Source organism: Trichocoleus sp. FACHB-90 (assembly GCF_014695505.1).
Lineage (GTDB): Bacteria > Cyanobacteriota > Cyanobacteriia > Cyanobacteriales > FACHB-T130 > Funiculus > Funiculus sociatus.
On sequence record NZ_JACJOK010000069.1, the window covers coordinates 229,600 to 315,495 of the forward strand.

Here is an 85,896-nt window from a genome sequence, read left to right on the forward strand (position 1 = left end):
CTGTAGGCTTATATTTGCTGGGAGGAAGCGATCGCTTCCTCCGGAACCACAAGGAAAAAGCTTTGGATTCGACCTTTGGAGGATTGGCGAGGACGTAGAGACTCTTTTAAGCTGGCTCTCAGCTCCTTTTTTGAATTTGAGATTTTAGATTGATGTCTGTGCGGGTTAAGCCACAATAGTTCATATCACCCTGAAGGTTCAAATACCAAAATAAGAAAATTCCCCTTCAGCCTTAAATCCAAAATCAAAAATTAAAAATCAAAAATTATTTACACTTTGTATACAAATGCCACAAAATACCATCCGTTACATATCTCGTCCCCTAATCAAAATTGACGGACAAGATGCTCCGGCGGGATTGGCAGAGGATATTCTTCAAATCTCCGTCGAAGAAAGCCTCCATCTCCCGGCAATGTTTACTTTAGTCGTCCGCAATGACTACTTTCCAGGTCGCGACTCCGAGCAGCTTTGGAAGTACGACAATCTATTTACAATTGGTAAATCTGTCCAGCTAGGTTTAGCCTCCAGCACCACAGAAGATTTGGACTTTGATGAGGCACAGCGAGGCGATATTCTCAAAGGGGAAATCACCGGGATCGAAACTCACTTTTCTAGTCAATCTCAGGCACCCGTTATCATTCGCGGTTACGACGTATCCCACCGCCTGCACCGGGGACGCTACAACCGTTCTTTCCAAAACATGAGTGATACTGACATTGTGCGGCAGATTATCGGTGAAGTGGGGATGACAGCTGGCACAATTGATGAGAGTGGCGGCCCTTATGGTTTTGGCGATCCGGTTGGCTATGTTTTCCAAGAAAATCAAACCAACATGGAATTTCTGCGGGAAAGGGCGGCGCGGCATGGCTTTGAATTATTTGTGCAAGATAGCAAACTGCATTTCCGCAAACCTGTAGCAGGCGATACTTTAACCCTTAAGTGGTTACAAGAAATACATAGTTTTCAGGTGCGAGTCACCAGTGCCGAACAGGTAAGTGCTGTAGAAGTGAGAGGTTGGGATTACCAAAACAAAACAGCAATTACATCAAGTAAAAATAGTCAATCAGATGTAGTAATTACTGATACAGAACACGGCAAAGGTAAAAGCACTAGCACTAAATTTGGGCTGGAGAATCAGGCACCGAAAATGATTGTGGTAGATCAAGCAGTCTACAGTCAGAAGGAAGCCGATAAAATAGCTCAAGCCCTGTATAACGAGCTTAGCGGAGAATTTGTCTATGCTGATGCAAAAGCTGAGGGAGATCCGCGAATTCGACCGGGACGGGTAGTAGAACTATCAGGGATGGGAAAGTATAGCGGCAAATATTACGTGACCGAAACTCGTCAAAACTATCAAGACCGCTATTACAGTACCGAGTTTAGTGTCAGAGGTTTGCGGGGAGGAGATTTGTTGACAACTCTATCCCCCCAAACTCGCCTGCGACCGGGACAAACTATGTTAGTGGGGATTGTTACCAATAACAAAGATCCGAAAAAATGGGGGCGCGTTAGGGTAAAGTTTCCTACCCTGACTCCAGAAGATAATGCCAGCGCCCACGAAAGCAACTGGGCGAGAGTAGTGGGGGTGGGAGCAGGAACCACTCGCGGCTTCGACTGTCTGCCAGAGATTAACGACGAGGTGCTGGTAGCCTTTGAACACGGCGACATCCATCGCCCCTATGTGATTGGTGGGGTTTGGAACGGTAAGGATGCGCCGCCGGAAACAGTGGATAACAGTATCTCAGGTGAAGGTAAGGTACGCTTACGGACGATTAAAACCCGTGTTGGGCATAAAATGCAGTTTGTGGAAGAGGATAAAGATAGCAGCAAAGCTGGTGTCTATGTCGAGACTATAGGCGGTCATAAATTACACATGAATGACAGCGACAAATTTGTGGAAATTAAAACCACTGACGGTCATTATGTGCGCCTAGACGATCAGAATAAGAAGATCGAAATTAAGACTAAGGGCGGTCACAAGATACTCATAGACGATCAAGGTAAGAAGTTAGATATCACAACTAGCGGCGGTCAGAAGGTGCTGATGAATGACATGACCAATAGTATCAAAATGGAGGCGGTGCAAAAAATTAGTATTTCTGCGCCAATGGAGATTTTGCTGCAATCAGGCCCTAGCATTATAAAACTGGCTCCTGCTGGCATAGAATTGCAAACCTCAGCCAAGTTAAGCGCTCAAGCAGGCGGAGTCTTAGACTTAAAGTCTGGGGGTGCTGCCACTATGAAATCTGGTGCGGCTTTGTCGCTGCAATCTGGCGGTGCTTTGTCGGCGCAGTCTGGTGCGGCTGTGAGTGTGCAGTCTGCGGCGGCGCTGAGTTTGCAAGCGGGTGCGGCGGTGGCGATTATGGCAGCTGCCACAGCTAGTATGACAGCGCCTTTAATTAGACTGAACTGTTGATATGGTGTGATATAGTGCGCGATCGCTACTAATCCCTACTAATGGCTAATGGCTAATCATAAAAAATTCCCCCACAATCGACCAAATAGCAATTAGCCCCATTAGCAGAAGGAAGATTGCCATGTTACCAGTAGCAGTAATCGGTGATGTCGCTGGCGGTAGTCCCATTATTGGCCCCGGCGCACCAACCGTGCTAGTTATGGGACGACCTATCGCTTGTATGGGAGATGCCGTCGCAGGCCCGACAATAGCCACTGGCGTTCTAGCTATGCCTTGTTCTGTCACCGTCCTGGCTTGCGGTCGTCCAGTAGCTCACATGGGTACTATGGCTGTGGGAGTGACTCCCCCCGCCCCCGTTCCAGTTCCCATTTCTTTACCTGTTATTGCCACGGGAGCCACCGTATTAGTTATCCCTTAATCGCTCATGGCGATTTATTTTCTTCCAAGTATTGACTTCCCCTTTTAAGGAACGAAACCCAGCACTGTGTTCGGTTTCGTTCCAATGACTCAACCTACAACTTAGTAATTCTGAAGCGTTGTTAAGAGTAACTCGACTTTTGGCGAATACTCTTGGAAAGAGCAGCTAGAGTAAAGTGACTGCGATGCTAGGCAAAAAGTCACTTGTATGCCAGAAGGAACTGATAGGCAGCACAGCCACCTGGGTACGGGCTGGTCTTTCCCACTACGGGTGAACGTACAGGGAGGGCTTCAACTCAGTTCGGCAGAGCGAAACATCGAAGAGTCGATTCGGATTATCCTGCAAACTCAGATAGGTGAAAGGGTATACCGACCTAATTTTGGATCGCGTCTGTCGGAAATGGTCTTTGCACCCATGAACACCCAAACCCTGCTGCTGTTGCGTCTTCACGTACAGGAAGCTCTGGAAATGTGGGAGCCTCGCATAGTTCTGGATGTGGTGCGTACTGAACCCGATCCGATTCGCGGCCGCGTGGATATTATTATTGAGTACCACGCTAAGGGCAGTTACGATCGTGGGAGCTTGGTTTATCCTTTCTACCTGAACGGGGCGAATGATAGTTAAGAGATGAGCAGTTTTGAATTAATAACTCTTAAGTGTTAATTCCTCGCCTCTTAACTTTTAGCAATTACCTATTACCTATTAATTATTAATAATGGATTTTGATTTTTTACCCAAGTTACCGAAATCCGATTTAGACGATCGGACATTCAAAGATTTAGTAGATGAGTGCATTCTGCGGATTCCTCGCTACTGTCCAGAGTGGACGAATTACAACCCCAGCGACCCTGGAATCACCCTAATTGAGCTATTTGCGTGGCTGACAGACCAAATGTTGCTGCGGTTTAATCAGGTTCCCCGTCGCAACTATGTTGCTTTTCTAGAGTTATTAGGGGTTCGCCTGCAAGCTCCGGTTCCGGCTCAGACAGACTTGACTTTTTACCTAAGTGCTGCATTGCCCGATCCGTACACTATTCCATCTGGGGTGGAGTTGGCAACATTGCGGACAGAAACCGATCCGGCGATTGTTTTCAGCACCGATCGTCCGTTGGTGATTGGTAAGCCTAACATCCGCCACTTTCTGACGGCGCAGAGTGTGGAAGATACACCCCAGATGTTGCGCGATCGCTTCACGAATCTCTGGACATTCCGACCTAATGGCGAATGGGCGGGTACAAATCTCTCGATCTTTGACGACCAACCCCAGCCGGGAAATTGCTTTTATCTGGTGTTCAACCCAGAGGACGAGTGCGAAGGTAATGTTCTAGCACTCAAATTCAAAGGCGAAGCAGCTACCTCCACTGGCATTAACCCGGAGGCTCCTCCCCGTCGCTGGGAAGCTTGGAATGGTGCCTATTGGCAGCAGGTTCTGTTGCAGGAATCAGATGATAGCACCAAAGGATTCAGTTTTAGCGAAATCGATCGCACTGGCAGCAATCCCATCCAAAGCGCAGATGTAGTCCTGCATATGCCCCAGCGCTGGCCCGTGTCCCACTTCCTCACCTATCAGGGGCGGTGGCTGCGTTGCGTATACAGTCATATAGACACTACGCAACCAGGTTACAGTAATTCCCCCCGAATTGTGGGTCTGTCTGCCAGAGCGATTGGCGGCAGCGTGGGTGCTTCTCAAAGTGAAATAATTAGAAATGAACTTCTGGGAGAGAGTGACGGTTCGCCCGGTCAGACTTTCCAATTGCAGGGGGTTCCCATCTTGACTCGCCGGGAAGATGAATACATTTTGGTGAGTCCGCCGGGAGCATTACCCCAAACTTGGACAGAGGTAAGTGATTTTGCCGAATCTGGTTCCCAGGATCTGCACTACACAATCGATTCGCGTACCGGGTTGGTTCAGTTTGGCCCCTTGATTCGAGAGCCAGCCCACCTCCAGCAGCAGACGCAGTTGCGTGCTAGGACGCAAACGGCTGGAGACTGGGGACGTGCTGCGATCAATTCCCAATCCCCAATGCTGAATGCCCAAACCCCAATCCCCGCAGACGTGCGATCGCTAGAACGTCAATATGGCGCAGTACCTCCCAAAGGTTCCGTGATTCGCATGGTTGCATATCGCACAGGCGGCGGTCGCAAAGGAAATGTCCAACGGGGGACAATTACCGTACCAAAGTCAGCGCTTCCCTACGTTGCCAGAGTAATAAATCATACACCCGCCCGCAACGGAGCCGATGCCGAATCTTTGGAAGATGCGGTAATCAGAGTGCCTGCAATGCTCCGAACTCGCGATCGCGCCGTCACCCCAGAAGACTTCGAGGTACTGACGCTACAAGCTGGTGGCGGTGCCGTTGCCCGCACCCTGTGCTTGCCACCAAGTACCAGCGAACAAGCCGGGACAGTACGAATGCTGCTGGTGCCGCAAGCAAATACAGATGCGATCGCGCAAGGCGTTGGCATTCACCCCGATTTACTTTCCCTCACTCCCCAACTCAAAGAACAAATTCACGCTTACCTGGACGAACGCCGACTACTGGGAGTCCACGTACAACTGCAAGCACCCGAATATGTCGGAGTCGCAGTTCAAACCGAAGTAGCACTAGAGCCAGAATACAAAAATCCCCGCGCCCAAGAAGACATTCTCTTAAAATTGCGCGTCGCTTTGTACCGCTTTTTAAATCCACTTACCGGAGGCATGGATGGCACAGGCTGGCCTTTCGGTCGTCCCGTCTATCCTTCAGATATTGTCACCTTATTTCAGCAAATCCCCGGTGTGCGTTATTTAGGTGTTGTCCAGCTGTTTGAGTTGCGTAAGCAGGAACAAACTTGGGTGCGAACATTACCCCAAAACCCCGTCATCGATCCGGGCCCCCTCGGTTTAGTCTGTTCTTGGCAGAATAATCGACTGCGCTCCGGTCACGTCGTTAATATTATCCAGTAAATACCTCAACTTGTAGTGCAAAGAGGATTAAGGTATCAGAAATGAGGAATGAGTATGAACAAGGAAAGTTAAAAGCAACACAGGAAAAAGTAAAAAAATCGAAATTTCTACTTATTCCTCACTCTTTTACTGTTTTACTCAGTCCTCACTCCTCCTTACTCAGTTCTGACCATGACTCAAAGCACTTCCCACAGTAAAATTCTCCGCCTGCAACTCACCCCCATGCAGATCAGTCAAGCGATCGCGCCCGTGGGAAATGCTTTTGATCGTCCGCAGTTGATGAGTGGCGGCGTAAATAGCAGGCAAGTTACCAGTTGCGATCTGGTTGTGCATCCTAAAGAACCAAGTGAAATGGTTGTGCAGCTAGAAAATTTGGGAAGGCGTAACTTACAAGTCAACCTGGAAATTGAGGGCTTCCCGCCACAGTGGTGTCGCATCGGTATGGAAGGACACGAAATTGCTCCCGGTCAGCAGATGGATGCAGTTTTATACTTCCAAGTTCCAGCAAACTTCTTTGAAAATAATGAATCTTTGGCGACGGATGAAACCCTGGTAGTTGATTATCAGAGCCGTCTTTATGTTTATTACGTAGAAGAAGGTAGTGGCAGGCAACAAATTGAATCCGCAGCCTTTAACCTCTATATACGTCCTCGCAGTCTCTACCTGAATTTTTTGCCAGCACTCTATCAAGAAGTAGACTTTATTGGTCGCTTCTTGAAAATTTTTGAGGAGACTTTTGAACCCGCAGTGCAGTCTATGGATGCTCTGTGGGCTTACCTAGACCCCTTGACTGCGCCTGCGGCGATGCTACCTTTTCTCGCCCACTGGGTAGCTTGGCCCATGAACCCCCCCTGGAGTCTAAGCAGGCAGCGCTATCTAATCCGACAAGCTGTGGAACTTTACCGCTGGCGCGGGACAAGGCGGGGTTTGCGCCACTATCTGCATCTCTATACAGATTTGCCCTTAGACGACCACATACCCCAAGAAGCTGAGAAACATATTTGTATTGAAGAAATCTTTGGTAGAGGTTTTGTATTAGGAGAAACACACCTTAGCGAAGATTCTATGCTAGGCGGCGGGCGACCGTATCACTTTATTGTACGTCTGCGTCCTGACCGACTCGAACAAATTGATGAAGGATTAGTGCGCCACATCATTGAACAGGAAAAGCCAGCTTTTTGTACTTACGAACTTACTATCGAAACAGGTTAAGGGCTAATAGTAACAAAAAAGCAATTAGCAATTAGCAATTAGCAATTAGCAATTTAGCAACTATGTTTCCCCCACCATCCACCAACCCCTTAGAGCGCTTACACGTCACAGACGGTCTACTAATGAACGCCGACCGCTGGCGGCGATCGCATGAGTACCATCGACAGCGCCAAAATATTCATTATCAGTCCTTGAATCAGCCAGGAATTGTCTCTGGTTTAGGCGTACATTTGATTTCAGCGCCAGCAGATGTCGCGCCGCAATTCCGGGATGGACGTTGGCTGCAAATTCAGCCGGGAATTGCCATAGATTTAATGGGAAATCCGATTGTAATTCCCGAACCAATTGAATTTCGGGTGTCGGGTGAGATGGCACAAAATCCCCAAATGGTTTATTTGGTGGTTAGTTATGTAGATCCAGAGAAATTGCGTCGGAAAGAGTCGCGTGAATTTGAAAGAGAAACTTTTAGAATTGACGAAAAAATGACTCCGCCTAGTGATTTGGAAGTTGAATTGTGTCGAATTCTCCTGCAACCAGAGGCGGAACAATTAGAGAATCCCAAGGATGTATTTTTCCCGACAGTTAATAGTTTAGATTTGCGCTACCGAACAGTTGCGCGATCGCGTCCAGCAGCAGTTGTCCGAGTTGCCCATATAATGCGATCGCAACCCGCCGACGAGCGCAGTTTTACTAATCTTTCCTATTTGCTAGATTCTGTTGCTGCTCTTTACCCAAGTTTACAGGGAGAAGACACAATTGGACGAGTAACTTTAGCAGACTCTAAAATTTCAGATTATGACCTACTTTACCTAACTGGTAAGCGATCTCTTTATCTGAACCAACAAGAATTTGAAGCTTTGAGAAATTATTTAGATACAGGCGGTATTCTCCTAGTAGATGCTCCCACAGATGCCATAAACCTGATAGAAAGTGTCATGGCTATCACCCAACAACTAGGAACACCTCTAGAAGATATCAAACGCCTGAGTCGAAACCACCCTTTACGCACCAAGCCTTTTTTATTTGCAGCGCTACCTACATTGAATAATCAGCAAATTCAAATAGGTTATGGGGGAGGAATCATTTTAGTAATTGGCGAACTGTCAGCAGCTTGGGGATTAGATGACAAGCTTCTCCTGTCGCGAGAAACCATCCGTACCGCCCAAGAACTAGGAATTAACCTTCTACATTTTGCCCAAGCTCGAAGACAAATGACGCAGTTAATACAAGCAGGAAGTGTAGTAGCGATCGCTCCGGAAACGCCTGTTTCTAAAAGGCAAGCTATTTTTGACAAACTCCAATTTTAAATTAATCATAAGCAACCCAGGCAAGTTGCCTGAGTTATTAGGCATTTCTTACTAACAAAAAACTATGGCAAAGAGTTTTATTAGTGCAAGTATCTCCACACAGGTACTCAGATTAAAGCCAGGAGGAAACACAGCTTCCTTTGAAGTAAGTGTTACCAATGAAAGCGAACAATTTGCGACTTTTCAAGTAGAGCTTCTAGCCGCTGGTACCGATGGTAACTTAGGTTCTCGTTGGTACAACCTTTCACCAGGAATAAGCGCTAAAAAACCGCCAGGAGATAGTACAAAATTTTATGTGACTATTACCGATACACCTGTTCCGGGGTTTGTCGGCAAAATGAATATCACAGTACGCATTTTCTCCCTGGAACTGCGGGAGGAAGAAAGACAACTTTTACGTCTAGCGGTTGAGCAGGGAATCGGATCTATACCGATGCAGCTGGAACTGCCAGTCCGAGAATTTAAAACTCATCCGACAGACCTGCTAGAAATACCAGTCCGCGTTTATAATCCCAGTCAATCACCCGCGAATGTTGTACTGCATTTGTTAGGTGTAGAACGCAGCTGGTTGATAGAGGGAACTGACCGAAAATTGCTAGTTCCTGCTGCCACCAAAACAGAGACAATTTTCTTATGCCAATTACCGAGCGCCGGACTCGCTCCCAGCGGAACATACCCTTTTACCATCGAATGCCAACAGGTAAACGGCCCCTCATCTAGTATCCAAGGGGCGATAATAGTTTCTCCTGGGGGGTTTATAGACTTCCTTTGTACCCCAGCTTTACATCAGATACCCATTGGCAACCGCTGGCAATTTAAAAACTGGAAATCGAACGCTGCAACTTATAAAATTCAATTCGACAACGCCAGCAATTTAACTCAGCAGGTGAGTGTTGAAGTCCACGCAGAAGAGCCGCGTGCCTTTAAGTTAGAGGTGATTCCTGAAAGTTCGCAACTAGCTCCGGGTGAGACAACCGAGTTGTTGCTGGTGGCTAACAAGAAGCGGCGGCGCTGGTTGGGGATATTGCCGCAAAGATTTTTGTTTGAAGTCAAGGCTGTGGTGTCGGACGATAGATTGGATGTACGCAACGACACTCAAATCCTGAAATTGCGTGTTTTACCTGTTGTACCAATTTGGATGCAGTTGGTAGGTGGGTTTTTATTATTATTCCTGCTCTGGTGGCTCTCGTGGCTGAACCCTAAAAACCCATTTTGGGGTCACAAGGAAGCTGTTACTTCTGTGCAATTCAATGGAGTGGGCGAACAAATTGTCAGCGGTTCTAATGACCAAACTACGATTAGATGGCTGAGTGCAGGCTTTTTCAATCCATTAATCAACCAACAGCTGGGAGTAATTGGAAGAAACGAAAAGGGGGTGCGAACTGTTCGTTATAAACCTGTAGACAACGATCTGATGGCGGCAGGATTGGAAAATGGGGAAATAAAACTGTGGGATGTGTTGGGTAATGGGAGAAACCCGATAAGTTCTTTCTCCTACCAAAAAGATGACCGGGTTTTGGCTTTAGAGTTCTCGAAAGACTCGCGCTATCTGTTCAGTGGTCACGGTAGCGGTTTGGTGCTGGTGTGGGATGTGGAACGCACCAACATTAGCACGCCTAACAATCAACCTCTTCGGGGCAAGAAATTTGACTTTGCGGTGAATTCTCTAGCGCTGGTGGGGAAAGCAGGTAAAAACCTGATGATTGGCGGACGCTATAACCAATTGGTAGCGTGGAACTTAGAAAAGGACAAATGGGGGCGGGTGTCCTATCCCCGCAAAGGCGGTCAGGAAGATTACATTGTCAGCTTGGATACTGCTGAATACAACCCTAATCTTTTGGTAACTGCTGATAACCAAGGCTACATTACCTTGTGGAATATGCAACAATGCCTTGCCGAAAAGGGGCTTTGTGAGGTTTTAGATGAATGGTCTGATGGTCACGGCGGCAAACCAGTTCGTTCGGTGGCTCTGAGTGCTAATGGTTGCTACTTGGCAAGTGGCGGGGATGATGGAAAAGTGATGCTTTGGTATCTGACGGCTGAAGGTAAGCGCGATCCGCAATTCTCGAAAGGGAAAAAAATCGATCAGTCTTTGAAGGAGTCTGAAAAGATCAATAGTGTTGATATTAAGCAGACAGGGAAATATATTTTAGTGGCTAGTGGAAGTGATGATCATGAGGTGAAATTAGACCGTGTGGAGCGACAACGTAACGCGCAGTGCGGGAACCAGGAATAGGGATTGGGGAAAAGGGGACTGGGGATTGGGGATTGGGAACTGGGAACTGGGGAAGAGGAATTGGGAATTGGGAATTGGGGATTGGGGATTGGGGAAGAGGAAAAAGTCTTACCCAGTCCCCAGTCCCCAGTCCCTAGTCCCCAATCGCTACTTTTTTGTAGAGGGGGAAACATGACGAGGCAGCACTTGAACCCTTCTGGGGCAGGGACGGGGAGACAAGAGCCGGAAGGCTCCGGCGGTCTGAATGTGGTGGATATACTGACGCTGCCTGACGAGCAGCGGCAGATTGTCCAATGGATGATGCGAAAAAAATCAGATGTCAGCTTGGCTGAGGTAGCAGAGCGCATTGACTTCACACAGTCGGATGCGATCGCTATTATGGACGAGTTGGTAGATCAAGGCTTCGTGCAAGAAATGCAAATTGCAGGCGAAGCACGCTACCGGATTCGTCTTGCTGCCAAACGAGGAACCCAGCAGCAGACTATCCAACAGGCTTTGGCTCCTGGTAATCCCCTCTCTGTCATCCTTAATCCCAGTGGAGATTACGCCCTCGTAGCCGGGAGTAACTTCGATCTGTGCGTCACCGTAAGTAACAAGGGCAATCAGAGCGCCTTAATTGATATTTTTATCGATGAAGTATCCTATCCCCGCAACTGGTGTATTAATCCCCATGAGCGGCTGGCTTTGGGTGCCAACTCTACCAGCGAGGTTATATTTCAGTTTCAGGTGCCACTGGAGGCTAAACCCAGCACCTACAACTACCTTTTAGTGGTTGATGCGCCACTACACTACCCAGAAGATACTCCGATTCGACATAACAGCCGACTTCAGGTTCTGCCGCCAGTTGAGGCTGCTATCCGAGTCAGCGACCCTACTTTTAGTCTTTCACCACCTACTAGCTCTGCTGCACCTGCCCTTCTGCAACCTGGAGCGCTGTTGCAAGTCGCGGTGAGCATACATAACCGCTCTGACCGAGTAGACCGTTTTCGGCTGACGTGTCCGGAACTGAATGAAAAATGGTATACCGTGCGCTATCCAGAGGGTTTAAATTCACCTGGATTAGTAACATCTGCCACTGCATTAGACCTTAACCCCGGAGAGAAGGGCGACATTCTGCTGTTTTTGAATCCGCCAATGGACGCTGTGGCGGGAACTTACTTTCCCACTGTGCGGCTATATTCTGCGAACAATCCAGACTTGGTGTTGCTGGATGTGGTGTACTTACAAATTCTCCCGACTTACCTGCTGACTGTAGAATTTCGCAGCTTGGTGGGCAAGGTGCGGCGTTTAGCCGGACTGTATGAGGTTAGGTTGAACAATTCCGGTAACATATCGCGGGAAGTAATTGTCCGAGCTAAAAGTTTAGATGAGGAGGACGTGTGTAGTTACACAGTATTGCCAACCATGCTGCGGATAGCACCTTTTTCCTTAGCTACGGCGGAAATTAAGGTAAAACCGCTCAAATGGTGGCGTCGCCCAATCTATGGGGGAGGACGGCTGATCAACTTCGGCGTTGAAATTGAAGATACCCAGCAGTTGCCTTTAATTAATGATGCGCCTCAGGGGACTTTGTATTGGGAGCCGCGTCCTTGGTGGCAGTTTTTGCTGGTGTTGCTCACTGTATTGGGAACTGTCGCTGCGATCGCATTCCTCGTTTGGTTGCTATTCTTTAAGCCAAAGCCATCACCAAAAGTTATTGAATTCGGCTCTCAAGACAATTTCTATCAAGCCGCTGAAGGTGATTTTATCCGCCTCTCTTGGCAAATTCGCAACCCGCAACAACTAAACTCGCTAACCATTACTGGTCAATCACCTGATGGTACAGCTGCCCTTGAACCAATATCTTATGATTTCAGTCGAGGAGTTCCAGATCAGCTCAAGTCCTTCTGCGCTATTCGGCAGATACTAATCTGCAAAAATGTGCGTACTGATGCCCGCAAACCTGGGGACTATGTTTTTGAGTTAAAAACATTTCCCAAAAATAATAAAGACATAGCATCTAATATTTTAAAAAGTAATGTAATTAAAATCGAGCCGATAGCTCCTCCAAAAATTGTCGAGTTTTCCTCTAGCCTACCTGTCTACCAAGAAAGATTAGCAGTTCCACCTAATAACACTCCGAACGATAAAATTCTCCTCAATTGGAGAATTATCAACAGAGATCAAATCAAAGAATTGCAGCTAATCGGGCGATCGCCTGAAGGTGAAGTCACAAGTGTTTTGAAGCGTTATAACTTCAGTGAAGGCATTGCCGTAGGTTTGAAGAAATATTGTACCATCGAAGTTGGACTCTTATGCAAAAATGTACCTACAGATGCCCGTAAACCCGGAGACTACATTTTTGAACTCGCAGTAATTCCCAATAACGGACAAGAAGAACCATCAGATACTAAAAAAACTGATGCTATTAAAATTCAAGCTCAGCCCTCCAAAATTGTAGAATTTAAAATCAATAATCAAGAGGCTCTGGCAAAATATCTTGTTCCAATCAATAAGAACAAACCTGGGGGAGTTTTTAGAATTTCTTGGAAAGTAGAAGGCGGCAAAGATATAAAAGTGCAGCTGCTTCCCTCACCTGGAAACGTCCTGACTTCTGGTAGTCTCCCCTACACCATCAGCCAAAAACCCGGTAGCGAAACTCTTACCTTGCAAGTGACAAATGCTGCTGGCGAACAAATTAGTCGCTCAGTTACTATTGAAACCTTTGAGCCGCCGCCTCCTCCAGCTCCTCCACCCTTAATTCCGGCTCCAGGCGCTCAAGGTTCAAACGCACCAACGTTAGTCCCAGCTCCACCCATTCCACCACCGCTACCGATTGCTCCACCGCCTGCTGCGGGTGCGCCAGCATCGCCAGATGGGGGTGCAGGATCTCCCCCTCCTGCCCCTGGTGCCGCCGCCTCACCTGCCCCTGGTGCCGCCGCCTCACCCGCCGCTCCTGGTGCAACCACATCACCCGCCCCTGGTTCCCCCTCACTAAGCGATCCTGATTCGCTTTCACCTTCTGAACTACCACCGCGTTCTGACTAATATTAAAATCCGGTGCAAAATACGAAGTCTTGCACCGAATTTGATATTAATTTAAACAAGAAACCAAATCGCAAACTAACGAAGGTTGATAGTTCCTTCTCCAACTTAGAGATAATAATCCGGTCGTTAAGGTTAATAGTGTGTCAAGAAAAAATCCACTGCCAAAATGTTTATCCTGAGAAGATCCAAGGAGAGCGTTTAGCAGTGGAAGGGCCAATCTGCGGGAGACTAGCCGAGTTAAATTCTTAATTTCAAGATTTAGTAACGGCGAGAGAAGCCACCACTAGGCCTGCGGTTGCCACCGCCTGAGGGCCCTCTATCTTCACGGGGCTTGGCTTTGTTGACTTTTAGATCGCGGCCCATCCACTCAGCTCCATCGAGAGCTTCAATGGCGGCAGTTTCTTCAGCGTCAGTTTCCATTTCTACGAAACCAAAGCCGCGTGGACGACCAGTTTCTCGGTCGGTAGGTAGTTGAACACGCTTAACAGTTCCATATTCAGCAAAAACTTGGCTGAGGTCTTCTTGCGTGACATCGTAGGATAGGTTGCCTACATAGATTGACATGGAGTATCTCACTTCATCAGATGGTGTAGAGACTTCGATTCGGAGAGATGCCTGTCAATGTAAGACAACAAACTCGCTCAGCCGAATTAAATTCCCAGTGACTAACTTAACATAGGATCGGGCTTCAGGTATTTATTGAAAAGTTAAAACAGCATGAAATTTGTCAAGGGCAGGATTGCGTAATTTAGGAAGTGACAATTATTGGTAAATTAATAAGAATTTATACATAAAGCAACAACTTCAGTTAGATCCGGTTCCACCTGTTATGGATGCAGTGCCACCCAATGAGCTGTGCCAGCTGTGAGGGTGTCACGCACCTTGTAGCATATAAACTTAGGCAAATGCTTGGCGAGTCTGTGCAATTTTTTAAATTAAGCAAAAAGTGTCTACTAGAGTGGCACAATTTACCTTCTAGAGCGCAAACTAGGGTTGTAGGTAAGAAGCTCCTGAACAATTGCTATGTTTCCATCTGACCCCCCTCCATCTGGGAGCGGATTTCACGCTCTGTTGAAGAACCGACCCTTTATGGTGCTGTGGGTTGGGCAGATATTGTCCCAAATAGCAGATAAGGTATTCTTCGTTTTGCTGATTGCTTTGCTTAGCGAATATCACTTCGCTCCTGAAATGGAAAATTCCATGCGATCAGCTCTGATGGTGGCTTTTACGCTACCCGCGATTCTGTTTGGCTCAGCTGCTGGGGTGTTTGTGGATCGCTTTCCTAAGAAGAAAGTTATGGTTGCTTCCGATCTGCTGCGCTTTGGCTTGACAATATTAATTCCCTTGTTGCCACAGAAGTTTAGCATCTTGTTGGTAATTACGTTTTTGAGTTCTTCGGTAACGCAATTTTTTGCCCCAGCAGAACAGGCGGCTATTCCGTTAATGGTGCGGCGCGAAAATTTGATGACGGCTAATGCGCTGTTCACAACGACGATGATGGGTTCTTTGATTGTGGGGTTCGCTGTCGGGGAACCTGTGTTGAGTTTGGCTAGAAGTTTGGGTGGAGAATCTAGTCAAGAATTTTTGGTTGGCGGATTCTACCTGTTAGCGGCGATTATTAGTATGTTCGTTAAGATTAAAGATACTACGCTTATCGATCGACAGGCAGCAATTAATCCGATAAGCGACTTGAAAGCGGGGTTACGTTATCTGTGGCAAAACCGCCTGGTTAGGAATGCAATGTTCCAGTTGGTGATTTTGTATTCGGTGTTTGCGGCGTTAACGGTGCTGGCGATCGATCTTTCCGAGAAGCTGGGGCTGAAATCGGAACAGTTTGGCTTTCTGTTAGCATCGGCTGGGGTGGGGATGGTGTTAGGTGCGGGGATATTGGGCCACTGGGGCGATCGCTTCCACCAAAAACCGTTACCATTGTTTGGTTTTCTCAGCATGGCCTTTGTTTTGGGTGTGTTTAGTTTTACACACCGACTTTGGCTCGGTTTAGGGCTGAGTGCTTTTTTGGGTTTGGGGGCATCTTTAATCGGTGTACCGATGCAAACTTTGATTCACCAGCAAACATCGGAATCGATGCGGGGCAAAGTTTTTGGGTTTCAGAATAATGTGGTTAATATTGCTCTAAGTTTGCCGTTAGCGATCGCAGGCCCTCTGACGGATAAATTTGGTCTGCGAGGCGTTCTCCTGGCAATGAGTATCGTTGTTAGTGTAGTGGGCGTTTGGGCGTGGCAAAATACCCGTAATGTTTTGAAAGATGCGATTTAGGGATTGGGGATTGGGAATTGGGGATTGGGAGGACTCTTACCCAGTCCCTTGTTCCTAGTACCCAGTTCCCAGCCCCTAGTCCCCAGTCCCCAGTCCCTAGTCCCCAGCCCCCAGTCCCCAATCCCTCATCTAAAATCAATGAACTTTTCTGCGGCTGCGGCATTGAGTGGCTTAGAGAAAAAATATCCTTGCCCATGTTCGCAGCCAAGAAGTCGCAATTGCTCTAACTCAAGAGGCGTTTCTATTCCCTCGGCGACTACATCCATTCCCAAATTATGGGCAAGCGTGACAATTGTTTGGACAATCTGTAGAGGCAGTCTTGCCTGTCTGCTATTGCCGGATGTCCTCAGTCTACTGACGAAAGAGCGGTCAATTTTCAAGGTATTGATGGGGAAACGGTGCAGATAGCTCAAGGAAGAGTATCCAGTACCGAAGTCATCCAAGGATAGTTCAATCTGACGCGATCGCAGTTGCTCTAAACTAACAGTTGCAGCTTCTGCATTTTCGATCAGAACGCTTTCAGTAATTTCCAGCTTCAAACAGCTTGCTTGCAAACCAGTTTCCTTGAGAATTTGGTCAATTTGCTCAACTAATGGTTGCAGAAACTGTTTACCGGAAAGATTAACGCTGATAGTTAGGGAGTTGCAACTATTGCCATTTGCCTGCTGCCATGTCCGCATCTGATGACAGGCTTCGCGCAGTATCCACCAGCCAAGCGGTACAATTAGACCAGTTTCTTCGGCAATGGGGATGAACTCGACTGGAGAAATCATGCCTTGTGTCGGGTGAATCCAGCGCACCAACGCCTCGAAACCAGCGAGCCTACCCGTAGAGAGCAATACAATTGGCTGGTAGTGAATCTGGAATTGGCAGTTGGTAGGATACGCATCTGGCCTGTCACTCAGTTGTTGATCGAGTGCTAATTGCTCAACTGCCCGTCGCAGATCCGTCTCCAGCTGCAAGCGAGCGATCGCTCTGTCGTGCATAGTTGAGTCAAACACAACGTGGCACGCTTTACCTTCTCCCTTAGCACGGTACATGGCGATATCAGCATCACGGAGAAAGTCTTCTGGCTGATTGTATTCAGTTCTAAGCAGAGGAGTGCTAAGTAATGTAGACGCTTCGCCTTCCCAGAGGCTGGGCTGAGGGTTGAGTGAAGAGGAACTAGAGGAATTTTTAAGTATCGCGCCGCTATTTTCTAACTGGGTCTGTGCTTCGTACCGCTGCGCTACCACTCCTGAAGTTCTCAAGCCTGCTTGCATCGTCAGTTTTTTTACCCCAGCTCTATTTATGGCAATGCCAATGCTGGCGGAGGTGAATACCTCATGTCCATCCAGGTAAAATGGTGATGCTAGCGCCGAGTGAATTTGCTCAGCAAGGTGGACGGCTTCGCTGACATCTTGGATGTTGTCTTGGAGAATTGCAAACTCATCCCCGCCAAAACGTGACACTGTATCAATCGGGCGCAGACACTCTTGCAGCCGTTGAGCAACCGCTTTTAGCAGTTGATCCCCCAGGAAGTGTCCCAAACAGTCGTTCACAAGTTTGAAGCGATCCAAATCCAGAAATAGTACAGCGAATCGATAGTCAGGACGCCCCTTTGCAGTCTCAATTAAATCTTTCAGACGAGATATCAACAAAGCTCGATTAGGCAGGTTTGTGAGGCTGTCATAAAAAACATTCCGTCGCAGTTGTGCTTCTGCCCACTTTTGCTCAGTGATATCAGTGAAGGCTCCAATAAAGCTTTGCAATTGACCAGTTGCTGAGAACAGGGGCGCACAAGAGAAGGCGGTTGTGCGCTGGCAACCATTTTTCCCAATGATGTCCACTTCGTAGCTGGAGGGTTGTCCTTGCAGGCTTTTGCTGTGTTTGTTCGCCATTTTCTCCAGACTTTCAGGGGTGAAGAAGCCGTGGAAGGTTTTGCCTGCCAGTTCTCCCGCTTCCTCTATCTCCAGCAGGGAACACATTGTGGGATTGATGTAAATTGTGTAGCCATCTTCGCTAAGATGCCAGACTCCCACGGTGTTGTTTTCGGCAAGTGTCCGGTAGCGTTGTTCGCTTTCGCGCAATGCCTCTTCTGCCTGTACGCGGTAGGTGATGTCTGTGGAAATGCCAATAATTCCAATCAATTCACCTTTATCGTTATAAATTGGCGAGTCTGTCACCATTGCCGGGAAGGTACTACCGTCTCGGCGCTGCATCAAAAATTCTCCAGCCCAACTTTCGCCAGTGCGGAGGCTGGATCTAATCTCAAGTGCTTGCGATCGCACACAGGGCGGTGCGATAATTTCCGCGATTTTACTACCTATTACCTCTGCTTCTGACCAGCCGTAAAGCGTTTGTGCAAAGCGGTTCCAATAAGTAATTGTCCCATCTAAATCGGTAGCAATTACTGCCTGCTGCACTGCATTCAACAGTCGCGCCTGAAAGCGGATTTTTGACTCTGCCTGCTGGCGCTCATTGATTTCCCTTTGTAGTTTGTGGTTTGCTACCTCTAGTTGTGCGGGACTAGGGAGAGCCAGCGCTTGCGGAATTAACGGTACTAGCTCCATAGCTGTATAAACGGAAACTCCTGCTGTTATCGCTTTCACAAATCCCGAAACCCAATAATCAGGGTGCCATAACGTCCACACTTCTATCAAATGTCCGGTGCCGCAGGCAACAATAAAGGCACCGAACAGCAAGAATATCCAGTTAAACGGTATATCCCGACGCTGTTTAACGAAATATACCAGCATTAGGGGTATTGAATAATACGCCAGCGCTATCAGTACGTCGGAAGCTATATGCAGCGATACCAACCCAGGCTTCCAGAGATAGCAATGACCGTGGGGGATAAATTGGTTTAAAAATAAAGGTTTTGTGATATATTCCAGCATTGAGCCTATTTTAGGGTGTCATTCATTGCTGTTTCTAGAGCGGATAGCAATTCTCTTTGTCAAGGATGGTTTATCTGCTCTGTACGTTTTGTAACACAACTAAGCATTTAGGGATTGTTTATTTGTATACTGGGCAACTTAATATTTGTTGCTTCTACAAAAATTCAGCCGATTCGTGCAGATTATTCTAAGCAGAGACCTCATGTCTTCAGCTGAAATACTGACTTGTTGGTTGTTTATGCAAGGTAGGGAGTGATGAAGTTAGGGAATTACCGATTACCTAATGTCTTCAGCTGAAATACTGACTTTTTGGTTGTTTATGCAAGGTGGGAATTGGGAATTGGGAATTGGGAATTGGGAATTGGGAATTGGGAATTGGGAATTGGGAATTGGGAATTGGGAATTGGGAATTGGGAATTGGGAATTGGGAATTGGGAATTGGGAATTGGGAATTGGGAATTGGGAATTGGGAAAAAGTCTTACCCAGTCCCCAGCCCCCAGTCCCCAGTCCCCAACCCCCAACTTTGAGCGATCGCTCGACAGGAACTGATAGAAGGAATTAGACTTAAGAATTAACCCCTAAGTTGTCATCTTTCATTAAATACAAAAGATACAAGAGTTAAGAGAAACCAGTTAGTTATAGTGAGAGGTCTACAAGTGCGATCGCAAAGCATCTCGGAAAAAGAAGCAACACGTCAAATGAGCAACAACCGTCAAACAGGTGCATATGCCTTGATTGACAGCTTGATGCGCCACGGTGTAAAGCATATTTTTGGCTATCCAGGTGGTGCAATTCTGCCGATTTACGACGAGTTATATCGGGCAGAAGCTAGAGGTGGTATTCAGCACATCTTAGTAAGACACGAGCAAGGTGCGTCACACGCCGCCGATGGCTATGCTCGTGCTACGGGGCAGGTGGGTGTGTGTTTTGCAACATCTGGCCCTGGGGCAACCAACTTGGTGACAGGCATTGCCACCGCTCACATGGACTCGATTCCAATGGTGGTGGTCACGGGTCAGGTGGCTCTAGCATCAATTGGCACCGATGCGTTTCAGGAAACAGATATCTACGGAATTACGCTGCCAATTGTAAAGCACTCCTATGTAGTGCGCGATCAAAAAGACATGGCGCGGATTGTGGCAGAGGCGTTCCACATCGCCACAACGGGACGACCGGGGCCAGTTTTGATTGATGTGCCGAAAGATGTTGCATTAGGGCAATTTGACTATTATCCAGTAGAACCAAATTCAGTGAAGTTGCCGGGATACCGTCCCACCGTGAAGGGAAATCCTCGCCAAATCAATGCGGCAGTAAATTTAATTCGGGAAGCCAAACAGCCCTTATTGTATGTGGGAGGAGGCGCGATCGCAGCTGGCGCTCATCCAGAAATTCAACAATTAGCACAAAGTTTCCAAATCCCCGTCACCACAACCCTGATGGGCAAAGGTTCATTTGACGAAAACCATCCCCTAGCACTGGGAATGCTGGGGATGCACGGCACCGCCTACGCTAACTTTGCGGTGAGCGAGTGCGACTTGTTGATAGCAGTGGGAGCCAGGTTTGATGACCGCGTGACGGGCAAATTGGATGAGTTTGCCTCCCGCGCTAAAGTTATCCATATTGATATTGACCCCGCTGAAGTCGGGAAAAACCGCGCTCCGGAAGTGCCAATTGTGGGCGATGTGCGGAATGTCTTGGTTGACTTGCTGCGCCGATGTCAGGAAACAGATACCGGAACGCCAATCCAGACGCAAGCATGGCTAGAACGGATTAATCGCTGGCGGGAAGACTATCCCCTAATTGTCCCCCAATATCCCGATAGTCTGGCACCGCAAGAAGTGATTGTGGAACTAACTCGTCAGGCTCCAGATGCCTACTACACCACAGACGTTGGACAACACCAAATGTGGTCGGCGCAATTCTTGAAGAATGGCCCGCGTAAGTGGATTTCTAGCGCTGGTTTAGGCACGATGGGTTTCGGGATGCCGGCGGCGATGGGTGTCAAGGTAGCTCTGCCGGATGATGAAGTCATCTGTATCAGCGGCGATGCCAGTTTCCAGATGAATTTACAGGAACTGGGAACGCTTGCACAACATCACATAAATGTCAAGACAGTAATTATCAATAATGGCTGGCAGGGGATGGTGCGCCAGTGGCAGGAAGCTTTCTATGGAGAGCGTTACTCGTCCTCGAATATGCAAGTGGGGATGCCAGATTTTGTGCTGCTGGCACAGGCTTTCGGGATTAAGGGGATGGTTGTTCGTAGTCGAGATGAGTTGAAAGATGCGATCGCCGAAATGCTCGCCCACAACGGCCCAGTTCTCTTGGATGTCCGAGTCAAAAAGGACGAAAACTGTTACCCAATGGTAGCTCCTGGCAAGAGCAATGCTCAGATGATTGGCTTGCCAGAACTCCGCAAATTGGAAAAAGCTACAGAATTAATTTACTGTAGCGGCTGTGGTGCCAAAAACATCGCCAGCAACAAATTCTGTCCCGATTGCGGCACCAAAATCTGATGGCTAATAGTTAATGGCTAATTGTTTAAGAGGAATTAGCCATTAACTTAATCTCGTGATTACTTAATCTTTACCTTCAGGGGTTAGAGTGGGGCTGGCTATAATACGCCAGTTTTTCATAGCTGGAGATTCTTGCAGCCATGCCCCCATTTTCTTCTTCAGTTCTAGAAATAGACAAATACGACCCGAACGAAACCCGTCGGCTGCATTTTTACTCGAAAAATGAAGAAATTCCCCTAGTGCCGCAGGGTGTCTGGCAAGTAGATCGGGGATTGGTGCAGATGAGTACAATTTGCGCTAACGGTGACGAAGTGCTGCTGGGTTGGGCAGCACCTTCCATGTTCTTTGGTCAGTGGGTATTTCAATCCCTGAAAGGAATTCATCCCTTAGCTCAACCAAACGCGGCAATAATATACCACGCCCTATCCGATGTTTACCTGAAGTGGTTTTCTATTCTAGAGATAGAAGCTTCTGGGCGTTTGGCTCAGATAATTTTGCCGCAAATGGTACGACGGATGCAACAGACAGAGGCGCTTTTAGCCATAGTCGGACATCGGCGTGTAGAGGATCGCTTGCATCGGCTACTACTGTTATTGAAACAGGAAGTCGGGCAACCTGTAGCTGGCGGAACTCGTCTATCTGTCCGCCTGACACATCAAAATATTGCCAGTGCTATCGGTACTACTAGAGTCACGATTACGCGACTCCTTAGCAAACTCCAGGGTCAAGGATGGATTAGCCTAGATTGCGATCGCCACATTATCCTAAAAGAAGAGAGCTTCGCTGGCATCTCGGATTGATCGGTCGCATTTTTTTTAGGAGTAAGATTCTGTCTCTATCAGTAATTTCCGTTCCCCCATCTCAGGGACAGCAACCAGCTGGGTTGATTGTCGTTTTGCATGGCTTCGGTGGTAATGCCCAAGAGTTGGCATCTTTAACCCCGTTGTTGAATTTACCTTCTTATCAGTTTTTGGTTCCCAATGCCCCCTCTACTCATCCCCAAATGTCATCGGGGAGAGCTTGGTACTACTTCCAAGAGCAGCAGAACGGCTTAGAGCAAAGCAAGACGCAGCTGACTGACTGGCTGAAATCTCTTGAGAGTACCACTGGCGTTCCCCTGTCGCGCACAATTTTGATGGGTTTTTCTCAGGGTGGCGCAATGACGCTGGATGTGGGACTGAGTTTGCCTTTGGCTGGTTTGGTGGTTCTAAGTGGATATTTACATCCCATTTCTCAACCATCTAAACAAGGTTATCCACCAGTATTAATTGTGCATGGTACAAAAGATACCGTGGTGCCTCTGAGTGCTGCCCAGAAGGCGCGGGATGCTTTAACAGCACTGGGCGTATCCGTGCAATATCATGAATTTAACATGGGACACGTAATTCTGCCGGAAGTCTTAGGCGTTGTCCGAAATTTTGTGACAACAAATACCCAATCGTCGTTGGTTTCTTAAACTTGAAGTTTTGTTGCCTCTGTCAATAATACGTAAGAGCGTTAAAATAAAATGGGATGTTTCATCTGTACAATGCGAATACAGGTGTAAGTTGAGGGAGGCGCGGTCAATGGCAACTGTTAGCATTTCCGAACGGGAAATTTCGGCTCTGACGATGACAGACGTAGAACAACTGGCTGTACGTTTGGAGCGAGATGATTACAACAATCCTTTTGAAGGGTTGGATGATTGGCATTTGCTGCGAGCGATCGCATTTCAGCGTCCAGAGTTAATTGAACCATACATCTACCTCTTGGATTTACAACCCTACGATGAAGCCTAACAATTTTAGATTTTAGATTGGGCTTGGATGGTCATCACAAAGATAATCGCCGTTAACGTCGTACCTTTGTCTAATCCGAAATGGAATCGCCCGACAATCCCAAATCTGATCCCCCCCTACCCCCCTTATCAAAGGGGGGTATCCAAAATCTAAAATTGTCAGGTAAACGGGTTCTCATTGGTATAAGCGGCGGTATCGCCGCCTATAAAATTTGTGAGGTTATCTCAACGCTTGCTAAGTCTGGGGTGGAAGTTCGAGCAATTCTCACTGATGCTGCTTGTCAATTTATCACGCCATTGACAGTGGCAACCCTGTCCCGTCATCCTGCTTACACAGATGAGGACTTTTGGCAACCACACAAACGCCCCTTGCATATTGAGTTGGGGGAATGGGCAGAGGTTTTTGTTATTGCTCCCCTGACAGCTAATACTTTGGGTAAGTTGGCTTATGGTTTAGCTGACAACTTGCTCACCAATACCGTGTTAGCTTCCACTTGTCCCGTGCTGTTGGCACCTGCAATGAATACGGATATGTGGGAACAGCTTTCGGTGCAACGCAATTGGCAACAGTTGTTGACAGATAAACGTTACCACAGTGTGGGGCCTGGTGCCGGACTTTTGGCTTGCGATCGCGTTGGTGCTGGCCGGATGGCAGAATCTGCGGAAATTTTGCCGAATATAACATCATTATTGCACGCAAAAGGGAAGCGAGATTTAGCCGGGAAGCGAGTCTTAATTAGTGCTGGGGGAACACGAGAACATTTAGATCCGGTGCGGTTTATCGGAAATCCCTCTACTGGCAAAATGGGATTAGCATTGGCACAAGCTGCACTGCATCGAGGCGCAGCTGTGACGCTGGTTCGCGCACCCGCCGCTTGGGATGTACCATTGGGGGTGCAAGCGATTTCTGTCACCAGTGCAAAAGAGATGGAACAGGAAATGCGATCGCATTTTTCCAATGCCGATGTAATAATAATGTCGGCAGCTGTGGCGGATGTGAAACCAGCCGAGTATAGTGCAGAGAAATTGCCGAAGCGTTTACTGCCAACAAATTTACCCCTCCTCCCTGTACCGGATATCGTCGCAGAATTAGCAACTCTTAAAAAGCCGCATCAAAAGTTAATTGGGTTTGCGGCTCAAACTGGAGATATTGTAACGCCAGCTTTGGAAAAGTTGCACAAGAAAAAATTAGATGCCATTGTTGCCAATCCTATCGATAAACCGGATAGTGGTTTTGGCAGCGACAACAATCAAGCTATATTTCTAGACAACCAAGGACACAAAGTAGAGATTGAGCCTTGTAGTAAATTACAGATGGCTCACTATTTGTTTGATTTTATTATTAGTTATTAGTCATCAAACGTTGTTATGTTTCAACTTTTTAAACTGACAACAAACAAACGACAACCTTCCTTTTTCAGGGAGCATTCCGTATTCGCAAATCGCCTACAGGCTGAAAGTCTCGATGCTCCATAAACAAAGCCTGCCGACCCAGCCTGAATTGAGTCCGCGCAGGCGGACTTGGTTTGTGTAGCCGCGATTTCCAATCGCCCGGTCTTTTTGCTAAGAACTTAGACGATAAAAAAGATTTAGCAAACCCACCCACCAACCAACCTCACAAAAAACATAGCCGCTGGGCAGGTGTCCCAGAGGAGCTAGAGCGCAATCAAACATAAATTGCTCATACTCAACCCAACAACAGTTTATCCGCCATTGCAAGCGATCGCCTAAATTACACATAATTTCATAATTGGCATTTTTTGTCCCTCCTATACTTTCCCAAATATGCTTTTGTACGCTAAAACCAAAGCGTCCCTTACTGTGCTTTATCCAAAGAGTGTCAATTAAACGAAGGTCTTTTGAGGGAAACATTTTAATATCTTCAACTCTCAGCCAGCCTTCCTTTTCTCTACAGGCTATTTTGAGCATTAGTGCCGCCGTTTCCTCATCCGCTTCTTTCCACTTTCCTAGCGCTAAATGAGCTTGTAAATTACGGTAATCTATCCTAGAAGAGGAACCTTGCCTGTGAGTGAGAATATTCTGATTGGTAGGCGTGTAACTTGCTTTAGATTGTCTTGAAATCGGGCTAATATTTAATAATTTTTGCCCAGAAGTAGGAGTATTTAAAGTTAGCAACTTTATCCACTCCTGCACCGATTGAGGACGATTTTCTGGCTGAAAGTCCAAACCTTGAAGAATCGCCCGATTAACTATATTACTAATATTGGGATTTATTTGCTGCGGTGCATCCAAGGGAATACCAGCAGCCCTAGCGGGAGCAGGTAGCGGCACTTCTTGGGTAAGCAGATAGTAAAGCGTTCCCGCCAGTGCATAAACATCCGAATATTCTCCGCGTCTCGCTTGCAGTGCATACTGTTCGATAGGTGCAAAACCGGGAGTAAAAGTTTGTGTCTGAGTCTGCGTCAAATTTGGAATAAACTCTCGTGCAATGCCAAAATCAATTAACACCGCTTCTAGTTTTCCAGTACGCACCATAATATTAGACGGCTTCACATCCCGATGTAAAAAGCCTCTATCGTGAATGAAAGTTAGCGCCTCACCAATTTGTCGAATATATTTTAATGCTTCGGTTTCCGACAGTACCCCTTGCTGACTAACGCGCTGCCATAAATCTTCCCCCTTAACATACTCCATCGCTATGCAAGGTAGTTGCCCCTCAGAAAAGGCATTTTCAATCCGTACAATGTGCGGGTGTCTGCACACGGCTAGGCGTAGCGCTTCTTTCTCAAAATCTCGATTGAACTTGTCTTGATACGCCGTAAATTCGCGTTTATTCAATACTCTATCGTTCAGCGTCTTGATGACGACAGCATTCCCTTTTTTATCCCTAGCCAAATAGGTGATGCCACAGCCACCTTCTCCCAGCACCCGTTTGATAATATATCGCCCGCCATGCAACAGCTGCCCATCTGCCCAAACCATTGCTTAAATCTGTGACACTTGGGTTAATTTTGGCATATTGCCTGCCCTAAAAAAACAATAAAGTATAGGAACACTCGCGTTAATCTTGGCATAAAGCTACCAGCATCGTTTACACTATCTTCTGGCAAAGAGTGAAGTTCAAATCAGATATGAAAAAAGTCTTGTTATCAGGTTTGTTGTTGCTGTCTCTAGGGGCTTGTTCGCCTTCCCCATCTGGAACAGTGGCGACTGGCTCAAATCAGGCAAAACAAGCTCTAGAAATTGGGGCAATTCCAGATCAAGATCCGCAAAAGTTGCAGCGTCAATATGACAAGTTAGCCACCTATTTAGAGAAAGAATTGGGTGTGCCAGTAGAATATAAGCCTGTCACAGACTATACCGCAGCTGTCACCGCATTTAAAGTGGGGGATTTAGATTTAGTTTGGTTTGGCGGATTGACTGGGGTGCAAGCACGGTTGCAAGTACCAGGTGCGGAAGCGATCGCGCAACGCGATGTTGACGAGAAATTCCACAGTCTCTTCATCGCTAACAAAAAAACCGGACTGAAGCCATTTAAAGATATCTCCGATTTAAAACAACTCAAAGGTCGTACTTTAACCTTCGGCAGCGAATCCTCCACATCGGGACGTTTGATGCCGCAATATTTCTTGCAACAAGCAGGATTGAAACTGGAAGATTTTAAAGGCGAAGTTGGCTTTTCTGGCGACCACGATAAGACAATCAAATTAGTGGAAGTAGGTAGTTTTGATGCTGGTGCTGTCAACGAAAGCGTCTGGAAAAAGCGAGTTGATGCGAAAGAAGTAGATTTGAACAAAGTAGAAGTCCTCTGGGAGACACCCGCCTACTACGACTATCACTGGGTAATTCACCCCGATGTCAAACAGCGCTATGGCGAGGGTTTTGTGAAAAAAGTGCAAAATGCCTTTTTAAAACTAGACCCCAACGTACCAGAGCAAAAAGAAATTCTCGACCTTTTACAAGCACCTAAATTTATTCCTACCCAAAACTCCAACTATGCTCAAATTGAGGATATTGGTCGAAAAATTGGCAAAATAAAGTGATGTAAATGACAGAAGCAAACTTTAAAATTGCAGAAAAATCCGATACTGAAACTCTGGTGGAGTTTATACGAGAGTTCTACGAGTTTGAACACCTAAAATTTGATGAATTAATTGTTCGCACGGCGTTGGCAAATATATTGGATGATGATTCTCTAGGACGAGTGTGGCTGATCCAGCATGGCGACGAAGCGATTGGCTACGTTGTCCTTACCTTTGGCTACAGTTTGGAATTTCGAGGGCGTGATGGATTTATTGATGAACTCTATATCCGAGAAAGTTACCGGGGGCAAGGGGTAGGTATGAGCGTAATACAGTTTATAGAAACTGTTTGCCCTTCTCTGGGAATTCAAGCACTTCATTTAGAAGTTGAGCAGAAAAATACAGCAGCACAAAACTTATATCGGAAGGTTGGTTTTAAAGATAGCGATCGCTATCTCATGACTAAATGGATAGCAAACTAAGCAGAGAAATGAACTCATCTGCGCCAGTATTTGAACTGAAAAACGTTTATAAGCAATTTGGACGCTTTGAATCTCTCGCTAATATTAACTTGCAGATATGGGCAGGCGATCGCGTGGCGCTTGTTGGTTCCAGCGGCGCGGGGAAAAGCACCCTAATTAGCTTGCTGAACGGCACCCAGTTACCCAGCGACGGGGAAGTGAGGGTACTTGGTCGCAACCTCGCCCATCTTCGCCCAAAGTTGCTGCGCCAAGTCCAGCGACAAATTGGTACGATTTACCAGCAATTTCATCTAGTGGATAACCTGCGGGTGATTCATAATGTCAATGCTGGACATCTGGGGCGCTGGTCGTTTCTAAAAGCTGCGGCTTCGCTGATTTATCCAATGGAAGTCGAGACAGCAGCAAAAGCTTTGGCGCAAGTCGGGATTCCGGAAAAGCTTTATGAACGCACAGATCAACTTTCTGGCGGTCAACAGCAACGGGTAGCGATCGCGCGCGTCCTAGTACAAAATCCTACCGCTATTCTTGCCGATGAACCAATTTCCAGCCTCGACCCCGAACGCAGCCGCGAGATTATGGACTTATTGCGCCAGTTGAGTGTAGAAACGGGGAAAACTTTAGTTACCAGTGTCCACGCGATAGAATTTGCTCGCAGTCATTATCAGCGAATTATCGGTTTGCGACAGGGACGCATTCTATTTGATACACAAGCAGCAGCACTGTCAGACGCAATGATTGAGGAATTGTACAAAACCAACAACTAATGCTAGATCCATTCGTAAAAATTCCTCTGCGTTCTCTGCGCCTCGGCGGTTCAAAATCTTAACCGTGTCCCAGACAAGCAAAACCAAACCAACTACCCTTCCCAAGCGCCCTTCCGTATTTAACTGGCGTACTTTGTGGGGATTGCTGTTTTTGGCATCCTTCGTTTGGTCGTTGCACTCAGCTGGCGTATTCGAGCAGGATTTAATTAACGAAGGCGGCTGGAACCTGGTTTGGCGCTTTCTAGTTGCTGCTGTCCATCCCGACTTCAGCCAGGAATTTCTCCAGCTTACTTTAGATGCCACTTTTAAAACACTAGCTTACGCGGTTTGCGGCACCTTCTTCAGCGTACTGATCGGGTTAGTGGCTGGTATTCTTTCTTCTGAAGTTTGGTGGGAATCTGTACTCAAAACTCAAAAAACGAAGCTAATAACTCAATCGCCTTGGCTGGTTGTAAGAGGAGTTTTGGCGATTCCAAGAGCAATTCACGAGTTAATCTGGGGATTGTTTTTCGTCAATATTTTTGGACTAGATCCCCTGGTAGCGGTGCTAGCGATCGCTATTCCCTTTGGTGCTATAACTGCCAAAGTATTCTCAGAAATTTTAGACGAAACGCCCCACCAGCCACTAATGGCACTCCTCAATAGCGGCGTTCCACCTCTGAATGCTTTCATTTATAGCTTGATTCCCCAAGCTTTTCTAAATCTGCTTTCCTACGCTTTCTACAGGTTCGAGTGTTCGATTCGTTCCGCCGCCGTACTGGGAATTATCGGTGCTGGTGGATTGGGGTATCAAATTTTTCTCAGCCTCCAGTCTCTGCGTTACGAACAGATGTGGACGTTTTTAATTGCCTTAATTTTATTAACTGGTGCTACCGATTTCTGGAGTGCGATGCTGCGTCGCCGCTTGGGTGCGCCTTCTCGCCTAGATTTGAACGTCTTAAATCTTTCTGGGCGCAAAAAGCCTCTCTACCAAAATGACCCAGTGGTGAAGGTGTCATTTCTGGGTACGGTAGTTTTACTAATATTCTCCTTCTGGTACGTCCAAGCTGATTATTCTAAACTTCATTCGCCGCGAACCTTTCAACTTTTGGCAGGAGTGTTTCAGGATGCTTTGCCACCCGATTTCAGCCAGCTGAGTCAGCTATTCGAGCTTTCTGCTAAAACGCTGGCTATGTCTATTCTGGCAATGGCTGGGGCTGGATTAGGAGGAATTTTTCTTTCTTTCCTAGCAGCAAATAATTTCCTGTTGTCGGGGGGAGTTGGGGAAAGCAGATCCCCCCAACCCCCCTTGATAAGAGGGGCGGGAGAAAAAAATCTGTTGTCGGGGGGAGTTGGCGAAAGCAGATCCCCCCAACCCCCCTTGATAAGGGGGGCGGGAGAGAATCTAAAACCCTCCTTGATAAGGGGGGCGGGAGAAAATCTAAAACCCCCCTTTTTAAGGGGGGCTAGGGGGGATCTCCGGGGAAATGTTGTGCTGTTTGTTACCCGGTTCCTGCTGTTAGTTGCTCGTGCTGTCCCCGAACCCATTTGGGCATTAATCTTTCTATTTGTATTATTTCCGGGGATTTTGCCGGGAGCGATCGCGCTTTCCCTGCACAACCTGGGTATACTAGGTCGTCTGATGGCGGAAGTGGTAGAAAATTTAGAACAGCGTCCAATAACCTCGCTTAAAGCATTGGGCGCTACTGATTCCCAAGTCTTCCTCTATGGCATCTTACCCCGCACCTTGCCCCGATTTGTCGCCTACATCCTTTACCGTTGGGAAGTCTGCATCCGTTCTACCGTCATTGTCGGGTTAGTAGGTGCTGGCGGATTAGGACGTTTGCTGGCGGAACAACTGAGTAGCTTTGACTACAAAGGACTTCTCACCACTTTAATTGTCTTTCTCGTCCTCACTTTTTCGGTAGATTTAATCAGCGCCTCAGTGCGACGGTCTTTAAGGTGATAATTTAACTAAAGTACCTGCTGACAAAGTTGCCGGAAATGGTCGCCTCTTTCCTCAAAGTTTTGATATTGGTCGAAACTAGCACAAGCAGGAGAAAGTAGAACAACTTTAGCACCATGCTGCTCGGCTAATTCTGCACCTCTGAGTACAGCTCTCTCCATAGTTTCTACAATTTCGTAGCTGGAATAGTCAACTCTAGCCAACGCTTTTGCAAAGGTATCTGCGGCGCTACCAATTAGTAATACAGCAGCGGCTTTAGCTTGAATTGTCTCTATCCAACTGGTATCATCTCCAGCTTTGGCTTCACCACCAGCAATCAGGATGGCGGGATAGTTGACAGAAGCTAACCCGACTTGTGCAGCATCGTAGTTGGTAGCTTTGCTGTCGTTGATAAAGTCAACTCCCGCCAGAGTGCGGATGTGTTCTAGACGATGAGGAACGCCGGGGAAATTAGCGATCGCGATCGCAATCGCCTCTTTCTCAATTCCCGCCAATCTGGCTGCTGCTACCGCCATCAACAGATTTTGCTGATTGTGTTCTCCCACCATTCTTAAAGCTGATGTCATCACAATTTGTTCGCCATCAGCAACCACCCAACCATCCTCGATGTAAACTCCCCCATCGCGATCGCCAATTAGTTTAGCTTTGCCTTTCACACTCGTCCAGCAAGCATTGGGAAAGCTATCGGGTGCATTCTTTCGCAAATAAGCATCGTCGCCGTTGATTACTTGCTGGCGCGCCTGACGCAACAGACGCGCTTTAATGTTGTAGTAATTCTCTAAAGTTTTATGGCGGCTGAGGTGATCTGGCGTAAAAGTCGTCCAAATGCCAATTCTAGGAGCAATAGAATTAGAAGACTCAATTTGATAACTGCTAACTTCAGCAATTACCCAGTCGGGAGGAGTTTGGGATAACGCCAGTTCGCAGGCAGCATAGCCGATGTTACCGCAAGCCGGAGCATGAAAACCAGCGGCTTGAAAAATCGCCGCAATCAAAGCCGTTGTCGTAGTTTTGCCGTTAGTACCAGTAATTCCCACCCAAGGACAAGACTGGAGATATCGCCACGCCAGTTCCATTTCTCCAATTGTCTCGATCCCCAACTCTCTAGCCTGGACTAATAAAGGTGCATCCCAAGGTACACCAGGACTGACGACGATCATCTGGGGTAAGGTATCAACCAGTTCCAGGGAATAGCCAAGCTTAACAGTAATTCCCTCATCCTCAAGCTGTTGTTGCTGTTCTTGCAGGCTTTCGGCGGTATTGCGATCGCTTACCGTCACCGAGTAACCTTCCCGTTTTAACAATCGTGCAGCAGCAATTCCCGACTTTCCCAAACCGATAATATGAGCGATGGGCATAGCTAACTTGGCCGTACAAATTCCCTAGTTTCGCAACCCCTCATCATACCGCAATAACGGTATTTAAAAACCTCTTTCACTCTAATAACTTCCTTCTTTTTCTTAACTTCGCGCTCTTAGCCTCTAAGCGCAAAACGCAGGCTACGCCAACGCGGTTCTTTTTTCCCCTACTAACTCTTCACAATTGCGCCAAAATCTGCCAAAACCCGCGCATGATTCCGCAGTAACCCCAACAAATTCAAACGATTCTTGCGGATTTCCAAATCCGCATCCATCACCAAAACACTTTCAGCACCATCAAAGAAAGTGCTAACAGTAGGAGCTATTCTACTTAAAGCATCTACTAGCTGCTGATAATTTCGCTGCTCTTGAGATGCTTTAGTTTCGGGAACTAGCTGCACAATTGCATCGTAGAAAGCTTGCTCCGATGATTTTTGAAATAATTCTGGACGCACCACAGCCGATGGTGACAACTCAACTTTATCTAAATCGCCTTGGGAAGCCAGACGAGTAGAACGGTTGACAGTTTCGTAGATTTCATCTAACTTGCCATTATTGCGGATACTTTGGAGAAATAAAGCGCGATCGCGGACATCCAATAAATCCTTTAACGCCCGTTCCGTATACTCCGGATCGTTTTCTCCCAGTACCGCATTCACCAAGTCATAGTCAATATTTCGCTTATCTTGTAGCAAGTTGCGGATACGCTGTAAGAAGAATTCCTGCAAATTAGGTAACAACTTCTCACTTTGACGTTTCGGATGTTTCACCACAAAATCTGCCACAGCTCCTTGCAGCAATTGATGCAAATTAATAGCTAAATCTCCCGCCCAAGTAATGTTAATAACAGCCTTTGCCGCCGGACGCAGAGCAAACGGATCTGAAGAACCTGTTGGTAACATTTCCAGTCCGAAGATACTCACCAAAGTATCCAACCTGTCTGCCAAGCCCACAACTTGACTTGTTAGATTTTCAGGGAATTTGTCCCCGTCTCCCCGTGGCAAATAATGCTCAAAAATTGCTGCTGCTACCGCTTCTGATTCGCCACTAGCTAAAGCATATTTTTGACCGATTACACCTTGCAATTCCGGAAATTCTCCCACCATCTGAGTCACAAGGTCAGCTTTACAAAGTAAGGCGGCGCGTTGGATATTCTGCCGCTCATCTTCTGATAATTGCAGTTGTTCGCTAATGCTGCTGGCAATTTTCCCCAGCCGTTCCACCTTTTCCCGTACCGAACCCAAATCTTCTTGAAAAGTGACTTTTTCCAGTTTCGGCAAATAACTTTCTAAAGGCTGAGATAAATCAGTTTTGTAGAAATACTGACCATCAGCTAAGCGGGCGCGAATCACTCGACCATTGCCTTCAGCAATAATGTCAGATTTTGCTGGATCGCCATTAGAAATCGTGATAAAATAGGGGATTAACTCAGTTTTATTCTCATCTTTAAATACTGGAAAATAACGCTGATGAGTCACCATGACAGTAGTAATTACTTCTGGCGGTAAACTCAAAAATTCCGGGTCAAAGTTACCAATAACTGCTGTAGGCAATTCGGCTAAATTAGTAACTTCTTGCAGCAAATCCGGGTAGATTTCACAGTAGCCATCGAGCTTTTTAGCAGCAGCCTGCACTTGTTCTTGAATTTTGGTTTTCCGCGCCTGGGGGTCAACTTCCACAAAGGCAGAACGTAGACCATTGACATAATCTGAAGCTTGGGAAATTGTCACGAGTTCCGGATGCAAGACGCGATGAGCGCGGGTTGTGCGATCGCTCTTAATCGTCTCGGAACCATTTACAATCTCAATTGGCAGCACCTGGTCATCCCACAAAGCCACCAACCAGCCAATCGGACGGGGAAACTTCAGATCCCCATCCCCCCAGCGCATAAACCGCTTCCCTTCTAATCCGAAAATCCATTGCCAAACCAGCTGTGTGAGAATTTCAACCGTTGGTCGTCCGGGGATGGTTTGGCGAACAAAGACAAAATCCCCTTTATCGGTGGGGCGAATTTCCAACTGATCGAGTTCCACTCCCAGCTTACGCGCAAACCCTTCTGCTGCCTTGGTAGGTTTGCCATCTTTAAACGCCGCCTGTGCTGGTGGCCCTTTAACTTCTTCTTCCCGATCCGGTTGCTGAGTCGGCAAACCTTCAATTAGGACGGCTAAACGACGGGGGGTGGCGTAAACTTCAATTTTCTCGCTAGTGAGGCTATTTTCAGTAAGACTTGTAGGAATACGCGATCGCCACTGCGCGATCGCTGCATCTACAAAATTTGCAGGTAATTCTTCTGTACCAACTTCCAATAAAAACGTACTCATAGCGGTATCTCTGTAACTATCAGGGGCTTTTGGGTTACAAGCCAGTTTAAACAGTTTACCGCGCTCCGAATCCAGATACTGTTATCCTCGTATTCTTCCAGCCTCCGACGGGGAACGGATGCAGGAAGGCTACGCCTCCCCTCTTGCAGCCAAAAAAAACTGACGCCTAATATGTTAAGCGAAGCTAACACATTAGACATTCCCCGCCGGAGACTGGAAGGAGAGAAGAAATTCTTTTTTTGCCTTTTTATTTTTGGAACTGCAACTCATTCATAGTCGCGAAAGACATAAATTTGGGCGTTTCTGTCAAAGCCGGATTCAGCCCAAACCAGCGCCCCTGTTCGTCGCGATATTCAAAGACAAACATACTTCTAAGCAAACTCTGATATTCTTTCTCACCCTTAAGAGTTTGCAGTTGCACCACTTGAAACAACAAATCCCACTCCTCTTCATCAATCGCCAGCACCAAGTCATCGCGATACTCTTTAATCACGTTCTCTAAACAGCTGCGCGAAAATGGCGGATCTTCCTGCTGAAGACAACTGTAGAGCAATCCCAGGAGGTTTCGCACATGACCACCACTGACGCGACACAATCGGGCAAGGGTTTCCGGCGAATCGAAAATTTCTGTTATTAGCAAATGATACTGCTCTGGCGCTACCTCTGGGAAAGCACGCGCCATCACCATCTTTCGCAGCAAAGTCATTCCCGGTTCGCAGTCACTACCATCTCGGTTTCGCACTGGTACCATTGGCAATACTTTGGGAGCAACCCCACCCCCCAGACGATTTTTCAGGGTTTCGTAATCGTTTGAGAAAATCAATGCCAGGGGTATTGTGTAAACTACATGGCAATTTAGGCGGCGTAACTGTCCGCCTCGGTCGATAAACAGGTACTCTGGCAAAAGTTTCTGCGAACCTGCTAAGGGGCGAGTATTATCCAGGCGATCCAGGTTATCGATAATCACCACCAACCCTTTTTTACCGCGTCGCTTCAGTTCCTCATTCGCCCGTTTTAGCAATTCTTCGTTGATAGCTTTCAAAAAGCCTTCGGTTCGAGGTTCCAGATACTGGCGCAATTGATCCCGGAGTTTGGGGCTGTCTTTGGTTTTGGCGGTAATTCTGCCAATACCGATGGATAACTCGGCTTCAGCTGAAACGTCGATGGGAGTTTGCAAGATATCTTTAATTTCGGTGAACAGATTGGCAAAGTAACTGGGTTTTAGCCGAATCTGAATTTCTTCGAGGCTTTCGCTGACTTGACGCGCGATCGCCAGTAAAATATCGCTGATATCTACATCCGCCATGTCTAGTTCTTGACCAGACTCGAAATAAACTACATGAAATTTCTGTGCCTCCAAGTCGGCTTTCAGGCGAAACAGTTCTGTAGATTTCCCACAGCCGATATGCCCTGTAAACATCTGGCTGGTGGGATCGTCAGGCGAAATTCGGGTAATAGTTCGCCCAATTGCCTCAATGATTTTTCCACCCCGTACAGAGGAAAAATCGATATAGTAAGAACGATCCTCCGGCTTCGAGAAGATTAGGGTCTTGGCTGGGTTACAGGCTTTATAAAATCTAATTAAGTCCAGTTTCATTTAGACCTCAGTTATGTTAAGGGCATCCCTCTGGGTACCTCCCTTCTACTTCTACCGGATAGCTTCCCTTAAATTTCCCCTCTATGGGTTGGAGGGTAGCACCCCCCTGCACATAAATGTATTCATTCTGGTATTCTTTTTGCGTATAAAATGTATGATATATGCCCTTTCTATGAGAGCGGATTACTTATTAGAGATAGGAATGGCGGGGCGAAGTTTAGACGCGATCGCTTTTATCCTCCAGCCGGAAAGACAAAGTTTGTCTTTTTTTGCTACTCACTTTGTGGGCATCGGCAAGAGGCTGACGTGAGAGGAGAATCGGGTGAATTTGCATACCTATCCCAGTTCCCAGTTCCCCTCTGGTGCCGCAAGCAAAAGAAGAAAAAAGGATTTTGTCTGGGGATCAATCCAAAATTTTTTTGATAATTTTCCTAAAGTGATTCCATGATGGCTCTGACACGTTAATATCTAGACGTTGTAATATTCCGCTACACTTCCTGACGACCCGTGTTGAAAAGCGAAAAAGATTTCACATCAGCTAGATGTAAGCTGGGATTACATGGGTTTTGTGATCGTTATTTTTTGCCAACGGTCAGATACTTTTACCGCGATATCTCCCTCTCAGGTGGGAATGGGATCGACTCCTGATATCTCGGTTAAAGTTACGTAGGGTTATCAAGCTTGATAACTCCCCAAACAGAACTTTTTTTGTTGAGTGCAGTACGTCTGGCGCACCAAAAACTCCGATTGAGAAGTTAGGATGACAAGCATCGCATCAGTATCTCAGACAGAATTGACCCAAAGACGGCAAAAGTTACGTCGCCAACGACGGATGAAATCTTTTCAGGCGGTTTGGCGAAGTCTATTCATCGCTGGATTGGCTGGCGGTTTAGTTTGGGTAACGACTTTACCAGCCTGGGTGATCTTAAAACCAGATCAAATTGAGATTGAAGGCAATAAAATTCTCTCGAAGCAAGCGATTCAGTCGCTGCTATCGCTTTCCTACCCGCAGTATTTGCTGCGCCTGCAACCGGAAGTTATTGCCGAAAAGTTGGAATTGCAGCCAGCCATAGAACAAGCTATCGTTACCCGGCAACTGTTTCCCCCCAGTTTGACTGTACAAGTTAAAGAGAGACATCCGGTAGCGATCGCTCTTTTAGCCCGCACTTCTTCCCCAACCAAAACGACACCTCCTGCGGGATCGCCGCCCCAGCCCTTATCAGCTGGCTTGTTGGACGAAGATGGTGTCTGGATGCCCTTAGAAAGCTACGCCGGACTAAAGCCAACTCTTCCCTTACCCACCTTAAAAATTATTGGCTATAGAGATGAATATCGCCCCTATTGGTCAGCACTTTACCATGCAGTAAGCCGCTCCCCAGTCAAGGTTTTTGAGATAAATTGGCAACAACCAGCCAATTTAATTCTTCGTACTGAGCAAGGAATGGTACATTTTGGTTCTTATAGTTCCCGATTTGCCTATCAGCTGGCTGTCCTCGATCGAATGCGAGATTTACCAGCCCATCTTTCCACTAGCCAAATTGCCTATATCGACCTGAAAAACCCAGATTCTCCAGCCATTCAAATGAAAAAAGTCACCGCCCCGGTGACAACCAACAACCCTTAAAATCATAGGTGCAACTAACTCATGCTTAAGCCAGACGTCGTCCCCCGAAATTAATTAATTCTTTATAGTGCATTTTAAGAACAGCATCAGCCTTCAGACAGTTGCCGCCAGACCTCTTTAGGAACGTCAATGCACCTATGACACTCGTTGGTTTTAAGGGTCAACTTACCCTATAGTTGACTCATATCGCTTCCCTAAACTGAAAAAGCTGTTTATTGACCCTTCCTATTTGCAATGACGCTCAATAGTAAACCAGGGCTTGACAATCAAAGCTCACATACCACAGGAAACGCTCTTCGTCCACTCTCCGTGGACAACGCCAACCCGTTTAACAACGCTGGGTTACATTTAGGTCAACACGATGCCAGCAAGACACCCAAGGAAGAAACCAGGAGTGACAACATCGTGCCAGGTAGCGTCGCCAAAATTAAAGTGATTGGTGTTGGTGGGGGTGGAGGCAATGCGGTTAATCGCATGATCGCCAGTGATGTAAGTGGCGTTGAGTTTTGGTCAATCAATACAGATGCCCAGTCACTATCGCACTCGTTAGCCCCCAGACGGTTGCAAATGGGACAAAAATTGACACGAGGTTTGGGCGCTGGCGGTAATCCTGCCATTGGGCAAAAGGCAGCAGAAGAATCGCGGGACGAAATCGCTCATGCCCTAGAAAACACCGATTTGGTGTTCATCACCGCTGGTATGGGCGGCGGTACGGGTACTGGTGCCGCCCCGGTTGTCGCGGAAGTGGCTAAAGAAATGGGAGCCTTGACGGTGGGCGTTGTCACTCGTCCTTTCACCTTCGAGGGACGCCGCCGCACTTCTCAGGCAGATGAAGGCATTGCCGCTTTGCAAAGTCGAGTGGACACCCTAATCGTGATCCCCAACAATAAGCTTTTGTCGGTGATTCAAGAACAAACGCCAGTACAAGAAGCCTTCCTAATGGCAGATGACATTCTGCGCCAGGGTGTGCAAGGGATATCTGATATTATTACTATCCCCGGTCTGGTCAATGTTGACTTTGCCGATGTGCGCGCAGTGATGGCAGATGCGGGATCGGCGATGATGGGAATCGGTGTTGGCTCTGGGAAATCAAGAGCCAGAGAAGCCGCAGTTGCCGCAATTTCTTCCCCCTTGCTAGAGTCCTCAATTGAAGGAGCTAGAGGTGTAGTATTTAACATTACAGGCGGCAGCGACTTGACGCTACACGAGGTGAACGCCGCAGCGGAAACAATCTATGAGGTTGTCGATCCCAACGCTAATATCATCTTTGGAGCTGTGATTGATGACAGGCTGCAAGGCGAGGTGAGAATTACCGTTATTGCTACGGGATTTAGTGGAGAAGTTCAGTCCACACCAGCAGCGAGAGAAACGCGCACCCCCAGACAACAACAGCGCCCAGTTGCACCAACACCAGTTCCTCCACCCGCGCCTATTTATGAGCCTAGACCAGAAGCTGGCTCCGGATTGGATATTCCAGACTTTCTCCGCAGACGCCGCCCACCACAACGTTAGAGGAATTAAAAATTAAAAATAAAGCATTAAAAATGAAAAATTTTTAATCTTTAATTTTTAATTTTTAATAATTGGTGGGAAATTTATTAGCAGAATGCGACATTCTTGGACGCGGTCAAGAGCGCCGTAGGTTTAGCTATTTGTACAATCTATATTTTTAGGCGAAATCAGGTCAATTTAATCGCAATATGAGGTAATAAGTAATAGGTAATAGGTAATGAATACTACTTACGATGTACTTGATTCCCCCAATTACCTTTTTACCAATTACCAATTTCTAATATGAGTGTTACAGACAAATCAAGTGTTCCTGTTGCTCTCACCATCGCTGGTTCCGATAGCGGTGGCGGTGCGGGTATTCAAGCTGATTTACGAACGTTTGCCTTTCACTGCGTTCATGGCACCAGTGCTATAACTTGCGTGACGGCTCAGAATACAGTTTTGGTGACGCGAGTTGATGCTCTACCAGTAGATGCGGTTGTCGCTCAGATTGAGGCTGTGGTGACAGATATCGGCGTGCAAGCAGTGAAAACGGGAATGTTGCTCACAGCGGAAATTATCGCGGCTGTGGCGCAGCAGGTGGAAGTTCTGAAACTTCATAATTTAGTGGTAGATCCGGTAATGGTATCGCGCACGGGCGCTGTGTTGATTAACGATGAGGCTGTGGCAACTTTACAGAATGTCTTGATCCCCAAGGCAACGATTGTGACACCGAACCGCTACGAGACCGAACTATTGAGCGGTTTGCAGCTTCATACTCTAGATGATATGCGGGCTGCTGCCCAACGCATCCATCAGCTGGGAGCAAAGGCTGTATTGGTCAAGGGAGGAGGAATGGAGGGAAATTTACGCGGCGTTGATGTTTGGTTTGATGGTCACAAATTGGAAACTTTGAAAACGGCGGTGGTGGATACCAGCAATACTCATGGGACGGGTTGTACTCTGGCAGCTGCGATCGCTGCTAATCTAGCTCTAGGGTGCGATCGCTTATCTGCGGTACAAAAAGCCAAAAATTACGTCACCACTGCATTAAGATACTCTTTAGCCATTGGTCAAGGTCAGGGCCCCGTAGGACACTTTTTTCCCCTCCTGCAAGGAAAGACACCCTGAGTCTAGACACTTTCGGGTTGACAATCTAAAATTTCTAAATTTACTGGCTTGTGTGGTTGTAACTAGAGCAAATTTGTTAAAAAATGGCTGTCAGAGTCGCGCAATTTTACACTATTGTTGCCTTACAGAACTTAGGCTAAACCAATAATGTCCAATCCTACTACCAGATCGCCCATGCAAACTGCTCATTTCCCAGAGCAGGCCTCCCATCCATCCACAGCCTATCGCCCGTCTGTGCCAATTTCCGTTTACAAGGAACTCTCCGCTGAGTTGCAAGCAGCGCAAGCGATGCTAGACTCGCTGAATACCCAAAATCAGCAGTTAGCCCAAGAAAATCAACAACTGCGACAAGAAATAGAAAAAGTTGCCCAAGTTTCTTTGCACGCGCAACAGGTGGTAGATTCTCTTTCCACCGGGAACCGAGTTGATTTCATTCCGCCTCTAGTCGAACCGGAAGTTCGGACTAGAGACGAAAAATCACCTAAGCGGCGTTCGCAACCGCGTCCTCCTCGTCCTGCTGGGGTGGAGAGATCCGTGGAAGTCTTACCTCCTCCCAAACCTGAACCAATCTCATCCACCTTTCCTGAAAACTTGGTTATAGAACACGAAGAAGGTAGGTATCGTCGCCCAACCCCACCAGAACGTTCCCCAGATGTTAGTGGGTGGTGGTTATTGCTGGTAATCTTTCTCATCGTGGCGACGGCGTTTGGTACGGGCTTTTTGATTGTGCGCCCGCTTCTAAATAATAATAGTCGTTAAGCTTGCATCGCCAATTCACCCTTTAGTTTTTAATGGGCGGACATTGAGAAAAATCTACCTGTTTTGATAAAGTGTGGATTGAGGTTAGAGGTTAAAGGAACATTGCTCTTTTTTAACCCGATATCGTAGCTCCTAAGTCATGGGGGTTGGGGATTAACAGGTTAAAAAAGCGCTGTGCCGAAATACTACTACAATCAGAGCGATCGCTTCGCGGCAAAGCAGCCGCTACGGCACGATTGTTTCTCAGAACAATCGCTCCCAAACATATGTATCATAGAATACAAAATCTTTGTTTGAGCAGTGATAAAAAATAGCCGCCGCACACTGATACTTTTGGTTGTACAAATTGGTTGTACAGATACACTAAATTCACAACAAACTGAGGAGTAAAGAGCTTGAAAAAAGTAGAAGCGATTATCCGGCCATTCAAACTCGACGAAGTTAAAATCTCGCTGGTCAATGCAGGGATTGTGGGAATGACGGTTTCTGAAGTCCGAGGATTTGGACGGCAGAAAGGAATGACTGAACGCTATCGCGGTTCTGAGTATACGGTTGAGTTTCTGCAAAAACTCAAAGTTGAGATCGTTGTTGAGGATTCCCAAGTTGATATGGTAATTGAAAAAATCATCGCCGCCGCCCGAACGGGTGAAATTGGCGATGGTAAGATTTTTGTCAGCCCGGTTGAACAAGTGATCCGGATTCGCACGGGAGAAAAGAATCTGGAAGCAGTTTAACGATTTTGGATTTTGAAGCGATTTTTGGGGAGATTGATTCTTCCCAAAATATCGCGTGATTTTGAAGCGATTTTTGGGGAGATTGATGAGGGAGTTGAACCATTACTGGTTCTTCCCTCAACCTCCCGTTCTTCCCAAAACAGCGCTAAAGCGCCGCTTCGCTAACGCATGATTTTAGATTGTTCTTGAATCCAAAATCATCGGAGGCGGGGAAACTGCTTCGCCTCCGCAAAATCTAAAATTTAATATCTTGAAGCTGGGGTAACAAAATTTTAAAGGCTTGCCCCCGATGACTCCACTGACGCTTCAAATCTGGAGACATTTCTGCAAAAGTCATTTGCTGTTGTGGGACGAAGAAAATCGGATCGTAGCCGAAACCACCAGTACCGCGAGGGGAGTGGAGGATTTCGCCCCGGCAAACACCCTCGGTAGCGATCGCAATCGCACCATCAGGACGAGCAATGGCGATCGCGCACGCAAATTGAGCTTCCCGATTCAGTTCATTACCTAACTCGTTGAGCAACCGTTCAATTCGCTCTGGGTCAGTTTTTCCGTAACGAGCCGAATAGATACCCGGTGCGCCATCTAAGGCATCTACTTCCAAACCAGAATCATCTGCGATCGCCCATTCCCCAGTGGCGAGTGCCACCTGGGAAGCCTTCAGGCAAGCATTAGCCATGAAGGTGTCGCCCGTCTCCTCAATCTCCAATTCATCGGGCTTCAGCGTCAATTCCCAGTCCAATCCAGCTAGATATGTCTGCATCTCCCGCAGCTTGCCTGGATTTCCCGTAGCGACTACTAACAAAGTCATATTTCTTAATTCTCTATAAGCAAGCTATTACTGCCAAGCCTGGAACTAACTAGCAGGATAGCAGCGTCTAGCCTATTGTCTGCTACACGCAACAAATAACCCTTGGAGTGCCGCTCGTTTCAATTAGTGCGCTCTCCAATGGAATTAGAAAATTTTTGAGGTTCTGATGAAACGCATTTTCCAAAATCACTCCATACCAGTAACCAGAAGTCAAACACTTGCTGTGGTGCTAACTGGCATTTTGTCCTTGGGCGCTAGTATGACGCTGTTGCAAGCAGCTTTTGCTGCTCCAGCAACACTTTCTGAGTCTAGCGCTAAACTCGTCAAAGTGAAAGATGTTAGCGTCGCCCAAAGCTTATCTGGCGGGGAAGCTTTTCTCAAGCAGCAACAAAGCGATCGCTTACCCCCCCGCGTCGCCAATGCTGTCCTTGCCGATTTGTCGCGTCAAACTGGCATTAATGTTCAAAAATTCAGCATTAAAGAGTCTAGTCGCCAGAAGTGGACAGATGGCTGTTTGGGACTTGGCACTGCCGCTGAATTATGTGCCGCAGTTATAGTCCCAGGTTGGCGCGTTGTTGTGACTGACGGGAGTAAAACTTGGGTTTATCGCACCGATAACACCGGAACAACTGTACGCCAAGAAAACTCCAATCCTGTCACCAACTTACCTGCAAATTTACCCCAATCCGTTGCCACCCCTGTAAAACAGGACGCAGCCAAGCGGTTAAATTTGACAACCGATCAAGTCCGTATCGTCCAGGCTGACAAGAAAACATGGTCTGATGGCTGTCTAGGCCTATATGAGCCTAACATTCTCTGTTCTCAAGCAACTGTAGAAGGTTGGCAGGTGATTGTAGAAGCCAATCAACAACGCTGGGTTTATCGTACTAATTCTAGTGGTTCTATCATCAAGCTGGATCAGACAGCTAGTTTGCCAAACCCGGTTAAAGATGCTGTGTTGCAGAGGGCTTCCCGACAAACCAGGTTGTCAGTTTCCCAACTGCGCGTCCTCAAGGCTGAACAAAAGAATTGGGATGGTTGTCTAGGTTTGGGCGATCGCAATGTAGCTTGTCCTAGAATCCTAATACGCGGTTGGCAGGTAACTGTAGAAGCAGGTCAACAAATCTTGGTTTATCACGCTAATCAAGATGCTACTACCGTCCGGTTGAATAGAGCTGCTAGCCAGATAGGCAATGCTAACACCATCAATCCGACAAAAATTCCTACAAGCGAACTACCACCGTCTTTGGGGAAAGATGTCCTCTTTCGCACCATCTCTAGTGGCGGTATAACTGGTCGCACCTATCAAACTATTTTGTTTAATGATGGGCGGATGATTCGCCAACAGGTTAGCTCCAATGGCGCTACCTCTGCGGAACAAAAATACCAAATTTCCCGCCGCGAACTGCAACAGTTTCAACAGATACTCAACCAGGCGCAATTAGCAAAGTTCAACCAACTCAGTTACCCTGCTTCCCAAGGCGCTGCTGACTATATCACCGTCACCATCTCCAGCAAGCAAGGTACAACCCGCTATGTGGATATGGTACAAGACCGTCTGCCTGAGCCTTTAAAGGAAGTCATCCAAGGTTGGAACCAAATCATCAGAGCTTAGGGATTGGGGATTGGGGATTGGGGATTGGGGATTGGGGATTGGGAAAGAATCCAAACCTGAGACAAGTCATATCAAATTCGGTAATTACCCACAATTAAGAGTCACCCAACCCCCAACCCCTCCCCGAAGAGCCTGGAAGAGAGCCACAGCCGCAGGCTGTCACTCTCTTCGGGTTCTTTAGATTATGGGCAATCAACCGGATTTGATATCAACTACCATCACCGCCGCCCTCTTCTTCAATCCCCAGTCCCCAGTCCCCAGCCCCCAATCCCTTTGATATCAACTACCATCACCGCCGCCCTCTTCCCCAGTCCCCAGTCCCCAGTCCCCAGTCCCCAATCTACGGTTTTCCTATCGGGATATGTTGTATTACATGAGTAACTTTGCTAGAATGCCTAGTCAATAGACAACAAGTAGCATTTGAAGGCAATTCATGAGCGTTCAGCCTGAACACTTACAAGATTTACCGACACAAGCTTCTCTGGAAATTGCTAGAAGCAAAGCCGAGCCTGAGTTTTACTACTTTGCCTATGGCTCTTGTATGTGTCCAGTAGATTTGAAGCGGACGCTGGGCGAGAATACCCATATTTATGTGGTTGGTAATGCAACACTCAAGGGGTATAGACTAGGCTTTTATCGTCGTTCAGCTCTTCGAGACTGTGGCGTACTCGATATGGTGAAAGATTCATCAGCCTCAGTGGAAGGGGTATTGTATAGATTACCCTGGAGATTAAGCGATCGCTTAGATGAAAGAGAAGAAGTACCCCAAGGCGGCTACCGTCAGGAAATGGTAAATGTTTCTTGTCGGGGACAGAGTTACACAAGTGTCCGTACTTACGTCGTCGTCAACAAATTAACAGAAGAACTCGCGCCCAACGACTGGTACTTCAACGTTGTTCTGCGCGGTGCCTTAACCTGCGGACTCCCAGAACAATATTGCTGGCAGCTGTTTAACCATATGTACCAGCTACAACAGCGCCATTGGCTTTCCCAATCTCTGCGCTCAGCTTAGACTCGGAAATACAGCCAGAAACTAATCACCTCGTCATAGCTAACTAGCGGGGGAGAACGTTACAAGTTTCCTGTCAGACATTTGCGCCCCAGTTAAATTTGCACCATTCAGGTCTACACGGCTGAGAGTTGCTCCACGCAAGTTGGCTCCAGTCAAGTTGGCTCGGCTCAGATTTGTAGCGCTCAAGTGTGCATCGCACAGGTTTGCCTGATTCAGGTGCGCCCGACTCATATTTGTCAAAGTCAGGTTTGCTTGGCTTAGGTTTGCCTCGCTCAAATCAGCTCCAGCCAAGTTTGCCGCAATTAGGTTGGCTCCACTTAAATCTACTCCACGCAGGTTTAAGCCTCTCAGGTCTACCCCAACCAACTTTGCCCGATGAAAATTTCTTTGTCCGGCTGCATATAGTCTGACAAGTTCATCAACACCCATATTTTCCACGCTCAACTGACTCATAAGTTCTACCCGGCTAAGCTTTTATGGAGACTTGGGGTTTTATTCACCCTTTAGATAGATGATTATAGATTAGTTTGTGTACTGAAGCTTTAGATTAGCTGGTTTTGGATATAAGAATATAAATTTCGTAAAATTTGTATTCTTATATAGGCACAGCCATTAATAGGGTGGGCATCAGGAAATGCCAATTGCTGCTTTCTTCACTAACTATGGAGTGGTTGATGGAGGTGACTTTAAAAGTTCTCGGCTTTCCAGCAGCGCTGTGGTAGTATTTATCACAATCTGGGCGGCTCCTTGGAAAAACGAGCGATCGAGATTTTCTGGGGTATCGCTGGGCTGGTGGTAGTGGGGTGTACGCAGATTTGCCGTATCGGTGACGAGTACCGCGCCTACTCCCTGATACCAGAATGGCGCATGATCGCTGCGTAAAACGTCAGGTGTCAGCATTCCTTTGAGGGGAATTGGTAACGTCACAACAGTTGGCAAACCAGGCTTACCCGGTTTTTGAAAGACATCTAACAATGGCAAGTGTTCTATGTCGCCAACTACCGCCAGGAAGTCGCCTTTGTCGGTCGGCGGGGTGACAGGCAATCCGGGCGGGTATTTTTGACAACCTGCGGTGTAGCAAGCGTAACCTACCATGTCCATGACGATGACACCGTGCAGGTTTTGCAAATTTGCTTTATTTGTGGTGAAGGCAATACTGCCCCGGAGTCCTGCCTCCTCCTGGTCAAAGAAGACTAGCTGCAAGGTGCGGGGTGTGGGACGGGAGGCGAAAAGACGCGCCAGTTCCAGAACTACGGCAACTCCGCTGGCGTTGTCATCGGCACCAGGGGAGGCGGGAACGCTGTCGTAGTGAGCGGCTACGATAATTGTTCCGGCTTGTTTGTCGGTGCCTTGGCGAGTTGCAAGGATGTTGACACCGCCCTCGAATTGTTGTAGGTTTGGCGACCATCCCAGTTTTTGCAGGGATTGGGTGAGGTAATTTTTGGCGCGATCGCGTTCTTGTTGTGTATACCGCTTATAGTTCAACGCCTGAACGTGCGCCATTAGTCGCTTTGAGTCTACATCAGGAGCGTTGACTGGTTCTTCAGATGCTACCGCCACGTTGAAACGAGTCGGCGGTTCGCTAATGTTCTCCACAGAGCTTTTAGTTACTGGCTCCGGACGCGACTGGAAGAATTTGCTGCTACTTAATACTACTGCGATCGCTAATAGCGCCAAAACCACCGAAAATATCCATTTCCTCATTTTTTGTACCTTAAATTACCATTCCTTTATCACCGCCCCCGTTCCAGTCCTACAATAACGACTGAGGGAGACTGACTGCTGAGGATTGGGAATTCACAGGTGTCCCGCCCGTTCGGACTAAGGACTAATAATTAAAAAATGCTGGATTTGTTGCTAATTATGGCTTTGGGATTCCTTGGGAGTTTTGGTCACTGCGCGGGAATGTGTGGCCCTCTTACCGTGGCGTTTTCCCTTGGACATCAGCAACAGACTCCTGCTAACTGGCGACAACAATTTTATTTTCACATCTTGCTGAACTTGGGACGAATTGCAAGTTATGCCTTGACAGGTGCATTTCTGGGTGGTGTGGGTTCGATGCTAATTGCTGGGGGACAGCTGGCGGGAATTGGGAGTGACTTGCGAAGAGCGATCGCTATTTTCACCGGAATCATGCTGATCTGGCTCGGCTTAGTACAAATTAAACCAGATTTCCTCCCGCGTCTGCCAGTGTTACACCCGCTCAAAGAAGGCGGCTTGCACAATCGACTCAGGGCGGCGATGATGAAGCTGTCGCTAAAGTCCAACTTTTTTACACCAGCTTTATTAGGACTGGTCTGGGGTTTAATTCCCTGCGGTTTCCTGTACAATGCCCAACTTAAAGCAGCTGAAACTGCGAATCTCGTTCAAGGTGCGACAACCATGTTGGCGTTTGGACTGGGAACGCTGCCAATGATGCTCGGTGTCGGCGTTTTTGCCAACCGAGTCAGTGCTGATAAACGCAGTCAGTTGTTTCGCTTGGGCGGTTGGGTGACACTTGCCATTGGAGCGATCGCGCTGCTGCGAACTGGCGACACAATGGTAGATTACACTGGACACGCGGCGTTGCTGTGTTTAATCTTAGCGCTGATTGCCCGTCCCATCAGCCGCTTCTTTAGCGCCCCATTACGTTATCGTCGTGTCTTGGGAGTAGGCGCATACGTGCTGGCTTTGGCTCATACGGCACATATGCTAGAGCATACTCTGAACTGGAATTTTCAGGCGATACCTTTTATGTTGCCGACCCATCAACTGGGAATGAGTGCAGGAGCAGTAGCTTTAGTATTGATGACTCCAGCTGCACTCACCAGTTTTGACCGGATGCAGCAGCTTTTAGGGAAACGCTGGCGACAAATTCATCTGTTAAGCCTTCCAGCTTTTCTCCTGTGTGCAGTTCATGCAGTGCTAATTGGTTCTCATTACCTTGGCGGAATGCAACAAATTTGGAGCAACAAACTACTGACAGTGCTACTGGGAGTTGTGACGCTCTTGGTTTTGCTGGTGCGCTACCGTGGGATTTGGTCACTTTTATCTCTAGAAAAATTATATGTCCCCCCTAGCCAATCCCGATAAAAGTCTCGCTTCCTCGTTCCTAGTCTCAGACTGGGAACGAATTCTGGAGGCACCTACAATAGCTAACAAAGTCCAAGAATTGAGGCACCTCACACTAGGCATTCCCAGGGGGAATCAAAGGTTCTTGCCAACAATTGCGGAAACACTAATACTCCTAACCTTGCTGATTACACCCGCATCTGCCCATAAGGTACAGATAGCAGAAGATGTGGGCGGTACTCTCCACATCGAACCCAACGACAACCCCAAAGCTGGCGAACCATCTCTAGCTTGGGTGGCGCTTACCCGCAAAGGCGGTCAAGTCATCCCTTTGCAAGAGTGTAATTGCAAATTGTCCGTATACTCGCAACCCCGCACCCAACAGACAACGCCGTTACTTTCACCACCACTAAAAGCCATTTCAACTGAAGGTTATCAAGGGATTCCGGGTGCTTCTGTTGTCTTCCCATCGCCGGGGGCTTATCAGTTGCAACTGAGTGGAACACCAGCATCTGGGGCAGATTTTAAACCGTTTGAGCTGAAGTTTACCGTCACCGTGGCAGCTGGGGCAGGGGTGCCAAAAGTTAGTGAACAGACAACGCAGCAGGTTGCCCAGAATAGCTTGGCAAATAAAGAAGGCGGGAGTAGCGCTGACCTGCATACACCAATCGCGATCGCTTTGTTGACGCTTGTCGTAGCGATCGCGATCGGTGTGTGGCGGCGGCGGTTAAAGTGAAGCTTATATTTGCATATCGTACTGTTCCAAGAGCGATCGCAGCTTCTGCTTCACTTGTTCGCGCACTGACTCCGGCGACACTACCACACAGTCTGGCCCATACCGCAAAACTTCTCGAAAAAACCAAAAGGTGCTGGAAATTCGCCGAACTACTCGTCGGACTCGCTGAGAGTCTGCAAGCCATTCATTAGAAATATCTTTCGGTTTAGCTTGGTAAGCAAAAGCCAAGCCTCGAAATAGGTGGATTTCAACTTCTATCTGATCAAGGCTTGAGCGCCAGTCCCCCTCAATCGGCACAAGCGCGGCTTCTGGAATACGGTCTAAGCGCAAGCACCAATTGTGCTTCAGTTCTGGTAAATCCTGATTGCCTTCCGTCTCGTCGCACCAGCAATCTAAATATTCTCGCTGCTCGTGCAATGTGATTTGAGCATAACGAATAGTAAAACTCCAAAGGCGATCTGCCGCATCGTGGTAAGAAATCTGAAAAGGTTGCTGACGAAGGATGTAATAGTCAATGTCCTTGCGCCAAGCTATAGGCGGGGACTTGAGGAAGCGTTCTACTTGTTCTCGTATAGGAAGCGATAGTTCGCGGCGTTCAAGGAGCAAACTGGCTATCACTTGGGCTTCCTCAACCTTTCCAACATCAGTTAAAGCTTGGACAGCCTGCTTGAGTGCAGCAATCTGGGTGCCTGACCAGTCGTTGTTTGGGGCAACTCGGAATTGCTGACGCGCGATCGCTTCCACTAATCCAGAGATATTCGGGCGATCACCCCGCATCACGCCTAACTCACGGGCGATCTCCTCAAGCTGAGTTTTGTCTTGGTCAGAGATAGACAGGGTAATTGACTGACCTTTTCGGCTCACTGGTACTCCTCGTTCTGCTTAACCCGGACAATTTATTTTTTTGTCCTTGCCATTTTCTATTGTGTATGTCATAGTGGTGAAAATTAAACCTGCTACGGACATACAGCTTTTATATACGGACAAATGAGATGATACCCGGATACAAGATCACTCTCAAGCCTGTCTACTCCTGTCCTGCCTCAGAGACACCAAAAGACGTGAAGCTACCGGATGGTTGGGCATCACTTTCCTGGCATCAAGTCGCAACGTTGGAGGCAATACGCGACTCGAATATTGACGTTATCTTTAATACGGCAATGACGGGCGATGGAAAAAGTTTGGCAGCTTATTTAGTGACATTGCTGACATATTTTTGTGCGATCGGCCTGTATCCAACTAATGAACTTGCCCGTGACCAAGAAACACAAATTCAGGATTATATTGAAAAATTTAAGCCTGATATTAAGCCGCGCGTGGTTCGACTCAGTGGGCAAGAGTTAGAGATATATGCTGAAAATGAGGGCTTAAAAAAAGCAGCAGCGATCGAGTCTCGTTCCGGCAACTCAGAAATTCTCTTAAGCAATCCTGATATTTTTCACTATTTACATCAAGGTACATATTTAACTCGTGATGATAGTCCTGACAAGCTGTGGAACCGGATTGACAAGGATTTTGATCTATTTATCTTTGATGAGTTTCATGTTTTCCAGGCTCCGCAAATTGCCAGCGTGATTAACACAATGCTGTTAATCAAGAATACCAATCGCCACAAAAAGTTTCTATTCCTCTCAGCGACTCCGAATAAACAATTGATAGAGCGACTAAAGTTAGCTGGATTTCGGTGCAAGGAGATTAACCCAATTGAGGAGAATAAATATCAGTTTCCAGATACAGAGGCTCAGTGTCACCAGTTACAAGAAGAAGGATGGCGACAGGTATCACGAGAAACTTCTCTTCAGTTTATCTCTTTGGAATCCAGCAATAAGGCTTCTGAAACTTGGTTGAAAGATAACAGTAATCTCATTCTGACTCACTTTCAGCAACATCCAGGTAGCAAAGGGGCAATCATTCTCAACTCGATTGCTGCGGTGAAGCGTCTTACATCGTTCTTTCGAGAACTGCTGGAACCCTTTGGTTTCGTGGTGGGAGAGAATACAGGTTTATCTGGGAAGGAGGAAAAAGAGCGATCTCTACAAGCTGACTTGGTTCTCGGCACTAGCACGATTGATGTCGGCGTTGATTTCAAGATTAATTTTCTAATCTTTGAATCAGCTGATGCAGGTAGCTTCATTCAGCGCTTAGGAAGATTAGGGCGGCATGACGGCTATGAACGCGAAGGACAAAAGATTGCTTTTGAGGCTTTCACAGCTTACGCACTTGTCCCAAACTTTTTAGTAGGAAGGCTGTTTCGAGAGAAGACTTCACTTTTGAAAGCATCTTGTATCTATGACCGTGCTTTCTTCAACAACCAAATTCGCGATAATTATCGCAAAATAAATGATTTCCAGGGATATTACTCTCGCTGGGGTGCAGTTCAGTCAATGCGGCTTTGCCGACAGCTAGGACATAAAACAATTAAGCAGCAATATGAAGGCAGTCAAAAGGCATTTCAAACGGCTTGCGAACAAGTGTTTAATACTAGCCTGAAAAAGGTTTTTGGTCGTAGCATGGTATGGGAAAAAGAGTGGCAGCAACTGTCAGGTAAGGATAAAGGAAATCCTATTGCTGAGGATGCTTCTAGTTTTCGAGGCTCTAGCCCTCTTCAGTGTGGGATTTACGATCTAACAGAACCGAATGAGGCAGATAGGTTTAAAACCTACGATTTACCAGGAATTTTGAGCAATCTGGAAATTGAGGTGATGACTAAAGAGGAGTTTATGCGATCGCTTCTTCAAACCGCTGAACGCCTCGGACAACCCATTCCCAAAGGTCGATTTGCACACTGTCTCGCCTTTATGAAGTTAAAGGCTTATCGGGAGGAACGGCTGAACTGGCGATTTACCTATTCAGGCAAGTTGGATGCGATCGCAGATGCTTGGAAGGTTCAGGTTTTGATTGGTATTGAGGTTTGGCAACCCAACAACTATTGGATTAGTGAGATTAACAAGCGACTGCGAAAAGAAGCTTTGGTTAGTTATGTGCTGCGTCGTCCGGTGGCGGAGGTGCGATCAAGGCTTAGACTCCCCATGCACTTTGCAATTTACCCAATTAGCGACCAGTATAGTTTACACGATACAACTGCACCCTATTCTATTGCCTTCAGCCAGTCAGCTTTATTGCTGGATACCCTTGCTTACTGGTTCAAAAGCAAAGGAGATGAGATATGGATTGCTGGATAGTTTCAATCCCTGATAGGGATTTAGGTCACTGTAGTTCAGTGGGAGGGCGTAAGCCTACAAGTTCAGTGGGCGAAATTTCAATCCCTGATAGGGATTACAGGTCGCTCGAAAATCTGAAAACGACATTTTTACCCTCCAGTTTTAATTATACAGAGGAAGAGACTCAAAAATTACTCTTGTCTTCACATACTGAACTTAATAAACCTGTGCTAACGTCTAGATGGTGGCGTCAGCCTTCAAGTACAGAGACCGAGCTTCGTTGTTCCGATGCCTACACTTGTCCAACGTTCATAGGATTGAGAGTAGGATTTATTTCCTACTTCCACCCTACTGTTGCGACTAACACTAGCATCCGTCTAACGCTAACACGCCTCTTTGAGGACAAAAGTCACCATTCACAAAATCTGAATGGAGGTTCAGCTATATGGGAAACCATAAGCAGCTAGAACTCTTCGATCTGCGTGCTTACACATCTGAGCAGCCTGCTGGGATTGATCGTGAGGAAGAGCAGTTCGAGGCAGTTCGGCAATGCGTCCAGTACAAACAACTGGAACTCGATCTGTTTCCACAGCAATCTTACAAAACGCCTAAAGAGCGGATGAGGTTGGCAGCATAACTCTTAATGGGGGCTGAGAATCAATCAGTTCAAAAGCCTCCTTCTTCACACTTCAACATTTTGGAGGTCAAAAATGAACGAGCAAAAACTATTACAGAGGATTACAGTTAACCCCAAAATCTTTGGAGGTAAGCCGATTATTCGGGGTCGTCGGCTGGCGGTTGAGCATATTTTAGGAATGCTGGCGGCGGGTGATACCGTCGAGACTCTGCTAGAGGGTTATCCCTGGTTAGAACGGGAAGATGTAGAAGCTTGTTTGGTCTATGCGCGTCGCGTCGTCGGTCACGAGCGAATTGAATTCTTACCAGTGGAGTCGTAAGGGTGAAACTACTTCATTAAAAATGCCCAACGAATCGGAAGGTCAGGAAGTGATACGCCAAATTCACGAAATTTATGGAGCATTTTTAGAAAAGCCCGAAAATGCAGATTTGGCAAACCGATTGAGTGCGATCGCAGAAAAGTATAGGCGGGTCGCTGAGATGGCAGCTAACGCCGAAGCAAACCCTCTTGTCGGCTTAGATCGCGAAAACCTGCTGATGGCAGCCGAGACTGAACTTGAGGAACTCTCCAGTCAAATAAAGGAAGCCTATGAACTGAATTTGTCACCATCCGAACGACGACTGTTTGAGGGAAGAACGCAAGAAGAAATTGATGAAATGCAAGAACTCATGAAACAGTGGAGTCCAGCAACCTATGCAGATGTTGCAGCAAGCATTCTCGATCACTCTTTTAGAAAAAATTACGACTCCCTAGACTATTTGCGGAACGCATCGACATTTGATAAATCTAAAGCAGTCCGAATTCCACGTATAGGTTCTAGCGAGGTGGGTACAGTGAGATGGGAAATTAGAAGCAGTGGAGAATATCTCATTGAAACACCAGAAGGGAAAATTATTACCTACGGCTTTAATAGTTAAAAAACTTATAACTAGAGGGATATTAATATGGAGCAACACGAAGCTGAACTTTTTGAACGTAATCGGCTCTTTGAGCTTAAAAATCGCTTATTCGCTTATGAAAAATCGATTAAAGACGAACGGCGTAAACTGTGGGAAGCAGAGAAAGACTCGGAACAAGAATACACAGTTTGGAGCCAACTAGAACTTCTTTCAACTTATATTTCTGGGTACGTTAGTCAGATTACTGAATACGGCTACATCCGTCAGAAATCTCAAGAAGCAATTAACCACTTACACCAGTTGAGTATCTTCGATGTTGATTGCATTGTGAGCTGGTATCGCAACTCAGGAGATGAGTATCCCAAAATCAAGCAGTTCTTCGAGCTTCTGGATTACATCCGCCTACTTACTCTGGAGTATATCGAGCGATACCGATTACTTGAGCATACAGAAAAGTAAGTGTCAAAGAAGAAGATTTTATCAGAGGGAGAAGATGGCTAAGAAACGTAAAAGCTCTGAGCAGGAAGAAAAACAGTTATCGCTATTTGATCATCAAGATGAATCAGACCTAACCCCCCCAGCCCCCCTTCCCTACGAGGGGATGGGGGAGCAGAACTCCCCTCTCCTTGCAGCAGAGGGGTTGGGGGAGAGGTTAAGCGAAGAGTATGGAGACGATGATTGGTTACAAGATGAGGAATTTGACTTTGAACCTAGCGATCGCACTATCGAACCCCAATCCCGTGAGTTACTAACTCTCAAGTTACTGCGAGAGGCAATTCAAACTCAAAATCCTAATGATCTGGTGATGAGTGACTTTGCAGAGTATGTCTTACCACACCTGCTACGAGTGGCAATCGGCGTTACAGCAAAAGGTGGTAAGTTTTTTGATGAACTCGATCGCAAAAATGAAGCGGAAGGAAAAAATAGAGTTCGACGAGACAATGCAGGCGATCAATCGCTCAATACCCATTTACTCAATGGACTATTTCCAGCGAATTTAATTGAGCAACGGTTGGAAAAACTTAATACCACTGTGCAGCGAGTGGTGCGAGAACTAGAACGCCGGATGTTAATTGCTGGGTTTATTCTGCATGACTTTGAGAAATTCCCGGATGCTCCTGCTGATTGTCGCAAGCTACCGCTAGAACAGCATCGTCAAATTATTGATGAAAAAGTTCGTCAGCTAGGTTTAGATCGCTTCCTTAATCCTGACGACCCAGAAGCCTATCGAGAGTATATTGATGATTTGCTATGTGTCGCTTATAACGCTCAACAGCGTTGGGATACGAACTGGAACTTTTCGGAGTTTGGGCTAAATCCAGTATTACGCGATCGCACTCTTCGCTGTCTTTCACTTTTAACCTGTTTGGCAGATTCCCTAGCTTCCATCATCAAACATCCCCAGGATGCTGAAAATACAAGGCTAAATGAGTTAATTCATACCCTGAGTTATGGACAACTAAAATTTACTTACCACAGCATTGCAGAGAACCGAGGCGTACTCACAAATGTAGTGAATAACGCTTTGATGGAAGCGCACATTAGCCTTAATACGGAGGATTGCACCTACTATGAACCACTGCTATATCTGCCAACTGGTGTAATCTATTTAGCTCGGCGGGATGCGCCCCCTGTGCCAGTTGAGGATTTACCAAAACGGGTGGTAACGAAGATTAAAGAACTGTGTGCAAGTCAGCTACGGAGCCGGCAAACAGGTTTTAGCAGAGATGGCAAGGGAATGAAATATGCAGAATATTACAACTTGTTTTTTGACGATACAGGTTTAATGCAAGTCGCCCTTAGTGCCACATTGAGGATTCTAAATCCCATTAAAAGTTCTGTTGCCAAAAGCCGCAGTGATAACCTCATCAAATTTCAGCAGCAGAATGTTTTGTCGGCTGATTATAGTTTCAATTTTGATGACGACATTCGGATTGACCAGATTGCTGAATTTGGAGATTTAATCAGTCGCAAAATTTGGGACGAACGGGTTAATCAAATTGAAATTGAGCGGAAGAAAGATAAAAAACTTCCAGAATTACCTCATCTAGATATTGTCGAGGAAATTGCTAAGTTTTGGAACCTCTCAGAGTATTTACCTCCAATCCGCGAAATTCAGCGGATTAATGAAAGCCTGAAAGAACACAAACTAAAGGGCAATACTGGCGGCGTTCCTTATGAATGGTACTACTTAGCAGCAAAATATTTAAAGACTCATCCTGGTTTAAGTCCAGAGGATGTGCGTCAGATTTGTAAGGAAGCGATCGCTCACATTTCCCAACTCATTAAACCCCTTGTTTCACAGTACCAGTTACCTGATGGTTGGGATGATTTGCGGCTTTGGGTGACGCGAGTTGTCATGCTACCCGGAAAATCCACATCTACCAAAGCATCTGCTGAAGTATTCCTACAGGAATTATCAGGCTATCAGTTAGCTAAAAAACAGGGGAGAGGACGACAGCTAATCTGCTCGATTTCTCATTCTCCCTATACCGTAACTGAGCAGATGGAGTCAGCGGTTTTATTTACACCCCAGGTTTATACCAACAAACAAATGTTGGGAGGTTCTAACGCTAAACGCAATATTTCTAGTATTGCAGGTTTAGAGATGATGCTGAGGCAAATTCTGATGAACCAGACGCAGGCAGTGGGCAAGCGATTTGAGGATGGGAAATATCGCTATCTTTATTTCTACCCCACTTATTACTTCACGCCAGAGACGAACAAGTTTCTACAAAAGGCATACAACGGTATTGCTCAAACTCGTTTTGATACCAGCATTCGCAATCACTTTATCAGTAAGGACTTGCAAGCGAATTTAGAACGCGATCGCTACCAAAGTGTAGATGCTTTCCTAATAAATGAAAATATCGAACCAGGGAAAGACAGAACCTTCAAACTTTCTTACCCAGAAGACCAGCCACTAACATTCTACTTCATGGCGCTACCTCCGGGACGAGACGGAACTGACACCGAATCTTGGGTAATGCCTAGCTGGTTAGCTTTTGCCTTCCCGATGATTCTGGATGTCAAGACTGTAGTTTCAGAGTCTCCCATTCCGCCATTTAATGATGGTGCGGAGTTTGAAGAAAGTGTATTTCTCGATAGCGCGCCACAGGCATTTAGGGTGCTGACAAAGCGCGATCGCTTCCGTCTTGACTACATTCTTGAAGGATGGACGGAAGACGGGAAGGAATATTCGGCACCCCTTAATGTTCTAACAGCCGCCTATGCTATTCACCTTGATGTTAATGCTAGACAGGGAAAATCTGGTTATGACTCCAACTGGGGACGTTTTACAGAACTGGCAAAAGATTTTGAAACCAGCCCACTCTATGTATTTAGCTACTTAAATCGTTGGGTGCGTAACCAAAATGTTGAAGCAGCACGAATTGAGAAAGTCAAGCTTTATGTCTATCACTTTTATCCCTGCTTTGACCCTTACGCCAAATATAATCCTAATTCGGAGGAATTAATTGTGGGAGAAGAATCAAGTTTAAATCATCCCAAAAAGCTGACGGAATTATATCGCAAATTTTACAGAGCCAATAAGCGCTATAATCCCAAGGCAAATGCAGTATTAAAGCCTATTGACATTGCTGCAAAAACTATTCTTGAAGCTGATTTAAGTTTTCAAGGTGGAGTGATGGTTGATATGGTGGCGGCTGAAGTTTCTAAGTTGATGGATCGTGTTCATGCTTCCACAGCAGAGGGGCGCTGGATATTTAAGAAGCGGGAAGAAGAACGAGAAGCAATTTTGGATTTTGCTCGATACTTTGTTGAGGAGGTATTTGAGAAATCTTTTGCAGGCGATCGCGCTCGTCTTGCAGGTAGACAAATTAACTTAATTCGAGATACTTGTGAGTTTCTATATCGCCTAGAAGACGACAAAGAAAATCGCGATAGCGCTTGCGCTGCTGCACAAATTGGAGACAGCAATGATAGTGATGCAGATGAAGATGAATCGAGAACCTAGAAAGCAAGGAATGTCAGTAATATGCGCGTTTTAGCTCCGAATCAATCTTATACATTTAGTAAAATCTTTGAATTAAGGATTCTTGCAGATGATTTAGCCAATGAATTCGGATATACCTTGACTCGTAAGCGCTTGGATTTGCCTCTATATCAGCATGAATTAGAAGATTTAGAGAACCTCAAAAATCGCATTGACGCAGTGCTTCCTTACGTTGATTTGTCCAGCGAAACCTCTCGACGTGAAGTTTTGATTTCACAGGTACTATTGCAGTTAGTTCAATACACTAAAGCTCAATTAAGAATTGAGTATCCCATCAAAATCAATGAGCAATTGCAAGGTTACTTAGATTACCTTCTAAGAAGTCAAACGGAGTTGCTAGTAATTGAAGCAAAGCGCGAAGATTTAGACTACGGTTTTACACAACTTGTAGCAGAAATGATCGCCCTCGATAAGTGGGATAGAACTCCTGAACAATCAGTTCTGCTCGGTGCGGTAACTACGGGGACTATTTGGCAATTCGGTCGTTTACACCGAGAAACAAAAGAAATCGAGCAGGGATTAAATCTTTATCGAGTTCCAGATGATTTAGATACAGTAATGCGAATTCTTGTTCAGGTTCTTATTGCCTAGCTTCTCAACTACTCATCTTTAGGAGAATTATTCATGTCTTTTCTCAAAACCGTTGATTCTAAATTTTTTCACAATGAAATTCCCTACAAACCAATGGGGAAATACGCTCATTTCTTAACTGTGCGTATCACTGAATCCTATCCCCTCTTTCAAACAGATGGAGAGTTAAACAAGGCACGGGTGAGAGCAGGAATTAAAGCAGAAAACCAAGCACCCATCAGTCGCCTGATAATGTTTAAGCGTAAGCAATCTACGCCAGAACGTTTAGTGGGACGAGAGTTATTACGAAACTATGGATTGATGACGGCTGAGGATTGCGAATATAACGTTAAGTTTGCGATGGATAATCCTGATTGTATTATTTACGGATTTGCAATCGGTGACTCTGGTTCTGAAAAGTCAAAAGTAGTAGTTGATACAGCATTTTCTATCACAGCTTTTGATGAATCTCACGAAACTTTTACCCTGAATGCTCCTTTTGAGAACGGTACAATGGCTTCTAAGGGCGAAGCTGGTTCTAAACCAGGAGAGGTGACTAGCCGCATCAATCAACAAGATCACATCAAGCCCCAGGTTTTTTTCCCCAGTATTGTGACTTTAAAAGACCCAACTGAAGCTGGTTTCTTGTACGTTCTCAACAACATTCTGAGAACTCGACACTATGGCGCTCAAACTACCCGTACAGGTAGAGTTCGCAATCAATTAATCGGTGTAGTATTTGCGGATGGCGAAATTATCAGTAACTTGTTGTGGACTCAAGCAATTTACGACAAACTGCAAGCAGATAATAAAATTAACTCCCGCGATCCACTGAATGAAGATGATGTGATTGCTGCTGCTACAAAGGCAATTGAAACTTTAATGTCTGAAGAATTTATTGTGCATACCGATTTCATTGGGACTCAGTTTACTGCTCTGTTAAATGAGGTAAAGACATTCACCGGGGGTGAAGCTGGTATTAAGGAGGTTTTGCAGAAAGCTGATGCGGAGGCTAAAGCCTATGCCAAAAAGCATATTAAACAGAAGCCGGAAGGTGATAAAGCAAAAGTAGGTAAAGCTGGTAAGGCGGGGTAATAGCAATGGCAATAATTTACCGCTGTCAATTAGAGTTGCACGATAGTATGTATTATGCAACTCGCGAGATAGGAAGACTCTATGAAACAGAGCCTGTAATTCATAATTATGCGCTTTGTTATGCGTTGGGATTGGTGGATAGTGAAGTCTACTCCACTACCGTTTCTGAAGAACATTCCTATCGCTACTTTTGCCCGGAACAAGTTCCTAAGTATGAGGAGCATTTAACGCCGCTGAATCTACAAGGAATTTATGTAACGCCAGCGCGATCGCTATCTCACTCCTCTACTCTCAATACATGGAAGTATGCTAACAACAACTACCATGTTGAGATGGAAAAAACTCAGAAGAATATCCCTAGTTTTGGGAGAGCAAAAGAAATTGCGCCTGAAAGTCAATTTGAGTTTTTTATCATCTCTAGTAATTCTCTCAAGCGTCAGGACGGAAAATGGAAATTACCTAAGTGGGTTCGCTTGGGTAAGTGGATGAGTAAGGCTGAGGTAAGCGTTCAGGAATTCACGGATATTAAATTGAAAACTGGGGAATTCACTGTTGCTTACCCTCTCAATCCTTTGGATGTAATGTTTACCAATCAAGTAATTAGCTATGACGTGGTAAATATGCCTCCAGTTAGCTTAATTCAAAATGTACAAATGCGAGGAGAATACTACCAATTTGATGACATCAAAATTCCAGCGCGGATGGAATATCGATTTAGTGGTTAATTACTTCCCAAAACCTGGACTACGCTTTTTCTTCTTCCCTGTTAATTTAGCCGCTAATAATTCGGCAGCTATACCTTTCTTTTCCTGAATCATTAACATTTGGTTGCGCCGGCGCTGATAGGCTTCTACTTCCTCTTTTAGAGGATGATTGGGGTCAATTTTGAGATGAGTAATCGAGACTACATAGCGTTCCTTTTTCTCAGCTTCGTCTGCTAAGGCGCACATAATCCCCCCCATATCGCCGGAATAATTAACCAACTCAACCGTAAATTGATGATCCGCTGTAACCGTTTCTCCTCGTTCTCTGAGTGTTTTTAGTAAAGGTTTCCTGGGGCGAACAATAATCGGTAAGCTTTCCTCTAGCTTCTTGGTTAACGCGATCGCTTCTTCATAATTATCAATCTGCATGACTGAAACTCCTAAGCCACACTTTTCTTAGTTTACCTAAAGTATATGCCTCACAGTTTGGTTCTTAACTTACTTCCTCTGTCGCCGATTTCTCCAAATTACTTGACAGGAAGACACTTACACGCTCTATTTCTCACGCTTGTTAGTTCTGTGGACTACGAACTGGGAGATTATCTCCATCAAGCTAGTGCAGACAAAGCTTTCACTCTCAGTCCCCTGCAAACACCGCGCAGACATCAACGGCGGGATAATACCTTGCAATGGGAACACAAAACTGCAATACCTGCTGGTACGCCTTGTTGGTGGCGCGTTTCGCTACTTGATGATACTTTATTTGGCAAACTTACCCAACTTTGGCTGAATCTAAATCCTAATCATCCTTGGCATCTTGGCCCCGCTGATTTGCAGATTACAAGTATTCAGGGAACTACTCAATCTACTCAAGTTTGGGCGAATGCTAGTAGCTATGCTCAATTATATGAGAAAGCAAGTGAAAGCGATCGCGTCCTTTCTTTGTCTTTCTCTACGCCTACTGCTTTTCGCCAAGGACAATTTGACACCACACTCCCTACCAGAGAATGTGTATTTAATAGTCTCTTGTCCCGATGGAATAAATACAGCGGAATCGAGATTTCTAACCTTTTCCTAGAGTCGGTTTTTCCCAGCTTTGTTGATATTCATACAGAAATTTTAGCTGACTCTCGCAGTAAGTTTATCGGACTTGTGGGAGAAGTTAGCTATCGACTGATGGGAGAAGTTACGCCTTTGGCAATTAAACATTTTAATGTTTTGGCTGATTTTGCCCTTTATTGTGGTGTGGGAAGAAAGACCACGATGGGTATGGGAATGATGCGACGATTACCTAAATAACTAATAACTGAAAATGAAAAATACTGAATATATCCCCATTGCTTCGCTGAACCAGTATAGCTATTGTCCTCATCGTTGTTGGCGAATGTTTTGTGCGGTGGAGTTTGTCGATAACCAATACACAATCGAAGGTACTAGCTTGCACGATCGCGTTCATACTTTTTCAGTAGGAAATCGCGAAGATACTTGGCAAGTCCGAGCAATTTGGTTGAAGTCTGAGGAATACAAGTTGATTGGTAAATCTGATTTGGTTGAATCAGAGTCAGGAGAATTGTATCCGGTTGAATACAAGCGGGGTAAAAAAGGTGAGTGGGATAACGATGAATTGCAAGTTGTAGCGCAAGCTTTGTGTCTGGAAGAGATGACAGGAAAAAAGGTGAGTTGCGGCTATGTTTATTATGCCCAATCTCATCAACGTCAGTTAGTAGAAATTACGCCAGAGTTAAAACAAAGCGCGATCGCTACCATCGAATCTGTCCAAACTTTGCTACAAACCGGAATAATGCCAAAACCGTTATATAGCAAACGTTGTAAAGGATGCAGTCTCTCCTCGCAATGTTTACCGAAAGCGGCTGACAAAGTTGGACGTTATCAAGAAGCTAGTTAATTTTGGAGAAAATCATGGGTACAGTTTACGTTACGCAGGATGATTCTTTTATCGGCAAAATCGATGAACGTCTGAAGGTTAAAGTTGAGAAAAATACTATTTTAGACGTGCCTTTGATTAAAGTTGATGGCTTGGTGGTCATGGGACGAGCGACTGTCTCTCCTGATGCGATCGCGCAACTTATTGAGCGAAAAATCCCTCTAACTTTTTTAACTATCAATGGTAAATATCTTGCCAGATTGGAGTCAGAAATGAGTAAAAATATCTTCGTCCGTTCTGCACAGTGGAAATCTGATGGAGAATCGCCAAAAGCAATTCACTTAGCTCAAGGTTTTGTCAGAGGTAAACTTAAAAATTACCGCACTGCTTTATTAGAAGCACAACGCCGATATTCGGAACTAGATTTGGGTGCTAATATCGCTCAGTTGAAAAATGCGATCGCATCCGTTGATAAAGCTACTTCAATTGATTCTATCAGAGGTCATGAAGGTGCTGGTAGTGCTGCTTATTTTGGGTGCTTTGATGGATTGATTCGCATTGATGATTTTAGCTTTGAAACCCGTAATCGTCGTCCTCCTACAGATCCGGTAAATTCCCTTTTGAGTTTGGGTTACTCTTTGTTACGTCACGATATCCAAGGTGCTTTAAATATTGTTGGCTTTGACCCTTATTTGGGATACTTGCATACAGAGCGTTATGGACGACCTTCTTTAGCTCTGGATTTAATGGAAGAGTTTCGACCTTTGATTGTAGATTCTGTAGTTTTGGGTGCGATTAATCGGCGGATATTGAAGGCTTCAGATTTTGTCACGGAACCTGTTAGTAATGCGGTTTCTTTAACTAAGGAAGGATTACACGCTTTTCTGCGGTTATATCAAGAAAAGAAGCAAAAGAAGTTTACGCATCCGGTAATGCAAAAGCAATGTACCTATCAAGAATCAATGGAAATTCAAGCTCGTCTATTAGCAAAGTATCTCATGGGAGAGGTTGACAAATATCCCCCGTTGATTTTGAAGTAAAAAAGCTAAACGAGTAAACTTGCGGCTATGCAAACCAAGCCTTCTTTTGCATAGCCACAAGCTTCAGGCTGTGGGCGTATATTTGCAATGTAGAAGATGCTCCTAATGAGTCTGCGAATATAATTCCCGTGGTGTATTTGCGTACAAGATGCGATAAATCGCGTCTCTGCAAAAGTAAATTCAATGTTGAAAATTACAAAATCGATATGTTTGTTGTAATTTCTTACGATATATCTGAGGACAGTCGTCGCACTAAGATTCATAAGATTCTCAAGTCTTATGGACAGTGGATGCAGTATTCTGTGTTTGAGTGCGACTTGACTACTACGCAGTATGCTAAATTGCGATCGCGTCTGGCGAAGATGATTAAGCCAGAGCAAGACAGCATTCGCTTTTATTTCCTCTGGGGTTGCTGTCAGCCGAAGATTGAGCGCATCGGCGGCGAAATGCCAATGGATACTACTGTGTTTTTTGCTTGATGCTTGCGTCAACCAGTAGGTGTTTTTTTGAGGGGTTCGATTTTTTTGGCTGAAACGTTTATCTCGTCTAGATTTGAATGCGATCGCTCCCTATCAGAGGTTGACGCAAGCTCTGTAACCTTTATGGGCAAGGAGTTTCAGAGCTTTTTTAAGAATCACCATTTGACAAGTCGATTTCTGAAATGGTACATTGGCTCTAAATTTACGCAAACCAACCTTGAAAACTACATATATCAAGGCTTTCAGACCCCGGCGTCGGAAAACTCCATAATCCCTATCAGGGATTGAAACGGCATACTCGCAGTTTACAAACTCCGATGTATGTCGGAAAACTCCATAATCCCTATCAGGGATTGAAACCCGTTTTACCAACGCCACCCATGCCTGCGATCGCAGCAAGTCGGAAAACTCCATAATCCCTATCAGGGATTGAAACAAGGCGAAGTGGCAGGCTTTGGTTCTTCCCGGACGGTCGGAAAACTCCATAATCCCTATCAGGGATTGAAACCAGCGCTTCCAGGTGGGAACTGGTGGCAGCGCTTCGTCGGAAAACTCCATAATCCCTATCAGGGATTGAAACCGTACTGGTTTGACCAGATGCGGCTCACAATCTGGGGTCGGAAAACTCCATAATCCCTATCAGGGATTGAAACTCAAAGTCTTGGCGCAATTGCACCCGGCTCACTCGTCGGAAAACTCCATAATCCCTATCAGGGATTGAAACGGGAGAGCGACGGGACACGGGCATGGACATGGAGTCGGAAAACTCCATAATCCCTATCAGGGATTGAAACCAAGGTTCAGGTATTGCTTCGGGTGTAATCGTCAGGTCGGAAAACTCCATAATCCCTATCAGGGATTGAAACGAGCAATTTATTCTTTCCACTGAACAGCTCTTGGTCGGAAAACTCCATAATCCCTATCAGGGATTGAAACCTAGCTTTTCGGCAACTTCCAGCGACGGGCTAACGTCGGAAAACTCCATAATCCCTATCAGGGATTGAAACAATGCCACTTAATAACGATGTTTTGATTCCTGCGGTCGGAAAACTCCATAATCCCTATCAGGGATTGAAACGGTATGACTCACTTTGACTGGATTAAATATGAACGTCGGAAAACTCCATAATCCCTATCAGGGATTGAAACTCAGATCCAAACGTTGACCCTAGACCGTACTATGTCGGAAAACTCCATAATCCCTATCAGGGATTGAAACCTGCCATCAACTATCTGATATTCTTCTGTAGGCTCGGAAAACTCCATAATCCCTATCAGGGATTGAAACTTAATACATTATTGGCGGCATTTCCAAGAGGGATGTCGGAAAACTCCATAATCCCTATCAGGGATTGAAACTCTTTGGATTCTTCCTCTTGTTTATTGATCTTGCTGTCGGAAAACTCCATAATCCCTATCAGGGATTGAAACGTAACATGGAATCATAGAGTTAGTTAAGGGGTTTTGTCGGAAAACTCCATAATCCCTATCAGGGATTGAAACTTCTAATATGAGTTTCGGCGTGTACCAGTACATCGTCGGAAAACTCCATAATCCCTATCAGGGATTGAAACCTACTATCGGGAAAAACTACTTAGGTGCGGATCGCGTCGGAAAACTCCATAATCCCTATCAGGGATTGAAACAACCATAACGCCGTACAGGTTTACGCCATACTCGTCGGAAAACTCTATAATCCCTATCAGGGATTGAAACTGCACACCCTGAATCCTTAGCCAAGTTCCGGTCTGGTGTCGGAAAACTCTATAATCCCTATCAGGGATTGAAACATCGCGGTATCAATGTCTGCCATCGCCGTGGCGGTCGGAAAACTCCATAATCCCTATCAGGGATTGAAACATCGATAAATTAATTAAAGAGATTGACGCTGCTAGTCAGAAAACTCTATAATAATTCCGGGGTAGGCATTGAAACTTGATTTCAATTCACATCTTGCACTATTCTCAATAAGTTGCAAACTCCGCTAGAGATTTTAAATAACTATCACCAAGTATTTTAAAAGGCGCGATCGCATTTTCAGCTAATCGCACCTTTCGGACTATTCCACTGTCACCGATTTTGCCAAATTCCTTGGCTGATCTACATCCAAGCCGCGACGCGCTGCAATGTGATAAGCCAATAACTGCAAGGGAATCACCGTCAAAATCGGCGAAAGCAACTCTTCCACAGCCGGAACAGGTAACAAATCGTCAAAAGTTTCCGCCGCCTCTGGGTCATTCATCGGTGTCACACCAATCAAACGGGAATCCCGCGCCTTAGCTTCTTGGGCGTTCGAGAGAACCTTTTCGTACACATTACCCGGCATAGCGATCGCAACCACAGGAACTTTAGCATCCAACAGCGCAATCGGCCCGTGCTTCATCTCCCCAGCCGGATAACCTTCCGCGTGGATATAGCTAATTTCCTTCAGTTTCAGCGCCCCCTCCAAAGCAATCGGGAAATTAATCCCCCGTCCCAAAAAGATAAAATCCTTAGTTTCCGCAAAATCATGAGTCAGCTGCTCAATATACCGCTCCTGACTCTCTAAAATCAGCTCAATCTGCGCTGGTAACTGCCGCAAACCGACCAAAATCTCCTCCAACCGAGTTGCCGTAATTGTCTGGCGGCGATAAGCTAAATCCAACGCCAGACAGTAAAACGCCATCAATTGAGACACAAAAGTTTTAGTCGCCGCCACCCCAATTTCCATCCCCGCATGGGTTTCGATAATTTGAGGCACCAAGTGACCTAAAGAACTTTCCGGACGGTTGCTAATGCCCAACAATCTCACCTGAAACTGGCTAGGCTTACCCTCGCGACGCTTTTTTTCCATCGCCAAAGCCGCCAACGTATCAGCAGTTTCCCCAGATTGGGTGACACCTATCGTTAGGGTATTGACAGTTAAAGGCGTTGGTGCATAGCGAAACTCAGAAGCATACTGCACCATAGTCGGAATCCCCGCCAGTTGTTCCAGCAGGTATTTCCCCACCAGAGCAGCGTGCCAACTGGTGCCACAGGCAAGAATTTGAACGTGTTCTAAGTCATCGTACAGCGGCGCAGGGATAGCCAAATTAATTGGCGACGTATCCTTATCTGGATGCCAATCAGGGTGCAAATAAGCCTCTAAACAAGCGCGTACCACCCCAGGTTGCTCGTAGATTTCCTTGAGCATGAAATGCTTGAATCCCTGTTTTTCCACCTGTACGGGATTCCAGTTCAGAGTCCGCGGAGACTTTTTCAAGCGTTCGCCAGCAAAGTTGTAAACCTCAACTCCAAGCGGTGTCAGTCGCGCCAATTCCCCATTTTCCAGAGTTAACACCGCACGAGTATGGGGAACCAATGCGGGTGTATCCGAAGCACAGAAAAATTCCCCTTGCCCGAAACCAATAGTTAAGGGAGCTTGTTGCCGTGCGACAATCAATTCATCCGGGTAGTCTGCTGATAAGACTGCGATCGCAAACGCTCCCTCCAGTTTATTAACAGCTTCTCTTACCGCCTCTAAGAAAAGAGTAGAGGCGTGGGGTAAGCCTGCTGTAGCGGAGTGGGATAAAAACTCAGCGATTAAGTGGGGAATCACCTCAGTATCAGTATCCGAACGAAACTTGTGTCCCCGCGCCTTCAGTTCCTCTCGCAAATCCCGATAATTTTCAATAATCCCGTTCTGCACCACCGCCACGCGCATCGCCGTATCCATATGAGGATGGGCGTTATATTCCTCTGGCTTACCATGCGTAGCCCAGCGAGTGTGTCCAATGCCAATATTCGCCGGGTTTACTTCCCGTTCTAGCTTCTCGCGCAAGTTGTAGAGTTTCCCCTTCGCCCGAACGCAGTGGATCTCACCTTCTGTCACTGTAGCGATTCCGGCAGAATCGTAGCCTCGATACTCCAGTTTCTCCAACCCAGAGAGCAAAATTTCGGTAGCTGCTTGAGTGCCAATATAGCCGACGATTCCGCACATATATTACACCACTCCTGTTCTCACCTAATTTACAACGCTACTTGGCTATTCACCCAACGTCAAGCCGCTTCAGGAGACTCCTGGAAATGCCTACTGTAAGGCTTCCCTTCACTTAAGCACCCCTACGCCAACATTCAATTATGACTTTTTTTGCGTTTTCACGCGAAGTAGAGCCTCGCTTATACTCATTCCCCGCCGGAGACTGGGAACGAGTATGAATAAAAAAAGAGAGAGCAAATTGCCCTCTCTGTACCTTGGAATTGGATGATAAAAAGTGTTTTCAAGCCAGCTTTTTAGTAGGCTAAGCCCATGCTGCGGGTGGTTTCAGCATTACTCAGGTAAACTCGGACGCTCAGAAAGTCTGTAGGACAGGCAGTTTCGCACCGCTTGCAACCTACACAGTCTTCTGTCCGAGGGGAGGAAGCAATCTGTTGAGCTTTGCAGCCATCCCAGGGAACCATTTCTAGGACATCCGTTGGGCAAGCGCGGACGCACTGGGTGCATCCAATGCAGGTGTCGTAGATTTTGACGCTATGAGACATTGAATAACGGCTCCTTTCCTAGTGTTTTCTAATGTCGAGGAGAAATCTTGGCTTAGTTTACCGCAGGCGCAGAGTCCCCTTCTGCAAAAGGCTACAGAACTTCAAACTCTGTAATAGATTGTCCCATGCGGCAACAATGCCTAGAAGCCTGGAAAATCCCCCTACATAAAGGCGGTTCCCCTCCCAGGCAAAGTATTATTGTCTGGAAAATTATAAAGAAGTGTAAACTAAAGGCTCGCTTTGAGTCGCGATTCAATTGAGCTGGAAGACAAATTACATCTTGACGCTGACGCTGTACAAGGTGACAAAAGCTCGCAAAGCACAGCATTTGTTATTTTTAGTTGACGCTGGGCGGTTATGTTTTGGAGAATGCGATCGCGATCGCCAATACGGAAAGATTCCCAAATTTATTTCGGTTTCCCTCACCGATTCAACCGCCCTGTTTTGGCATCATAAATTTGTGGGAACTAAAAGCTAATCCCATTGACAAAGTTCTTTCTTATTAGTCACTACAAATTGGAGGAACTATCCTATGGCTCTGATTCGTTGGCAACCATTTTCAGAAATTGAAACCCTGCGTCGTCAAATGGATCAAATGTTTGATGAAATTGCCGGAAGCGATCGCCAGTCTGGTAAAACTTGGCAACCTGCGATTGAACTGCAAGACACGGAAGACAATCTGATTTTACGAGCAGAAATTCCAGGCGTAGAAGGCAAGGATCTAGATGTTCGCGTCACCCGCGAAGCGATCGCTATTCAAGGCGAACATCGCTTCGAGAAAAAGACCGACGAAAAAGGCTTTTTCCGCTCCGAATTCCGTTATGGTAGTTTCCAGCGCGTGATTCCTCTGCCAGTGCCAATTCAGAACGATCAAGTCAAAGCCGACTTCAACAATGGCATCTTGACACTGACACTGCCCAAGGTGGCGGAAGCAAAGCGTACAGTCGTTAAACTCAACCTGGGTAATAACACCACCACTGCAACTCCAGAATTAACCAGCCAGCCAGAGGCTGAAGGTGCGGCGGCGACCAACTAAGCTGTCCTAGCCCTAAATAACTAATAGCTTAATAAGCGTGAGTTAACCGCTGAGTTGTCTTAACCTCATTCCTAGACCGCTCAGCGGTTATTTTTTTGCTCCTTGACTCTGAAACCGCTATCAAAACCGCCAGTTTATGGCGATACACTTGAACAAGATGTCTCAAGTATAAAAAAACGCAAAATGCCTGACTCCATAATGTATCAAGAAGATGCCTTTGTCGTTCTAGAACCCAACCAACCAGAACAATTTCTCAGCGCCGCCGAACTATTAGAAAAACTCAAGGCAATTTTGGCAACTCGTCAGGATAACCTACCGCGAGACTTGCAAAAATTTCCCTTAGTACAGGCTCAAGCTCAGTACCTAATGGACACATCTTGCGAATTGGATATGGAGCCAGGACAATTTTTACAGTGGTATGTAGTCCGCCTGGAAAAGTAAGCGACAAGTCTTAAACCTTCCCCTACACCTGCGGCGTAGCAATAAGCGCCACATCAACGCAGTTCTCAGCAGGTTGACTCAACTCAACCTGGATACCAGGGCCAAAAAAGCCCTTTATTTTCTCCCGCTTCTGTTGCCAAACCTCAAAAGGAATTAGCGGCGACTCAAATTCCAGCACCAAAGCATAAGCGCCATCAACCTCCTTTTCCTCTAATCCCTTCAGCACTGGTCTTTCCTCGTCTGTCGGACTCAACCCCAAGCTACTCAAAGAGCTATCCAAATGAGCATCTTGACCGTAGCGATAGCGAGTGACATCTTTGCGAATCTGGTTTTGAGTAACAGTTGCTTGCTGCTGGCGTAGTGCCATTACCTCTTTCGAGGTGGGTTTACTGAACGGCACAGGCTTGAGTTCTGCGGCTTTGAGCGCAAGACCTCCCAGCAGCACCGGAATACCATAGAAGAATCCCGCTAGATTCAATGTGGCGTTGCCCGTGGAATAGGCATAAAATCCCACAATTGTCAAAACAAAACCAACACCTAAACCTAACGTTCCCAAAGAAGTTTGACGTAACATTTTAATTAGGATACCCGATTCACAATCTCTTCAGCTTTATTATCCTTGTCCAGGCGTAATATCTCGCTTGTGTGCGTAAGACTTTTATCAAATAATGGCGGTTTCAAAGAAAACCCGTATTATCAAATCAGGTTGTTGTCTGCTGCCGTCAATTCATAGTTGAGAGCATAGATTGACGCTCCCCTGGATTTGCCCTGTGGGGATTCTTAAGAGCTAGGAGCTCCTAACTCCTAACAGGTTAGGACAAAACTTCACACACCCCCTGGAAATCCAGCCTGTGCTTACTTTTAACTAAAATGTTAGCTGCACCGTTAAGGCCACCATTAACCAAGTGTCGTGTTTCCTCCCATGCTTAACATACCTATGAACCAGCTTAAGCCTGTCTCATACTCATAGGTATCTACCCTTCCCGCGAGGTTTTATGATTCAAGAAGATAATGAGCAAGCTACAAAAAAAAGTAGAGCCATCCTCGATCAGCTTAAAACGCTTAAGCAGGAGGACGAAACGCTTTATAACATACTGGCGGTAGATGTTTGGGCTTTAGCCAAAACGATGGATGAGTTTCAGCCTGGATTTTGGTCTGCTTTTATGAAAAATAGGGAAAAGGCGCTCAAGCGGTTTATTGCTGAAGTGATTAAAAATAAACCTGCCGATCCAAAGCGACCTCCCTTCCTTCGCTAGGATTGGGTAATGTTAAGTTAATGTTGAATTGTAATGCAGATAATGGACTCAGAAACTTTAAAACAATGGATTAGCCTGATTGAACTCAAGCGTGAGTCTCTAGTACGGCTTTTGGAAGAACCAAACCTGGGTACTCTCAGAATAGATGTTAATCAGGCACTGGAAGAAATTGACGATTTAATTGACGAGTTTAACCGTACCTTTCCTGAAGCAGGATAGGCCAATTAAAGTTTGACGCCTTGCGGGGCTAATTCCAGCTGCAAGGTCGCCTACCTTCGCACCCCCTAGTGACTAACTGCCCGCTGCCCTAGCTGCTTGACTAAAGCAATCAGTTCTTGGGTAGCGGTATCTTTTTTGCAGAAAGCATCTATTCTGGCAGTTTGGCTCATTACTTCAATCTGCGGGTCTTCCACTGATGAATAAGCAATGATCTGTGCGTGCGGATCGATGTGTTTTATCTGTGTCGATGCGGATAAACCGTCTAACACGGGCATCTGTAAGTCCAGAATAATCACATCAGGATGGTAACGCTCGACCATTTCCACGGCTTCTTGACCGTTGCTTGCGAGTCCAACTAGCTCAATGTTCGCCTGATTTTGCAATGCTAGCTTGAGGCTAAAACGAGTAAGTTCATGGTCATCAACAACCAGGACACGCAGAAGGGGGTGCTGACAGGACAACATAAGGAACAACAATTGTATCTGACCGTTCTAGTTTAGGGGCAAAAGGTCTAAAAGTCCCTCTATCGTCCGAGCGAACTGCTGAAAGAAATACCCATTTTGTGTAGAAACAAGAAGCTGAGAAGTCCAAATATTAAATTTTTATAAATAAAGAAAAGTTTTGTTATCTTAGGTATATAGAAATTAAGTAGCAAATCGGTTGAGGTTTGGCAAGTTGGATGCGATCGCTCTTGAGTTTCAGCCATTCGCTCTCTAGGATACCAAGACTTTTTCGGGCTGTCCTCTCCATCCAGAGGGATAGACTAAAAGAGCGATCGCACTCTTGATTGGTTAGAGAGTGCGATCGCGTCTTTGAAGTTTCCTATCTAATGAATCAAAAACTGAAGTGAACTCCTACACTGTCTAAATGCCCAGAATTCCTGTAAGAGTCGGCAGATAAGTTTGAAGGACTTCAGCGAGTTTACTAGCATCGGTAACAGCAGTAGTAACCCCCTTAAGGGCGTTCACAGCCATCGAGCAATACTTGATCGCACGTTCTTCTGGCGGTTTTTTCCCTTCTTCTGCGATGGTTTCTACTGCTTCTAGCGCCTCTTTCTTTAGACTGTCAGAAAGCACAGAATCCCCTTTAATAGCTTCTTGCAAAGCTGTCAAAATCTTCGCAAGCTCGTTGCTATCAGTAGTATTAACACCCTGAAGCTGCTGAATAGTCGTAGTTACTTGACCACTGATATCGCCCACAATGCTAGCCCCTATAAAGTCGCGACCAACAGTGACATCACCGACAGTAGTCTTATCTCCTTTATCCCCACTAACTATATCCCCGGTGACATTAGTTTGTTTACTTTCCATAATTTCAACCTCCGCTGATGGATTTAATAATATGTTGGCTCTTTCCCCTTGAATAGACACTTCATTGTAATAGTAATTTGTAATACTTTGATGGAGCGCTGATTTGTCTGCGCCTGGAAAAACACCAACCTTAGCGACGAAGACAAGATCACCTTTATTTTCAATACTGTAACGAGATACATCTAATCCATCATACTCAAGGGCAGTTTTAGCTATGGCAACAGCGAAAGCGGCTAAATTCATTCTTTGCCGTAAAATTAGATCAACAGTTTCTTGTAATTTGTCAATCCATTTTTCAAATTCACCCGGCTGAAACTCTCCGCTGTCTGGTTTTTGTAGTAAAAATCCGTGCTTGCCTTGCTTCAAATGGACAAGCTTACAGTCAACGTTTTTGAAACGGGTGTTGTTATTAATGTTCCACTCTTGAATGCAGGAATAGGTAAGATAAGCTCCTGAAAAATCTGCATCTAATATTTGAGATTTAGATAGGTTTGCCCATTCCAAATTAGCTTTTCTCAAATCGGCACCATTCAAATTTGCTCCTTTAAGATTTGCTCCTTCTAAATTAGCCTCTCTCAAATCAGCATTACTCAGGTTCGCTCCCGTGATAACTGCTTTTTCCAAATTAGCCTCTCTCAAGTTAGCGCCACTTAAGTTTGCTCCTGTATAATCCCTTCCGGAACCTTCTTGTGGTTTTATCAGTAACTTTCTAACATTGGGTGGCTCCAATATCGTTCCCTGCAATCTAGATAATTCTAGTCCAGTTACATTTTTGAAGCTAGCACGGGTTAAGATAGCCTTTCTAAAATCTGTGTGCGGTAAATCTGCACCATCAAAGCAAGCATCTGTTAAATCGACTCCATAAAAAGATGTCCCACCTGTTGCTGCCCAAAAGACCGCTTTTTCTCTAATCCAGACAAATTGGGGTGAGCCTCTAATTGCCTGTCTTGCGATGATAGCACCTGTGAGGATGACTGCGATGGCTACAATTAAAGTAATAATTCCTTCAGCCGATTTCAATTCTCGCTCAGTTATTGTAGATACTATAATTGATAATTCAACTACTATAGCTGTCACCGAAAATATCATTACTTTACCTATAAATCCACAAATTACAAAAGTAGTTATATAAAAAAATGCTAGAATAATTGAGCTAGTCCAAGCTAAAACTATACTAATTACAAGCAGCAAGATTTCATTAGTTACAATGTTAGCCTTACTGAAAATACCGATAAATATACAAGCAGGAATTGTTCCAATAACAATAATTGATGTAGTTATCTCTACACCGCGAATTATCAAGTTAAACAAACTAATTGTATATGCTAACATAAACCCTATTACTAAAGCTACACTTTGCCACTGTTTATCATGGTAGCTATTTTTCAGGGTGTCATATATAATAATCTCTACCAATCCTCCTGATAAAGAAGGTAAAATACTAAAAAACCCGGACAATAATATGATTAAACTTACTATTAATAATTTCCTTGCATTTGTTTGCCCAGCTTTTGCTTGTAAAAATTATTTTGTGTGATTAAGATTGGTAATTCTTAAATTGCGAATATCCCTTTTACTAGTATTTGTCATATAAAATTTTAATACTATTTATTTTTACAGCAAGCAGATTCTGGATTTACCAAACAACAAATAGGTCTTATTATGCTTGGCAGTTCCTGTGTCTCAGAATTTAAGAATGCGTTACTAAGAGAATTTATATCTACAGGTTGCGTAGCAACTAAATCAATCAGTTCATCAGGGACATCAGTTAGCAGTTTTAAATCATATAAAGTTAAATTTTTATCTTTTAATAATTCTTTGATCCGAAACATAGTTGTTGGCAGTTCGATGGCAAGTTTCAAATCTTCAATACTGCACTCTAAAACGCCGCTGATTTGGCTAAGGTGCTTCTGAACTTGAGATTCAGCTAATTTATTCTTATAGATAGACTGCGTACTATAGAATGCGATAAGAGTCGGGTGTACGCCAGAGAGAACGCTCAACTCTTTCAAGGTTAACCCCTTCTGTTTAGCCATTTCAATAATTTTGAGTTGGAAAGCTTCCCGCTTGGCTACAGGCTTCACTAACTCCACTACACTTACATCCAGTTTGGTTGCAATTTTTTTAAGGTCACTAGCAATCTCTTCTGTGAGTTCCACTGGCTTAGTTGCATATATCTGAATAGCCTCTAAGGAAACGCCTGAAACTTGGCTAAGTTCTTCTAGAGTTAAACCTTTTTCGCCCGTAATTTCTTGTATACGCAGAGTAATCATTGATAAATTGTTTGTCCTAATGTCATATTTGCTACTGAGCTATTATTAATAAGGAAAAATAAAAACCTGCTTAAATTTTAAGAAAAATTTTATATTTTAGTAATACAGATTAAACTTTGGGCGGCAATAATTTAATACCTAAGTATCACAAAAAGGCAAAGTTGGATTTCGCTGTTGAGTATTCTGTTACAAAGATTATCTTCCAGAGGTGAGAAGCGAAAAGCTGGCAAGGGCTGTACCTTAGCGTTGAAGGGCTAGGAAGGAGTTTATGCAGATACAGACGCCAGATTGGGTTAAGCACGCGGTTTTTTACCAAATTTTCCCGGATCGCTTTGCTAAAACGAAGCATCCTCACAAGCGGCTTTTGAAAGATACCCGGTGGGAAGATTGGCACGAAATGCCGACGCTTCAAGGGTACAAAGGCGGGGATTTGTGGGGGGTGATGGAGCAGTTGGATTACTTGCAGGATTTGGGGATTAATGCGGTTTATTTTACCCCCATTTTTCAATCGGCTAGTAATCACCGCTATCACACTCACGACTATTATCAGGTCGATCCGATGTTGGGGGGGAATGGCGCTTTTCGGGAGTTGCTGGAAGCTGCCCATGAACGGGATATTAAGGTTGTGCTGGATGGGGTGTTTAATCACTCTAGTCGCGGATTTTTCTTTTTCCACGATGTTCTGGAAAATGGCCCCCATTCGCCTTGGGTGGATTGGTTCAAGATTGAAGGCTGGCCTTTATCGGCGTATGACGGCAATTTTCCGGCGAATTATGAGGGCTGGGATGGAAATCGGGCGCTGCCAGTGTTCAACCACGATAATCCAGAAGTGCGGGAATATATTATGGAGATTGCCGAATATTGGATTAAGTTCGGCATTGACGGCTGGCGCTTGGATGTGCCGTTTGAGATTAAGACTGAGGGGTTTTGGCAGGAATTTCGCGATCGCGTTAAAGCCCTTAACCCAGAAGCCTACATTGTCGGGGAAGTTTGGGGAGATTCGCGGGAATGGTTGGATGGTACCCAGTTTGACGGGGTGATGAATTATCTATTTACCGCGCCGACCATTGCTTTTACCGCAGGCGATCGCGTGGACATGGAGCAAGTGAAAGATCGTTCCTATCATCCCTACCCGCCGCTGTTGGCCGCCGAATATGGCGAAAAAATCCAGCAGTTGTTGGAATTATACCCTTGGGAAATTCAACTCACGCAACTGAATTTGCTGGCAAGTCACGATACAGCGCGATTAATTTCCATTGCAGGAGGCGACAAGGAAAGTTGTGAACTAGCAACATTGCTGCTGTTGACTTTTCCTGGTGCGCCTAGTATCTACTATGGCGATGAAGTGGGATTACCGGGAAAACTCGATCCCGACTCGCGCCGAGGATTCCCGATGGAAGCGCGCTGGGAACGTGATGTTTTAGATTATCACAAAAAATTGATTTCTTTGCGTCACGCTCACCCTGCTCTGCGTACAGGTGATTACAAAGTTCTGTTTGCAGAAGGGACAGTTTATGTATTTGCTCGAACTTTGGGAGACGAGGAGATAATTGTTGCTGTTAACGTCAATACTGCACCCGCAGAAAACGTAAGCGTTGAGGCGGCATTAAAATCCAAACCTAGTAAGTTATTGTATGGCACAGATGAGGTGTCTTGGAGCGTTGAGGGAGAATCCATACAGTTGAATTTGCCGTCGCGTAGTGGCTGCATACTTGGTTGAGGGGGAAGCGATCGCTTTCTAACCTAACCCCCTAACTCCCTGTTGGTGAACGAAGAGCAGGGTGTCATACAACCCTTAGAAAATCTCGAAAATTGCGATATTTTGTGGGGGCATAGCAATGCCATGTCCCTACAGCCAACCAAAATCAACATACACTGTCAAAGCGTTTATTTATAATTATATTTGAGCCAAGCGGAGCTATCGAGCAGTTACTTTGAGCGATGGATTTAAAGTTGAATTAGATGAGCTTTAAATAACAAGAGAAAGACAAGCGATCGCGTTCAACTAAATAACTTGGCGCTCAACTCATGCTTAATCCGATTCAAAATTGAAGTTTCATCCAGGGAAGTGAGAATGCGAGTCACAACGGCTTTCGGGCCGTCTGGCCCCCAGGAAGCACCATTGAGAAGGTAAGTTTTAGTAACTTGTCCGATGCCATAACAAGAGACACCAGCGACACCAGCTTGAGTTAACGCCACCGAAAGATAGGGAGCTAAAGATGCGCCTCCGGTCATGGGTGCAGAGATACCCAACAAACTTTTGAGTGAACCGAGTCCGAGATTTGCCACCAATTCGCTGGCACTAATCCCGCCCATAGTCAGGGCAATTTTTTGCAACAATCCCACAGCACCCGTTTGAGTCATGGGAATACCGTAGAGTTTGGATAGAGTGAGAATCATTGCCACATCAATGATGGCACCGGAGAGGAGGTCAACCACTGTTAGTGGGTTAAGAGCGATCGCTATTGCCTTCGCCATCACCGACTTCCAGATAATCTGATTGGCACAATCATCCCGAATTTGCATTTTACGCTGCACCAGCTGCTCATTCACATCATCGGCATACAACATAGTATTAAGTGCTACCAGCGACTTACCTTCCCGGTGCAAAATATCGAGGATTTTCAGCTTCAAATCCATAACTTGTGGCGTTCCCGGCTGTCGCTGCACGGTTCTAGTTCCGTCAGAACGGCGCACAGCTTGCGCCACCAGAGGCGACGCCGCCACCATGACAATTTCATCCGGTGATAGCAATTCTCGCACTCGCTCATCCCGAATTTTGTGGTAAATTGCTATCCGGTCGGCATCCGGATACTGGTCAATTTTGTTAAAAACCAGCAACATCGGTTTACCAACTTCCCGCAGTTGCGACAGCGCCTCAAATTCCACCTTAGTCATGTCGCCGGAAATGATAAATAGCAGCAAATCTGCCTGTCTGGCAACTTGTCGCGCTAAGGTTTCGCGGGTTTCTCCGTCTACTTCGTCAATCCCCGGAGTGTCAATCAGCTGAATCTGGGAATTGCCCAGACTTGGCAGCGTGACTCGCAAAACTTCGGAATTACTTTGTGCTTCAGGCTCATTTTCCAGTTGCCAGCTGGCATCTTGATGGGTGCGGGTGACACCATGAAGAGGCCCGGTTTCAAACACGTTCTTACCTAATAAAGCATTGAGTACGGAAGATTTGCCCCTTCCCACCATGCCAAAGGCGGCAATTTGGACGAGTGACCGATCTAACTTGTCCAGCATCGTTGCCAAGTCCTCAATTTCGGACTCCAATCCTGCCCGTTCTTGGGGAGTAAGATCCAAATTGCCTACCAAGTCTCGCAGGGCGTTTTGCGCCTTTTTGTAGTTCAGTTCTGCCTGGATATCATCAAAGCTGAAAATGGCGCTGTCTAATTCTTGATCTAAAGCGCTGTAGTTCAAGTGTGGTGAAGGTGACTGGTTGGAATTTGGGGTTGCGTCAGATGTTGAACGAGTCAAAATTGCACCTACTGTCTTGCCTGGAGTTACTCTTCTTTCATCCTAGTCACTGCCCGTCGAGTCTGGCACTTTCCATGTCTAGGGGCGTATTTGCTTTTGAGTTTTGGCAAATGCAAGTCAGCTGTGAGAATGATGTCATCTACACCTGAGTCGCCATAAGTTTAGTATTGTTGCTGAAATTTTGGCATTTGAATCAGCTGAGCGATTGTGAGTTCTAAACGTTTACCTCAAACCACTGCTTACGTCCGAATTACCCAAATGTCCTGGCAACAGGGCTTTCTGAAAGGGGAAGTTACAGCGGCGAAGTATGAGTGGCAGTTCCATTGGTGTTTCCGACAGGGGGAATTGTCGGTCTCACCTTCTTTGGGACGCGCTTTAATTCTGGAACCATTGGGGCGGTTTTTAGAGCAGAAGGATTATCAGTTAGAGCCTGGGGGAGACTATGCCTTTACTATCAGGGCAGAACTTTAGTCAGTTGTCCGTTGAATAGACCTCTTGCAAAAGTCAGCCCTGAATGAAATAAATTTCGGGCTGAAAGCCAAAGTTAGCCCTGAAATAAATTTCGGGCTGAAAGCTAAAGTTAGCTAAAGCTAACTGGCAAACATCCTCAACCCGTTTTAACGGGTTTTAGCTTTAAGCCTGTTCGCGTAGCGTTCCCGAAGGGTACTTTAGTTCAAGGCATTTATGCAAGAGGTCTAATGATTACCAATTCCCCATTCCCAGCCGTGGCGCTTACTTATTAGTTGTTTGTGTTTTTAAGTATCTTTCGATGAGGAGGATGGCGACAATATCATCAATTGGTCGGGGTGGTTCACGCAATCCTTTGGGGATGAGGCTAGAAAGACCTTTTGGGGGATACATTTGCCAGTAGCGATCGCGTGCTTCTAAAGTGCTGTAGCGCTCATCTACCATGACTATCGGCAACGATGCGGGTAATTCTGTCTGAAGTTTCTTGTTCCAGGTTTTGGCTGTAGTTTGATCGCCCATTACCAGAGTAGCGATCGCGAATTGTTCGCACAAGTTTTTGATGATTGCGATCGCTTCTGGTGCTGGCACCACCTGATGATAATGCAGTGTCAGGTCAAGTCCCATCACGGCTATACCACACTTATCACGCCCCGGATCGAAACCTAAAATCATTTTAATTGGGAATTGGGGATTGGGGATTGGGAATTGGGAATTGGGGATTGGGAATTAGGGATTGGGGATTGGGGATTGGGAATTGACAAATTACATACTAAAAATTACCTCTCCATTCCGCACGACTACTAAATTCAGTTTCAGCGGCCCTACGAGGTATGTATCTTCTGCCACTACTGCCTTGAGATCGATAGGCTGCTTGAACTTTTTCAGCTTTTCAATAAAGCGAATCAAGCTGGTAATTCGACCGTCGCCTACCTGAATTGTATCGTTCAAAATTCCAGCTCGATTAGCTCGGAACTGAGATGCTCCCAGGAGCAAATCGATCCGCTGCCGCATTTGTTGGTCATTCATAGTTGAAGGGTCGGCAGATGTTGCTGCGATGATATCACCATCACTGAACACGATTTTATTCACTGTCGCGTCTGCAAAGACTTGTACGTCCTTTTCCCCTTGGACGTAGTTGCCAGCCGAGAAAATTCGCACCAGGTAGGGGCGACCATCTTTAATTTGGTTAAGCAGTTGGTCTACCTGCGCTTGGGTAATTTGCACTACGCGCTCATTGACCACCTTGTTGTTATTGTTGTTACCAGGTTGCGTAGCTTTCATTGCTGTGCGATTTGCTTCTCGTAAAAGCTGATCTATAGCCTGACGGGCGGCGGCGGGATCGACAATACGGAAGACACCAAAAGCCAGAACTTGACCGCGTTGGAGAGCGACGTTACCTTGACGCAACGCTTGATAGGATTGGTAATACTGTTCCAGGTCTGCTACTTCCTGCTCTAGGGCAGCTTGTTGTTTCTCTATTTCCTTGAGGCGAGTTTCGCGCTGAGTAATTACTTGGTCTCGTGCGGAAATTTCCTCATCAAGTTGGGCGAGGGCTGTGTCTCGCTTGGCGATTTCTTTATCACGTTGGGCAATGCTGTTTCTCAGGTTGGAAATTTTTTGATCAAGTTCTGCCAAGGCTTGGTCGCGATTACCAATTTCCCGGTCGCGTTCTGTGATGGCTTGGTCAAGCTTGGCGATTTCGCGATCGCGTTGAGTAACTTGGCCCTTGAGTTGGGTGATTTGAGCCTTTACGCGATCGCGCTCCTTGATTAGTTCCTGGCGTTCCCCTTGAAGTTGTTGAATTTCAGAACGTAAATTTACCGCTTGCCCAGAAACACTTTCCAGCTGTTGCTGGGTTTTCTCAAAGCTAGCCGCAACGCTTTTAAGTTCGCGCTCTGTCTTGCTCAGTTGCGCCTCTGTCTGGGCTTGTCTGGCTAGTGCTGCCGCCAGAGACTTATTAATGGCATCCAGACGCTTTTGGGCGGCTTGCTGCTCGGTACGGGCTAGTGAGAGTTCGTTTTCAGTTTGTTGTTTCTGGGCTGCAACTTTGGAGAGTTCGCTTTCAGTTTGTTGTTTCTGGGCTACAGTTTGGTCAAGCTCCCGACGAGCGGTTCTGAGTTTTCGCTGAATTTCATCAACTTGAAACACGCCTGTGCGTAACGGCTTGCTGGTGGCAAATAGGATCGTCAGGGTTGAGGCGGAAATCATCAAACCTGTAAGAATTGTAACTAAGACCGCAGTTTTCTTGGGACGCAGATTGAACAGACTCAGCCGCGCTTTTCCCACGCGAGTGCCAATGCGATCGCCCAAGGTGGCGATCGCACCACCCAATACCAAAATCGATAAAATTAAGACCAGCGCACTGGTGGTCATTTTCCAGCTTTAGCTATCACCTCTCAAGCTTAAGCATAAAGGCTTTTTTGTGATAGACGCTGGTACTTCAACTATTGATTAACAAAAGCTGACAGTGCAAAAGATGTTTTAGGTGAACTGCTGGCTCAAAGCTACCGGGTTATGAACGGTAATTTTTTTCTTATTGATGGAAATCATTTTCTCTGAGCGTAAATCTCCCAGTAACCGGGTGACTGTCACTCTTGTGGAACCAATTGCTTCTGCGATCGCTTGGTGAGAAAGCTTCAGATCAACTGTAATTCCATTCGGGCCTGGAACGCCAAAATCGCGACAGAGAATCAACAAAAAACTCACCAATCGCGATCCCATATCCCGGTGCGCCAAAGTCTCAATCATCATCTCTGTTTGCAAGATCCGCGATGAAAGCCCCCGCAGCATCAACATCGACAATTCTGGATTATCCTTGAGCGCTTGCTCCACCTGTTCAATTGGTGCTGAAAGCAACTCCACAGGCGTAAATGCTACTGCGTGATAAAATCTGTCTGACCGATTCCCGGTAATCAACGACAGTACGCCAAAGACGCTGTTTTCTCGCAGCAGCGCCACTGTAATTTCTTCCCCAGCTTCGTACACGCGAGACAGCTTCACAGCTCCTTTGAGCAAAAAATATACCCGTTCAGCCGGGTCTCCGGGGAAAAAGATAGTTTTGCCCCGATCAAAGGTTTCCACCACTGGCGGAAACGCCCCACCTCCGATTTGACGGAACACAGCTGCTAACGGTCTATCTTGCGTCACTACCACTTCCTTATATCCTTATTGCTGCCCTAGAAACTCTTCTGGGAATTACAACCGACTGTGAGAAATTTCTGACTTTAGACACTGATAAACTGACTCTTAGGCAGTTTTTTGTGCTGCTTGATACATAATTTTAAAGTTGTTTTATCCTCCAAGTTTTTCCAATTGCCTCAACCCCACGGCGCAAATCAGATTGTTAAGGAAAATGTCTATATCTTGACAATACCTGTTTGATAAGCTGGGATGCAGTTTGAGTCATGTTGGGTAAGCTTCGATCCCGACGCAAGCTATCTGAATTACCGCCCTAAATCGGATATTCTCTAATATTGCCTTCAAAATTGACATCATGCTAGATTTATCAGGAAAAAATGCCCTAGTTACTGGCATTGCCAACAACCGCTCAATCGCTTGGGGTATTGCCCAGCAGTTACACAAAGCTGGTGCAAATTTGGGAGTTACTTATCTACCAGACGACCGAGGACGCTTTGAGAAGAAAGTCGCCGAATTGGTAGAACCTCTCAACCCCAGCTTGTTTTTACCTTGCGATGTTCAGAATGATGACCAAATTCGTTCTACATTTGATGCCATCCGCGATAAGTGGGGCAGGCTAGATATTTTAATCCATTGTCTTGCTTTTGCCAACAAGGACGATTTATCAGGTGATTTTAGCAACACCACCCGCGCTGGCTTCACTCAAGCTTTGGAAATTAGCACCTACTCGCTAGTTCAACTGGCTGGGGCGGCGAAACCGCTAATGACAGAAGGCGGCAGTATTGTCACCCTAACTTATTTGGGCGGCGTTAAGGTGATCCCCAATTACAATGTGATGGGCATTGCTAAGTCTGGCTTGGAAATGAGCGTGCGTTATCTAGCCTCGGAGATGGGGCCTTCTAATATTCGCGTGAATGCAATCTCAGCTGGCCCGATACGCACTCTGGCATCATCGGCGGTGGGTGGCATTCTGGATATGATCCATCATGTTGAGGAAGTAGCACCACTGCGGCGAACTGTGACTCAGACAGAAGTGGGAAATGCTGCTAGTTTCTTGTGCAGCGACTTGGCAAGTGGGATTACGGGTCAAGTGCTGTATGTAGATGCTGGATACGAGATTATGGGAATGTGATGTAGGGGCTGGGGATTGGGGACTGGGGAAAGAATCTAACTTACCCCATTCCCTAGCTCGATAGCATAGAATAATAAACTTACTTGTTTCTTGTTAGTGAGCATCTGCTATGCAGACAAGCGATCGCGTTTCCACCACTCCGAACCTTGAACAACTTTTATCACCTCGCACGGCTACGGTTTCACGTAAGACGGGCGAAACTGATGTCTTGGTGACAGTAAACTTAGACGGGAATGGGACTTGCAACGCCAATACGGGCATTCCCTTTTTGGATCATATGCTGCATCAAATTGCCTCTCACGGGCTGATTGATTTGGATGTAGCCGCGAAAGGGGATTTAGAAATTGATGACCACCACACCAACGAAGATGTGGGCATTACGTTGGGGATGGCGTTCGGGAAAGCACTAAGCGATCGCAAGGGAATTGTTCGCTTTGGTAATTTCCTCGCCCCCTTAGATGAAGCTTTGGTGCAGGTGGTGTTAGACTTTTCTGGTCGTCCTCACCTCAGCTATGGCTTACAAATTCCCACCCAGCGAGTCGGGACTTATGACACTCAGCTGGTGCGAGAATTTTTTGTAGCGGTGGTGAATCATAGCCAGATGACGCTGCACATCCGACAGTTGGATGGGATTAATTCCCACCACATTATCGAAGCGACCTTTAAGGCGTTTGCGCGTAGTCTTCGTATGGCTATGGAAATCGATCCCCGTCGTGCTGGTATGATTCCCAGTTCCAAAGGGGTTTTGTAGGTGGTCAGGGGATAGTTCAGTTCGGGAGGATTAGCTTAGGTTGCGATCGCTAAGCAAGAGTGAACTTTCTCCTGCATCTACTAGGTATTACTTGAGGGGATTGGCAATATAGCCATACTTGTTGCCAATTTTTACTTTCGCTAACCCTTCAGAAAAAGGCAAAGCGTTATCAAATTGCGGCTGGATTACAAACTTTCCAGTTTTATCAACATAGCCCCACTTGCTGCCCCTTTTTACAGATACCAACCCTTCAGAAAAGTCATAAGTGTTATTAAATTGCGGTGCAATCACGATGTTTCCCGCCTTGTCGATATAGCCAATCTTATCTGCGATCGCTATCCCCGCCAGCCCTGTGTAAATGCTACCAGCCCAATGAAATTGGGGCGCAATCACGAAGTCTCCCGTCTTATCAATATAGCCCCATTTTTTTTCAATTGATATCGCCGCTAATCCTTCGGAAAAAGGCTTAACTTCATCAAATTCTGGTGGAATTACAACCTTCCCTTGCTGATTAATATAGCCCCACTTTTCACCACTTTTAAAAAGTGCTAGTTCTTCGGAAAAAGATTCAGCCGAATCAAATTTCAGTGGGATTACGAACTTGCCACTCTTGTTAATATAGCCGTACTTGCTGCCCATTTCTACCGCCGCCAGTCCTTGGGAAAACGGCTTAGCTTCATCAAATTGCGGTGGAATGATGGCTTTCCCCGTCTTGTCGATATAGCTATACTTGCCGCCTACCTTTACTGCTGCCAGTTCTTGAGAAAACGACTCTGCTAAATCAAATTGCGGCTGGATTAGGAAGTTGCCACTTTTGTCAATGTATCCCCATTTACCGTTTATTTTTGCTGCTGCCAGCCCTTGCGAAAATGACTCAGCTAAGTCAAATTGTGGTTGAATTAAAAAGTTGCCACTTTTATCAATATATCCCCATTTGCCGTTTATTTTTACCGCTCCCAGCCCTTGCGAAAATTCATTAGCTGCATCAAATTTTAGCGGTATGGCTATTGGCGAATTAATTATCCGTTCTATAGTTGCTCCAGACTCATTCTGACCAATACGATAACCTAAAATAGATTCACAGCCAGAAATTTGAGTCACCGCTAATCCCAACAGAAAGAGGACAGTAGGCTGAAGCAATTTGTTTTTATAATTGGGAACTGGCTGGTAGCGAAAAGCAAAAGTGATAACGACCATCAGGCTTTAAAGGTACGCCAAGTTATTCACCTCAATTTTCACATACTCAGTAGATGCGATCGCGCGTTAGTTGTATTTAGCTCAAAAGAATATAGTCGGTAAGAAAGACCTGCACATCAAAAACCAGTTTTCTCTCTAGAAAACTGGTTTTTCAGCATAAAATCTGGGCGCACTACGTGCGCCCAGATTTTTTATAATTTGTCAGAAGGTGTGCGAGGAGCAGTCAGCACATCCCAAGCTGCTTTGGCGGCTTCGGCTAAGCGATCGCCCAACGTTGACACTTCCTTAACAATAGATTCCCAGTTCTTTTCTGTATCCATCTGGATGAGTTTAAACGAGTAAGCAATTCTGTCTGGATCGAACAGCTTATCGTGTTCAATTTTCTCCCGTGCTTGACGCACCGCAGTTAGATAAGTATCGCGGGTGAACTCAGTAGCATTTTTGGTTTCTACCTGCGCCCGTTTTTTAATCGCATCAATTAGTGCCTTTGTTTCATTCTTGACCTCATCGGATTCATGAGGCATATTCTCATTTACGAGGTCTTCCGTTTCTTGACTAATTGATACGATGGCGGTTTCTGTAGTATTTGGTGTTTCGGTATTCATGGATATTTCTCCTTTGATACTTTTAACTTTTGGTTGAGAATAAGAACGAATATCGTGCTTCATTCTTTATCCTCCCTTTAGCATCAAACACCTAACAAAGGGCATTTCTTGCTCCAGCTTAAGCAACGCTTGAATTCTTGCATCTGTCGAAGGGTGGGTGGAAAACAAATTACCCAAGAACTCGCCAGAAACGGCATTGACAATTAAGAGGGGTTTAAACGGCGCTTACCATTCTGTACAGACTAGGCGCTTGACTAGCAGTAATCGGTTGGGCATTATAAGCTGCTAAGGGAATCTGGTCTGAGTAATACCAACCTCCCAGAGTGGTCACACCAAGTAAACCAACCCCCATCAATGCACGTCCAGCCACCAATTAGCCAGTAGCTGACCGTAATTAAGAGGGTGCTTAAGAGAGTCAATAAGGCAACGGTCTGGATTTGATTCATCCGCTTGCCTCCTTTGAAGGCAGTTGCTCAGATCAATCTCTATCTAAGCAATAACATTGTTGTAGTATGTTTGGCTTCAGTCTATCGGTGTAATCGCAGAGGCTTTGTTAGGAAAAGGCGACAACGAAGGTACGGGTTAACCAAGCTGAACGGAAAGGATGCTATCTTTAGACTTAACATTTTTTTTTCTAAGGCGATGGGGTTCGCCAAAACTGCCTTCTGGTCATTGAGTCTTTTGACTAGAAAGCTGATGACCCATACTTTCCTGGTTTGCTGCGGGAAAGTATGGCTATGTAACTAATTAGCGACTCCTGACTCCTAGCAAACCAATTAACAACAAATTGGTTTGGGTCTTGCGGCATCATGGGGTAAAATGTAGCGATCGCTACATTTTACCCAAAAAGAACAATGGACTTTCATCTAGATACCTTATTAAACTTACCGAACGTTACGGTTTTCACCGCTTATCAAAAAGAAGGATTCTTCATTCTGAAATTAGAGTTGTTAAATGAAGGAATTAACTGCCCATTTTGCGGACACTATACTGATAAGTTACACCAAAATCGACCAAATTTAGTCCGAGATTTAGCCATTTGTGGTCAAGGAGTTTACTTAGAAATCCCTCGCCGCCAATTTAATTGTGTTCAGTGTAAAAAATCACCAACGGAACGGCTACCATTTAAAGAAATGGGACGTAATTACACAATTCGTTATGAAAATTATATCTACGAA

General features: G+C 45.9%; 74 protein-coding genes, 1 pseudogene, 1 CRISPR repeat array and 1 riboswitch. Of the genes and pseudogenes, 51 read left to right on the forward strand and 24 right to left on the reverse strand.

The genetic code is table 11. From position 1 onward, the window contains the following. Positions 1-286 precede the first annotated feature (286 nt). The 8 genes from H6F74_RS20560 to H6F74_RS20595 all read left to right on the forward strand — a co-directional run bounded on the left by H6F74_RS20560 (position 287) and on the right by H6F74_RS20595 (position 13,563). Positions 287-2,416, forward strand: a complete 2,130-nt coding sequence (locus H6F74_RS20560) for a VgrG-related protein (RefSeq protein WP_190444034.1) — start codon at positions 287-289, stop codon at positions 2,414-2,416. Between the two features lie 121 nt (positions 2,417-2,537). Beyond that, on the forward strand, positions 2,538-2,834 hold the full coding sequence (locus H6F74_RS20565) for a PAAR domain-containing protein (RefSeq protein WP_190444035.1): 297 nt from the start codon (positions 2,538-2,540) through the stop codon (positions 2,832-2,834). 207 nt (positions 2,835-3,041) lie between these two features. Further along, positions 3,042-3,458: a GPW/gp25 family protein gene (locus tag H6F74_RS20570; protein WP_190444036.1), complete on the forward strand. Its 417-nt coding sequence runs from the start codon at positions 3,042-3,044 to the stop codon at positions 3,456-3,458. Between the two features lie 91 nt (positions 3,459-3,549). Then, positions 3,550-5,781: a putative baseplate assembly protein gene (locus H6F74_RS20575; protein WP_190444037.1), complete on the forward strand. Its 2,232-nt coding sequence runs from the start codon at positions 3,550-3,552 to the stop codon at positions 5,779-5,781. A gap of 171 nt (positions 5,782-5,952) precedes the next feature. Beyond that, a complete protein-coding gene (locus H6F74_RS20580; protein ID WP_190444038.1) occupies positions 5,953-6,993 on the forward strand; it encodes a phage tail protein in 1,041 nt (346 codons plus the stop codon). Positions 6,994-7,055: 62 nt separating this feature from the next. Then, entirely contained in the window at positions 7,056-8,300 is a 1,245-nt protein-coding gene (locus tag H6F74_RS20585; RefSeq protein WP_190444039.1) for a DUF4159 domain-containing protein, read from the forward strand. 64 nt (positions 8,301-8,364) lie between these two features. Continuing rightward, entirely contained in the window at positions 8,365-10,536 is a 2,172-nt protein-coding gene (locus H6F74_RS20590) for a hypothetical protein (RefSeq protein WP_190444040.1), read from the forward strand. 3 nt (positions 10,537-10,539) lie between these two features. Further along, a complete protein-coding gene (locus tag H6F74_RS20595; RefSeq protein ID WP_199301453.1) occupies positions 10,540-13,563 on the forward strand; it encodes a hypothetical protein in 3,024 nt (1,007 codons plus the stop codon). Between the two features lie 258 nt (positions 13,564-13,821). Here H6F74_RS20595 and H6F74_RS20600 read toward each other — a convergent pair whose 3' ends face one another. After that, positions 13,822-14,127 (reverse strand): RNA-binding protein, encoded by a 306-nt coding sequence (locus tag H6F74_RS20600; protein ID WP_190427022.1) that lies wholly within the window; start codon positions 14,125-14,127, stop codon positions 13,822-13,824. 459 nt (positions 14,128-14,586) lie between these two features. Between H6F74_RS20600 and H6F74_RS20605 the strand changes: the two genes are divergently transcribed. Continuing rightward, positions 14,587-15,840 carry an MFS transporter gene (locus tag H6F74_RS20605; RefSeq protein ID WP_190444041.1) on the forward strand — a complete coding sequence of 418 codons (1,254 nt, stop codon included), beginning with the start codon at positions 14,587-14,589 and terminating at the stop codon, positions 15,838-15,840. 125 nt (positions 15,841-15,965) lie between these two features. Here the strand turns inward: H6F74_RS20605 and H6F74_RS20610 are convergent, their stop codons facing one another. Beyond that, positions 15,966-18,719 (reverse strand): bifunctional diguanylate cyclase/phosphodiesterase, encoded by a 2,754-nt coding sequence (locus H6F74_RS20610; protein ID WP_190444042.1) that lies wholly within the window; start codon positions 18,717-18,719, stop codon positions 15,966-15,968. A 283-nt stretch (positions 18,720-19,002) separates the two neighbouring features. Between H6F74_RS20610 and H6F74_RS20615 the strand changes: the two genes are divergently transcribed. The 6 genes from H6F74_RS20615 (at position 19,003) to coaBC (ending at position 24,366) form a co-directional block, all read left to right on the forward strand. Continuing rightward, complete coding sequence (locus tag H6F74_RS20615; RefSeq protein WP_190444043.1) at positions 19,003-19,269, forward strand: hypothetical protein; 267 nt, start codon at positions 19,003-19,005, stop codon at positions 19,267-19,269. 107 nt (positions 19,270-19,376) lie between these two features. Beyond that, positions 19,377-21,236, forward strand: coding sequence for a biosynthetic-type acetolactate synthase large subunit (ilvB, locus tag H6F74_RS20620; RefSeq protein ID WP_190444117.1), 1,860 nt, complete (start codon positions 19,377-19,379; stop codon positions 21,234-21,236). Between the two features lie 140 nt (positions 21,237-21,376). Next, positions 21,377-22,036 (forward strand): Crp/Fnr family transcriptional regulator, encoded by a 660-nt coding sequence (locus H6F74_RS20625; protein WP_190444044.1) that lies wholly within the window; start codon positions 21,377-21,379, stop codon positions 22,034-22,036. A 29-nt stretch (positions 22,037-22,065) separates the two neighbouring features. Further along, positions 22,066-22,692: an alpha/beta hydrolase gene (locus H6F74_RS20630; protein WP_190444118.1), complete on the forward strand. Its 627-nt coding sequence runs from the start codon at positions 22,066-22,068 to the stop codon at positions 22,690-22,692. Between the two features lie 109 nt (positions 22,693-22,801). After that, positions 22,802-23,014: a DUF2555 domain-containing protein gene (locus H6F74_RS20635; protein ID WP_190444045.1), complete on the forward strand. Its 213-nt coding sequence runs from the start codon at positions 22,802-22,804 to the stop codon at positions 23,012-23,014. 155 nt (positions 23,015-23,169) lie between these two features. Beyond that, positions 23,170-24,366 (forward strand): bifunctional phosphopantothenoylcysteine decarboxylase/phosphopantothenate--cysteine ligase CoaBC, encoded by a 1,197-nt coding sequence (gene coaBC / locus H6F74_RS20640; RefSeq protein ID WP_242022237.1) that lies wholly within the window; start codon positions 23,170-23,172, stop codon positions 24,364-24,366. A 210-nt stretch (positions 24,367-24,576) separates the two neighbouring features. Here the strand turns inward: coaBC and H6F74_RS20645 are convergent, their stop codons facing one another. Next, on the reverse strand, positions 24,577-25,956 hold the full coding sequence (locus tag H6F74_RS20645) for a serine/threonine-protein kinase (protein WP_190444047.1): 1,380 nt from the start codon (positions 25,954-25,956) through the stop codon (positions 24,577-24,579). Between the two features lie 149 nt (positions 25,957-26,105). Between H6F74_RS20645 and H6F74_RS20650 the strand changes: the two genes are divergently transcribed. From H6F74_RS20650 to H6F74_RS30135, 4 genes are all read left to right on the forward strand, one after another. Then, on the forward strand, positions 26,106-27,017 hold the full coding sequence (locus H6F74_RS20650) for a putative selenate ABC transporter substrate-binding protein (protein ID WP_190444048.1): 912 nt from the start codon (positions 26,106-26,108) through the stop codon (positions 27,015-27,017). A 5-nt stretch (positions 27,018-27,022) separates the two neighbouring features. Next, the gene (locus tag H6F74_RS20655) at positions 27,023-27,478 is read left to right on the forward strand and encodes a GNAT family N-acetyltransferase (protein WP_190444049.1); all 456 of its coding nucleotides are present in this window, start codon (positions 27,023-27,025) and stop codon (positions 27,476-27,478) included. 8 nt (positions 27,479-27,486) lie between these two features. Continuing rightward, positions 27,487-28,242: a phosphonate ABC transporter ATP-binding protein gene (locus H6F74_RS20660; RefSeq protein ID WP_190444050.1), complete on the forward strand. Its 756-nt coding sequence runs from the start codon at positions 27,487-27,489 to the stop codon at positions 28,240-28,242. A 64-nt stretch (positions 28,243-28,306) separates the two neighbouring features. Further along, a complete protein-coding gene (locus tag H6F74_RS30135) occupies positions 28,307-30,187 on the forward strand; it encodes an ABC transporter permease subunit (RefSeq protein ID WP_347269534.1) in 1,881 nt (626 codons plus the stop codon). A gap of 8 nt (positions 30,188-30,195) precedes the next feature. Here the strand turns inward: H6F74_RS30135 and murD are convergent, their stop codons facing one another. The 3 genes from murD to H6F74_RS20685 all read right to left on the reverse strand — a co-directional run bounded on the left by murD (position 30,196) and on the right by H6F74_RS20685 (position 35,463). Continuing rightward, complete coding sequence (gene murD / locus H6F74_RS20675; protein ID WP_190444051.1) at positions 30,196-31,545, reverse strand: UDP-N-acetylmuramoyl-L-alanine--D-glutamate ligase; 1,350 nt, start codon at positions 31,543-31,545, stop codon at positions 30,196-30,198. A 170-nt stretch (positions 31,546-31,715) separates the two neighbouring features. Next, positions 31,716-33,866: a glycine--tRNA ligase subunit beta gene (gene glyS, locus H6F74_RS20680; RefSeq protein WP_190444052.1), complete on the reverse strand. Its 2,151-nt coding sequence runs from the start codon at positions 33,864-33,866 to the stop codon at positions 31,716-31,718. Between the two features lie 247 nt (positions 33,867-34,113). After that, a complete protein-coding gene (locus H6F74_RS20685; protein WP_190444053.1) occupies positions 34,114-35,463 on the reverse strand; it encodes a P-loop NTPase fold protein in 1,350 nt (449 codons plus the stop codon). A gap of 760 nt (positions 35,464-36,223) precedes the next feature. On the opposite strand from H6F74_RS20685, the gene H6F74_RS20690 reads away from it, so the two are divergent. The 5 genes from H6F74_RS20690 (at position 36,224) to H6F74_RS20710 (ending at position 41,202) form a co-directional block, all read left to right on the forward strand. Next, positions 36,224-37,087: an FtsQ-type POTRA domain-containing protein gene (locus H6F74_RS20690; RefSeq protein WP_190444054.1), complete on the forward strand. Its 864-nt coding sequence runs from the start codon at positions 36,224-36,226 to the stop codon at positions 37,085-37,087. 234 nt (positions 37,088-37,321) lie between these two features. Continuing rightward, positions 37,322-38,599 carry a cell division protein FtsZ gene (gene ftsZ, locus H6F74_RS20695; protein WP_190444055.1) on the forward strand — a complete coding sequence of 426 codons (1,278 nt, stop codon included), beginning with the start codon at positions 37,322-37,324 and terminating at the stop codon, positions 38,597-38,599. A gap of 282 nt (positions 38,600-38,881) precedes the next feature. After that, positions 38,882-39,709, forward strand: a complete 828-nt coding sequence (gene thiD, locus H6F74_RS20700) for a bifunctional hydroxymethylpyrimidine kinase/phosphomethylpyrimidine kinase (protein WP_190444056.1) — start codon at positions 38,882-38,884, stop codon at positions 39,707-39,709. Between the two features lie 147 nt (positions 39,710-39,856). Next, the gene (locus H6F74_RS20705; RefSeq protein ID WP_199301454.1) at positions 39,857-40,468 is read left to right on the forward strand and encodes a hypothetical protein; all 612 of its coding nucleotides are present in this window, start codon (positions 39,857-39,859) and stop codon (positions 40,466-40,468) included. Positions 40,469-40,863: 395 nt separating this feature from the next. Further along, the gene (locus H6F74_RS20710) at positions 40,864-41,202 is read left to right on the forward strand and encodes a P-II family nitrogen regulator (protein WP_190427070.1); all 339 of its coding nucleotides are present in this window, start codon (positions 40,864-40,866) and stop codon (positions 41,200-41,202) included. A gap of 235 nt (positions 41,203-41,437) precedes the next feature. Here H6F74_RS20710 and rdgB read toward each other — a convergent pair whose 3' ends face one another. Next, on the reverse strand, positions 41,438-42,013 hold the full coding sequence (gene rdgB / locus H6F74_RS20715) for an RdgB/HAM1 family non-canonical purine NTP pyrophosphatase (RefSeq protein ID WP_190444057.1): 576 nt from the start codon (positions 42,011-42,013) through the stop codon (positions 41,438-41,440). A 166-nt stretch (positions 42,014-42,179) separates the two neighbouring features. On the opposite strand from rdgB, the gene H6F74_RS20720 reads away from it, so the two are divergent. Both H6F74_RS20720 and H6F74_RS20725 read left to right on the forward strand, forming a co-directional pair. Then, positions 42,180-43,628: a hypothetical protein gene (locus H6F74_RS20720; protein WP_190444058.1), complete on the forward strand. Its 1,449-nt coding sequence runs from the start codon at positions 42,180-42,182 to the stop codon at positions 43,626-43,628. Positions 43,629-44,061: 433 nt separating this feature from the next. Next, positions 44,062-44,640 carry a gamma-glutamylcyclotransferase gene (locus H6F74_RS20725; protein WP_190444059.1) on the forward strand — a complete coding sequence of 193 codons (579 nt, stop codon included), beginning with the start codon at positions 44,062-44,064 and terminating at the stop codon, positions 44,638-44,640. Between the two features lie 39 nt (positions 44,641-44,679). On the opposite strand, the gene H6F74_RS20730 is transcribed toward H6F74_RS20725, so the two are convergent. Together H6F74_RS20730 and H6F74_RS20735 are read right to left on the reverse strand one after the other, a co-directional pair. Continuing rightward, a complete protein-coding gene (locus H6F74_RS20730; RefSeq protein ID WP_190444060.1) occupies positions 44,680-45,093 on the reverse strand; it encodes a pentapeptide repeat-containing protein in 414 nt (137 codons plus the stop codon). A 207-nt stretch (positions 45,094-45,300) separates the two neighbouring features. Then, a complete protein-coding gene (locus H6F74_RS20735) occupies positions 45,301-46,344 on the reverse strand; it encodes a M28 family peptidase (RefSeq protein ID WP_190444061.1) in 1,044 nt (347 codons plus the stop codon). A 138-nt stretch (positions 46,345-46,482) separates the two neighbouring features. Here H6F74_RS20735 and H6F74_RS20740 point away from each other — a divergent pair, with 138 nt between their 5' ends. Both H6F74_RS20740 and H6F74_RS20745 read left to right on the forward strand, forming a co-directional pair. Continuing rightward, positions 46,483-47,712 (forward strand): sulfite exporter TauE/SafE family protein, encoded by a 1,230-nt coding sequence (locus H6F74_RS20740; protein ID WP_190444062.1) that lies wholly within the window; start codon positions 46,483-46,485, stop codon positions 47,710-47,712. Next, the gene (locus H6F74_RS20745; RefSeq protein ID WP_190444063.1) at positions 47,687-48,427 is read left to right on the forward strand and encodes a hypothetical protein; all 741 of its coding nucleotides are present in this window, start codon (positions 47,687-47,689) and stop codon (positions 48,425-48,427) included. The genes H6F74_RS20740 and H6F74_RS20745 overlap by 26 nt, the downstream gene beginning before the upstream one ends. 3 nt (positions 48,428-48,430) lie before the next feature. Here H6F74_RS20745 and H6F74_RS20750 read toward each other — a convergent pair whose 3' ends face one another. Continuing rightward, positions 48,431-49,291, reverse strand: coding sequence for a WYL domain-containing protein (locus H6F74_RS20750; RefSeq protein WP_190444064.1), 861 nt, complete (start codon positions 49,289-49,291; stop codon positions 48,431-48,433). A 128-nt stretch (positions 49,292-49,419) separates the two neighbouring features. Here H6F74_RS20750 and cas3 point away from each other — a divergent pair, with 128 nt between their 5' ends. The 9 genes from cas3 to cas5d all read left to right on the forward strand — a co-directional run bounded on the left by cas3 (position 49,420) and on the right by cas5d (position 59,529). Then, complete coding sequence (cas3, locus tag H6F74_RS20755) at positions 49,420-51,609, forward strand: type I-D CRISPR-associated helicase Cas3' (RefSeq protein ID WP_190444065.1); 2,190 nt, start codon at positions 49,420-49,422, stop codon at positions 51,607-51,609. Positions 51,610-52,033: 424 nt separating this feature from the next. Continuing rightward, positions 52,034-52,225 (forward strand): hypothetical protein, encoded by a 192-nt coding sequence (locus tag H6F74_RS20760; RefSeq protein ID WP_190444066.1) that lies wholly within the window; start codon positions 52,034-52,036, stop codon positions 52,223-52,225. 73 nt (positions 52,226-52,298) lie between these two features. Further along, positions 52,299-52,544, forward strand: coding sequence for a DUF433 domain-containing protein (locus H6F74_RS20765; protein ID WP_190444067.1), 246 nt, complete (start codon positions 52,299-52,301; stop codon positions 52,542-52,544). 22 nt (positions 52,545-52,566) lie between these two features. Further along, positions 52,567-53,142, forward strand: coding sequence for a hypothetical protein (locus tag H6F74_RS29460; protein ID WP_199301456.1), 576 nt, complete (start codon positions 52,567-52,569; stop codon positions 53,140-53,142). Between the two features lie 27 nt (positions 53,143-53,169). Beyond that, positions 53,170-53,583 carry a hypothetical protein gene (locus tag H6F74_RS20775; RefSeq protein ID WP_190444068.1) on the forward strand — a complete coding sequence of 138 codons (414 nt, stop codon included), beginning with the start codon at positions 53,170-53,172 and terminating at the stop codon, positions 53,581-53,583. 34 nt (positions 53,584-53,617) lie between these two features. Further along, a complete protein-coding gene (gene cas10d / locus H6F74_RS20780) occupies positions 53,618-57,100 on the forward strand; it encodes a type I-D CRISPR-associated protein Cas10d/Csc3 (RefSeq protein WP_242022240.1) in 3,483 nt (1,160 codons plus the stop codon). Between the two features lie 21 nt (positions 57,101-57,121). Continuing rightward, positions 57,122-57,730, forward strand: coding sequence for a hypothetical protein (locus tag H6F74_RS20785; protein WP_190444069.1), 609 nt, complete (start codon positions 57,122-57,124; stop codon positions 57,728-57,730). Positions 57,731-57,763: 33 nt separating this feature from the next. Continuing rightward, positions 57,764-58,804 (forward strand): type I-D CRISPR-associated protein Cas7/Csc2, encoded by a 1,041-nt coding sequence (gene cas7d / locus H6F74_RS20790; RefSeq protein ID WP_190444070.1) that lies wholly within the window; start codon positions 57,764-57,766, stop codon positions 58,802-58,804. A gap of 5 nt (positions 58,805-58,809) precedes the next feature. Next, a complete protein-coding gene (gene cas5d, locus H6F74_RS20795; RefSeq protein WP_190444071.1) occupies positions 58,810-59,529 on the forward strand; it encodes a type I-D CRISPR-associated protein Cas5/Csc1 in 720 nt (239 codons plus the stop codon). On the opposite strand, the gene H6F74_RS20800 is transcribed toward cas5d, so the two are convergent. Beyond that, complete coding sequence (locus H6F74_RS20800) at positions 59,530-59,937, reverse strand: hypothetical protein (RefSeq protein WP_190444072.1); 408 nt, start codon at positions 59,935-59,937, stop codon at positions 59,530-59,532. Positions 59,938-59,982: 45 nt separating this feature from the next. Between H6F74_RS20800 and cas6 the strand changes: the two genes are divergently transcribed. The 4 genes from cas6 to cas2 all read left to right on the forward strand — a co-directional run bounded on the left by cas6 (position 59,983) and on the right by cas2 (position 62,912). After that, on the forward strand, positions 59,983-60,807 hold the full coding sequence (gene cas6 / locus H6F74_RS20805) for a CRISPR-associated endoribonuclease Cas6 (RefSeq protein ID WP_190444073.1): 825 nt from the start codon (positions 59,983-59,985) through the stop codon (positions 60,805-60,807). Positions 60,808-60,820: 13 nt separating this feature from the next. Next, positions 60,821-61,414 carry a CRISPR-associated protein Cas4 gene (gene cas4 / locus H6F74_RS20810; protein ID WP_190444074.1) on the forward strand — a complete coding sequence of 198 codons (594 nt, stop codon included), beginning with the start codon at positions 60,821-60,823 and terminating at the stop codon, positions 61,412-61,414. Positions 61,415-61,428: 14 nt separating this feature from the next. Continuing rightward, on the forward strand, positions 61,429-62,433 hold the full coding sequence (cas1d, locus tag H6F74_RS20815) for a type I-D CRISPR-associated endonuclease Cas1d (RefSeq protein ID WP_190444075.1): 1,005 nt from the start codon (positions 61,429-61,431) through the stop codon (positions 62,431-62,433). 206 nt (positions 62,434-62,639) lie between these two features. Then, positions 62,640-62,912, forward strand: coding sequence for a CRISPR-associated endonuclease Cas2 (gene cas2, locus H6F74_RS20820; RefSeq protein ID WP_190444076.1), 273 nt, complete (start codon positions 62,640-62,642; stop codon positions 62,910-62,912). A gap of 254 nt (positions 62,913-63,166) precedes the next feature. Further along, positions 63,167-64,772: direct repeats of the CRISPR family, unit length 37 nt; unit sequence GTCGGAAAACTCCATAATCCCTATCAGGGATTGAAAC. 199 nt (positions 64,773-64,971) lie between these two features. On the opposite strand, the gene glmS is transcribed toward cas2, so the two are convergent. After that, the gene (gene glmS / locus H6F74_RS20825; protein ID WP_190444077.1) at positions 64,972-66,870 is read right to left on the reverse strand and encodes a glutamine--fructose-6-phosphate transaminase (isomerizing); all 1,899 of its coding nucleotides are present in this window, start codon (positions 66,868-66,870) and stop codon (positions 64,972-64,974) included. A gap of 293 nt (positions 66,871-67,163) precedes the next feature. Next, a complete protein-coding gene (gene psaC, locus H6F74_RS20830; RefSeq protein WP_190444078.1) occupies positions 67,164-67,412 on the reverse strand; it encodes a photosystem I iron-sulfur center protein PsaC in 249 nt (82 codons plus the stop codon). A 256-nt stretch (positions 67,413-67,668) separates the two neighbouring features. Here psaC and H6F74_RS20835 point away from each other — a divergent pair, with 256 nt between their 5' ends. From H6F74_RS20835 to H6F74_RS20845, 3 genes are all read left to right on the forward strand, one after another. Next, positions 67,669-67,890: a hypothetical protein gene (locus H6F74_RS20835; RefSeq protein ID WP_190444079.1), complete on the forward strand. Its 222-nt coding sequence runs from the start codon at positions 67,669-67,671 to the stop codon at positions 67,888-67,890. Between the two features lie 54 nt (positions 67,891-67,944). Next, positions 67,945-68,448 carry an Hsp20/alpha crystallin family protein gene (locus H6F74_RS20840; protein ID WP_190444080.1) on the forward strand — a complete coding sequence of 168 codons (504 nt, stop codon included), beginning with the start codon at positions 67,945-67,947 and terminating at the stop codon, positions 68,446-68,448. Positions 68,449-68,631: 183 nt separating this feature from the next. Continuing rightward, on the forward strand, positions 68,632-68,889 hold the full coding sequence (locus H6F74_RS20845; protein ID WP_190418545.1) for a chlororespiratory reduction protein 7: 258 nt from the start codon (positions 68,632-68,634) through the stop codon (positions 68,887-68,889). Positions 68,890-68,911: 22 nt separating this feature from the next. Here H6F74_RS20845 and H6F74_RS20850 read toward each other — a convergent pair whose 3' ends face one another. Further along, positions 68,912-69,463 carry a DUF2854 domain-containing protein gene (locus H6F74_RS20850; protein WP_190444081.1) on the reverse strand — a complete coding sequence of 184 codons (552 nt, stop codon included), beginning with the start codon at positions 69,461-69,463 and terminating at the stop codon, positions 68,912-68,914. Positions 69,464-69,884: 421 nt separating this feature from the next. Between H6F74_RS20850 and H6F74_RS20855 the strand changes: the two genes are divergently transcribed. Next, the gene (locus tag H6F74_RS20855; protein ID WP_190418550.1) at positions 69,885-70,145 is read left to right on the forward strand and encodes a hypothetical protein; all 261 of its coding nucleotides are present in this window, start codon (positions 69,885-69,887) and stop codon (positions 70,143-70,145) included. A gap of 33 nt (positions 70,146-70,178) precedes the next feature. Continuing rightward, the gene (locus tag H6F74_RS20860; protein WP_190444124.1) at positions 70,179-70,364 is read left to right on the forward strand and encodes a hypothetical protein; all 186 of its coding nucleotides are present in this window, start codon (positions 70,179-70,181) and stop codon (positions 70,362-70,364) included. A 65-nt stretch (positions 70,365-70,429) separates the two neighbouring features. Here H6F74_RS20860 and H6F74_RS20865 read toward each other — a convergent pair whose 3' ends face one another. The 3 genes from H6F74_RS20865 to H6F74_RS20875 all read right to left on the reverse strand — a co-directional run bounded on the left by H6F74_RS20865 (position 70,430) and on the right by H6F74_RS20875 (position 73,947). Continuing rightward, entirely contained in the window at positions 70,430-70,828 is a 399-nt protein-coding gene (locus H6F74_RS20865) for a response regulator transcription factor (protein ID WP_190444082.1), read from the reverse strand. Positions 70,829-71,227: 399 nt separating this feature from the next. Further along, positions 71,228-73,132 carry a pentapeptide repeat-containing protein gene (locus H6F74_RS20870; protein WP_206756335.1) on the reverse strand — a complete coding sequence of 635 codons (1,905 nt, stop codon included), beginning with the start codon at positions 73,130-73,132 and terminating at the stop codon, positions 71,228-71,230. Positions 73,133-73,278: 146 nt separating this feature from the next. After that, a complete protein-coding gene (locus H6F74_RS20875; protein WP_190444084.1) occupies positions 73,279-73,947 on the reverse strand; it encodes a hypothetical protein in 669 nt (222 codons plus the stop codon). 268 nt (positions 73,948-74,215) lie between these two features. Between H6F74_RS20875 and H6F74_RS20880 the strand changes: the two genes are divergently transcribed. Further along, the gene (locus H6F74_RS20880; protein WP_190444085.1) at positions 74,216-75,667 is read left to right on the forward strand and encodes a glycoside hydrolase family 13 protein; all 1,452 of its coding nucleotides are present in this window, start codon (positions 74,216-74,218) and stop codon (positions 75,665-75,667) included. Positions 75,668-75,948: 281 nt separating this feature from the next. Here the strand turns inward: H6F74_RS20880 and H6F74_RS20885 are convergent, their stop codons facing one another. After that, positions 75,949-77,370 (reverse strand): GTP-binding protein, encoded by a 1,422-nt coding sequence (locus H6F74_RS20885; RefSeq protein WP_199301471.1) that lies wholly within the window; start codon positions 77,368-77,370, stop codon positions 75,949-75,951. Positions 77,371-77,634: 264 nt separating this feature from the next. Between H6F74_RS20885 and H6F74_RS20890 the strand changes: the two genes are divergently transcribed. After that, on the forward strand, positions 77,635-77,898 hold the full coding sequence (locus H6F74_RS20890) for a DUF3146 family protein (RefSeq protein ID WP_190444087.1): 264 nt from the start codon (positions 77,635-77,637) through the stop codon (positions 77,896-77,898). A 261-nt stretch (positions 77,899-78,159) separates the two neighbouring features. Here H6F74_RS20890 and H6F74_RS20895 read toward each other — a convergent pair whose 3' ends face one another. The 3 genes from H6F74_RS20895 to ntcA form a co-directional block, all read right to left on the reverse strand. Further along, positions 78,160-78,567 (reverse strand): pre-16S rRNA-processing nuclease YqgF, encoded by a 408-nt coding sequence (locus tag H6F74_RS20895; protein WP_190444088.1) that lies wholly within the window; start codon positions 78,565-78,567, stop codon positions 78,160-78,162. A 90-nt stretch (positions 78,568-78,657) separates the two neighbouring features. Further along, the gene (locus H6F74_RS20900) at positions 78,658-80,268 is read right to left on the reverse strand and encodes a DUF3084 domain-containing protein (RefSeq protein ID WP_190444089.1); all 1,611 of its coding nucleotides are present in this window, start codon (positions 80,266-80,268) and stop codon (positions 78,658-78,660) included. A 108-nt stretch (positions 80,269-80,376) separates the two neighbouring features. After that, a complete protein-coding gene (gene ntcA / locus H6F74_RS20905; RefSeq protein WP_190418575.1) occupies positions 80,377-81,048 on the reverse strand; it encodes a global nitrogen regulator NtcA in 672 nt (223 codons plus the stop codon). A 340-nt stretch (positions 81,049-81,388) separates the two neighbouring features. Here ntcA and fabI point away from each other — a divergent pair, with 340 nt between their 5' ends. Together fabI and hisB are read left to right on the forward strand one after the other, a co-directional pair. Next, positions 81,389-82,165 (forward strand): enoyl-ACP reductase FabI, encoded by a 777-nt coding sequence (gene fabI / locus H6F74_RS20910; protein ID WP_190444090.1) that lies wholly within the window; start codon positions 81,389-81,391, stop codon positions 82,163-82,165. Positions 82,166-82,274: 109 nt separating this feature from the next. After that, positions 82,275-82,916, forward strand: coding sequence for an imidazoleglycerol-phosphate dehydratase HisB (hisB, locus tag H6F74_RS20915; RefSeq protein ID WP_190444091.1), 642 nt, complete (start codon positions 82,275-82,277; stop codon positions 82,914-82,916). Between the two features lie 87 nt (positions 82,917-83,003). On the opposite strand, the gene H6F74_RS20920 is transcribed toward hisB, so the two are convergent. The 3 genes and pseudogenes from H6F74_RS20920 to H6F74_RS31130 all read right to left on the reverse strand — a co-directional run bounded on the left by H6F74_RS20920 (position 83,004) and on the right by H6F74_RS31130 (position 85,164). After that, entirely contained in the window at positions 83,004-84,113 is a 1,110-nt protein-coding gene (locus H6F74_RS20920; protein WP_190444092.1) for a WG repeat-containing protein, read from the reverse strand. A 191-nt stretch (positions 84,114-84,304) separates the two neighbouring features. Then, positions 84,305-84,718: a hypothetical protein gene (locus H6F74_RS20925; protein WP_190444122.1), complete on the reverse strand. Its 414-nt coding sequence runs from the start codon at positions 84,716-84,718 to the stop codon at positions 84,305-84,307. Between the two features lie 66 nt (positions 84,719-84,784). Next, positions 84,785-85,164: pseudogene (locus H6F74_RS31130) on the reverse strand (hypothetical protein). A 183-nt stretch (positions 85,165-85,347) separates the two neighbouring features. Then, a riboswitch (Fluoride riboswitch) is annotated at positions 85,348-85,431 on the forward strand. A 141-nt stretch (positions 85,432-85,572) separates the two neighbouring features. On the opposite strand from H6F74_RS31130, the gene H6F74_RS20935 reads away from it, so the two are divergent. After that, positions 85,573-85,896 (forward strand): transposase family protein (locus H6F74_RS20935; protein ID WP_190444093.1); only part of this gene is annotated, 324 nt, incomplete at its 3' end.

Excerpts from the sequence above, each read along its gene's own strand:
- hisB (WP_190444091.1), top strand. The coding sequence starts at position 82,275 with ATGCAGACAAGCGATCGCGTTTCCACCACTCCGAACCTTGAACAACTT.
- H6F74_RS20720 (WP_190444058.1), top strand. The coding sequence starts at position 42,180 with ATGAAACGCATTTTCCAAAATCACTCCATACCAGTAACCAGAAGTCAA.
- H6F74_RS20580 (WP_190444038.1), top strand. The coding sequence starts at position 5,953 with ATGACTCAAAGCACTTCCCACAGTAAAATTCTCCGCCTGCAACTCACC.
- H6F74_RS20730 (WP_190444060.1), bottom strand. The coding sequence starts at position 45,093 with ATGAGTCAGTTGAGCGTGGAAAATATGGGTGTTGATGAACTTGTCAGA.
- H6F74_RS20740 (WP_190444062.1), top strand. The coding sequence starts at position 46,483 with ATGCTGGATTTGTTGCTAATTATGGCTTTGGGATTCCTTGGGAGTTTT.
- ftsZ (WP_190444055.1), top strand. The coding sequence starts at position 37,322 with ATGACGCTCAATAGTAAACCAGGGCTTGACAATCAAAGCTCACATACC.
- cas2 (WP_190444076.1), top strand. The coding sequence starts at position 62,640 with ATGTTTGTTGTAATTTCTTACGATATATCTGAGGACAGTCGTCGCACT.
- cas7d (WP_190444070.1), top strand. The coding sequence starts at position 57,764 with ATGTCTTTTCTCAAAACCGTTGATTCTAAATTTTTTCACAATGAAATT.
- H6F74_RS20880 (WP_190444085.1), top strand. The coding sequence starts at position 74,216 with ATGCAGATACAGACGCCAGATTGGGTTAAGCACGCGGTTTTTTACCAA.
- cas10d (WP_242022240.1), top strand. The coding sequence starts at position 53,618 with ATGGCTAAGAAACGTAAAAGCTCTGAGCAGGAAGAAAAACAGTTATCG.
- glyS (WP_190444052.1), bottom strand. The coding sequence starts at position 33,866 with ATGAGTACGTTTTTATTGGAAGTTGGTACAGAAGAATTACCTGCAAAT.
- H6F74_RS20635 (WP_190444045.1), top strand. The coding sequence starts at position 22,802 with ATGGCAACTGTTAGCATTTCCGAACGGGAAATTTCGGCTCTGACGATG.
- H6F74_RS20920 (WP_190444092.1), bottom strand. The coding sequence starts at position 84,113 with ATGGTCGTTATCACTTTTGCTTTTCGCTACCAGCCAGTTCCCAATTAT.
- H6F74_RS20655 (WP_190444049.1), top strand. The coding sequence starts at position 27,023 with ATGACAGAAGCAAACTTTAAAATTGCAGAAAAATCCGATACTGAAACT.
- H6F74_RS20775 (WP_190444068.1), top strand. The coding sequence starts at position 53,170 with ATGGAGCAACACGAAGCTGAACTTTTTGAACGTAATCGGCTCTTTGAG.
- H6F74_RS20650 (WP_190444048.1), top strand. The coding sequence starts at position 26,106 with ATGAAAAAAGTCTTGTTATCAGGTTTGTTGTTGCTGTCTCTAGGGGCT.
- H6F74_RS20725 (WP_190444059.1), top strand. The coding sequence starts at position 44,062 with ATGAGCGTTCAGCCTGAACACTTACAAGATTTACCGACACAAGCTTCT.
- H6F74_RS20865 (WP_190444082.1), bottom strand. The coding sequence starts at position 70,828 with ATGTTGTCCTGTCAGCACCCCCTTCTGCGTGTCCTGGTTGTTGATGAC.
- H6F74_RS20855 (WP_190418550.1), top strand. The coding sequence starts at position 69,885 with ATGATTCAAGAAGATAATGAGCAAGCTACAAAAAAAAGTAGAGCCATC.
- rdgB (WP_190444057.1), bottom strand. The coding sequence starts at position 42,013 with ATGACTTTGTTAGTAGTCGCTACGGGAAATCCAGGCAAGCTGCGGGAG.
- H6F74_RS20560 (WP_190444034.1), top strand. The coding sequence starts at position 287 with ATGCCACAAAATACCATCCGTTACATATCTCGTCCCCTAATCAAAATT.
- psaC (WP_190444078.1), bottom strand. The coding sequence starts at position 67,412 with ATGTCTCATAGCGTCAAAATCTACGACACCTGCATTGGATGCACCCAG.
- H6F74_RS20605 (WP_190444041.1), top strand. The coding sequence starts at position 14,587 with ATGTTTCCATCTGACCCCCCTCCATCTGGGAGCGGATTTCACGCTCTG.
- murD (WP_190444051.1), bottom strand. The coding sequence starts at position 31,545 with ATGCCCATCGCTCATATTATCGGTTTGGGAAAGTCGGGAATTGCTGCT.
- H6F74_RS20660 (WP_190444050.1), top strand. The coding sequence starts at position 27,487 with ATGAACTCATCTGCGCCAGTATTTGAACTGAAAAACGTTTATAAGCAA.
- fabI (WP_190444090.1), top strand. The coding sequence starts at position 81,389 with ATGCTAGATTTATCAGGAAAAAATGCCCTAGTTACTGGCATTGCCAAC.
- H6F74_RS20625 (WP_190444044.1), top strand. The coding sequence starts at position 21,377 with ATGCCCCCATTTTCTTCTTCAGTTCTAGAAATAGACAAATACGACCCG.
- H6F74_RS20925 (WP_190444122.1), bottom strand. The coding sequence starts at position 84,718 with ATGAATACCGAAACACCAAATACTACAGAAACCGCCATCGTATCAATT.
- H6F74_RS20735 (WP_190444061.1), bottom strand. The coding sequence starts at position 46,344 with ATGAGGAAATGGATATTTTCGGTGGTTTTGGCGCTATTAGCGATCGCA.
- H6F74_RS20565 (WP_190444035.1), top strand. The coding sequence starts at position 2,538 with ATGTTACCAGTAGCAGTAATCGGTGATGTCGCTGGCGGTAGTCCCATT.
- H6F74_RS20765 (WP_190444067.1), top strand. The coding sequence starts at position 52,299 with ATGAACGAGCAAAAACTATTACAGAGGATTACAGTTAACCCCAAAATC.
- H6F74_RS20705 (WP_199301454.1), top strand. The coding sequence starts at position 39,857 with ATGTCCAATCCTACTACCAGATCGCCCATGCAAACTGCTCATTTCCCA.
- H6F74_RS20800 (WP_190444072.1), bottom strand. The coding sequence starts at position 59,937 with ATGCAGATTGATAATTATGAAGAAGCGATCGCGTTAACCAAGAAGCTA.
- H6F74_RS20585 (WP_190444039.1), top strand. The coding sequence starts at position 7,056 with ATGTTTCCCCCACCATCCACCAACCCCTTAGAGCGCTTACACGTCACA.
- H6F74_RS20875 (WP_190444084.1), bottom strand. The coding sequence starts at position 73,947 with ATGATTACTCTGCGTATACAAGAAATTACGGGCGAAAAAGGTTTAACT.
- glmS (WP_190444077.1), bottom strand. The coding sequence starts at position 66,870 with ATGTGCGGAATCGTCGGCTATATTGGCACTCAAGCAGCTACCGAAATT.
- H6F74_RS20860 (WP_190444124.1), top strand. The coding sequence starts at position 70,179 with ATGCAGATAATGGACTCAGAAACTTTAAAACAATGGATTAGCCTGATT.
- H6F74_RS20685 (WP_190444053.1), bottom strand. The coding sequence starts at position 35,463 with ATGAAACTGGACTTAATTAGATTTTATAAAGCCTGTAACCCAGCCAAG.
- cas5d (WP_190444071.1), top strand. The coding sequence starts at position 58,810 with ATGGCAATAATTTACCGCTGTCAATTAGAGTTGCACGATAGTATGTAT.
- H6F74_RS20785 (WP_190444069.1), top strand. The coding sequence starts at position 57,122 with ATGCGCGTTTTAGCTCCGAATCAATCTTATACATTTAGTAAAATCTTT.
- H6F74_RS20645 (WP_190444047.1), bottom strand. The coding sequence starts at position 25,956 with ATGGTTTGGGCAGATGGGCAGCTGTTGCATGGCGGGCGATATATTATC.
- cas3 (WP_190444065.1), top strand. The coding sequence starts at position 49,420 with ATGATACCCGGATACAAGATCACTCTCAAGCCTGTCTACTCCTGTCCT.
- cas4 (WP_190444074.1), top strand. The coding sequence starts at position 60,821 with ATGAAAAATACTGAATATATCCCCATTGCTTCGCTGAACCAGTATAGC.
- H6F74_RS20900 (WP_190444089.1), bottom strand. The coding sequence starts at position 80,268 with ATGACCACCAGTGCGCTGGTCTTAATTTTATCGATTTTGGTATTGGGT.
- cas6 (WP_190444073.1), top strand. The coding sequence starts at position 59,983 with ATGCCTCACAGTTTGGTTCTTAACTTACTTCCTCTGTCGCCGATTTCT.
- H6F74_RS20845 (WP_190418545.1), top strand. The coding sequence starts at position 68,632 with ATGCCTGACTCCATAATGTATCAAGAAGATGCCTTTGTCGTTCTAGAA.
- cas1d (WP_190444075.1), top strand. The coding sequence starts at position 61,429 with ATGGGTACAGTTTACGTTACGCAGGATGATTCTTTTATCGGCAAAATC.
- H6F74_RS20760 (WP_190444066.1), top strand. The coding sequence starts at position 52,034 with ATGGGAAACCATAAGCAGCTAGAACTCTTCGATCTGCGTGCTTACACA.
- H6F74_RS20615 (WP_190444043.1), top strand. The coding sequence starts at position 19,003 with ATGTCTTCAGCTGAAATACTGACTTTTTGGTTGTTTATGCAAGGTGGG.
- H6F74_RS20610 (WP_190444042.1), bottom strand. The coding sequence starts at position 18,719 with ATGCTGGAATATATCACAAAACCTTTATTTTTAAACCAATTTATCCCC.
- H6F74_RS29460 (WP_199301456.1), top strand. The coding sequence starts at position 52,567 with ATGCCCAACGAATCGGAAGGTCAGGAAGTGATACGCCAAATTCACGAA.
- thiD (WP_190444056.1), top strand. The coding sequence starts at position 38,882 with ATGAGTGTTACAGACAAATCAAGTGTTCCTGTTGCTCTCACCATCGCT.
- H6F74_RS20690 (WP_190444054.1), top strand. The coding sequence starts at position 36,224 with ATGACAAGCATCGCATCAGTATCTCAGACAGAATTGACCCAAAGACGG.
- H6F74_RS20600 (WP_190427022.1), bottom strand. The coding sequence starts at position 14,127 with ATGTCAATCTATGTAGGCAACCTATCCTACGATGTCACGCAAGAAGAC.
- H6F74_RS20840 (WP_190444080.1), top strand. The coding sequence starts at position 67,945 with ATGGCTCTGATTCGTTGGCAACCATTTTCAGAAATTGAAACCCTGCGT.
- H6F74_RS20745 (WP_190444063.1), top strand. The coding sequence starts at position 47,687 with ATGTCCCCCCTAGCCAATCCCGATAAAAGTCTCGCTTCCTCGTTCCTA.
- H6F74_RS20895 (WP_190444088.1), bottom strand. The coding sequence starts at position 78,567 with ATGATTTTAGGTTTCGATCCGGGGCGTGATAAGTGTGGTATAGCCGTG.
- H6F74_RS20590 (WP_190444040.1), top strand. The coding sequence starts at position 8,365 with ATGGCAAAGAGTTTTATTAGTGCAAGTATCTCCACACAGGTACTCAGA.
- H6F74_RS20850 (WP_190444081.1), bottom strand. The coding sequence starts at position 69,463 with ATGTTACGTCAAACTTCTTTGGGAACGTTAGGTTTAGGTGTTGGTTTT.
- H6F74_RS20575 (WP_190444037.1), top strand. The coding sequence starts at position 3,550 with ATGGATTTTGATTTTTTACCCAAGTTACCGAAATCCGATTTAGACGAT.
- H6F74_RS20570 (WP_190444036.1), top strand. The coding sequence starts at position 3,042 with ATGCCAGAAGGAACTGATAGGCAGCACAGCCACCTGGGTACGGGCTGG.